A 115343-nucleotide genomic window follows, 5' to 3' on the forward strand; every position below is an offset into this window, starting at 1 on the left:
GGCGAGCGCTTCGTGAGCGGCCGGCATGTTTTGCAGTCGACACACAAGGGTGACGCCATTGCTACGGCGGCGGTGACGCAGTTCTGCAAGTTACTGGCGCTGACGGTGCACAACGTTTACTGGGCACTGGACCCTGATCGCGTGATTATCGGTGGCGGCCTGGTGGAGTCCAATAGCGACTGGTGGTCACAATTTATTGGCTATCTTGCACAGCACAAATTGCCGGTAAAGGTAGAGCAGGCACACCTTGGCAATGATGCAGGTATTTACGGCGCGGCCAGGATTGCACGCATGCATGTTGCTGCCGGGGCGGAATTGCCGGCATGAAAAACTCGACACTTGCCCAGTTGACTCCGTACCTGTTTCTTGTGCCGGCGTGTGCCATTATCGGTGCCTTTGTGCTCTACCCGTTATTGCATGCCATCGGCGCAAGCCTTACCGAATACAACATGATCACCGAGTCTCGTTTTGTCGGGATCGATAATTATGAAAAACTCGCGCAGGACCCTTTTTTCTGGAATAGCCTGCGCAATACCCTGCTGTACCTCGTAATGGTTGTGCCGGTGCTGGTCATCGCGCCAATTTTTCTCGCGCTGCTGGTCAACAAGGCCATCGCCGGGGTGAAAATCTTCCGCGCGATTTTCTATCTGCCGGTTATTACCTCGCTGGTGGTCACCGGTCTGATCTGGAAATGGGTCTACGAAGAGCAGGGCATCCTCAATTACTTCCTGATCAATACCGGTATTACCGATGATCCGGTTGCGTTCCTGACCGACCCGGCCAATGCCCTGTTTGCGGTGATGGCCGTGACGATATGGACCGGCCTCGGTTACTACATGGTGATCTACCTGGCGGGACTGCAGTCCATTCCCCGTCATCTTTACGAAGCTGCGGAAGTCGAGGGAATTTCCAAATGGCAGCAGACCCTGCATATCACTATTCCGCTGCTGAAACCTTCGATCGCCATTGTCGCAGTGATGTCCTCTATTGCGGCCATGAAAGTGTTCGAGGAAGTGTATGTGATGACCAATGGTGGTCCGCTGGACTCCACCAAGACGCTGGTGTATTTCATCTACCAGAGCGCGTTCGAGGAGTTTGAAATGGGCTACGCCTCCGCCGCCGGCGTGGTGCTGTTCGTCCTGACGCTGGGGCTCTCCATCCTGAACCTGTTTGTGCTGAGGAAAGGCAAGTGAAGGTGCGCTTACTACCGCTGCTGCTGCGCTATCTGGGGCTGCTACTGGTGGCATTCGTGACAGTCGGGCCGTTTCTGTGGCTGTTGTCGACCGCACTCAAGTCCGGTGCGGAGAATATCTTTGCCTATCCGCCACAATTCCTCCCGCAGCAACCCACCCTCGATAATTTCGCCAGGGTGCTGGAGAGCCAGCCTTTCCTGCTGTATCTGAAAAACAGTGTGCTGGTGGCCGCATTGTCGGTTACCGCGAACCTGCTGTTTGCTTCCCTCGCTGCCTACCCATTGGCGCGTATGGATTTCCACGGCAAGCAGTTGATCTTCCTGGTACTGCTCAGCTCCATGATGATTCCGTTCCAGCTGCTGATGATTCCGGTGTATAACCTGGCCATCGGGCTCGGCCTGCAGAATTCCTATCTGGGCCTCGTGTTGCCCCATGCCTGTACCGCTTTCGGCGTATTCCTGATGCGACAGGCATTTCTGGGTATCCCGCGTGCGCTTGAGGAAAATGCCATGATCGAGGGGCTCAACCGCCTGCAGATCTGGTGGTATGTGCTGCTGCCGCTGGTAAAGCCGTCACTCGCGACTCTGGCGGTGTTCAGCTTTATCGCGGTTTGGGGCGACTTCCTGTGGCCGCTGATCATCCTCGACGACCCGGCGTTCTATACCCTGCCGCTGGGTGTCAACCGGCTGGCCAATACATTCTCCATGGATTGGCGTCTGGTAGCGGCGGGCGCAATCTTTTCGATACTGCCAATCCTGGCGGTATTCCTGTTCAGTCAGAAATATTTTATTGAAGGTGCCATGCGCGGGGCGGTGAAGGGATGAGTGGCGAAGGACCGGGCATTGCAGGCATGAGCCGAAAGGTTTCTGTCATCGTGCAGACACACTGGGACCGGGAGTGGTATTACCCGCACCAGCAGTTTATCGGGCGCCTGCTCCGTGTTATGGCCCAGGTGGTGGAGCAGCTCGATAGCGGGCAGCTGCAGTATTTCCTGTTCGATGGCCAGGTATCGGCGATCGAGGACTTCTACGCGCATGCCGAGGAAGGGCTTGCGGCGCGGGTGGCGGAATATGTGCGTACGGGACGGATTGCCATTGGCCCATGGTTTGTCGCCGCCGACGAGTTCCTGTGTGCCGGTGAGTCGCTGGTACGCAACCTGGAACTTGGCCAGCGCCGGGCCAGGTTGCTGGATGGTGGCCAGCAGGTAGGATACCTGCCGGATACTTTCGGGCATATCTCGCAGATGCCGCAGTTACTATCCGGTTTCGGAATCAGCAATGCCGTTGCCTGGCGCGGAGTCGCAGGGGAAAGTTCGGAGGTTATCTGGCGCGCGCCAGATGGTAGCGAGGTAATGCTGGTGGTTCTTACTGAAGGCTACTACCAGCACCCGTTCAACACGGAAGACTGGCGTGTGAACCTGGAAAGTTACCTTGCCCGCATAGAGCCGCGCAGTAACGGTGGCCCGCTGTTATTGACCCAGGGAGGCGACCACCTGATGGCGCCGGAACACCTGCAGGATCGTATCGACCAGTACAACGCGGGCCAGAACCGCTACCGGCTGACGCAGGATACCCTTACCGGTTATATCGATGCACTGGTTACTGACCATAATGCCCTGCCGCGTATTGATGGTGAGCTGCGTGCCAATGCGCGCGCATTTGTATTGCCCGATGTGCTGTCCACGCGCCAGTACCTGAAGGAGGCCAACCAGAGGCTGGAAGATCACCTGGCCGGGCTGGTGGAGCCGTTGCTGGCGGTGGCCCTACCCCTGCCCCGGGACCAGCACTATCCGGCGCGCTATCTGGAAAAAACCTGGCAATTGCTGCTTGAGCAGCATGCGCATGATTCGATCTGTGGTTGCAGCGTGGATGAAGTACACCGCGAGATGGTCGTGCGTTTCAGTCAGCTGCAGCAGCGCCTGCAGGTGCTGGAACAAAATGCACAGCTGGCGCTCGGCATGCTGGGAAATCGCACGGACCTCGGTCGTCAGGGGGATGCACCGGACCCGTTTGCCGATGACAGTCGCTGCACCCTGTTCAACTCCTCGCCGAAACCTTTCTCCGGTTGGATGCAGCAGAGCGTGTTTATCAGCGGTGCGCGTGCAGAAGATCTAGAGGTGTTTGACAGCCAGGGCAGAAAGCTCGAGAACCATACCCTGAATGCAACTGAAGCGCAGGAGTTCCATTCACCGATCGATGACTTCCCCGATATGGTCTCGGGCTGCCAGTACGAACTGGCTATTCACGCCGAGCTGGGGGGCCTGGAACTACAGCCCCTGGTTGTGCGTAAGGCGGCAAAAGCCAGTGCCCCGGCAGTGCCAGTGCGGGACACCATCGAGAACCGCTATTACCAGCTGCGGGTGGATGAAAATGCCGGCCTGCAACTGCGCGACAAGGCTTCCGGTGAGGTCTATGCCGGCCTGTTCGGCATCGTGAGCGAGCTGGATGGTGGCGATACCTATAATTTTTCACCGGCAGGCGCTGATCGCTTTGCGGCAAGGATTGCCGGCTGGCATGTGAGCGGCGGCGAAAGCGGACCGCAACATGTGCGCCTGGAGCTTGTACTGGAGCAGCCCGCCGGGCTGGATGTCGACCGTCGGGGCCCGGCGCAGGAACGGGTACGCAGCCATGGCGAGATGCTGGTGACACTGCTGCCGGATGATGCGCTGATCCGTTGCCGGTTAAATTGGCACAACGAGGCACGGGACCAGCGCTTGCGTCTGCATATTCCTCTGCAGAAAAACGTCAGGGCAAGCGCCTCGGATACGGCATTCGACTGGGTGCAGCGGCAGAAGGTGTATGCCAGCGATGCGGAAGTAAACGGCCAGCAAGAGTCTCCCGTGGCCGTGAACCCGTCTTATTCGGCAATCAAGGCCGCTGACGCAGGGTTTGTACACCGCGGCCTGCAGGAATACGAGATCCTTTGTGGCGAGTCCGGTTGCGGTGACACCCTCGGTGTGACGCTGTTGCGCAGTGTCGGCTGGCTTTCGCGTCGCGACCTGAAAACCCGCGGCCTCGGGGCCGGGCCGGACCTGGCCACGCCGGAAGCACAGTGCCTCGGCGAGCACGATTATCTTTTCGGCCTGGATCTGACTGACCCGCAGCCCCCGCAGCTTTTGAACCAGGCCAACAGCCTGCGACGTTCACCTCGCGTTTTGCGCGGTCATCCGCGCACTGAGCTTCACAGCCCCGGTATGCCTCGCCTCAACCTGCTAACCGAAGCACTACAGGTCAGCAGCCTGCGGCGTGTGAAGAGCGGTATCGAAGTTCGGGTCTGGAACCCGACCACACAGGACCTGAAAGCGGATTTCGGGGGTGCCTGGCCGCAGCGCACCGACCTCGCAGGGAACCGTACGGTGGGTGGCCTGCTCGTTGGCCCGCGCCAGATAGCGACCTTCCTGTTCTGCGATGAAGAGGCCGGCCACGGTGTGCAGGTAAATACAGGTGAAGAGGTACAGGATGGCCGCTAAGACAATCGTCGCGCTGCCGGTAGATGGCAGGCCGGTTACGCGTGAGCAGGTACAGATGCTGGCGCGTATCGCGGATTGCGAACTGGTGTGCCCGGCCGTCGAAGATCTGGGTTACTTTCGTGAACCCGCCAATCGCGAATTTCTCCGAAGCTGGGTCCTGGAGCATGCACCGGGTGCGGACGGCTTTATTTTTTCTATCGACATGCTGGTTTATGGGGGGCTGGTGCCGTCGCGTTTTGTCGAGGACGACTACGAAACCCTGCTCGGCTTTCTGGAGTTACTGCAAGAACTCCGTGCAGCATGGCCGGATAAACCGGTCTATGCCTTCTGCGCCACCATGCGCCTGTCGAACAACAATGAGAATGAAGAAGAAAAGCTCTACTGGTCTGAATATGGAGAGCTGATCTGGCAGTGGTCATTCTTCAGTGATCGCTACCAGTGCCTGCAGCAGGACGGTGACATGGGGGTTGCCGAGCGCGCTCGCGCGGCCATCCCTGCATCAGTGCGGGATGATTACCTGCGTACGCGCAAGAGAAATTTTTCTGTCACCTGCCGGGTGTTGGAGCTCGTCCGCGAAGGTGTTATCGACAGGCTGGTGCTTCCGCAGGACGATACCGCCGAGTACGGATTCAATATAGCCGAGCGGCGCACGCTGCAGTCCGTTATCGCAGGCATGGGGCTTGAGGATCGCGTACTGGTCTACCCGGGGGCGGACGAGGTGATCTATACCCTGCTGGCTTTCCAGCTGCAGGTCCTGGGCGTCGTCCACGCACCGCGTATCGTCCTGAGTCCGCATCATCCTGACGCTTTGGAACAAATGGTTGCGCGCTACGAGGACCGACCCGTGCTGGAATCCGTGCACTGCCAGCTGGCGGCAGCGGGCGCACTGGTGGCGGAGGGTATCGGGCAGGCCGATGTCGTGCTCGCGATCCATTGCCAGGGCAGTGGCCAGGGGGACTGGGCCATGGGCGGCGAGGTGGCGCCGGCGCTGGGCAACGACCCGGCATGGCTCCGGCAGCTTGCCGTGAGTGACAAACCGGTTGCGCTGCTGGACCTGGCTTATGCCAATGGCGGTGATCCGGCGCTGCTGGCAGAGCTCGCACTGGCCCCTGACGACCTGCTGGCTTACGCCGGCTGGAATACCGCCAGCAACAGTATCGGTAGCCTGGTGGCGCAGATATGTGTGGCACAGGGGCGCTGCGGGCCGGGGCAGGCGGGCCGCGTCCACAACCGGCACCTGCTTGCCACCCGACTGCTGGACGACTACCTGTATCAGTCCGGCCTGCGCGGAAAATTGCGTGCAGGCATTGATGAGCGGTGTTGCAGCCCAGAGCAGTTGCTGCAAAGACTGCGGGCGCTTTATCCGGGCACGGCGCGCCAGTGGCTGCAGGAGCAGGGTTTTTGCGATATCGAATTGCGGGATGTGTACCTGCCCTGGCGGCGCAGCTTTGAAATTGGCCTGCGTACGGAGATCGTTGAGCGTCAATCACAGCAGGCGGGGGTGCCGGCGTGAAACCGTTGACCACACAGGCGGCCGTGATTGGTGCAAGCCTCGGTGGCTGCCTTGCCGCCTACCAGCTGGCGCGCCAGGGGGTGGATACCATCCTCACCAGCGAGTTCCCCTGGATAGGCGGGCAGCTGACCAGCCAGGGCGTGCCGCCGGACGAGCACCGCTATATCGAGTCTTTCGGGGCCAGTGCCAGTTACCTGGCTTTTCGCAACGCAATCCGGTCGGTATACCGGAATGATCCGGACTTTATCGATAACAGCGTGATGACCGAGGGACTGAATCCCGGTGATGGCTGGGTGAGCCGGCTCTGTTTCGAGCCGCGCCACGCTGAAGAATACCTCCGTACTCTGCTGGCTCCCTATATCGAAAGTGGCCGCTTGCAACTGCTGGAGCGTGCGGTGCCGGTGGGCGCACATCGGAGCGGTGACTGTATCGAGTCGGTTACTGTGTTGCACGGTACGGCCGGGAACACAAATATCGAGATCCGAGCGGACTATTTCCTGGACGGCACAGACACCGGGGAACTGCTCGCGTTACTGGAGTTGCCCTACCGGCTTGGCAAGGAGAGCAGGGCAGAGTTTGGTGAGTTACAGGCACCAGATCAGGCAAACCCGGCAGACCAGCAGCCCATCACCCATGTGGTCGCGCTGCAGAAAGTACCGGCTGGCGCGGAGCGCCCGGTGGCCACACCTGCCGCCTATGATTTCTGGCGGGCACATGTCCTGCCGCATTACGGACACCCGATTTTTAGCGAGGAAATTCCGGGTGGAGAAGGCTTTACCCGGGTACGCCTGCCGCTGTTTGGCGAGGGCGAGACACTGGACCTGTGGCGCTACCGGCGGGTGGTTGCCGGGCACAACTGGCGTGATGCGTGTGCGGATATAAGTCTCGTCAACTGGGCGCAAAATGATTTTGCCCTACAGCCGCTGCTCGACGGCAAGCATAAAACCGAAGCCGAGGTGCTTTCTGCAGCGCGCGAGCTTTCCCTGTGCCTGGTGTACTGGCTGCAGAATCACGCACCGCGCAGCAGTGTGGGCGAGCCGGGCGAAGGCTTTCCGGAGCTCGCACTGGCGCCCGCCGTGCTGGGTACCGAAGACGGCTTCGCGCAACAGGTCTATGTGCGTGAGTCGCGCCGCATCATCGGCCTGGAAACCCTGCACCAGGAACATATTCGTGCGCGCTATGACGGGGACACGCAGCCGGCAACGTTTGAGAATAGCGTTGGCATAGGGCTGTACAACATGGATATCCATCCCACCTGCGATTCCTATATGGGCTCCAACGCCCGCGTGCGGCCGTTTGAATTGCCGTTGGGCATCTTTATCCCGCGTGATGCACGCAACCTGCTGCCGGCGTGCAAGAACATCAGCGTGACACACCTGGTCAATGCGGCGACCCGGGTGCACCCGATTGAGTGGCTGGTGGGGGAGGTTGCCGGCCTGCTGGCGGCGTTCTGCCTGCACCGGGGCAGGCGCCCGCATGAGGTGCATGTCCGGCCGGAATTCCGTGAGAGGCTGCAGGAACTGCTGCATGACAGCGGTATTCCAATCCACTGGCCGCAGCATTTACACCGCAACAATGAACAGGAGGCAACCGAATGTCAGGATTAACGCTGGCTTCTGTGACGAAAAAATTTGGGGATGTCCCCACCATCAAGGGTGTCGACCTGGAGGTGGCCCCGGGGGAATTCGTTGTCTTCGTGGGCCCTTCCGGCTGCGGCAAGTCCACATTGCTGCGGATGATTTCGGGGCTTGAAAGCGTAACTACCGGGCAGGTGCATATCGGCGGGCGCGATGTTACCGGGTTACCGCCAAGCGAGCGCAGGATCGCCATGGTGTTCCAGTCCTATGCCCTGTATCCGCACATGACAGCGGAGCAGAACCTGCGCTTTGGCATGCGTATGCGCGGGGTCGCCGCCGATGTGATTGACAGCAAGGTAGCGCATGCGGTGGACGTGTTGCAGTTGCAACCCTACCTGCAACGGAAGCCGGGGGAACTGTCCGGCGGACAGTGCCAGCGCGTGGCGATTGGCCGGGCGATGGTACAGGACCCGGATATCTTCCTGTTCGACGAGCCGCTGTCGAACCTGGACGCGGAACTGCGGGTGAAGATGCGTGCGGAAATCGCCGACCTGCACCGCCGCCTCGGCGCAACCATGATCTATGTGACCCACGACCAGACCGAGGCGCTGACCCTGGCAGACCGGATCGTGGTGTTGAATGATGGTGTGGTGGAGCAGGTGGGTGCGCCTATGGCGCTTTACCAGAACCCGGCCAATCGGTTTGTGGCAGGGTTTATCGGTTCACCGCGGATGAATTTTCTCGCAGGCGATGTTGCCGGCGTGCCAGGCGCGCACGAAATCGGCATACGCCCGGAACATGTAAAGCTGGTCGCGGATGGGCCACTGCAAGCTGAGGTCCACGGGGTGGAGCAACTCGGCGCTATGGCGTACCTGCACTGCCGCCTGGGCGATCAGGAGGTCTGCGTGCAGACAGCGGGACTTGCCCTGCCGCGACGGGGCGAGCGGGTGCAACTGGCGTTGCCGCCGGAGCACCTCTATGCATTCGACAGGGACGGCCGCACGATTTCCGAGCCGAAGGCATTTCCGGATTGCCCGGTGGGCCAGGTACAGACAGCAACGGTGAGTTGAAATGAGAGCAATAGGCTATTTTTTCCTGCTGCTGTTGTTCGCAGCGCAGGGCGCAGCGGCTGACAAGGCGCTTCCGGAAGCGGTGCGCGGCGTATGGCTGACCAATGTCGCCAGCGACGTACTGTACAGCCGCGAGGGTATCGAGGAGGCGGTGGCCCTGTGTGATGAGCTCGGTATCAACACCATCTTTGTGGTCACCTGGAACAAGGGCATGACCCTGTACCCGTCGGACGTGATGGCATCCTTTACCGGCGTTGCGATGGACCCAGCGCTCGACCCCGAGGGTCGCGGGCGTGACCCTTTGCAGGAGGTGATCGATGCCGCTCATGCTCGGGGTATCAAGGTGTTTGCATGGTTCGAGTTTGGATTTTCCTCATCCCACCAGCAGGGCGGTGGTGAGATCGCCCGAATCAAACCGCACTGGCGCGCGCTGAATGCCAATGGTGAGCTCGTCACCAAGAATGGCTTCGACTGGCTGAATGCGCTGGATCCGGAAGTGCAGCAATTCATGTCGTCCCTGGTGCTGGAAGTGGTGCGCAACTATGACATCGATGGGGTTCAGGGGGATGACCGCCTCCCGGCGATGCCGTCGGAAGGTGGCTACAATCCGGCGGTAGTTGCACGCTATAGTGCGCAGCACGGCGGTGCACTGCCACCCGGTGACAGCAAGGAACCGGGCTGGCTGGCCTGGCGCGCAGGTATCCTCAACGATTATGCGGCCAGCCTCTACCGCGAAGTAAAAGCGATTGATCCACAGGTGACCGTTTCATTCGCGCCCTCGGTGTTCCCCTGGTCGCTGGAGCAGTATCTGCAGGACTGGCCACAGTGGCTGCAGGCGGGCTCCGTGGACCTTTTGATTCCCCAGGTATACCGGCATGACCTTGGCGCCTACAGAGGCACACTGGAAGCGACCCTGGCTTATGTGCCCGGCGCCGCACGTGAGAAATTTTCACCGGGCCTGCTGATCCGTGTTGGGGACCAGATGCCATCGCAGGAGTTTTTTGCCGGCATGCTGCAGGCAAACCGCGAGGCCGGTTTCCTGGGTGAAGTGTTCTTTTTCTATGAGGGGCTGCACCGCTTCAGGCGGCAGATCAAGGCTTCTTACGATGCGCAACCCGTGCGCTTTCCAGACGGGTTTTGATATTTGCAGCGAGTCCAGCAGCGGGAGTATTCGATGTTGAAAGTCATCTGTTTTGGTGAGGCGCTGGTAGACATGCTTTCGACCGGCAGCGATGGCGGCGCGCCGGAGCAGTTCCGTAAATTCCCGGGTGGTGCACCTGCCAATGCTGCAGTGGCCGTCGCCCGTCTTGGCGGCGCCGCCTGGTTTGCCGGCATGCTCGGTGAGGATATGTTCGGGCGCTTCCTGCATGATGCACTGCGGGATTACGGCGTGCGCACGGACTACGTGCGCTTTACCGGTGAAGCCAGGACCGGGCTCGCGTTTGTTTCACTGGACGCAGTGGGTGAGCGCAGCTTCGAATTTTACCGGCCGCCGGCAGCGGACCTGCTGTTCCGGAGTGAGCACCTGCCGGATACAGCCTTCACACGCGAAGGCATCCTGCATATCTGCTCCAACAGCCTCACCGAGCAGGGTATCGCGCAAGTCACAGAACAGCTGGTGCAGCGCGCCCGGGATAATGGCTGGCTTGTCAGTTTCGATGTGAACCTGCGCCACAATCTCTGGCCTGCGGGTACCGCGGACCGGGCGATAGTGCTGCGCCTGCTGAGGCAGGCGGATCTGGTCAAGATGAGCAGGGAAGAGCTGGATTATCTTGCCGAGGGCGATCCGGAATTTGTGAGCACGTTGTTGCGGCAAGGCGCGGCGCTGGTGCTGGTCACCGATGGTGCGCGGCCGCTGCACTGGTACAGTCACTGCGACCGGGGTGAGTTGCTGCCGCCGCAGGTGGATACGGTGGATACCACTGCAGCAGGCGATGCATTTGTGGGAGGCCTGATATACCAGCTTGCGCAACAGCGCGTTGGCGCACCGGCAATCCGAGCCTGGCTGGAATCCGATGCGCTCATGAGGGTGCTGCGCTTTGCCTGCGCCTGCGGAGCGCATGCGGCTTCCATGGAGGGTGCCTTTTCCTCCCTGCCCAACCAGCGATCGATCCGTGCGTTTGGATCCGCACTTTCCTGTGAGTTCGACTTTCCCAACGAAGAGAGACTGCCATGACACTGCCAGATTTTCGCAGCCCGGAATTCCTGCGTGACCACTGTGACCGCATCCTGGCGTTTTACCAGCCGAATGTGGTCGATACTGTCAACGGCGGGTTTCACCAGAATTTCCTCGACGATGGTTCGGTATTCGCTCCGGGCAGCAAGCACCTCGTCAGCTCGACCCGGATGATTTTCAATTACTGCAATGCCTATCGCCAGAGCGGTGAAGGCCGGTATCTGGAGCTGGCGCGGCACGGCCTGGATTTCCTGCGTACGGCGCACTGGGATGCTACGCGCCAGGGCTATCACTGGACGCTCAGGGGGCAGGCGCCCGATGACCAGACCAACCACTGCTACGGGCTGGCGTTTGTTGTGCTTGCGCTGTCGGCCTGTATTGAGTGCGGTATCGAATCTGCGCGCGACGACCTGTACCGCGCATGGACAATGCTCAATGAAAAGTTCTGGCAACCACAGTGCGGCCTCTATGCCGATGAGGCGACGCCGGATTGGCAGCAGCTGAGCAGCTATCGCGGGCAGAATGCCAATATGCACAGTTGCGAGGCGCTGCTGGCGGCCTATCGTGCCACCGGTGACGAAGCGTTCCTGCAGCGTGCCTACACGCTCGCGCATACAGTTGCGGTCACACTCGCAGACAAGGCCGACGGGCTGGTGTGGGAGCACTATACCGAGTCGCTCGACATCGACTGGGACTACAACCGGGACGACCCGAAAAATCTCTATCGGCCCTGGGGATTCCAGCCCGGGCACCAGACGGAGTGGGCCAAGCTGTTGCTGTTACTGCATCGCGAGCGCCCGGAGGGCTGGATGATCGAACGCGCACGCCAGCTTTTCGAGCGGGCACTGGAAACCTGCTGGGATTCGGCGCGGGGCGGCATCCTCTACGGCCACGCCCCGGACGGCAGTATCTGCGACGACGACAAGTACTTCTGGGTGCAGGCAGAGAGTTTTGCCGCTGCAGCCCTGCTGGCCGATGCCACCGGCGAGGAAATCTACTGGCAGTGGTACGACCGCATCTGGGCCTATAGTTGGGAACATTTTGTCGACCACGCACACGGTGCCTGGTACCGGGTGCTGGATCGCAACAACCGCAAGTATTCGCAGGAAAAAAGCACCGCGGGTGGCAAGTGTGACTACCACACGCTAGGGGCTTGCTGGGAAGTGCTGGCGCTTGTCAGCGATCAGTGAGCGGGGCTGGCCTGCCCGTTGACCAGTTCGCGGATCACCGCCGCGTAGCCGTCGGGTACGCGCACGTTTTCAAGGTAGCCACTATCGGCAAGTTTGCGGTGCAGGGCAGCCAGTCGGTAGCAGGGCACGCTCGGTAGCAGGTGGTGCTCCAGATGGAAATTGACAAAGTTTGGTGCAACCGTAAGTCGCTCCCACCATCGCGGCAAAACCGTACGCGTATGCTTGCGCGGGTCCGCATCCAGCAGGTCCGGCACGGCGCCGTGCTCCGCGGCGTTGCGCAGGCGTGAGAACACACTGAACAGGGTCAGGAATGCCAGCCACCAGACCCCGTAAAGCCACAGCAGGTCACTCAGCGCGAGCAGCGCCATGGCGATGCCGTGCAGCACCAGCGGCCGGTACAGGTTGCCCAGAAGGTTGCGGACGAACTGTGCCGCGGAAACCCGGTGGCGGTCTTTCGGCTTGTAGGACAGGTCGTAGTCCAGTACCCCGCCGTACATCAGTATGACGCCATACAGATTCTTGATGCCGGTGATGCCCAGCAGGTCCCGGGTTATCTTGCGCCGCAGGCTGGCGCGACTCACCGGGAAGTAACGGTAGTTGGGGTAGTCCGGGTCCCCGTCGGTGCCGGCCTTGCGATGGTGCTCCAGATGATAAGCGCGGTAAGCGTCGAGGTCGGTGAGGATAGGCGCTGCGCACAGCCAGCGGCCCAGGTTGCGGTTCTGGGCCCGGCTCTCAAAGAACACGCCGTGCGCACACTCGTGCATCAGTATCGCGAGGCCGAGCTGGCGCCCGGCAACAAGCACCAGCGCCAGTACAAAGGTCAGCGGGCTCGGTTGCCATGCGAGCAGGGCCATGGGGCCGACTACCAGAGCCCAGTTGCCCAGCAGGATCGATACTGCGCGTGTGTTGCTGCGTTGCAGTAGCGGCTGCAGGGCTTGTCGCGAGATTGGTCGCTGGCTGTCGCCGTCGTGCGTGCCCGGGGAAACCATGGTCTCAGGCTAGTGGCGCCGAGGAGGGCCGCGGCGCTTCGCAGTGCGTCGCGGGCACGTTGGCATTGAAGCGGTTGAGCTTCTCCGGGTAGTCGGTGAAGACGCCGTCCACCTGCATCTGGCTCATCAACATGAAGTCGTCCCAGTGATTGACGGTATAGACAAAGTTCTTCATACCACGCCGGCGCGCATCCTGCACGAACTCGTCGGTAACGAAGCTCAGCTCGGAGTGCATGGAAAAGGCGCCCAGCCCTTCACCGCACTGGGCCAGGTCCAGCGGAATTCCCGCCACCAGTACACCGCGACGCACTGCTGGCAGGCGCTGCATGCAGTCGAACAGTTGGCGCTGGTCAAAGGAGGAGATCAGGTACTGGTCCGGGGTGCTGTTGGTTGCGCGGCAGAAATCATCGAGCAGTTCGCACAGGAGTGCGGAAGAGCGCTGGCCCTTGATCTCGATGTTGAGCTCGCACTGGTCGCCCACCAGCTCCAGCACTTCGCGCAGGTTCGGGGTAAAGCTGCCGCAGGAGAGCTGCTGCTGGCGCAACTCGGCCGGACTCTGGTCGGTGATCAGGCCCTCGCCGGGTAGCAGGCGGCCGAGGCGCCGGTCGTGTGTGACCAGAAGCTCGCCGCCGACATTCCAGATGTCGATTTCGATGCCATCCACACCGACCTTGAGCGCCTGCTCAATGGCGGACAGCGAGTTTTCGCTATACCCCTGTCGACCGCCCCTGTGGGCATAACACAGCAGTTTCTGCGACATGCATCGTGGCTCCAAAACGCGGGAGTGCTTTACCAGATAAGTCTGGTCCCGTTTTGTTGCAAATTTAAGAAATTTCGTTGCGCGCCCGGCCTAATGGTGACCGGAAGTCAGCTTTCGGTCTCCATCTGCGCCAGGCGCTGCGTCTCGCCGCTCTTGCGATTGTCCTCAAACGCCTTGCCCATGCCGAGCAGGCGCAGGACTCCCTCGTAAGAGGCCGGAAACAGGCGGCCGATCCGGCTGATCAGGTGCGCATCCGCGCCGACCAGGATCTGTACCCGGTTCCTGCGCACTCCGTCGAGAATGATCCTGGCGGCGCGATCGGGGGTGGTGCGGGCCAGCTTTTTGAAGCGGCGCACGCTCTGCTCGCGATCCTCGTCCGGGTGCATGCGCGCGTTGCGCACGATGTTGGTATCGATGCCGCCCGGGTGTACGCAGGAGACCCCCACGCCGCTGCCGGCCAGTTCGATGCGCAGGCACTCGGTAAAGCCGCGCACGGCAAATTTTGCCGAGTTATAGGCCGCCTGGGTGGGTACGCCGATCATGCCGAACAGGCTGGAAACATTGATGATGTGGCCAAAGCCCTGCGCCTGCAGGTGCGGCAGGAACGCCTGGGTGCCGTAGACAACGCCCCAGTAGTTGATCCCCATCAGCCAGCGCATGTCATCGGTATTCATTTCACTCGCCGGCTGATTCAGGGCCACGCCGGCGTTGTTGAAAATCATCTGCACCGAACCATGGGCTTCGATGGCGTCGCGGGCATATTGGTGTACAGCCTGCTCGTCGCTGACATCCAGCTGGTGCAGGGAAATTTTTACGCCACTGCCTGCGAGGTCGGCGCATACCTGCTCCAGCCCGGCCATGTCGGTATCGGCCAGTGCCAGGTGGCAGCCGGCCTCGGCGAGGTTTTCAGCCAGTGCCCGGCCAATGCCGGAGGCCGCGCCGGTAATCGCAGCGACCTGATTGCGGAAGGATTTCATGGACGCGCCCTCTCTAGAGTAGTTCTGGAGGGATTGTGCCTGAGATGGCGCGGGTTTGTCTTGGCCGGATTGTGGCAGATCAGCGGGCCACAGCGCCGTAGTTGCCGCCGTGGAATACCAGCGGTTCGCCACCGCTGTTGCTGAGCGCCAGTACGCGGCCCACGAGGATGGTGTGGTCGCCACCGGGGTAGCGGTGCTCGGCGCGGCACTGGAACAGCGCAGCGCTGTCGTCCAGCAGTGGCAGGCCGGCGAGGCCCGGGCGCCAGTCGCACTGGCCGAACTTGTCCGCGCCGCGGCTGGCAAACAGATCGGACAGGTGTTGCTGCTCACGCTTCAGCACGTGGATCGCAAAATGCTCGCAGCGGCTGAATACCGGGTAACTCAGGGCATCGTGGGAGATACTCCAGAGCACCAGGGCAGGGTCGAGGGAAACCGCATTGAAGCTGCTGGCCGTCATACCCACCGGTTGTCCCTGCGGGTCAAGCGCGGTGACCACGGTCACGCCAGTGGGAAACTGGCCCAGCGCGCTGCGCAGCGCGCGCGGGTCTATCGCCGGGGCGGTTTCGGTGGCATTGGGGGAATTGGGAGAAACAGGCCCCTCAACGGGCTTGATTACGGTCTCAACGGTCATGGGCATCGGTCTCGGTACTGCGCTTCCTGCCAATCGTGTAAAGCCGCGCCGCCAACTGGCGGAATGCGGGATAAAGGCGGCGTAGCCTACACGAATTGGCGGAAAAATGCCCGGACTGTCAGTCGAACAGGGCCGGGGCTTCCCGGGTCAATGCCTCCCGGGCGGCGACAGCGGCACCCGTGAGGGCGAAGCCCAGCAGTTTGCCGGAGGTGTCACGAAACTCTGCGTGCACGCCATCATCGCCTGCCTGTACCTGCCACTGGCCGCTGGCGCCACGCGGTGGTGGCAACACCACGGTCGGGCGCAGGGTGGTCTTGATGGCCACCGGCATGGCGTCGTAATGCACCTCTACCGGATGGCCGCACAGGGTACGAGCCAGCGCGCGTGCACAGGCCACCAGAGGCGCGACGTAATAGAGTACGTGCCCGTCGACCTCGGCGCAGTCGCCGAGGGCGAAGATGTCGGGGTCGCTGGTGCGCAGGTGGCGGTCCACGCTGATGCCGCGATTGACGCGAAGGCCGGCGCTCGCGGCCAGCTCTGTGCGCGGGCGCACACCCACGGCGGACAGGACGATGTCCGCCTCGATCACCGCGCCGGTATCCAGGTGGGCACGCACACCACTGTCGGCATGCTCGATGCGCTCGACCACGGTGCCGAGGTGGAACTCCACCCCGGCGGCGCCCAGGGTTTGCTGCAGGTCCTGGCCAGCCTCGGGGGGCAGCAGGCTGGCAACGGGTGTTGATTGCGGGTCCACGACCTGAACGGCGTGTCCGCTCTGGATCAGGTCGTTGGCAAATTCACTGCCGATCAGGCCGGCGCCGATCACCAGCACCCGTGCGGCAGGCTTGAGTGCCGCGCGGAACAGGCTGTAGTCGGTGAGGTCGTTGACATGGAATACCCGCGCCGGCGCCTGCACGTCCATGGGCGGCTTGATGCAGTCCGCGCCCCAGGCCAGTACCAGCTTGCCGTACTGGAGTTGTTCGGTGCCGCTTGCAGTCTCCAGGCTGAGCTTGCGCCCGCTGCGGTCGATGGCGGTTACCCGGGTGAAGGTGCGAATTTCCATGTGCAGGTCGCTGGCCATGCGGTCCGCGTTGGCGTTGGCGAGCTGCTCCGGTGTGCGGCCCTGTGCGAGCGCAGTGGACAGCATGGGCTTGGAGTAGAAGCTGCCGTCATCGCCGGTGATCATGGTAATGGGCGTTGCGCTGTCGAGTTTGCGGATATCCCGGGCGAGGTTGTAACCGGCGAGGCCGCTGCCGACGATCACGATGGGTGCGCCGGCGGCGGGTTTGCTGGCGATGACTGCACCGCTGTCCAGCGGTACCATCTGGAAGTCCTGCTTGGCGACACCGCATTCCGGGCAGGTCCAGTCGTCGGGAATGTCTTCCCAGCGCGTGCCGGGTGCTATGCCATCGTCCGGCCAGCCTTCGGCCTCATCGTAGACCCAGCCGCAAACAGTGCATTCCCAGGTGCGGAAAGGTGTCGTTTCTGCCGCTGTGGAGGCTGTCTTTGCTGCAGCGGGCGCTGCGGGTTTGGTGTCCGTGGCGGCAGAGCGGACCTCGATCATCTCGAAGTCTTCCTTGCCGACGCCACACTCGGGGCAGCTCCAGTCGTCGGGGATGTCTTCCCAGCGAGTGCCGGGAGGAATGCCGTCGTCCGGCCAGCCCTTGCTCTCGTCGTAGATCCAGCCGCAGACCAGGCACTCCCAAATGCGATATTCCGACATAACCACTCCGGCAGCGTTTCACGCTGCAATTATCCGTCTAGTTTCGTTAATCGTTTTGATTGCGCGGGGGCATGGGATTGCCCCCGAACCTGACGGCATATTACGTGGCTGGTCACGCCGCGGCCAGTCCCGGCCACGGCTTTCCGGGTATTTTCTACTGGTATTTTTCTGCCACGCCCTTGAGCGCAGTCTCGTAGCAGGGGGCGACCTTGTCCGGGCCGGTGATGGATGGCGCCAGCTGGCGCAGGCGGCCGTCTTCGAGGCCGTAGATCCAGCTGTTGACGCTGAGCGGCTGGCCGCGCTCCCACGCCTCCTCGACAATATTGGTCTGGCACACATTCACGACCTGTTCGAGCACGTTGAGTTCGCACATCAGGTCGACATGTTTTTCCTGCGCGAAATTCGCCAGCAGCGGCTGGTGCTTGTCGCGAATATCACGGATGTGGCGCAGCCAGTTGTCGATCAGGCCGAAGCGCGCGTTTTCATAGGCGGCCTTCACGCCGCCGCAGCCGTAGTGGCCGCAGACAATGATGTGCTTGACCTTGAGGACCTCGACTGCATACTGCAGTACCGACAGGCAGTTCAGGTCCGTGTGTACCACCAGGTTGGCAACGTTGCGGTGCACGAACAGCTCACCGGGCAACAGTCCGACAATATCATTGGCCGGTACGCGGCTGTCGGCGCAGCCGATCCAGAGGTACTCCGGAGATTGCTGCTTGGACAGTTTGCGGAAGAAATCCGGTTTTTCGCGGATAGTGGATTCAGACCATTCGCGATTGTTGTCAAACAGATCATTGAGAAGGGGCACGAGTCTCTCCCTTGATTCCTGGGCGCTGGTTTCTGGCCGCTGATTTCTGAGTTGGCGCAGGATAGCCGGTTTCCGGAAAGCGGTAAATTACCGCAAAGAGGTAATACCGCGGTCTGCAGGCCCGGCACCGGCTTGCGAATTTGCCGGCATTGGGCAATACAAAGTTCCGCAAAAAGCGTAGCGGGGAATTGGGGAGCATGAGGGAATATGAGTAGGTTTCGTTCGACGCGATCGCGCGCGAAGGCCGTGCAGCGCACCAAGTCAGCCAGCCGCCTGCGGCGTGAAAAACTGCAGTGGGCCAGGCGCCAGCGCTTGCGCGTGCTGAAATACCGGCGCCAGTTTTCCGCCTGATTCCGGGCGGGTGTAGTACACAGGGGTGGAAAGATGACAGAACAAAAATCAGCACTGCTGCAGGTAAACCTTGCCGATTACGCGGATCCAGCTGATGCCCGGCTGGTGGTGGAGCTGTTGGATGCCTACGCGCGCGACCCGATGGGTGGTGGTGAGCCATTGCCCGAGAGCACCCGCGAGGAGCTGGTGCCGGGGCTGCAGTCCATGCCCGGTGCTTTCAGCCTGATTGGCTATGTCGATGGCGAGCCGGCCGGGCTGGTCAACTGTTTTATGGGCTTTTCGACATTTGTTGCGCGGCCACTGGTGAACATCCACGATGTGGTTGTATTGCCACAGTTTCGCGGGCGTGGACTGTCGGCGGCGATGCTGCACAAAGTTGACGAAGTGGCGCGCTCAAGAAATTGCTGCAAGGTGACGCTGGAGGTGGTGCAGGGCAACCTACCGGCGAAGGCTGCCTACCGCAGTGTGGGGTTCAAGCCCTACAATCTGGATGAGGAGTACGGACAGGCTGAGTTCTGGCACAAGTACCTGTCCTGAAAAATATTTCGCCAGAAAAATTATTCTGGCTTGTGCTCGCGGATCATCCTGACCACATCCTTGGCAATGGCGTTCGGGACCGGGAAGTGCAGGTTGTACTGGGTGATTTTCCACTCCCCGCCTTCCTTCACCAGTACACCACTGCCGCGACAAAGCCCGTATTTTTCGTTGTTCAGCAGCTCGTCGAACCACGCAACTTTTCCATCCGGAGAGAAGCTGATGTGGCGCTCCTGCGGGACATACTCCCAGCCGCGGCCTTTTGAAAAGTACGGCTCCGCGAAGGCCTGGAATGCCGGCTTGCTCCAGCGCTCGGTGGCGTCGGTACCAATGAATACACTCTCCTCCGCCATCAGGCTGAAATAGGTTTTTCCATCCGCCTGTGCCGCTGCGCGGTGATAGCTGTCCAGCACTGTGCTGACTGCCTTATCTTCCGTGGCCAGGGTGCCTGTCGATCCGCACATGAGCAGGCAGAAAAAGGCATAGATAAAATATTTGTTGAGCATTTCAGTGATCCGTCCTGATTGGTGTCGCCGGCGCGAAATTGCGTGTGGGGCCGGTCAGTTCTGCAATACTTAAGCGGTAAACGATAAAGGAACGGCAACCGGCAGGGAAGAATGGCTTTTCAGGTAGCACAGAGACTCGCGCAGGGGCAGTACCATTACTGGTGTGATGGGCGCACCATGGCGGTGCAGGAATTCTGGCAGCTCGGAAATGACGATGATGGACAGCGCGTGATTTCCGGTCAGCGTATGCTGGCAGGCGAGCCCCAGGGGCTGCGTGTGGATGCGCGTTGTGGCCCTGAAGGCGTGCGTGAGTGCGAGTTTGCCTGGCGCGATGCCCTCGGCGAAGTGGGCGCACACTATTACCAGCAGGACGATGGCATCGTCGCGAAATGGCACGGTCCCAACGGGGCGCAGGAGCGCTTCCTGTCCGGCGGCAACCTGTTCCTGTTTCCGCTGCTGCGCATCTTTATGGGGCCGCTGGTGCGCCTGCTGGCGGGCCGCGATACCGGCGCAGACCTGGTGATTCCCTGCATTGTCGATCCGTCGGCGCGGGGCAAGTTGCTGGAGCCGGAAATCAGTCATCGCCGTCCCGGTCGGCCGATGCCGGATAATCACCGGATTCCGGACTTCGATGTGGCCTGGCCGGTATCCGCCTATCTCTATTGCGGCGATTCTGCCGATGCCGAAACCTGCTGCTATATCGCCGGCGACGACCTGTTGCTTGGCTATGACTTTACCAGTACGACGGGTCGCCGTTGGAATGTGCGACTCGAAAACCTGGAGTGGTCCACCGCGCAGCCATCGTTGTTCGCCTGACCCGCGCTGCGTCATAATGCGCCTTTGAGCCGTCCCTTTACCGGTCGGCTCCACCCTGTCACTTCACTCAACGGGCGCTTGCATGGTTTCACGGGAAAGGGATGTTCGACCGAGGTGCGCGCGCGAGTGCCACTGGCAGCTGGTGACTTTTCCCGAGCTGTCCAACCAGCAGCTGTATCGTATCCTTGCCGCGCGCTCGGCGGTGTTTGTGGTGGAGCAGCTGTGCGCCTACCAGGATATCGATGGCAAGGACGAAAATGCCATGCACCTGATTGGCTGGGGGCCGGACGGTGAGGTTCTGGCCTACGCGCGCCTCCTGGCGCCAGGCGCCAGCTATGAGGGAGCCAGTTTTGGCCGTGTCCTGACCAGTGACGTGGCGCGCGGCTGCGGCCTCGGGCGGGCGTTGATCGAGCGCGCTATCGCGGCCTGCCGGGAATACTATCCCACCAGCGCCATTGAGATCGGCGCGCAATGTTATCTCGAGCGCTTTTACCGGGAATTCGGCTTTGTTGCCTGCTCCGAGCCCTACGATGAGGATGGTATCCCGCACCTGGACATGCGCCTGCCCGCCAAGGCCTGACGCTGTTTCTGTGCATTAACTCCTGTGCTTTTCTGCTGGCGGCGGCCTGCGACGAATTGTTACTATTGGCGTTTTAATAGCAGATCCTCACCCGTAAACCGCAGGTCCCTCAGAAGGCCCCGGGGGTGAGCCGCCGGGACCAGAATCAGCATGCCTGTCGATGTAGACCAGAACGAAATCAACCCCCTTCCGCCCGTTTCCTGCGTAGTGGCTTTGGCCAGTGATGACAGTGTACTGGCCAATAACTGGGTGCACTCCCTCAATGTCACTGCCGCGCGTCACGAAAACCCGCTGGATATCCGCTTTGTCGCGGTGGACAGCAGTAATGCCGAAGCGCTGTTGCGCGACGAGGAACAGCTGCAGGCAATCCTTGTGGATGCCGGCAGCGGTGAAGCCGGGCGCAAGAATGCCGGTGTACTGGTGGAGCTGGCCCACAGTATCCGCACCCAGATCAATGTTTTCCTGATCGCCAGTGAGCGCCGCAGCCTGGCGGGGCTGGAGAAGCATTTCGACGAGCTGTTTGACCGCGGTGAGTGCAACTTCAACCGGATCTTCCGGCTGGTGCAGGCGTTTATCCTGAAGCGCGCCTCCACCCCGTTCGCCGATACGCTGCGCGATTACGTGTTCAAGGCGAAGGACGCGTGGCACACACCCGGCCACAGTGGTGGCGACAGCCTGCGCAAGAGCCCGTGGGTCGGTGATTTCTACCGCTTTATGGGCGAGCATGTGTTCAATACGGACCTTTCCGTGTCGGTACAGGTGCTGGACAGCCTGCTGGAACCGCACAGCATTATCCAGGAAGCGCAGGACCTGGCGGCACAGGCATTTGGTGCCAGGCAGACCTTCTTCCTCACCAATGGCACCTCTACCGCCAACAAGGTGGTGATCCAGCAGGTGCTGGGTGGCGGTGGCAAGATCATCGTCGACCAGGCCTGTCACAAGTCGGTCCACCATGCGGTCATCATGAATCGCGCGGAGCCGGTGTACCTGAAGTCCACGCTGCACCCGACGTTTGGCATCTACGGCCCGGTTGCCCAGAAGGATATCTTCGCGGCGCTGGATGAACACGCCGATGCGCGCCTGATGGTGCTGACATCCTGTACCTATGACGGCCTGCGCTACGACTTGAAGCCGATCATCGAATACGCCCACGAGCGTGGGGTGAAAGTACTGGTGGATGAGGCCTGGTTCGCGCACGGTTACTTCCACCCGGCGCTGCGCCCGACGGCGCTGGAATGCGGTGCGGACTATGTGACCCAGAGCACCCACAAGATGCTGTCAGCATTTTCTCAGGCAAGCATGCTGCATGTTGGTGATCCGGATTTCGATGAGCACCGCTTCCGTGAAAACCTCAATATGCATATGTCCACCAGCCCGCAGTACTCCATGATTGCGAGCCTGGATGTGGCCCGCAAGCAGATGGCCATGGAAGGTTACGGCTGTCTCAGCCGCAGCCTGGAGATGGTGGAAACCCTGTGCCGGGAGGTGGATGAGACCGGTATCTTCCGTGTATTGCGCCGCGAAGACCTGGTGCCGGAGGCATTGGCGAACGACAATATTGGCCTGGACCCGACCAAGGTGACGATCGATATCTCGCGCTCGGGTTACTCCGGCAACGAGCTGCAGATCAAGCTGTTCGACCAGTTTGGTATCCAGGTGGAGAAGGCCACCGCCAATACGGTTTCCGTGCTGGTAACCCTTGGCAGTACCGAAAGCAAGCTGCTGCGCCTGATTCACGCCCTGCAGCAACTGGCGGACGGCGCGCGCCACAATACGCACCTGACCAGCCCGCGGCCGCTGCCGGAATTCTCGCGTTTCACCTGCCTGCCGGCGGATGCCTATTTCGCCGAGAGCGAGGAGATTTCCCTGGCGAACAATGAGAATGCCCTCGAGCACCTGAAGGGCCGCACCAGTGCGGACGAGATCGTGCCTTACCCGCCGGGTATCCCGGTACTGGTTCCGGGCCAGGAGATCACGGAGGAGATAGTGAAATTCCTGCAGAAACTGCTGCAGGGGCAGACCTCCACGGAGATTCACGGCCTGATCTTCCGTTCGGACGAGCCCTACCTGAGGGTGGTCAAGGAATAAAACGGAATAAACGAGAAAGCCGGCTAACGCCGGCTTTTTTGTTTATATAATTCGCGTCATGTTTATGGCAGACAAGAAATTACCCATTGCCGCGGTGCTGCCCGCTATTTGCGAAGCGCTCGAGCAGGGCGATGAGCTGGTGCTGGAAGCGCCGCCCGGTGCCGGCAAGACCACAACGGTTCCGCTGGCGCTGCTCGATGCGCCGTGGCGCGATGGGCGCAAGATCCTGGTGCTGGAGCCGCGCCGTGTGGCCGCGCGGGCGGCGGCGGAGCGCATGGCACAGTTGCTGGGCGAAAGTGTCGGTGAGACGGTGGGCTACAGCATTCGACTCGAGCGCAAGACCAGCCGCGCCACCGTCATCGAGGTGGTGACCGAGGGTATCCTCACCCGCCGCCTGCAGCAGGATCCGGAACTCTCAGATACTGCCTGCGTGATCTTCGACGAATTCCACGAGCGCAATATCCATTCCGACCTCGGCCTTGGCCTGTGCCTGCAGTCGCGCGAGCTGTTTCGCGAAACCCCGCTCAAGCTGCTGGTGATGTCGGCAACCCTGGACGGCGCCTCGGTGGCAAGCCTGCTCGGCGATGCGTCGCTGCTGCGAAGTGAGGGCCGCAGTTTCCCGGTGGAGATGGTTTACGATCGTGCCCTCAAGCCCGATGAGCGGCTCGAGGAACGTTTACCCTGTCTGGTATTGCGGGCACTGGAAGAAAATACCGGCGATGTGCTGGTGTTCCTGCCGGGGCAGCGTGAAATCCGCGCGGTGCAATCGGCTCTGCGCGACAGGGTGGACGCGGGCACCGCGCTACTGCCGCTGCACGGCGGGGTGCCGCCAAAAGAGCAGCAGCAGGCCATTGCGCCGCTGCCTGCCGGCGGGCCTTTTCAGCGCAAGGTGGTACTGGCAACGGACATTGCCGAAACCAGCCTGACCATCGAGGGCGTCAACACGGTGGTGGATTGCGGCCTTGCGCGCAAACCCAAATTCGACCCGCGCACCGGTATGACCCGCCTGGCCACGGAACGCATATCACGGGCCTCGGCAACCCAGCGCGCGGGTCGTGCCGGTCGCCTCGCACCCGGGCGCTGCTATCGTCTCTGGGGCGAAACGCTGCAGGCCCAGCTGGTGCCACACGCGGAACCGGAAATCCTGCAGGCGGACCTGGCGCCGCTGGTCTTGCAGTTGTTGCAGTGGGGTGTTGCTGATCCCGCCGAACTCGAGTGGCTGGATACGCCACCCGCGAGTGCCAGCGCGCAGGCGCTGGCACTGTTGCAGGAGCTGGGGGTGGCCAGTGGGGAGCAGTTGACGCCCCATGGCGAGCAGGTGGCAGCGTTACCCGCGCACCCGCGCCTCGCACATATGCTGGTGATCGGTGCGCAAGCCGGTTTTGCCGGGGAAGCCGCGCAGCTGGCGGCGTTCCTCGGCGAGCGTAATCCCCTCGGCGGTGGTGCCGATATCCACTTTGCGCTCGAAGTCATCGACAACACGCGTCACTGCGAGCGTCAGCACCAGGGCTGGCTGCGGCGGGTCCAGGCCCAGGCAAAGCAGTATGCCGGGATGCTGAAAGACATTCGTAAACTCGAAGCGGCCACGGTAACGCAGGTACAGTCTGTTGGCTTTCTGCTGGCCAGTGCCTACCCGGATCGGATCGCGCGGTTGCGCGAGGGCAGTCGCCATCAGTACCTGCTCGCCAATGGCCGCGCCGCGAAACTGGCGGACCGGGACGCTCTGGCCGGGACCGAATGGCTGGCGGTGGGCGAGATTGGCGGCATCGCCGGGCAGCGTGAGGACCGCATTTTCGCGGCCTCGGCGCTGGACCCGGAGCTGTTTGAAACCGCGCTGGCGGAACTGCTGCACGAGGACGAGATAGTGGCCTGGCAGCAGGGCCGCATGGTGGCCGAAGCAAGGCGCCATATCGGCAGGATCATCCTGTCGAGCAGGCCGCTGCGTAACCTGGACCAGGCCCACAAGACCCGGGCGCTGGTGAATTATATTCGTGAGCAGGGCCTGCAGCTGCTGCCGTGGACAGACAGCCTGCGCCAGTGGCGCGCGCGGGTGGCGCTGGTGCGCGCGACCACAGGCGACACATGCTGGCCGGACCTGAGCGACGCGGCGTTATTGCGTGAGCTGGAATCCTGGCTGGGCCCTTTCCTCGGCGATGTGAAATCACTGGCAGACCTCAAGCGGGTCGATTTGCAGGGGGCACTGCAGGCACTGCTGCCGTGGCCGCTGCCGCAGCAGCTGGGCGAGCTTGCGCCACAGCGCTTGCAGGTGCCATCCGGTTCCAGCATTGCGATCGACTACTGCCAGAGCCCGCCGGTGCTGGAAGTGAAGCTGCAGGAGATGTTTGGATGCCGCCAAACCCCGACGGTAGTGAACGGCAAGGTAAAACTGCTGGTGCACCTGCTGTCACCGGCGCGCCGGCCGCTCCAGATCACCCAGGACCTGGAGGGCTTCTGGAACGGCAGTTATCAGGATGTGAAAAAGGACATGAAGGGGCGCTATCCGAAGCATCCGTGGCCGGACAATCCCTGGGAAGCGCAGGCGACGCGCTTCACCAAGTAGTTTTATGTCCCGGGTCTGCCTTACATCGTGAAGTAAGTTGCCGCCCCCGGTCCTACCGGCATCCCGGCGACAAACACCCACAGGAAGAACAGGGCCGTCCAGCCGATAAAGAAGAAGATGGAGTAGGGGATCATTGTCGCGATCAGCGTACCCATGCCCAGATCCTTTTTGTAGCGGGTGGCGAAGGATACGATCAGGCCGAAGTAGCTCATCATCGGCGTGATGATGTTGGTGACGGAGTCGCCGATGCGGTAGGCCGCCTGAATCACTTCCGGTGCGTAGCCCAGCAGCATCAGCATAGGCACGAAGATCGGCGCAGTAACCGCCCACTGCGCGGAGGCGCTGCCAAGGCTCAGGTTTACCACGCCACACATCATGATAAAGAACAGGAACAGGATCGGGCCGGTCAGGCCGATACTCTGCAGGGCCTCGGCGCCAAGTACGGCAAAGATGGTTCCCAGGTTGGTCATCTTGAAGAAGGCCACAAACTGCGCGGCGAAGAACACCAGCACAATGTACATGCCCATGGTGCCCATGCTTTTGGACATGGCGTTGATCACGTCGCGATCGTTCTTCATGGTGCCGACGGTCTTGCCGTACACGAAGCCCGGCACCGCAAAGAACACCACGATCAGCGCCACAATGCCCTTCAGGAACGGGGAGCCTGCAACAGCGCCGGTTTCCGGGTGGCGCAGCACGCCCCACTCGGGAACGATGGTAAGTGCCAGCAAACCGCACACACCCAGGACCGCGAGCCCGGCGTATTTGAGGCCGCGCTTTTCATCAGCGGTAAGCTCGCCCATCTTGTCCTGGGACAGGTCCACCGAGGCTTCGCTGTTGTCATATTTGCCCAGCTTGGGCTCCACGATGGCAAGGGTCACCCAGCTGCCCAGCGTGGTAATCAGGAAGGTACTGATGATCATGAAATACCAGTTCACTTCCGGGCCAACCACATAGGTGGGGTCGATCATGTGCGCGGCGGATTCGGTGATACCAGACAGCAGAGGGTCGATGGTGCCCAGCAGCAGGTTGGCGCTGTAGCCGCCCGATACCCCGGCAAACGCGGCCGCGAGGCCCGCCAGCGGGTGGCGGCCGAGGGAGTGGAAGATCATTGCCGCCAGCGGAATCAGTACCACGTAGCCGAGCTCCGAGGCGGTGTTGGAGATAATACCGGCGAAAACCACGATCACGGTCACGGTGCGCTTGGAGGCCTTCAGTACCATGCCGCGCACGGCCGCCGACAGCAGGCCGGAGTGCTCCGCAATGCCGACACCGAGCAGGGCAACCAGCACGGTACCCAGCGGTGCGAAGCTGGTAAAGTTGGTGACCAGTGTGGTGACAATTGTCCTCAGACCCTCACCGGACAGCAGGTTGACCACGTTGATAACACCGTCGGCGGCGCGGCCGGCGGCGCCTTCCGGGCGCGGGTCGACGACTGATAGACCGAAGAAGGATGCAATACCACTCAGTACAACCACACCGAGGGCGAACAGGGCAAACAGGGTGATCGGGTGGGGGAGCAGGTTGCCCAGCCATTCGACGGTATCGAGGAACCGGGTGAAAGCGGTTTTTTTGCCGGAGGCGCCTGGCTGGAGTTCTTTCTGGGAGGTGGATGTGGTCATGCGTTCTCCTGTGGCTGACCTGCCGGCTAAAAATTAGTCAGTTGGCGGGTAATAATACATGAAAATGAGAGCGAAAATGAAGCTGGTATATACCCACGAAAACATCCTCATGGCTGGCAATATCAAGGCACTGCTGGAGCGCGAGGGTATCGAGGTGCGCATGAAAAACGAATATGCCGGCGGTGGTCGCGGGGATCTGCCGGTATTCGATACCTGGCCGGAGGTGTGGGTAGTGGACGAGCGGGACTACACCCGAGCAGAAAAGATCATCGCACAGGTTTCGCAGGCGGCATCGGGGGTGGACTGGCATTGCCCGCGCTGCGGCGAGGCCAATGCGCAGGCGTTTGAAGTCTGCTGGCATTGCCAGGCGGAGCGGCCGTGAAGCGATGCTGAAGCGGGGGAAGCTCCGGTTACAGCGCCAGCCTGACCCCGGCCATGACCAGCACAGCCTGGCGCAACTCCGCCCACACATCCACACTCGCGTCGCCCTTGATGCCGGCATCGATACGGCGCGAGGCGACAAGGATTTCCTCGAGGTCGCTGTCACTGAGTCGTTGCAGTGCGTTGCGCAGCAGTGGCACCCGTTTTTTAAGTTTTACCTGGCGGTCGATGGCCTGGCCGCGATCCACAATGTCCTTGAGTTCCAGCAAGGTGCGCGCCTCGCGCGCCAGCGCCCACAGGATGATCGGCGCTTCGGTGCCTTCGCCGCGCAGCCCCTGCAGCGTTTTGATGGCACCCGCGGAGTCGCCGGCGAGTGCCTTGTCGATCAGGCCGAAGACATCGTAGCGGGCTGAATCGGCCACAGCGCTGCGTACCGCATCGGCGCTCAGCTGGTTGTCGGTACACAGCAGTTTCAGCTTTTCGATTTCCTGCGCGGCGGCCAGCAGGTTGCCCTCGGACCGCTCTGCCAGCAACTGGATGGCTTCCGGCTCGGCATTGAGGCCTGCCGATTGCAGGCGCTGGTGGATCCAGCGCGGCATCTCTGCCGGTTCTACCGGCCACACCTGAATGAGCGCGCCGCGCTGCTCCAGGGCCTTGACCCACTTGCTGTTCAGCGAGCTGCGTTCCAGTCTTGGCAACACCACCAGCAGCAGGCTATCGTCGCCCGCCAGCTGCAGGTATTCCTGCAGGGCCTTGCTGCCCTTGTCGCCGGGCTTGCCGTTGGGTATGCGCAGTTCGACCAGTTTCTTTTCCGCAAACAGGGACATGGCACCGGCGCTTTCCAGCAGTTCGCCCCAGTCGAAGCCGGCTTCTGCGTGCATCAGCTGACGCTCGCTGAAGCCCGCCGCCTTGACGGCCGCGCGGATCTGGTCGCAGCACTCCTGCACAATCAGCGGCTCGTCGCCGCTGATCACATACACGGGTGCGAGGCCGCGCCTGAGCGCCTGTTTGAGCTGGTTTGGATAGAGTCGGGCCATTAGAGTGTTTCGTCAGTGCGATCTTCAAGCGGTGCGTTCGGATCCACGCGGCGTACGCGGTCGATGATGCGCCTCACCAGTTCCCGTCGCATTTCCGTGCGGACCAGGATCATCTCCTCGCCCTTGCTCACCACCTCGTCTTCATTCCAGTCGATGGTGCGGAACACTTCTGCGCGCGCGTGATCCAGCAGCAGGAAGCCGCTGCTGTCGCGAATGCTGTAGGTCGCTTCGGAGAGCAGTTCATATTCGGAGGCGCGGCCGCGCGAGTTGACGGAAACCGTACGCTGGCTCTCGCGCTCTCCGTGTACAGTGAGCAGATAGTCGGCAGTCTCTGCGGTATCCACCAGCGAAATGCCGGCGCTGCCCAGCAGGCGGCGCAGGCCGATGTCCAGGTCCGAGCTGCCTTGTTCCATGTACACGTACATGCTGCTGTCTGGTGGCAGGTTCTTGGGCGCGCCGCGCAGCTGCCAGCCACAGGCTGTCAGTGTCATGGAAATTAATACGGCGAGTAATACTTTATTCATATTTTTTATGGGTCCTTGGGGTCCGCCGGCACAGGCAAGCCCTTTCGAAACCGCCTTCGCGGGTTCTCTTTTTGTAATAGTGAACGCCGCCCGGAAAGGTTTCGAAAGGGCTTGCCTTGTCCCGGTAACCACACTAACTCAAACAGGTGCCCGCTGGTGCACACAGGCCCTGCCGGCACAGGCAAGACCCTTTCAAAACCGCCTTCGCGGGTTCTCTTTTCGGAATTAGTGAACGCCGCCCGGAAAGGTTTTGAAAGGGTTTGCTCTATGCCGACCTTTTAACTCTTAGTTGGCAACAATGTTCACCAGTTTGCCGGGCACTACGATTACCTTGCGCACGGTCTTGTCATCGATAAATTTTTGCACGTTGGCATCCGCCAGCGCCAGCTTCTCCAGCCTGGCCTTGTCGGCATCGGCCGGCGCTTCCAGTTTTGCGCGTACCTTGCCATTGACCTGCACCACCAGAGTGATGGAAGAGCGCACCAGTGCAGACTCGTCCACGGTCGGCCAGGCGGCATCGATCAGCGCATCGGCGTGGCCCAGCAGGGCCCACAGTTTGTGGCAGATATGCGGCGTGACCGGTGCCAGCAGTTGTACCGCAGCCACCAGCGCTTCGCGCTCCACGGCGAGGCCCTGGGCGGAATTGCGGTCGGCCAGCTTGCCGGTCTCGTTCAGCAGTTCCATCACCGCGGCAACGGCGGTGTTGAACGTCTGGCGACGGCCGTAATCGTCGGACACCTTCTGGATGGTCTCGTGGGTCTTGCGGCGCAGATCCTTGTGCTTGTCGTTCAGTGCGTTCGGATCCAGGGTGGCAATTTCACCGGCGCCCAGGTGTGCGTGCACGGTCTTCCACAGCTTGCGCAGGAAGCGGCTCGCGCCCTCCACGCCGGACTCGTGCCACTCCAGGGTCTGCTCCGGCGGTGCCGCGAACATGGTGAACAGGCGCACGGTATCGGCGCCGTACTGCTCGACCGTTGCGTGCGGGTCGATGCCGTTGTTCTTGGACTTGGACATCTTCACCACGCCACCGGCCACCAGTTCCTCACCGGTTTCCTTGTGAGTGGCGCGCACCGCGCGGCCCTTGTCGTCACGCTCGACATTCACGTCGCTCGGCGCAACCCAGATCTTTGCACCCTTTTCGCCTTCCTTGTAGAAGGACTCGGCCAGCACCATGCCCTGGCACAGCAGGCGTTTGAACGGCTCGTCGCTGTTGACCAGCCCCTCGTCGCGCATCAGCTTGTGGAAGAAGCGCGCGTACAGCAGGTGCAGGATGGCGTGTTCGATGCCGCCTACATACTGGTCCACCGGCAGCCAGTAGTTGGCGGCGGTCGGGTCCAGCATGCCCTCGTCAAAGTTCGGGCTGGTATAGCGGGCGTAGTACCAGCTGGATTCCATAAAGGTGTCGAAGGTATCGGTCTCGCGCTCAACGGCAACGCCGTCCAGCTCGTCCTTGCGCCATTCCTTGTCGGCCTTGATCGGCGACTGCACGCCGTCCATGACCACATCTTCCGGCAGCAGCACCGGCAGCTTGTGCGCCGGCACCGGAATCTCGCCGCCGTCTTCGAGGTTGAACATCGGGATGGGTGCACCCCAGTAGCGCTGGCGGGACACGCCCCAGTCGCGCAGGCGGTAATTGGTGCTCACCTTGCCTTTACCGGCGGCACCCAGCTTGGCGGCGATGGCGTCGAACGCGGCCTTGAAGGCGAGCCCGTCGAATTCACCGGAATTGACCAGCTTGCCCTTTTCGACAAACGCTTCCTTCGTCAGGTCGACAGACTCGCCATCGGCGGCCTCGATCACCTGCACGATCGGCAGGCCGTACTGGGTGGCAAATTCCCAGTCGCGCTGGTCGTGGCCCGGTACCGCCATGACGGCGCCGGAGCCGTAATCCATCAGCACATAGTTGGCGACCCACACCGGCACTTCCTCACCGGTGAGCGGGTGCACGGCCTTGATGCCGGTGTCCATGCCTTTCTTTTCCATGGTGGCCATATCGGCCTCGGCTACTGACTGGGACTTGCACTCGGCAATGAACGCGGCCAGCTCGGCGTTGTCCTCGGCCAGCGCCTGCGCAATCGGGTGCTCGGCGGCCAGGGAAACATAGGTCACGCCCATCAGGGTGTCGGGGCGGGTGGTGTAGATATCGAAGGCGGTGATGCCGGCCACTTCGCTGGCCAGGTCGAACGTCATGTCTACGCCGCGGCTCTTGCCGATCCAGTTGCGCTGCATGGTGCGCACCTGCTCCGGCCACTCCGGCAACTTGTCGAGGTCTGCCAACAGTTCCTCGGCGTAGTCAGTAATTTTGATAAACCACTGCGGGATTTCCTTGCGCTCCACCAGTGCGCCGGAACGCCAGCCGCGGCCGTCGATGACCTGCTCGTTGGCCAGTACGGTCTGGTCCACCGGGTCCCAGTTCACCGTGGCCATCTTCTTGTAGACCAGGCCCTTCTCGTACAGGCGGGTGAAGAACCACTGCTCCCAGCGGTAGTAGCTCGGCTGGCAGGTGGCCAGCTCGCGCGACCAGTCGAAGCCGAAACCGAGACTTTTCAGCTGGCCTTTCATATAGTCGACGTTCTGGTAGGTCCACTTCGCCGGTGCCGTCTTGTTTTGGATTGCGGCGTTCTCCGCGGGCAGGCCGAACGCGTCCCAGCCCATCGGGTGCAGGACGTTCTTGCCCTGCATGCGCTGGAAACGGCTGATCACGTCGGTGATGGTGTAGTTGCGAACGTGGCCCATGTGCAGCTTGCCGCTGGGGTAGGGGAACATGGACAGGCAGTAGAATTTCTCCTTGCCGGGATCCTCCGTTACCTCAAAGCTGGCGTTCTGGTCCCAGTACTGCTGGGCTTCGGCTTCAATCTCTGCCGGGCGATAAAGCTCTTCCATCGGGGGCTGCACCTATACTGACTGTCAGTCGGGAAAACGCCGGATTATAGCAGCCCGCGCGCCATGCAGGGAGCGGGCAGGACATCAGCAGGGAGGATATCGGGTGAGCAAAAAACGACCAGAGCAGGGCGATGAAGGGCTGGCCGACGAGGTACAGCGGGATCTCGAGAAACTGGTGAAAGAAGAACTGGGGGTCGAGAACCTTACCGCCAACAAGCTGGCATTCCTGAAGGCCTGGCTCAAGGACGATGCGCACCGCGCCGGCACCTACATGCGTGAGCTGGCCGGTGAGCTGCTGACACTGGAAGAACGTACCGGGGACTGGCTGCAGGGCGCCGCCGACCCGACGGAGTCCGCCTGGCCCTCCCTGATGTACTGCATCAAGAATGGCCTGCCATGGGCGCTGGCCGGGGAAAAGGTCGGGGTGGGCGAGGAGCTCGAGTGCATGGGCTGCGGCTATCGCGCTACCCCGCCTGTGGGTGAGCCGATCACGCCCTGTCATCGCTGTGGCTATGGCTGTTTCCGCCAGATCACCGGTGGCCTGACGGAGTGAGGAAATTGTTGTGCCCGCCACCAAACTGCTGTCGGACTACCTGTTGCTGGCGCCGGCCGCACCGCTGCTGCTGGCGCTGCTGGCGTTTATCCTGCGCTACCGGCGCCCCCACACTGCCATGACCCTCGCCACACTTGCTTTCCTTGCACTCTGGGTGGTCTCCACGCCCGCTTTCAGTGCGCGTCTTGGCCTGATTCTGGCTGGGCTTCAGGCGGAGGCCGAAGCCGGGATCGCGCCGCGGGCGATCGTCGTACTCGGTGGAGGGCGTGCGCGCAACCCGCTAACTGGCGCAGAGCGCCTGTCTGCCACCAGCCTCGAGCGGGCCCATGCCGGGGCATTGCTGGCCCGGCGTGAGGCAAAGCCGGTCCTGACCAGTGGTGGCACGGTGTTTGCTGGAGAAGAGGCTGCGGAATCCGTGATGATGGCGGACGCCCTGCGCCTCATGGGCGTCGAGCCCCGCTGGCAGGAGGGCTGCAGTCGCACCACGGCGGAGAATGCGGTGAACAGCGCTGAACTTCTGAAGCACGCCGATATCCAAGAGATCTACCTGGTTACCCACTGGTGGCATATGCCGCGGGCACAGTCAGTGTTCCGGCGCGCGGGACTCAAGGTGGTGCCGGCACCGGTGGGCGGCGCGGACGAGGTGCATCGCCAGCTGGCGCAGCCGGTAATGTGGTTGCCGAGCCCCTCGGCCCTGTATCGCAGCCAGACGTATTGGCGCGAGCTGCTCGGTATGGCCTGGTATCGCCTGCGCCCGCTGGCGGCAAGGACGACACCCTGCTGAAGGGTCACGAATAAGGCGACAAAGCTGTTGCACCACCGCTGGTGGAGGAGTAGGGTTGCGCCCACTGGCAGTTCGCCAGAGCAGGCTCGCCACAAGAGCGGCCGCATAATAACGATAAAAAAGAGAAGTACGAGACATGTTGGATACCACAGCAGTATTTGCCCAAATGCAATTGCGCAACCGCTTGAATCGCCCGGTATCCGTGGGCTACCGCCTGGTAGTGCGCGATGGTCACAACACCCTGTTTATCCATTCCGAAGAAACCGCCGCCCGTATCAGCAAGAACTTTGAAGCCTTTGCCGGGCAGCTGGTGCGCGCACTGGAGCTGGACCCGCTTTGCACTGATATCGTCGAGCTGCGCCAGTCCGGTGAGGAGCCGCGCTGGTACCGCTGGCAGGTGCGCTGGGTTGCCACTGCGCCGGTGGAGTGCATTGCCGAGGAAGTGAGCGCTGCCTCCGCCCGTCGGCACCTCACCGCCCTGTTGCAGGTCCAGGAAGAGGCCGCGGCCTGACCCGCTGTTGATTATTTGTCAGGCGCTGTAAAGCGCCGCCATCGCAGCGGCCAGGTCCGGAAAGCGGAACCGGTAGCCGCTGTTGAGGGCCACCTGCGGTGTCATACGCTGGCTGCCCAGCAACAACTCCTCGCCCATCTGCCCGAACATCATTTTCACGATGGCCGAAGGCGTGCGCATCAGGCACGGCCGGTGCAGCGCTGAGGCCAGCGCCCGGCTGAACTCCGCATTGGTGGAGGGGTTCGGGCTGCCGCCGTTGATGGGGCCGTCGATACGGTTTTTGAGTGCGTGCAGGATCAGGCCGACGATATCTTCCTCGTGAATCCAGCTCATCCACTGGCGACCGCTGCCCATGGCGCCCCCGAGGCCCAGCCGGAACGGCGTTTCCATGCGCGCCAGAGCGCCGCCGCGGCGGGACAATACGATGCCCGTGCGCAGTCGCCCCACAGTCACCCCGAAAGATTCCGCACCGCAGGCCAGTGCTTCCCAGTCACGGCACAGGGTGGCGGAAAAGTCATTACCCGGCGAGTGGCGCTCGGTCAGGATCTCGTCCCCGCAACTGCCGTAATAGCCCACCGCTGATCCGCTCAACAGATAGGCAGGCCTGTCCTGTGAATCGGCAATCCAGTCCACCAGGGTTTCGGTGGTCTCCAGCCGGCTGGCACGGATCTGCTCCTTGCGCGCGGCATTCCAGCGCGCATCGGCGATCGGTTCGCCCGCCAGGTTGACCACCAGATCCACGGAACCGGCCTTGCGGATGTTGTCCACGATTCGGCAGCCATCCGGCAGGCGCGCCGCGGCCTTGGCCGGTGTGCGGCTGACTACTGTCAGGGCGTGGCCGGCATCGAGCCAGTGACGGGCGAACAGCCGCCCGATCAGGCCGGACCCGCCCGTTATCAGGCAGTGCATAAGTATCTCCCCAGGTTCATCCGGCAAGTATGCGGGCACCACTCGGTCATCGCCCAGTCACCGGCAGGCGCGGCGGCAAATTCTGGCACTGGCTTCGTCATGGAATGTGTCCGAGGCGCTATTTTTATCCGGCAGGCAAAAGCAGTGCCAGCGGGACAAGGGTACAGAGGCGCGGGAAGCGGAAGGCCGGCAAAAACAATAAAGGAAACCGGAATCAGTCATGGATGGCGACATTTGGGTGGTACGGCGCAGTGGCGCCAGGGTAGAGCCGGTCGGGGATGTTGAGCGGCAATACCGAACGGACCACGGCAGGATCATCAACTCCCGTGCGTTTCGCAGCATGCAGTCAAAGACCCAGGTCATGGGGGTGGGGGAGACAGGCTGCTGCCGCACGCGCCTGACTCACTCACTGGAGGTTGCCCATGTGGGCGCCTGCATCGCCCGGCGGTTGCAGTTACTCAGCTGGCGCGCGCTCTACGCGCCGCTCAAGCAGTGGGTGCCGCCGGTGGAGCTGGTGCAGGCCATTTGCCTGGCCCACGATATTGGCCATCCTCCGTACGGGCACGGCGGTGAGGCGGCCCTCAATTTCCATATGCTCGACAGTGGCGGCTTTGAGGGCAACGGCCAGACACTGCGGGTACTGGCGCGCCTGGGGGAGTTCTCCGAGGGCTTTGGTTATGACCTGACCCGACGCACCCTGCTGGGGGTGCTGAAATACCCCGCCACGTTCAAGCGCATTTCCCAGTCCTATCCGGAGAAGCCGCTACAGGCTCCCCTCAGCCTCAAGCCCTGGCACCCGCCCAAGTGCATTCACGACGATGACCTGGAGATTCTCGACTGGGTGCTGGCACCGTTTGACCGAGAGGAGCGCAAGGCGCTGTGTGCGCTGTCTCTGGAGGGGGACCAACTCAAGACCACGGAAATGCCGTTTGATGCGTCCATCATGGACCTGGCAGATGATATCGCCTACGGCGTGCATGACCTGGAAGACGGCCTCAGTATGGGACTGGTGCGTGCGGAACAGGTACTCGACTGCCTCGGCGACGGCCTTGCCAGCCTGTCGCGCTTTGCCGGGCAGAAGTCCGACCACTTTGAAAAGATGCTGCTCGATGGCAGCCCGGCGCGTCTCAAGGCGCTGGTGGGCACGATGGAGAGTGTGTTTGTAGAGGGCATACTGCCGGAGGTGAACGGTGGCTTCGAACACCCGCTGCTCAACTACCGCGCCTGCATGGAGCCGGAGCGCAAGGCCGTGCTGGAGACCCTGATTCGTTTCGTGTTCGAGGAGGTCATCTGCCAGAAGCCGCTGCAGGAAATGGAGTTCCGCGGCCAGAAGATACTGTCCGAGCTTTTCCCGGTGCTGCTCGATAACTGGCGCGGACTGGTGCCACGGCGCTACCACGCCAATGTGGATACGCCGGGGTACAGTCGCGCGCGCATTGTGTGTGACTACCTGGCCTCCCTGACAGATACCGAGGCCAACAGCCTGTTCCAGCGGTTGTTCCTGCCGGCTACGCGGGTGGTGGTGGATTAATGGGGTCAGAGATATCTGGGGTCAGAGCGAAAGCTCTGACCCCAGATATCGAGCCAAAGCTCTGACCCCTCGGACAGGACTATTGGGGTCAGAGCGAACGCTCTGACCCCTAAGTTCCCTTCCATCCAAAATTGTATATTTGTACAAAATGAGCGTTTATAATCCCACCTGATCAAAATTACACCCGCGTGGATGCAAGCGCGGTCCGGGAATATGGCGCACCCACACCTGATAATTCTGGCTCTTGTCTACCTGGCGCTACCGGCGCTGGTGCTGGTCTTGTGCAGCCGCAACCGGCTGGCCGACAAGATCGGGGCCGTGGTGCTCTGCTATATCGCCGGCATGGCCCTCGCGCAGTTGCTGCCCGCGGGCTTTGCAGGCGGTAATGCGGCAGCGCTGAAGGTGCTGCAGGAAAGCATGATGGGTGCCTGTATCGCTCTGTCCCTGCCCCTGCTCTTGTTCTCGGTTAATGTACGCAACTGGATTCATCTGGGACCGACCACACTGCTTGCCATGGCATCGAGTATCGGCGCGGTGGTGGCCATGGCATTTTTGGCCGGCTGGCTGCTGCGCGACGAACTGGCGGAAACCTGGAAACTGGTCGGCCTCGGTATTGCGCTCTACACAGGCGGTACGCCGAACCTTGCCGCAGTCAAGGAAGCACTGGCGGTGGACAACAACCTGTTCCTGCAACTGCATACTTACGATACTTTCCTAACTATTGCCTATCTTTTGTTTGTCGCCTCGATCGCACAGCAGGTATTCCTGCATTTCCTGCCATCCTTCCAGCAGCGGGAAAAAGCGTTGGGGCATGCCGACAACCTCGAGCCCGCTGCCTGGGAGCAACACTACGCCGCGCTACTCCGGTGGCCGGTTGCCAGACGCCTGTCGATTGCCGTGGTACTTGCCGCAGCAATTGTAGCGCTGGTTGTGGTCGCTGCCCGGTCCTTCGCCGGCGCGCATGAATTGCCGTTTATTATGGTGGGGTTGACGCTGCTCGCGCTGGCAGCCTCCCTCAACCCAAAGGTCAGGGAAATCCCGCATACCTTTGACCTGGGCATGTATATCGTGCTGTGTTTTTGCGTGATTGTGGGCTCCATGATCACTACGGATCTGTTCGGCCAGCTCGACCCGGATCTCGCTCTCTTTGTGCTGATCATCGTGTATGGTTCTGTCATCCTGCACGCATGCATCTGCCGGCTGCTCAGGATTGATGTGGATACGTTCCTGATCACCTCAGTCGCCGCCATCGCTTCGCCGCCTTTTGTGCCTATGGTGGCGGGCACCCTGAAAAACCGGGAAATCCTCTTGTCGGGGATTACCGCGGGCATCATCGGCTATGCGCTCAGCAACCTGCTGGGTGTTGGCCTTGCCTACCTGTTTGATTACTTATTCTAAAAATTCTGATACCGGAGATAGCATGAGCGTCGTTGCGCAAAATCGGCAAAAAGAAAAGCAAGAGCAACAAAAGCAAGAAGAGCAGCAACCCGCGAAAAACCTGTTTACCGGCAATCTGCCGGAGCAGGGCATCGCGAAAACACCGCTGCTGGATGCGATGCAGGCAGCCGCCGCAGAAGATACTGATTTCAAAGCGGGCAAGGTGTGGAGCCTGGTATACCACAAGGACGATGAGCATTACGGCACCATCAAGGAAGCCCACAATATGTTCTTCTCCACCAACTACCTGAACCCGATGGCCTTCAAGAGCCTGAAGCAGTTCGAAACCGATGTGGTGCGCATGTCAGCGAACATGCTGCACGGTGATGAGAATGTGGTGGGCACCATGACCTCCGGTGGTACCGAAAGCATTCTCATGGCGATCAAGACTTATCGGGACTACGCCCGCAAGAAGCGCCCGTGGGTTCGGCGGCCAAATATGATCGTCCCGGAAACCGTGCACGTGGCATTCGAGAAAGCGGCGAAATACTTTGATGTAAAGATTATCCGCGCCCCCATCGGCAAGGACTTCCGCGCAGACCTGGCCGCGACTCGCAAACTGATCAACCGCAATACCATTCTGTTGGTGGGCTCCGCGCCGTCCTACCCTCAGGGCGTGATCGATCCCATCGCGGAGCTGGGTAAGCTCGCGCAGGAAAAGAAACTGCCGCTGCACGTGGATGCCTGTCTGGGCGGTTTTATGCTGCCGTTTGTAAAAGAGCTGGGCTACCCGGTGCCGGACTTTGACTTTGCGGTGCCCGGCGTGACTTCGATTTCTGCCGATGTGCACAAATACGGCTATGCGGCCAAGGGCGCATCCGTGATCCTGTATCGCAGCATGGATTACCTGCGCCACCAGTTCCTGATCGTGAGCAACTGGTCAGGTGGTGTCTATGCGTCGCCGGCGCTACTGGGCACCCGTGCCGGCAGTGCGATTGCCGCAGCCTGGGCTTCCATGCAGACCATCGGCAAACAGGGCTTCCTTGAGATGGCGGACAAGAGTATGCAGCTCGCGCGCGACATGATGGACGGGGTTAATGCGATCGACGGGCTGCAGGTGCTGGGTGAGCCCGACATGTGCGTATTCTCCTATCACAGCACGGATCCGGAAGTGAATATCTTTGCCGTGGGCGACCAGATGGAAGCGCGCGGCTGGTCCATCAATCGCCAGCAGCATCCCGATGCCCTGCACGCGATGGTCACGGTTAACCACGAGCAGGCAATCCCCCGGTACCTTGCCGACCTCAAGGCTTCGGTGGCGGAGGTGAAGAGAAACCCGGACCTGGCCTACGAAGGCTCCGCAGCCATGTACGGCATGGTATCCAAAGTGCCTTTGAAAGGCATGATCGAAAAGAACGTGCTGGCCATGATGGAGCAATCCTATGCGCCGGGGGCCGCCAGCCTGTCGGTTGCCGTCGATGAAGGCGAACAGGACCTGGCCATGAAGCTGGGCACACGCTTTGTAAAGCTGGTTGATTGGTTCCGCAATCGGGGTCGATAAGACCCACGGGATGGCGCTGACTGGTGTCATCCATCGCAAACACACTGCCGGCGGGCGAATATTCCCGCCGGTAGCCTTCCCAATTCACGAATAATGCTTATCATTCGCGCGCTTCGAAATTGAAAATCGATAACCACAATAAATCGAGACGGCGAAAATACGCATGCACCTGAAGACTATTTCCCTGATGGCCCTGCTGGTCCTCAGTGCCGCCAGCAGCACCTGGGCCACACAGCCCATCCGCATGACCGGGCTGTTTGCGGCCTTGCCCCATGAGCAGCAGGTCGAGATCACCCTCGACGGCAAACTGGACGAGCCGCACTGGCAGCGCGCCGAGCTGATGGACCTGCCGTTCGAAATTTTTCCCGGCGAAAACACACCGGCCGATCGCGCAACGGAGGCCTACCTGTTCTACAGCCACGATGCGCTGTATGTGGGCATCCGGGCCAGTGACCCCGAGCCGCAGCGTCTGCGGGCCAGCTATCGCCAGCGCGACGAAATCGATAACCAGGATCAGATCCGCATTCACCTGGATTCCTTCAATGAGCAGCGCTCGGCGTACCAGCTGCGGGTCAATGCGATTGGCATCCAGGCCGACGAGATCATCAGCTCCTCGGGGCTCGAGGACCCGGACTGGAATGGCATCTGGTACTCCGAAGGCCGGATCACCGAGCAAGGCTATGAGGTGGAGGTCAAGATTCCATTCACCACGCTTGGCTTCGACAACAGCAAACAGGCGCAGCAGTGGGGCGTGTTTATCACGCGCTTTACCGGCTACGGTGATTTCGCCGTGTATGGCAGCAGTCCCTGGGAGCAGACCGGCCAGTGTGAGGAGTGCGATTACCCCAAGCTGGAGCTGCATGAGCCGATCAATGCCTCGTCCGGCTACCGGGTGACGCCCTATGTAGTTGCGGGGCGCAGCCGTACGCGCGACCTGGCACAGGGCGGCGACTGGTCCGACAAAACCGATACCGATGCCGGCGTCGACCTGGTGTGGAAGCTCGGCAGCGACTCTGCCGTGACGGTTACCGCGAACCCGGATTTCTCCCAGGTAGATGCCGACACCATCCAGTTCGATCTGAATGAGCGCTTTGCCTTGCAATATCCGGAGAAGCGTGCGTTTTTCCTCGAGGACCAGCGTTACTTCAACAGCTTTTTCCCGGTACTTTATACGCGCAATATCAACGCGCCGGACTGGGGCTTGAAATATACCGGGCGCTTTGGTGACCATACGCTCGGTAGCTTCGTGGTGGATGACTACACCACTTCATTTATCCTGCCTGGTCGCGACAGTTCCGAGTTGGTGGAATATGCTGCGGCCAGTACCAACGGTGTACTCAGCTACCGCAACAATGTCAGTGACAAGCTGCGTTTCGGCAGCCTCAGTACGCTGCGCAAGGCGGACGATTACCACAGCGCGGCGACCGGCTTTAATGTCCTGTACCGGCCGTGGGAGGGGCACACTTTTGCGGCTGAGGTCTACCACTCGGATACACAGAATCCGGAGCTGCTGCAGCAGGAATATGGTTTGCAGGGCACCCAGAAAGGGCACGCCGCGCATCTCTACCATAGCTATCAGACCCGTGAACTCAGCTTCACCAACCGGGTGCGCAATATTGCCGATGGTTTCCGGGCGGACCTGGGAGTACTCAACCAGGTCGGTGTTTGGGACAGCGTCTCTGAGACGGAATACCGTATTTACGCAGACAGGGATACCTGGTGGAACCGGGTGGAGTTCGAGCTGGAATACGAGCGTGTTGACGACCTCGACTTCAATCGCCTGAGTGATGAGGCGCAATTGAAAGTCGCTGTCGACGCCGTGAAGCAGCGGGAGCTCGGAATGTTCGCTGAAACTGGCCATGAGCTCTATGAAGGCGTCGAGTATGCACTCAACGGTAGTGGCGTCTGGGGTGGAGGCAAGGTTCTGGACAGCCTGCATATCAACAGCTTCATGGGGCGTTTTGAGCGCATCAACTACGATAACCCGCTGAGCGGGACCGGAACCTATTCCACTGGCGATGTGGAGATAGACTGGAGTCCCGGCGCACACTGGGAAGTGGCGGCCATGATCGACCTGGGCCGATTCGAAGTTGACGGTGGCGAGTTGTACCGCACGCGACTGGTGCAGGCCCGGGTGCGCTACAACTTCAGCGCGCACCAGCAGTTGCAGCTGTGGGCGCAGCGCGCGGAGACCGAACAGAACCCGGCGCTTTACGTCGATGCAGTCGAGGCACATTCGCGCCAGTTGCTGACACAGTTGCGCTACCGCTATCAGTTCAATGCCTATTCCTCTCTGGTGGCTGGCATCACTTCCGTTGCCGGCACCCGTCCTGCATCCCGTGCGCTGGTGAGCGAACAGGAAGGTGTGTTCGTTAAACTCAGCTACGCCTTCGAGTAATACCTGTCCATTGAGGCCGTGCCGGATTTGCCCGCGCGGCCGATATCGCCCATAGTTGATTCCGCAATTACCTAACAGTGATAAAAACAAGGGATGCACTATGTTTCGCAAATCCATGCTGGTGCTGGCGCTGGCGGGCGCTGCCAATGCGGTGTCGGCCTACGATGAAAAGTCTCTGGCCACTGATGCCGCCTGGGTGGAACAACAGTCCCGGGTCATCGCGCCGGACGCAGTCGGCCTCGCCGACAAACTCTGGCAATGGGCGGAGATGGGTTATCAGGAAACCCGCAGTAGCGCAGCCATGCAGGACCAGCTGCGCGCAGCCGGATTCAGCATAGAAACGGGCATCGCCGGCATCCCCACTGCCTTTGTCGCCACCTTCAAACAGGGTCGCGGTGGCCCGGTGCTCGGCCTGTTGGCAGAAATGGATGCGTTGCCGGGGGTCGCCCAGCACGCAGTTCCGCAGCATAGCTCGATCGAGGGACAGGCCGCTGGCCACGCCTGTGGTCACCATCTGTTTGGCGCCGGCTCTACGGCGGCGGCGGTCATGCTGAGTCGCTGGATACAGGAGACTGGTACCGCGGGCGAAGTGCGCCTTTATGGCACGCCAGCGGAAGAGGGCGGCTCGGGCAAGGTCTATATGGTGCGCGCGGGGGTCTTTAAAGGGGTGGATGCGATCCTGCAGTGGCACCCGGGTGATAGCAATGCAGCACTGCCGCGCTCCAGCCTCGCCAATAAATCCGCTAAATTCCGCTTCTCCGGTGTCTCCAGCCATGCGGCGGCGGCGCCTGAGCGGGGCCGCTCTGCCCTCGACGGCGTCGAGGCGATGAATTTCATGGTGAACATGTTGCGCGAACATGTGCCGGACAGCACCCGTATCCATTATGTGATTACTGATGGCGGCCTGGCGCCCAATGTGGTGCCGGCCAAAGCAGAAGTTTTCTATTACGTGCGCGATAGCAGTGCTGCGGAGCTGCAGCCGATATGGGAAAGGGTCGAGGATATTGCCAGGGCCGCAGCGCAGGGCACCGGCACCAGCGTAGAGTGGGAGGTTATCCACGGTAACCACAGCCTGCTGCCAAACCAGGCACTGAATCGCCTGCTGGATGCGAGCCTGCGCCAGTTCGGTGGTATTGAATACTCGGCGGAGGAAGAGGCTTTTGCGAAAAGCCTCGAGGGGCTGGCCACGGGCCCGGATAAGACGCTTGAAAGCGCGGCACAAATTGCCGATTACGACCCGTCCGAAAAAGCCACCCCGGGGTCGACTGACGTTGGCGACGTGAGCTGGAATGTACCAACCGGTGGTTTCCGAACTGCAACCTGGGTGCCGGGCACTTCTGCCCATACCTGGCAGGCCGTTGCGGCTGGCGGTATGAGTATCGGCCACAAGGGTATGCAGCTTGCGGCGGAAACCCTGACACTGTCCGGCATCCAGTTACTGCGCGAACCAACGCTGCTCAAAAAGGCGCGGGCAGAGTTTGATGAGAAGCGCGGCGACGACTTCAGGTATGAGCCGTTGCTGGGCGACCGCAAGCCACCACTCGACTATCGCAAGTGATGAAAAAGTCTGGCCTTGCGGCGATCGCACTCAGTTTCAGTGCGTCGCTGCATGCAATGGACCCGCAGCCCCGGCAATGGAATCACCTGCCGCTAGACAGGAATTTCGGTATTGCTTCCCTGGTCCGTACCTCGGCAAAGATATTTTTTGATCCAACGCTACGGATCGAGGGCGCGGAGCTGGAGCTAGATACCTTTGCGTTCAATTATGTCCGCACCTTCGAATTTCTGGAGCGTTCTTCCCGCATTCAGTTCACCCAGGCACATCAGTCCGGAGTCTGGGAAGGGCTGCTCAATGGTCAACCCGGATTGACGCGCAGAGAAGGTTTTTCAGACCTGTTTATCCGCGGCTCCATCAACCTGTATGGTGCACCGCCGCTGCGCGGTAAAGACTTCACTGCTTACCGGAGTTCCGTCCAGAGCGAGACGCTTGTAGGCGCTGCCATAGCTGCGCGCCTGCCGACCGGGCATTATCGTCAGGGCCGCCTTCTGAATCTAGGGGAAAATCGCTACGTGGTGAGGCCGCAACTGGGCGTGACGCACACCCGCGGACCCTGGACACTGGAGCTTACCGGGGAGCTATGGCTGCATGGGGACAACGATGAATTTTTTGGGAAAAACAGGCTCGAGCAGGCGCCATTGTATTTTGCCCATGGTCATATCGTGCGGTCGCTTCCACAAGGGCGCTGGGCCTCGTTCAGCCTGGGCTACAACCATGGTGGTGAAACAAGGATTAATGGCAGATCGCAGGGAGATCTGAAGAAAAATTATGGCTGGAAACTGACTTACGCACAGCCGATTTCAGAGCGCGCTGGCGTACGCCTGTCTTATTTGGGGGCACGAACCCGGCAGGATACCGGTAGTGACCTCACTACCTTTGCCGCAGGGCTGACCTTTAGCTGGTGAGGTGTGACGGCCATCGTAAAGCATGAGTGCCGTCAAGGGGCGTTCCTTCGACAGTGGAAAAACAGGCTGGTATGGCCCGCGATGCAGCCCAGCAACAAGTAGTGGGCTTTTCGCCCTGTACATGCCCCGGTAGTTTGCAATCAGCCGAACAAAATGCTTTGGATCACGCTAAGTAAAGGTGACAGAATGATGGCGACCATCAGTGCGGTCATGGAAACCGAAAATGTCACGCCAGCGATAGTCGCCTTGTGTAAAGAGCCAAGCGTTTTCAGATCGTAGCTGACCGGAATCAGCACCTTGGCTGCAATGATAGCTAGCAGTGAAGAAATTTCCGGGATCTCGAGGACCTGCCAGACTCTTCCTACTGCCGGCCCGATGACCGCCAGTGAAGCCATCAGCATCAGACGCTTGTGTGCCTCGAAGTTGCGTCTGCTCGCTGCGATTACCGCGCTGACGAATAGCGCGGTGAAGGTAAGCAGCATGACGCAGTTCGCGACAAAAAGCATCGCGCGGCCCAGCTGATAAGAGAGCGGGATGCCGGTCGCGACCATCAGGATGAGTAGCATGATCCCGGCAAACCCCGCGCGACGATGCGCGCGAATGGATCCTGCTTGTACGAGGCGGGCCTGTAACACAAACAGGCCGAACCAGGCGACCATGATCAGGCCATGTAGGACTACCAGTGGGATTTCGTATCGCGCCAGCCTTTCCGGGTGCACTATAACCTTGAGCCCGAAAGCGGCGACGACGAATACCAGAAGTGAAAGGCTTGCGAAAAAGAAAAACCCCAGGCTTCGCTGTCTTGAAATGATGCTGTCAGATGGATTGTTTGCAGTGGATACTGTCAAGGTTTCACCTCTTCAGAGTGTAGGGTGCCGGGGCAGTATCAACCGCGTACCATTGTTTGTCGATATTAAGCAGCCGCAGATTGTGCGGAAGCGCACAAAAGCCTCCTTTTTGTGCTGCCCCGCGCTCACCACTTCATCATCGGCGCAGGGTTGAGCGGGTGTTTCAGCAACCACTTTCCAGCCTTTTTCATCAGTCCCTTGTGGAATCCGGCATTGGGATAGGCGCCCTTGACCGCCCGGATGGCGTTTTTCGGGAGACCGAAGCGCACCGCGCCGCAGGAAAAATCCACCAGGTCCCCCTGGCGGAATAGTTCCACCAGAGGCTGGTATTCACTTTGATACGCGCGCATCTTGTGATGCTCGCTGATCATCAGGGTGATTTCATCAGACCACGCCTGCGGATCGTGTTCTTCCAGGTAAGCCACGGCCGGCGGAATCGAGGGGGGTACGTAGTCCACCGTGTTGTTGACCCAGATACCGATATCGTGGAAGGCCCCGGCAATGATGTGCTTGTGCCTTTCCTCCTCGCTACAGTCGCGCAGGAGGAAGCAGAAGTTCAGCATGCGACTGACATGGTTGCGGTACCCCTGAAAGTCCGCGCCTATGGTGTCTCGCCATGGCGCCAGAATATCGTCCAGCATGGGAATGCTTTCTGCGATCTGCATATTTGATCCATGCCTATCTGTAGCTTTCAGTACTTAGATCTGTACTTAGATCAGTATTTAGGGCGTATCGGCCAGCCCCAGCGCCTCATAAACCTTTTCGATGATAGGGTCATAATCCCCGATCGCCATCTTGTCACCGTCGAAGCGCTCGCACAGTGGCTTGCCGCAATCCATGCGGATATGGGTATTCTTTTTGTTACCGAGCAGCACAACCATCAGATCGTGCTCAGGGTCGATGACCGACACAGTGCCCACCCAGCCGGAGTGACCGAAGGCGCTGTCACTCGCATGCTTGCCAAAAAGATAGGAGAACTTGCCGCCCACATTCACATTCCAGCCCAGTGCGAAGCCATCGCTCCTGAAATTGGGGTTGGGCTGCAGGAATTCCCGGATCGCCTGTTTGTCAAAATACTGTACACCGTCTTGCTGGCCCTCATGTAGCATCAGCGACATCAGGGTAAGCATTTCTTCTGCGGTGGAAAACAGGCCCGCGTGGCCGGCAACTCCGCCAAGTGAATAGAAGGCTTTCTCATCGTGCACCTGGCCCTGGATGGTGCCGGTACGGACTCCCGGGTAATCCAGTTGCTGCTCGCGCGTATTGCCGTAGATTTCCGTGGCGGCAAAGTCCGACAATTGATAGACGCGACCATTCACCGGCGTATCCAGCAGGTTAAAGCCGGTGCGCTCCAGTCCCATGGGGCCGAAGAAGGTCTCCTGCAGGAAGCGGTCCTGGGTCTTGCCGGTGATCGCCTCGATGATCTGGCCGAGTAGCATGTAATCAATATCGGAATACTTTACCCGGGTGCGCGGCGGTACCTGCAGGGGGGCGCGCTGCATGGCAAGCAGGCCTGCGGCGCGGTCGATTGCGAAGAGCTCAGGGTCGTTGGACTTGTAAAACTCGATGCTTGGCGGGTGGCCGGCGGTGTGACGCAGCAGGTCGCGAACGGTAACTGTCGCCTTGCCCTTTACCGGGTCCTGTGGCCGGTCCCGGTAGTCCGGCAGGTAGCGCTGTACCGGTGCGTCCAGGTCAAGCTTTTCCTCGCTGACGAGATGCTGCAACGCATAATTGGTTGCGTACATCTTGGTGTTGGAGGCCAGGTCGTAGATGGTATCGAGGCGCGCCGGGATCCGCTCATTTTCCGGGATGGGTGCGAGCAGCAGCGGCGCTTGCGGGGTTCTGGCGGGCTCGCGGGCATCGTGGCGCTTCGCGTAGCCGTATGCCTGTAGCTTGATGATTTCTCCGGCATGCCACACACCGAGTACGGCACCGGGAAAGCCAGCCTCGATGTTGCTTTGCATCAGCGCATCCAGCTCGCTGAAGTCAGGCTGCTGCTTGCAGCCTGCTGCGCCCAGCGCAATGACTGCGCCCAGGAGAGCGATAATTCCCCGCATGGTCAGTAATTCCTGTTTATTTTTTTTAGTAAAACGAGTTGTCTTTGGTAATGTTTATTGATTGCGGATAACCGCTGTAAAGGCGAGTTTGTCCTGCATCGCCTGCCGGTTCGGGTCCCAGAAAATCTGCAGAAATCCCAGCAGGCCGGTGGCAATACCGGTGGCGTAGCCGCCGTAGCGCCCGAACGCATCCCAGATACCGAAGCTGGAACCGTCCAGCTTGACCGCACGCGTACCCAGCAGGCGCTTGCCCGGTGTCTGCCCCTGCCAGGCCCAGGTGAACAGCGTAAAGTAGAGCGCCCCGATACCGAACTCAATACCCAGATCGCTGAGGAACCGCAGCGCCAGGTCCACGATGCTCAGGTCCTTCAGGGAAAAACCGGAATCCGGTTCGGCCGGAAGCGGTTCGGCGGCAGCCAATGCGCTACCGCCCGCTGATTCTTCTTCCAGTACCACGATATCGCCCTCGGTGGTGGTCACGGGAACACCACTGGCAGTCAACATGGCCTGGATTTCCTGGTCCGACATATTCCCGAGCTTCTGATCGATCTGCTCCAGGTCGTTGTTGATCATCAGGTCGAGCAGCGGGTTTTCGTCGACGCCATCGCTGACGATCTGGATGCGGTCGCCCATTACAAACACAGTGATAACCAGCGCCAGTATGAATGCCAGTGTGTAGCCGGTGAATTTGGCGATCGCGATGCCAATACGGGCGGGCCTCCCGCCGTAGTGCACCATCAGGCCCCAGCAGACAATTGGCAACCAGATAAACCACTTGCCGGTGGCGAGCAGGCCGATCAGGGTGACATCCAGCAGCATTGCGAGCCCGCGACGCCAGGGCGGCGCAATGGCCACGCCCAGAAGCTGCGGGGCGATGGAAAAGGCATGGTTGGTAATTTCTGTTCGCGGGTCCTCAGGTGGTGCTGGGGTTAGCGCGGCGCGCACGCGCGCGCCGGCCACGGTCAGCCGTGAGCCAATGATGCCCATGTTTCCCCCTGTTTTTTATTTATGGTCAAGTAGCTGCTGCGGTTCCAACGCCGTCGGTGGTGCCGGATTTTTCCCATACGATGGTATCTTCCAGCTCGTCTGTCAGGTAGTGGCCGTAGCGTTCCTCAAGCTTGTTACGCTTGATTTTCATCGTTGGCGTCAGCAATTCATTCTCGATGGTCCAGGGTGTATCGCTGACAACGATATGGTCCAGGCGTGCATGCGATTCCAGCTCGCTGTTCACCTCGTCCAGGGTGTTCTGCAGGCGTTGCTCTGTAACCGGGTTGTAACCACGACACTGCTCTGCCAGAACCACAATCGCGATGGGATGCTTGCGGCCGGAGCCCAGCACGCACACCTGCTCGATATCGGAATTGCGGGATAACTGCGATTCGATCGGAACCGGTGCCACATACTTGCCTTTCCCGGTCTTGAACTGTTCCTTGACCCGCCCGATGATCTTCCAGCTGCCATCCGGGTTCTTGTCGGCCCGGTCGCCGGTGCGGAACCAGCCATCGACAAATGCTTCGTCGGTGGCTTCCGGATTCTTGTAATACTCGGAGAAGACCGCTTCACCCCGGATCAGGATCTCTCCCTCCTCGGACAATTTCATCTCCACACAGTCCACCGGGACCCCGATGCTGCCTAGGCGCACGCTTTCATAAGGCAGGTTACTGCAGGACAGGCCGGAGGTTTCCGTCATACCCCAGCCCTCGGCGATGTCGATGCCGATGCTCGCATACCAGCGCAAGACAGCCGGCGATATCGGCGCTGATCCGGAGCCACAGATCAGTGACTTGTCGAGACCGAGGCCCTGCTTGATCTTGCGCCGAATGAGTTTGTTGATAAAAGGAATCCTGAGCAGGACGTTGAGCTTGTTCTGCGGCAGTTTGGCGAGGATTTCGGTCTGGAACTTGGTCCACAGGCGCGGCACTGAAAGAAACATGCTGGGCTGCGCGTGGCGCACATCTTCGATAAACGTATCGAGTGACTCGACAAAGAATACCTCGATGGTGGCCGCGTAAAGGCTCATCAACTCGATGACGCAGCGCTCGGTGATATGCGCCAGTGGCAGGTAGGACATGGTGCGCTCGTAGGCGCCGTCCACTTCCAGTTGTGCGGAGCAGTAGGCGCTGCTGGCAAGGTTTCGAAAGGACAGCACCACGCCCTTGGGGCGGCCAGTGCTGCCGGAGGTGTAGACCAGGGTTGCCATGTCGTCCGCCTGCGGCTCGTGCACGCGCTGCAACGGCTGGTTGCGCACCAGCCAGTCCTGCCAGCGCTGCTGCTGGCCGGTGCCCGGGCCGATGGAAGGGTAGGGAAACACCACTGTCAGCATGTCATCGGGAATGGCCGCTTCGGCCGCTTCCGTACTGTCGAGCTTGCCGACAAAGACGGCCCTGGCTTCGCTGTGCTGCAGTATGTAACTGATGGTACTCGTGCCTGCTGTGGCGTAGATGGGCACGCTCACCATGCCGGCCATCATGATGGCCATATCCAGCATGAACCACTCGGCGCTGTTTTTCGCCAGGATGGCCACCTTGTCACCGGGCTCCAGTGCCTCGGTCAGTCCTTTGGCGATACGCCGCGCATTTTCGTCGAACTGGGACCATGTATAGGTCGTCCATTCGCGATTGTGCGGCTGGTGCAGATAGGGCCTGTTTGGGTGGCATGCAACATTTTGTGCCAGTTGGGCGAGGGGTAAACGGTATTCCATTTGACGGCCTCAATTGCGGTTGTGCGAATGCTTATTATGGTTTTCTTTCGTACTGCTGGCCTCATTGCAACAAACAAGCGAGCGCCAGACAAGCGATTCCGCCAGCAGGGTGATATACGCGGTAGGAGGCCTGAGGCGCGTGACGTCAGGCAGGGTTGCGCAGCGGCGCCTGCATCGTCGCCCTGCGCACAGAAGCGCCGCGCGCGAGGGCGAGGAATGCCAGCGCCAGTCCCAGCAACAGGGTGCTGCCGGTCGCCATGAACGGCGTGATACCGCGTCGGCCCTCGATGCTTGCCACCAGTGTGTGTTGCTCAAACTGCGGTAGCTCTGCGACGACATTGCCGCGATAGTCCACGAAAGCCGTCAAGCCGGTGTTGGTGGCGCGCACCAGGTTGCGGCCGGTTTCGAGTGCACGCATGCGCGCCATCTGCATATGCTGCAGCGGTCCGATGGAGCTGCCGAACCACGCATCGTTGCTGATGGTCAGCAGGGCATCGGTGTTGGCGGCACTCGCTGCGACCAGATCCGGGTAGACAATCTCGTAACAGATGTAAGTGCCCCAGTCGATACCGGCCGCGCGCAGCGGCGCCTGGCCTTCGGGGCCCGGGCGGATAAAGGAGGTGGGCAGGTTAAAGAATTCGATCAGGCCACGCAGGATGTCTTCCAGCGGTACATACTCGCCAAACGGCACCAGCTGGCGCTTGTGGTAGACGTGCGGTGTACGGCCAAACACGGCAGCGGAGTTGTGGATGATCCGGCGGCCATCCTCGATACGGTCGAAAAGGATACCGCTGATGATATCGGCGTTCTTTTCCTCGGCCATCTTCTGCAGCTGCTGTGTCAGCGTCTTGCTTTGGCTGAACAGCATCGGCAGGGCCACTTCCGGCCAGACCACCAGGTCTACGTCCTGCGCCAGCAAGGTTTCCGTCGCAGTACCGTAGCGACGGATGGTCTCACCACGAAACTCCGGCAGCCATTTTTTTTCCTGTGGGATATTGGCCTGCACCAGGCCGATGCTGACGGGCTCACCGGTGGCCTCGGTCCAGTCAACCTGCTTGAGCGCGGCGCCGCCGATCCATAGCACCGCCGCCGCCGCGAGGGCGATGGCTGGCTGGCGGTAGTCACGCTGGCGCAGCCAGTGGACCGCCAGTGCGAGCGCGGCGGCGCTGAACGCGAGGATAAAGCCGATGCCAAACACGCTCGCCAGGGGTGCCCAGCCCGCCAGCGGGGTATCGAGGTGGGCGTAGCCGCTGAACAGCCATGGGAAGCCGCTGAACAGCCAGCTGCGCAGCCATTCACCGAGGAACCAGCATGCCGGGAACGCGAGCAGGAAGGCGAGCGGCGTGGCGCTGAACCAGCGCCCCAACAGGTAGTAAGGCGTCGCCAGCATGGCGGCGAGAATCAGTACGAACAATCCGCTCAGGAGTACACCGAGCGCCGGCGAGGCGCCGCCGAAGCCGGTGATGGAGACGTATACCCAGGTGGCACCGGTGCCGAACAGCCCAATCCCTGCGGCGAATGCGAGCCAGAAGGCGCGGCGGCCGCTAAGCGGCTTGTGGCGTCCACCCCAGTCCGTTTCGCTGGCGAGTAACCCGGCAAACAGGGCCAGGGCGATGAGCCCCAGCGGCCAGTAATCGAAGGGGGCGAGGGTGAGGGTCAGCAGGGCGCCGGCGATTGCCGCCAGCACCGGTTTGATCAGCAGTTTCATGGGTGCCGCGCTTCGCCTCCGAAGTCCCTGCGTTTATTTATTCCTGGTCGCTGCTCTTGCCGCTGTCACGCTGCACGCGCAGCAGGTGAATCTGGCGATTGTCGGCGTAGAGTACACGGAAATTGAACACGCCGAGCTCGGTTGACTCGTCCCGTTCCGGGAGGTGACCGAAGGATTGCATCACCAGACCGCCAACGGTGTCGAACTCTTCATCACTGAATTCACAGGAGAAGAACTCGTTGAACTCTTCGATCGGCGTCAGCGCCTTGACGATGAAGTCGTTGTCGCCCACCTTGCGGATAAATACATCATCATCGTCTTCATCGGTTTCGTCTTCGATTTCGCCGACGATTTCCTCGAGGATGTCTTCAATCGTGATGACGCCGGCAACGCCGCCGTACTCGTCGATTACCACCGCCATGTGATAGCGGTTCTCCCGGAATTCACGCAGCAGCACATTGAGGCGCTTACTCTCGGGAATGATATTGGCCGGGCGGATGATGTTCTCGAGGCGGAAATCCTCGAGCCCCTTCAGCACCAGTGGCAACAGGTCCTTGGCCAGCAGGATGCCGCGAATGTCGTCGATGCTGTCGCCGATAACGGGGAAGCGGGAGTGCCCGGATTCAATGATCTTGGCCAGGAACTGCGCGGGTGTCTCGTCCAGTGCAACCGCGACGATCTGCGAGCGCGGGATCATGATCTCCCGCACCTGCTGGTCCTGCACGTCGAGGGCACCCTCGATGATGGAAAGCGCCTCCTGATCGACCAGCCGGTTGTCGGCTGCGTCCTTGATGATCTCCAGCAATTCGTCGCGGGACTTGGGTTCCGCGGAAAAGGCGCCCATCAGCCGGTCGAGCCAGTTCTTTTCACTCTGGCGTGGCTGTGGCTTGCTGGAGGAGGAGCTACTTGGGGGTTCTTCTGTCATGGAGGTGGCCATACTCCCGGCTCTTTTATTCCTTGGTAGTGTAAGGGGCAGGGTATCCCAGCCCGGTCAGGATTTCGGTTTCCAGGTTTTCCATGATCTCGGCCTCTGTGTCCTCGATATGGTCAAAACCCAGCAGGTGCAGTGTGCCATGGACAACCATGTGTGCCCAGTGGGATTCAGGGGTTTTGTGTTGTTCTGCGGCCTCGCGCAGGACCACTGGCGCGCAGATGACCAGGTCCCCCAGCAGGGGCAGGGGCAGGTCCGGCGGCAGGTCGGCGGGAAAAGAGAGGACGTTGGTGGGCTTGTCCTTGCCCCGGTACTGATGGTTCAGGCTGTGGCTTTCGGCCTCATCGACGATACGCACACTCAGTTCTGCCTCGTCGCGGCGGCCGGCAAGCGCGGCCTCCGCCCAGGTTTCAATCTGCTCGGCAGACGGCAGCGCCTCAGCGGCGCTGGCGATCTGCAGGTCGACGGTAATGTCCATGCAGTGCAATCCCGGGCGCGTCAGGCGGCGTCCTCGCCACTGCCTTCATCCTTGCCGCGCAGCTGGCGGAACTCTGCCCTGCGGGCTTCCTGTTCCTTTTTCTGGGCCTCTTCCTGGGCCTCCTCGTAGGTGCCGTAGGCCTCCACGATACGCTGCACCAGCGGGTGGCGCACCACGTCCTTGGCCCCGAAGTGCACAAAGCTGATGCCGTTCACGCCTTCCAGGACCTCGACTGAGTGGCGCAGGCCGGATTGCTGGCCGCGCGGCAGGTCGATCTGGCTGGGGTCGCCGGTAATGACTGCCGTGGAGCCGAAGCCGATCCGGGTCAGGAACATCTTCATCTGCTCGCGGGTGGTGTTCTGGCTCTCATCGAGGATCACAAAAGCGTTGTTCAGGGTGCGGCCTCGCATGTACGCGAGCGGTGCCACCTCGATCACGTTGCGCTCAATCAGCTTGCCCACGGTCTCGAAACCGAGCATCTCGTAAAGTGCGTCGTACAATGGGCGCAGGTACGGGTCCACTTTCTGGCTCAGGTCACCGGGCAGGAAACCCAGTTTTTCACCGGCTTCCACAGCCGGGCGCACCAGCAGGATACGCTCCACCTCGTCCTTCAGCAGGGCCTCAACCGCACAGGCCACCGCCAGGTAGGTCTTGCCGGTACCCGCCGGGCCGATACCGAAATTGATATCGTGGCCCTGTACCGCCTTGACGTAACGTTGCTGGTTGCGGCCGCGGGGCTTGATGGAGCACTTTTTGGTACGAATCAGCACTGTCTGGGGCTCGTCCGTGCCTTCTACCAACTCCTCCACACCCGACTGCTGCAGCGCAAGATGGACTTCATCCGGGGTCAGGTCCGGGTTCTTGCCGGTTTCCTTGTACAGGAAGCTCAGTACCTCACCCGCGGCGCGGGCGTTGCTGCTACTGCCATAGAACGAGAACTGATTGCCGCGGTTGCGGATCTCTACTCCGAGTCGTTCTTCTATCTGGCGCAGGTGTTGATCGAATTGGCCACAGAGGTTGGCCAGGCGGCGGGCGTCGTTGGGCTCCAGGGTGATGCTGTGAGCGAGTGTTGTGGTTTCCAAAATGTGTCTCAATCTTCCTTTTTACCGGTGGCTATGCCTGTAGCTTATATCCATTTAGACGGCGCTGGAAAGCGCTGGTTGTGACTGAATGATTATAAGAAGAGGGCTTTTTTATACCCGTATTACAGGAGGGGCGGGAAGCGAGCGCGGTGCAGGAAAACAGCGCGCTCTCAGGCGGGGATCAATCGTCGAGTTCGGAACCCACCAGGGTACCGCGCAGGGAGTTCGGCAGGGCTTCCTCGATCAAAATGTCGGCAAACTTGCCGATCAGGCCCAGCTCGCCGCTACGGAAATTGACCACACGGTTATTTTCAGTGCGGCCCTGCAGCTGGCCCGGGTCTTTCTTGGAGATACCGGTCACCAGCACGCGCTCGGTATTGCCTACCATGCGGCGGCTTATTTCCATTGCGTGCTGGTTGATGCGGTCCTGCAGGATCTTCAGGCGCTGCTTCTTCAGTCCTTCGGGAGTGTCGTCCTGCAGGTCTGCGGCAGGTGTGCCGGGTCGCGCGGAGTACACGAAGCTGAATGAGGTATCGAAGCCGATATCCTGGATCAGTTTCATGGTTTGCTCAAAGTCGCGCTCGGTCTCACCGGGGAAGCCGATGATAAAGTCCGAGGAAATGGAGATGTCCGGGCGGATCTCGCGCAGGCGGCGGATCTTGGATTTGTACTCCAGTGCAGTGTGGCCGCGCTTCATCGCCATCAATACCCGGTCGGAGCCGCTTTGCACCGGCAGGTGCAGGTGGCTGACCAGTTCCGGTACCTCGGCATAGACCTGGATCAGTGAATCACTGAACTCTACCGGGTGCGAGGTGGTGAAACGGATACGGTCGATGCCGTCGATGGCCGCCACATAGGTGATCAGTTCGGCCAGGTCCACCAGGTGGCCCACGCCGTTTTCCCCCACCAGCTCCGCGCGATAGGCGTTGACGTTCTGGCCCAGCAGGTTGATTTCGCGTACGCCCTGGTCTGCCAGGTGTGCCACTTCTTCCAGTACGTCCGCGACCGGGCGGCTGACTTCTTCACCGCGGGTATAGGGCACCACGCAGAAAGTGCAGTACTTGGAGCAGCCTTCCATGATGGACACGAACGCAGTTGCGCCGTCGGCTTCCGGTTGCGGCAGCCGATCAAATTTCTCGATTTCCGGGAAGCTCACGTCTACCACCAGGGCGCCGTCCTGCTCGTCGCGCTGCTCCATCATTTCCGGCAGGCGGTGCAGGGTCTGCGGGCCAAAGATCAGGTCGACGTAGGGCGCGCGCTTGGCGATGGCCTCGCCTTCCTGGCTGGCAACGCAGCCGCCGACGCCAATCACCAGGTCCGGGTTCTTCTGTTTCAGGTGCTTCCAGCGACCGAGCTGGTGGAACAGTTTTTCCTGTGCCTTCTCGCGGATGGAGCAGGTGTTGACCAGCAGGACATCCGCCTCTTCCGGGTCGTCGGTGGGCACCATGTCGTGGCTGTCGCCGAGCAGGTCGCGCATACGCGCGGAGTCATACTCGTTCATCTGGCAGCCGTGGGTCTGGATATAGAGCTTTTTGGTCTTGCGCTCGCCGGTTTCGGCGGGGGCGTTTTGCTCGGATACGGTCATGGTTTGAGTCATGGGTACCTGGTCAAAAACTGTTCAGTGAATTATGGACGGCGCATTATAGCGGGATAGGGGAGAAGTACCAGCAGGACTCGCTGGGACCGTCTGTGGGACCGGATCGAAAACAGGTTCCCGTCGCTAGTGGACGGTCGTATCCGCGAGCATCAACTGGGCGTGCAGTTCAGGGTCGAGACGGGCGAGACCGTCCAGTACCTCGGTTCGCAATGCTGCAGCACGTTGTTCCAGGGTACTGAGCAGGCCGGCAAGTTTTGGGTGGTCCGCAACATAGGGAATGGCGAGGCGGTAGCTGGAATGTAAAAGCGGTGCACCTTTTTTTACAGCGTTCTCAAGCAGGGCAATGGCGGCCTCTGTCTCGCCGCGAACGGCAAAGTAGGCAAAGCCGGTCTGGCTTTTTTCCCAGCTCATTTCTTCAGGCGGACGGCTGAACATCTTGGCGCAAAGCTCACCTGTTGTTTTCAATGCTTCTTCAAATTGCATTCCGACGAAAAGAACTTGGCTATGTAACAGGCACGGCGGTAGTGATTGCTCATTGCCCCGCGCCAGCATGGATTCCACCAGCGCTCTCGCTTGTTGCTGTTCTCCGTGCATGAACAGCAATCCGGCATACTGGACAGTTGAAAACGGATCTTCTTTTTTGGATGACTTGAAGTGTTTACGCGTGAGGGACAATGCCAGATCCAGGTCACCGTTGTTCCAGGCTTCATCGGCCTTCCAGAATGCCTTTCCGTTTACTTCATAAGCATCGTATAGCGGTGCAGTGGAGATATTGATTGCCGGTAAATATCCATTCAGCCAGTAGAGCGTATATATGGTGTATGTTCTGGTTTTCACCATATTGAGGGCGCGCGCGACAGCTTCCGCATAGTTGCCTTCCACAATCGATAAGCGGTGCAGGATCCCTTTTGTCTGCCGCGATTCCGGTGCGATGGCCCGCAGGGTTTCAATAGGCGTCCGCGCCTCATCGAGCAGTCGCAACTCCAGGTATAAATTCGCAAGGTTTATGTTGATCAGGAGAGACAGCGGGTCTGTTTTCCTGGCGCGCTCGAGGTCTGCTCGCGCATCGCCAGGGCGGCCGTGTTGCATGTTGAGCAGGGCGCGCCATGCCAGCGCTTCGGAATAGTTAGGGTTGAGCTCGAGCGCCCTGGTCAGGCCGGCCCGTTTTTCTTTCTCGGTATCCGCCATGAAATACACCAGCGCATGAGCTTCCGGCAGATCCGGTGCCAGTGACTGTGCCAGTTTCACGTGAGGCCCGGCCAGCGTTCTTGCCTGCTCATCAGTCATCTCTCCGTAAGTGGTTATCCCATTGCGCATGAGCATGTAATTCTGCGCCAGTGCCGCATGCGCTTCCGGGAACTGCGGTGAGAGGGCAATTGCTTTCTCGAAGTGGTTAGCTGCCTCTTCAATGGCCTCTGGTACGCGTTTTGCCTGAAGATGCTTGCCGCGCAGGTAATAGTCATAGGCCTCGAGGTTCTCGTTTACGGCGTGTGAGCGCGGCTGCTCATTGAGCAGGTGCACTTTCATGGCGCCGAGGATCTGTGCAGAAATCTCATCCTGCAGCGCGAAAATATCCTTGAGGTCGCGGTCGTAGGTTTCGGACCAGAGGTGGTAACCATTGTCCGCACGGATCAGCTGTGCGGTGATACGCACACGATTGCCGAACTTGCGTACCGAACCCTCCAGCACATGGGCAACATCCAGCAGTTCACCGATTTTGCGAATGTCGTCGTCCTGACCCTTGAAGGAGAAAGATGAGGTGCGCGCGGCCACCTGAAGACCACTGGTCTTGGCAAGGACGTTGAGAATCTCTTCGGAAATACCGTCGGAAAAATATTCCTGGTCCTTGTCCGGTGACATATCCGCAAATGGCAGCACCGCAATGGAGGGGGGTAACGTGGCCAGGTCAGTTGTTGCGCTACCTGTTGGTGCAAAGTAGGGGCGTGCAGACACACCAATCAGTACGATGATCAACAAGGCCAGTGCCCAGTCTGTTACTCGCAGGCCTGGCTTGGGGGCGTCAGTTTTCTCAGCGCGGGTCCGTCGGATGCCGTCCGGTGTGATCTCGAATGCCCAGGTAAAAACCATGCTGACCGGCAACCCCAGCGCCAGCAGGATGATGACCATGGTATCGGTCCAGCCCGGCAGGCTGAGCGGTGCCTCCACTGCCACGGCGATCTGGATAATGATCCAGCTGACAACAACATACACGCCGGCTACGCGGAAAATGTTGCGACGCTTTAGTTCAGAAATGATCTGGCGCATAGGGGCGGAGGTATGTGCGTTTTTTGTAATATCGTGTAATGCCCGGCCGACCTCATCTGCACCACTTGCCAGGCAGGCTTCCCATCATAGCAGTTGCGGCGTCCGCTTCCAGCCCTGGACCGAAAAGGTCAGGTTGATGCCCTCAGTGGAACCTATGCTATGCTTGCGCGCTTTTTCAAAACCAGCGGTCCGGAAACCGGTAATTCACAGATGGCAAACCCGATTTACAAAGTCATTTTCTATAACCAGAACCAGGTGTTCGAGGTATACGCCCGTGCGATCTACCAGAGCGAGATGTACGGCTTTATCGAGGTTGAGGAATTTGTCTTCGGCGAGCGCGCGCAGCTGGTTGTGGACCCGGCCGAAGAGAAGCTCAAGAACGAGTTTGCCGCCGTGAAGCGTTCCTACATCCCCATGCACAGTATTGTTCGCATCGATGAAGTCGAGAAGGAAGGCGTCGGCAAGGTTGTCGATGTGAAGGGCGACAAGGTCGCCCATTTCCCGTTTGGTGGCCAGGGCCGCCGCCCCGGCGAATCCGACAGCTGAGTCCGGCCTTCAGATCATGCCCAGTTGCTGGCGCACCGCCGCCAGTTCCACACAAAGTACAAATGTGGCCATCGCCGTATCCAGCTGGTCCAGCGGAGGGTAGGTGGGCGCAATGCGGATATTGCTGTCCTGCGGGTCCTCGCCGTAAGGGAAGGTCGCTCCGGCAGGGGTCAGTTTGATCCCGGCGCGTGCAGCCAGTTCCACTACGTACTTTGCGCATCCCGGGCGCGTATTGAACGATACGAAGTAGCCGCCATTCGTCTCGTGCCATTGCTCAGGCCCGTCCCCGTCAAAATGCTCGCGCAGGTGCCGGTAAACGCACTCGAATTTGGGGCGCAGGATCTCGGCGTGGCCGGCCATATGCTCGCGCAACCCGGTAAATTCCGCGAACAGCCGTGAGTGGCGCAGCTGGTTGACCTTGTCCGGGCCGATCGACATGGCGTTCATTACCCTGGCCAGTGCTTCGAGGTTTTGCTCGGTACTGCTGACAAAGGCCACGCCGCCCCCGGCAAACGTGATCTTGGAGGTAGAGCCGAACTGGATCAGCTTGTCGTCGACGCCGTACTCCAGGCAGGTGCTGCGCATGTCCCCCAAGTAGGTGTGCTCAAACCAGTCGTGGATAGCGTAAGCGTTGTCCCAGAAAATCCGGAAGCCGGGACTGGCGTGGGTCGAGGCCTGCGCCAGGCGCTCCAGTGTATCCTGGTGGTAGGTGACGCCGGTTGGATTGGAATATTTCGGTACGCACCAGATACCGACAATTTCCGGGTCCTCACGCAGCAGTGTTTCCACGGCGTCCATATCCGGCCCGATGTCGGTCATGGGTACGCTTACCATGTCGATGCCGAGCTGTTCGCAAATGGTGAAGTGACGATCATAACCCGGCGATGGGCAAATAAATTTCGGGTGCTCGAGCGACCGCCAGGGCTGTGCATCGCCACCGAAGCCGTAGAGGTATCCGGTAAGCACCGCCTGGTACATAAGGGTGAGGGAGCTGTTGCCCGCGGCGATGACTTCCTCGTGCGGGACCTGAAGCAGATCTGCGCCGAGTTTGCGCGTGCAGGTGAGCCCCTGCGAGGTGCCGTAGTTGCGGCAATCGGTGCCGTCGGGCGCGCGGCAGTCGCTTGCTAGAATGCCATCCAGCCCGGCTGCGAGCTGTAGTTGTGCCTCCGAGGGCTTGCCGCGGGTAAGGTCCAGCTTCAGCCCCTGCTTGCACAGGCGCTCGTAATGCCTCGCCAGTTCCTGTTCCTTTGCCTGCAGCTGTCCCTGCGTGCCTTTCTCTGCCTCGATAACCGTTGTGTTGTTCATAGCACCCCTGCTGGACCGATTTGAAACGCCATCATGCGCAATCGCGAAGCGTTCTGGCAGTATACTCCGCACAGAAAACTGATTGTGAGGAATGACATTGGACTGGAAGATTTTCGCGACAGTCTTTGCCGCGGTTTTCATTGCCGAGCTGGGGGACAAGACCCAGCTGGCGACAATGCTGTTCGCGGCAGATAAGGAAGTCAATAAATGGCTGGTGTTCGCCGCAGCGTCCGCGGCGCTGATCGTTGCATCGGGAATCGGCGTACTCGCCGGCACGCTTTTGTCCCATTACATCGATGAAAAAGTAATGGGCTATGTTGCCGGGCTGGGCTTCATGCTGATCGGCGCCTGGGTGCTCTGGCGGACGGTATCGGGCTGATCGCCCTGTGCCGCAAGGTAGCGAAAATCATCCGCGTAGCGCTGTAGCTCTCCGATCAGGTGCGCCTTTTGTTTTTCGCTTGCTGTGGCCAGTATCTGCGCGATCATCTCAATGACCTGCTGCTGGCGCGCCTCGATATGGGCGCGATAGTCCGGGGACCAGAGGTGTTCCGGGTCCACCACCAGGCGCGTAAAGTCCTGCTCGAAGGTGGCGGGCGGGGCGTACAGTAGCGCGAGCAGTTGTCCCTGCCAGAGTTCGCGCTGGGCAATGTGCTGCTGCAGGAAGCTGGACAGGTTGGCGGCCCAATTGTCAACGATACGGTTCTGTTCCGGTGTGAGCCTGCCGAGCCAGCGCTTCAAATTTTTCTTCATCCGCTTTGCGCGTTTTTTTACCCGCTTGCTGGATTCACCATTCCAGTCCTTCAGGTCCTTGCGGTTGCGCTCGCGCAGGTTTTCCCCGAGCTCTGTCAGTTGCGCGCGGGACAGGGAGCCGGCAACCGGCGCCACGCCGGTAATCAGCTGCTGGCCGCTGGCCTCCCACAGTCGCTCGAAGCGGTCGCTGGCTCGCATGAGCCAGGTGCTGTCGACCTCTCCCTGCGCTACATCCGCGGCCATCTGCTCCAGCATGTCGGCGTACTCGGGCAGCTGGGTGGTGCGGTGCCACTGGTGGAAGGCATCTACCTGTGCGGCGAACTGGTCGGACTGCGTTTCATTCAGCTCGATGTAATCGCCCAGTTTCCAGCTGAGCCACCAGTCCAGATAGCCGTAGCTCAGGCGCAGCGTCGAGCAGCCGGACAGGCCCAATACCAGAATCACCAGCAGCACCTTGCTGGCAAAGGATCGCGTTTTTCTGTGCTGGTCTTTTTTCCTTTGCATTGCGGCGGATAAAACTTCCATGTGAATTGTCTGCGGTGTTTATCTGGACTCTTTCTTTCCTGACAATAATAAGCCGCGTTAGTGCCGTCTGCTTTGCCCTGAAGGCGGCTATTGAGCGACTGGCGCCTCGCACTTCTTAAAGGCAAGGCGCATTGCTTGACGATTGGCCAATCCGCGACTGTGCTAAACCCATGTTGTGCAATTTGTGCGCAATTTTCAGCTGCAGGTGCAGATATGCCGCAATCTTTCGAAAAACAGTATGACAACGCTGTCATTTATAGTTAGTATTTCCACAATTCAGAGTTGCCCGGCCCGCAGCGAACGGGTCGGTGGCGGACATCACCATAGAATAAGACCGATGGTGTCCAGGTATCGGGTTTTACAGGGTTGAATCAGATGGTTTCTCCTGCAGAGAGCATGGATCCGCTTTTTATCGGGATTGATGGTGGCGGCAGTAAATGTCGCGCGACCATCGTGAATGCAAATGACGAAGTATTGGGGACCGGGGTAGCGGGGCCTGCCAACCCCCTATTCGGCTATGCGCAGGCGATTGATTCCATCGTGCGCTCCGCCGGTCTCGCGATGGCCGACGCCGGCCTCGAGCCCTCCCGACTTTCCTCCATGGTTGCCGGTATCGGTCTTGCCGGAGTCAACCTTTCCAGGTTGTACAACAAGGTCAATGCCTGGGCGCACCCGTTCGCGGAAATGTACCTCACCACAGACCTGCACACAGCCTGCCTCGGGGCGCACAAGGGCAGTGATGGTGCAGTGATTATTACCGGTACCGGCTCCTGCGGTTTCTCCGTGGTGGATGGTGAAGTCCTGAACCTCGGCGGACACGGTTTTGCGATTGGCGATAAAGGCTCCGGTGCCTGGTTCGGCCTTGAAGCCGTAAAGCACACCCTGCTGGCCCTGGACGGGCTGGCTCCCCCCTCAAAAATGCACGATGAACTGCTGCAGCTGCTTGACTGCAAGACCGCCGACTGTGTGATCGAGCAGTTAGCCGGCAAGGGCTCCGGCCATTTTGCCCGCTTGGCTGCGGCAGTATTCAAAGCGGCGAATGCCGGCGATCCCATTGCGGTGGCAATTGTGGAAGACGGTGCGGGTTATATCAGTGCGCTGGCGCGCAAGCTGCTGGAAACCAATCCGCCGCGCCTGTCCATTATCGGTGGGCTGGGAGAAGTGCTGATGCCATGGCTCGATGAAGACGTTGCCAGGCAGATCTTCAAGCCGCTGTGTGAGCCGGAAATCGGCTGCATTCTCTATGCAAAGCAAAAGCGCGGTGGAACGGTATCACCGCAACAACAGGCGATTGGTATACAGGCGGAAAGTTAATGAGCGCGCAAGCCAGGAAGAACCTCACCGAGACAGTTATGGAACGCGAGGCGCTGGAAGCGCCGCAGCGTATCGCCGAGCAATTGGCCAACAACAGCGCTGCGGTGGAGCAGCTGGGCAAGCGCCTGCGCGACAAGCCGCCACCGTTTGTCATGATCGTCGGGCGCGGCTCGTCCGATCATGCCGGTGTATTTGCCAAGTACCTCATCGAGATCGAGACCGGCACGCCGACCATGGCGGCGGCACCCTCTGTATCCAGTGTCTATGGTCGCAGCATGAAGCTGAAGGATGCACTGGTGATCGTGATCACCCAGTCCGGGCGCAGCCCCGATATCCTCGCGCAGGCGAAGATGGCACGCGAGGCAGGTGCCTATACCGTTGCCCTGGTGAACGACGAAACCGCACCGATCGGTGACATCGTCGATCTGGTGCTACCGCTCAAGGCCGGCCCGGAAAATGCGGTCGCTGCCACCAAAAGTTATCTCGCTACCTTGTCCGCAATCGCGCAGCTGGTTGCCTACTGGAGCGACAACTCAGAAATGAAGGCCGCCCTGGAGCAGTTGCCGGCCCAGCTCAGCGAAGCGGCTGATGCGGATCGCCAGCTGTTCAGTGAGCCGCTGAAAGACGTTTCCAGCCTGGTAGTACTCGGGCGCGGCCCCGGCTATGCCGTTACCAAAGAGATCGCCCTGAAACTGAAGGAGGTCTGCAACATCCATGCGGAATCCTTCTCCAGTGCCGAATTCCTGCACGGACCTGTGACGCTGGTGGAGCGCAAGCTTACCGTGATCGATGTGCCGGTTGAGGACGAATCCTACAAGGCACACTGTGAGCAGATTGCGGACATCAAGAGTCGCGGTGCGACCATGATCAATATGCATGTGCCGGTTGAGGGCATGCACCCGCGCCTGGCGCCGCTGGCGCTGCTGCAGCGCTTCTACCTCGATGTCGCAGAAGTCGCGGTCAGCCTGGGGATCAACCCGGATGCGCCGGCGGGCCTGAAAAAGGTCACCCAGACCCTATGAGCCGTTATTTCGCCACGCGCTTGTTTGACGGCGACGCCATCCGCGAGGACGTCACGTTCAGTGTCGAGCAGGGTCGAATCGTTGCGCTGCAAGAGGGCGCTGAGGCTGGCGATGCAGAGCAGCTGTCCGGGCTGGTGGTGCCCGGGTTTGTCGACACCCAGGTTAATGGGGGTGGCGGCGCGCTGTTTAATACCGATCCAACGGTAGCAACCTTGCGCACCATGATGGCGGCGCACAGCCGTTACGGTACCACTGCCATGTTGCCGACCCTGATCAGCGACAGCGTCAATGTGATGCACGAGGCGGCGGAAGCGATAGCAGTGGCGATCCGGGAAAAGGTGCCGGGGATTGTTGGCGTGCACTTCGAGGGGCCGCACCTGAGTGGGCCAAAAAAGGGCACCCACTGCGAAACCCGTTTGCGCCCGATCGGCGCCGAGGAAATGGCGATCTACACGCGCAAGGACCTCGGGACTGTGTCCGTTACCCTGGCACCGGAGCTGGTCGCTGTCGAGGATATCCGCAAGCTGGCGGATGACGGCGTGAAGGTCTGTGTCGGTCACTCCAACGCCGACGCGGTGACTACCCAGGCGGCGCTGCAAGCGGGTGCCTGTGGTTTCACCCACCTGTACAACGCCATGTCGCAGCTGAATTCACGCGCGCCGGGTGTGGTCGGTGCGGCGCTGGCAGACAGGCACAGCTGGTGCGGAGTGATTGCCGACGGCCATCACGTAGACCCGCTCGCGATGCAGGTCGCTATCTGTGCGAAACCGCAGGGCAAGGTCATGCTTGTAACGGACTCCATGTCCACAATCGGCACCGACCAGCAGAGCTTTCCGTTCTTCGGGCGCACGGTTTACCGAGAGGGCGATCGCCTGACGTCGACCACCGGAGAACTGGCCGGTTCTGCGCTGGAAATGATTACGGCAGTGCGTAACATCCACGAGTGGTGTGATGTTTCCCTGGAGGAAGCGCTGCGCATGGCCGGGCGTTACCCGGCGGAATTTGCCGGCATCGATGCCGGCGTGCTGGCGCCGGGCAAGGCTGCGGATTTTGTCCTGCTGGACGATGCACTGGAAGTGCAGGGGACCTGGATTGCAGGCAGCCAGGTTTTTGCTGCAGCCGGCAATTGATAGACAAGAAATCCTACTGCAGCAACACAACAATTTAGATAGCGATCAAGATAACGATCCAAAATAACGACTCAAAGTAACGATCCAAAATAATGATAAAAGGTGCACTATGAATACTGCTGTTATTGGTAAAGAAACCGGGGCCAGGAGCAGTCTGCTGCCGATGGCGATCATCGGTACGCTGTTCTTTATTTTCGGCTTCGTGACCTGGCTCAATGGCTCCCTCATTCCGTTCCTGAAGGTGCTGTGTGACCTGACTGCCTTCCAGGCGATGTTTGTAACCTTCGCGTTTTATATCGCCTACACGGTTATGGCCCTGCCCATGTCCTTTATCCTGAGCCGCACCGGCTACCGCGATGGCATGGCGATCGGCCTCGGCATCATGGCGGTTGCGGCATTGATGTTCATCCCCGCCGCGCAGACCGGCCACTATGCGCTGTTCCTGCTGGCGCTGTTTGCACTGGGTGCTGGCCTGACCATCCTGCAGACTGCTTCCAACCCCTACGTTGTGCGCGTGGGTCCGCAGGAGAGTGCGGCAACCCGTATTGCCATCATGGGTATCATCAACAAGGGCGCCGGTGTGCTGGCACCGATGGTATTCACCGCGCTGGTGCTTTCCGGTATCGGTGACTTCACTACGGAATCCCTTGAGCAGCTGGGTGCTGCCGAGCGCGAAGCGCGCCTCGACGAAGTCGCCAACCGCCTGGTAATGCCATACATCGTCATGGCTGGCGTACTGCTGGCACTGGTAGGCCTGGTGAAATTCTCTAACCTGCCGGAGATCGATGAGAAGGTGGAGGTGCCGGAAGGCTCCACTGCGCTGGGCCAGTTCATCAGTGACGTAAAAGCTATCTGGCAGTACCCGCAGGTAGTGCTGGGTTCCCTGGCGCTGTTCGCTTACGTGGGTGTTGAGGTGATCGCCGGTGACACCATCGGCCTCTACGGCGAAGAGCTTGGTCTCACCAACTTCGCCTCACTCACCTCTTACACCATGTGGTTCATGGTGATCGGTTACCTGATCGGCGTGGTTGCGATTCCGCGCTGGATCAGCCAGCAGCAGGCGCTGCTCGGTTCTGCGATTGCCGGCTCCCTGTGTATTGCCGGTATCCTGTTGGGTTCCAATGAAAGTACAGCGATCGCCGACACGCTGTGGGGCTGGATGGGCCTGACCGTAGTGCCTGACACCATTGCCCTGGTTGCGATAATGGGTATGGCGCACGCGCTGGTGTGGCCGGCCATCTGGCCACTGGCGCTGGAAGGCCTCGGCCGTTTCACCGCGCAGGGTTCTGCACTGCTGATCATGGGTATTGCCGGTGGCGCCATCATCCCGCTGGCATTCGGCAAGGTTGCCGAGGTTGCTGCGGATACCCAGGTAGGCTATTGGGTAGCGCTGCCCTGTTACCTGTTCATTCTTTTCTACGCGCTGAAAGGACACAAAATGCGGAGCTGGTAAGCTCCCCGCGCTTGTTTGGTGTTTGTTCTCGTCATGTTTGGCCCCCTTTTCAGGGGGCCTTTTTTGTTTTCGGGCGGGGAATTTGGGGCGTGCAACAGGGGGCGGGTTTCAAAACCTTGCGTGCCATGGACGGCACGCAGGAGCTACAGGGATGTATTCATGCGTTTTTGAAACCCGTACCGTGTTGCAGGGCGGAGAGCTGGCAGGAGTCAGGCGGGCGCCTGCGCGCTCGACTCGCGCGTGACCAGCTCCGGGGTAAAGCGGTTGCTGTCCGGTTTGCCCGGCTCCTTGTCGCCACGCGAGCGCGCCAGCAGGTGCATGGCTGCGCGGCGTGCGATTTCCAGGTTGGGCTGGTGTGCGGTGGTCAGCTTGGGCCAGGTCTGACGCGAGAACGGGCTGTCCTCGAAGCCGGCGATGGAAAGCTGCTCCGGAATGGAGATGCCCATCAGGCGCGCCGCGAACAGTGCGCCCGCGGCCATTTCATCGTTACTGGCAAAGATCGCGGTGGGGCGGGGTTCCAGTGCCAGCAGCTGCTTGGCGCCGTTCACGCCGGACTCAAACGAATATTCACCGCTCGCCACCAGCGCCGGGTCGTATTCAATCCCGAATCCTGCCAGCGCATCGCGATAGCCCTGCAGGCGCTCGTGGGTCGATACGTGCTCCTCGCCACCGCTGATAAAGCCGATGCGGCGGTGCCCCAGCTGGAGAAGATGTTTGGTAATGGCGTGGGCAGCGGTGCCGTCCTCCACCAGGATGCAGTTTTCCTCATCGTCCTGTGCGGCGCTGCTGGACACAATGCGCACGTAGTTCACCTTGAGCTTGCGCAGCGTCTCCAGCACTTCCGGGGATTCTGAAAAAGGCGGCGTCAGCACCAGTCCGGCGACCTTGGACTGGTTCACCAGCGTCTCCAGTTCAGTATGAATGGCATCAGTGGCGGAATTGGAGGGGTGGATCAGCAGTTCGTAACCCCGGGCCTTGCAGGCTTCCAGGATGCCGTTCTGCATGTCGATCACATAGTAGGCGTTCGGGTTGTCATAGATAAACGCGATTGTGTAGGAGCGGGTACCGGCCAGGTTGCGGGCCGCAAGGCTGGGCTGGTAGTTGAGCGCGGTAACGGCTTCCATCACCTTGGTGCGTGTTGCCGGGCGGACGGAGGGTTCGTTGTTGATGACCCGGGAGACCGTCTTGATCGAGACGCCAGCGCGCTCGGCTACGTCATTGATGGTGGCCTTGCTCATTCGTGGTGTGTTCCTTCCCCTGTGCGGACTGCATGAGCGCGGCTATCTTGCGGCGGGCAGTCCTGTGCCTCATATGGCCGACAGTGTACCAGCAAAGCGGGGTGGGGGAAGTGTGAGTTGACAGCGTTGTCATAGTGTGGACAATAAATGACAGCGTTGTCATGCGCGATTCGCGCAAAAAATAATCGAGAAACAATAATCACTGCGGAAAATACCTGCCTTTACGGGGTAGCTGCAGCCAAAACTTGTAAAAAAATAACAAGGTGACTACATGGATGTAACCAGTCTGCCGGAGTGGCAGATCCTTGAGGCGCGCGCCGCTGTCGTCCGCGGCAGGCGCGTCGCCGACCTCTTCCAAATCGACCCCCAGCGAGCGCAGAAATACTCGCTGTCCCTGCCGGGTATGCTCCTGGACTTCTCCAAAAACCTGATTGATGAGCCTGATCTGGCTGCGCTGCTGGCGCTGGCGGATGCCTGTGATCTGGCGGACTGGCGCGACAAGCTGTTCTCCGGCGCGCCGATCAATGCCACCGAGGGGCGGCCGGTACTGCATACCGCACTGCGTGAGCAGGCGCCCGGATCCGCCGGTGACGCAGTATCCACGCGGGTTTCCGCCGAACTGGCACAGGTTCGCAGCTTCGTCTCGCGCTTGCGTTCAGGTGGGGTGAGCGGGTATTCTTGTAAAAAATTTACAAGACTGGTCTGTCTTGGTATTGGCGGCTCCAATTTAGGGCCGCAAATGGTCGTGGAAGCGCTCGCGCAGCCGGGCCCGGTGACGGTGGATTTTGTCTCCAACCTGGACGGGGTCGAACTGGCTTCGGCCCTCGCGCAGGCGGACCCGGAAACCACGCTGTTTGTAGTTTCCTCCAAGACATTCACCACGGCGGAAACTCTGACCAATGCCGAAAGCGTCCTGCGCTGGTATGCCGGCAGGGCGTCGCGGGAACAGGTGCTTTCGAAGCACTTTGTGGGGATTACGGCAAATACCGAAAAGGCAAAGGCCTTTGGTATAGCGCCGGAGCACATCTTCTCGTTTGGTGACTGGGTTGGCGGACGCTTCTCGCTCTGGTCCAGCATCGGCCTGCCGATTGCGGCGGCGCTCGGGTTTGAGGCCTTTGAGCGGTTGCTTGCCGGCGCGGCGGTCATGGACCGGCATTTTCGCGAGGCGCCGCTGGCTCGCAATGCACCGGTACTGATGGGTCTGATCAGTCTCTGGAACTGTAGTTTTTTGGGGTATCCGGCCCACGCGATATTACCGTACAACCAGAAGTTGCACCTGCTGCCGGCGTACCTGCAGCAGGCGGATATGGAGAGCAATGGCAAGTCCGTGACCAGGGATGGGTCCGCGGCACATTACCGGACCGGGCCACTGATCTGGGGGCAGCTGGGTATTAATGGTCAGCATGCCTTTTACCAGTATCTGCATCAGGGGACGGAAGTGGTGCCGGCCGATTTTATCGGCACTGTGGAGGCGGACCATGAGCTGCCCGGGCATCACCAGCGGCTGCTATGCAACATGCTGGCTCAGGCCCGAGCGCTGATGACCGGCGTCAGTGTGGAAGAAGTACGCAGGGACCTGCATGCCCGGGGGTTGGGGCGCGAGCAGGTTGATGCGCTGGCGCCATTCAAGGTGCACACGGGTAACCGGCCTTCCACCACGATCCTGCTGGATCGCCTGGAACCGGAAAGCCTCGGCGCGTTGATCGCGCTGTACGAACACAAGATTTTTGTCCAGGGCGTGATCCTGCAGATTTACTCCTTTGACCAGTGGGGTGTGGAGCTGGGCAAGGGGCTGGCAGCGGAACTCGAGCAGAGGTTTGCCGGCGCCGACTTTGACGGCCTCGACGCCTCCACAAAACAGCTGGCCGAATACCTGCGGGCAAACGGCGGCAATGAATTTTCAGACAAGACACCCGAGGGTGTGATGGGAGCATAGTAGAACGATGTTGAATGCTTTGGTGGCGGCAGTAACCGACCGGATTCGCGAACGCAGTGCAGACACTCGGGGCGATTACCTGCAGCGGCTGCGCGCTGCCTCTGCCACCGGGCGCACCCGCACCCGGTTGTCCTGCGGTAACCTGGCCCACGGATTCGCAGCCTGTTCCCAGTCTGATAAAGATCTCATCGCCGCCGGCCAGGCGCCGAACCTCGGCGTGATCACTGCCTACAACGATATGTTGTCGGCGCACCAGCCCTACGAAAATTATCCGGAAAAAATTCGCGAAGCCGCGCGTGCCTGCGGTGCAACCGCGCAGGTAGCCGGCGGCGTGCCGGCGATGTGTGACGGCGTTACCCAGGGTCGCGAAGGCATGGAGTTGTCCCTGCTGAGCCGCGATGTGATTGCCATGTCCACGGCGGTTGCACTGTCGCACGATATGTTCGACGCGGCGCTGTACCTCGGCGTGTGCGACAAGATCGTGCCAGGCCTGATTATCGGGGCCCTTTCCTTCGGCCATCTGCCGGGCATTTTTGTGCCGGCGGGCCCCATGACCAGCGGCCTGCCAAACAGTGAGAAAGCGCGTGTGCGCCAGCTCTATGCAGAGGGTAAAGCGGGGCGTGCGGAGTTGTTGCAGGCAGAGAGCGCCTCCTACCACAGCCCGGGTACCTGTACTTTCTATGGCACCGCCAACAGCAATCAGATGCTGATGGAAATCATGGGTGTGCACCTGCCGGGCAGTGCCTTTATCAACCCCAACACGCCGCTGCGTGAAGCGCTTACCAAGCGAGCCGTGACACAGCTGGTGAATACCATCGACCGCGGTACCGCCAAGCCGCTGGGTGAGATACTGGACGAGCGCGCGTTCGTCAACGGTATTGTCGGGCTGCTGGCAACCGGTGGTTCCACCAACCATACCTTGCACCTGATTGCGATGGCCCGCGCTGCAGGCATCCTGATTGACTGGAGCGATATGGCCGAGCTTTCTTCTGCCGTACCGCTACTGTGCCGGGTCTACCCGAATGGCATGGCAGACATCAACCACTTCCACGCGGCGGGCGGTATGCCGTTCCTGACCCGCGAGCTCGCCAGTGCCGGCCTGCTGCACACTGACGTCAATACCGTGATGGGCGAAGGCGGCCTGGAAGCCTACTTCGAGGAACCGAAGTTGCAGGGTGAAGACGAAGTTTTCTGGAGCGCGGCGCCGCAGGAGTCTGCAGACACTGAAGTATTGCGCCCGGCGGTGGACCCGTTCGCGGCCGAAGGTGGCCTCAAGCTGCTGCAGGGCAACCTGGGCCGTTCCGTTATCAAGGTGTCTGCAGTGAAAGAAGATCACCGCGTGATCCGTGCACCGGCAATCGTGCTGGATAGCCAGGACGCACTGCTCGACAAATTCAAGGCCGGCGAGCTGGAAAAAGACTTTATTGCGGTGATCCGCTTCCAGGGGCCGCGCGCAAACGGAATGCCGGAACTACACAAGCTCACGCCGCCACTGGGCGTGTTGCAGGACCGCGGCTTCAAGGTGGCGCTGGTCACCGATGGGCGTATGTCCGGTGCCTCGGGCAAGGTGCCCGCCGCCATCCATATGAGTCCCGAGGCCGTAGCCGGTGGTGCCATCGCCAGGCTACGCGACGGCGATATGCTCACGCTGGATGCAGTGGCAGGCACCCTGGCTGTTGAATTGTCTGAAGTCGAGCTGGCAGATCGCCAGCCCGCGACGGCAGACCTGACCCCCAACAATTTCGGTATGGGCCGCGAACTGTTTGCGCGGTTGCGCACTGGCGCCAGCGAGGCGGAGTCCGGTGCAAGCATTCTCTTTTCTTCAGAATCCGATGACGCGGCCAGCCCGCGTAACAAAGGCTAAGGGCCAACAATGAACGCTTTTGACATAGTGTTGTTTGGGGGCGCAGGCGACCTTGCACTGCGCAAACTGTTGCCGGCACTCTACCGCGCCTGTCGCGAGGGTAACCTGCCCGGCGATACCCGCGTAATTGCCACATCCCACCGCGAAGGTGCCGATGCAGAATACCCGCAGAAAGCCCGCGACGCGCTGAAAGAGTATCTTGGTGCGGAAGAGTACAACCAGGAGGCCGTCGAGGCCTTTATGCAGCGTGTGCACCCTGTGACGCTGGATATCCGTGAGTTCAATGCCAACTGGCAGGCACTGGCAGAATTGATGCCGGGTGAAGACCGCGTTCGTGTTTTCTATCTCGCAATTCCGCCGGCTATCTACGGCCACTGCTGCGAGAACCTGTCGCGCGCCGGGCTGGTCAATGACCTGTCACGTGTGGTGGTGGAGAAGCCCATTGGCTACGACGGTGAGTCCGCCGGCGTGATCAATGACCGCATTGCGGAGTTCTTCCCGGAAAAGAATATTTTCCGCATCGATCACTATCTTGGTAAGGAAACCGTCCAGAACCTGATGGCGCTGCGTTTTAGCAACGTGCTGTTCGAGCACCTCTGGGATGCGCAGACCATCGACCATATCCAGATTACCATTGCGGAGACCGTCGGTCTCGAGGGCCGCGCAGGCTTCTATAACGAAGCAGGGGCACTGCGCGACATGGTGCAAAACCACCTGCTGCAGCTGCTTTGCCTGATCGCCATGGAAAGTCCGAGCAAGATGAGTGCGAAGAATATCCGCGCGGAAAAGATCAAGGTGCTCGAGGCGCTGCGTCCGCTGGTGGACGCGGGTGTGGATGAAAATACCGTGCGCGGCCAGTATGTGGCCGGTGAGCTCGACAAGCGCCTGGTGCCTGGTTACCTGGAGGAACTGGGGCAGTCCAGCAGCCGCACCGAGACTTTTGTGGCCCTGCGCGCGCATATCGATAACTGGCGCTGGTCACAGGTGCCGTTCTACCTGCGCACCGGCAAGCGTATGCACAAGCGCATGGCGGAAATCGTCATCCAGTACAAGCCGGTATCGCACCGTGTGTACGACCAGTCTGCCGGTCCGGTACAGCCAAACCGCCTGATCATCCGCCTGCAGCCCGAGGAAAGCATTCAGCTGGTACTGACCGCCAAGAAGCTGGACAAGCTGGAAATGGAGCTGCAACCGGTATCCCTGAACCTGAATTTCGCCGATGCCTATGGCAGCTTCAAGAGTGATGCCTACAAGCGCCTGATCCTGGATGTCGCCGCGGACAACCCGGCGCTGTTCCTGCACCGCGAAGAGGTTGAGGCGGCCTGGGCATGGGTCGACCCGATTATCCGCCACTGGCACGAAGTTGCCGACCAGCCCAACCTCTACCGCGCCGGTAGCTGGGGGCCCAAGGCGGCCGAGGACATGATGCGCCTTGATGGACGCGCCTGGAAAAACCTTTAAAGACTGTTGCGAGAGGCTGAGAAAGCGACATGCAAGAAGCTCTGGAACCCGTGGTAGACGAAAAATTCTTTTCCTCGCGCGAGGAAATGTTCAGCCGCCTGACGGATCACTGCGCCGAGGCCCTGCAGGGCGGTGTCAACCAGCGTGGCGTGGCAACCTTGCTCGCGTCCGGCGGTAGCAGCCCGAGGCCGCTTTACCAGGCGCTGTCCAAGCGCCCGCTGGCATGGGATCGCATCAATGTGGCGCTTGTGGATGAGCGCTGGGTGGAAGCCGACAGTGAACTCAGCAATGAGCGCTTTATCAGTGAAAACCTGATCCAGCACGAAGCCGCCAGCGCGCACCTGATGGGCATGAAGAATTCCGCTGTCAGCGTGTTCAGTGGCGAGCCGGCCTGTAATGAGCGTTACCAGCAGTTGCCTGCGCCGTTCGATTACTGCGTGCTCGGTATGGGCGAAGACGGTCACACCGCATCGCTGTTCCCGCACGCTGCCGGCCTGTCCGAGGCGCTCGACAGCAGCCTGCGCTGCAAGGCCATCCGCGCGCACCAGAGCAAGGTGACAGGCGAGTGTGTCGAGCGCATGACCATGACCCTGCCGGCAATTCTGTCCAGCCGCAAAATCGCACTGGTACTGACCGGCGATAAAAAGCTGGCGGTATACCGTGAAGCGCTGCTGGGCAACGACGTGAGCGAAATGCCGATCCGCAGTGTGCTGCAGCAGGGGAACGTGCGCGTCTGCGTTTACTGGGCACCGTAATTACCGAATTCAAGAATAAGTGAGATTTTTAATGTCGAATAAAATCCAGCTAATGGAAAGCACCCTGAAAAAATGCCCGGTGGTACCGGTACTCGTGATCGAGGACCTGGAAGATGCGGTGCCGCTGGCATCGGCACTGGTCCGCGGTGGCCTGACCGTTCTCGAGGTAACGCTGCGCACCCGCGCTGCGGCACAGGCAATCAGTGCCATTGCCGAAGCGCTGCCGGAGGCCACCGTTGGCGCCGGCACCGTGCTGAGTGAAGAAGACCTGCGCCTCGCAGTGGATGCCGGTGCCCAGTTCCTGGTCAGCCCGGGCGCGACACCGGCGTTGCTGAATGCGGCGGACAACACCGATGTGCCGCTGTTGCCGGGTGCCAACTCACCCTCCGAAGTAATGTACCTGCTGGAGCGCGGCTACACCCTGCAGAAGTTTTTCCCGGCGGAAGCTGCGGGCGGCACCCCGATGCTCAAGTCTATCGGTGGCCCACTGCCGCAGGTGCGCTTTTGCCCGACCGGTGGCATCTCCACCAAGAATGCGGGTGAGTACCTGGCACTGCCGAATGTGATCTGTATTGGCGGTTCCTGGATGGCCTCGGCGAAACTCGTTGCAGAAAAGCGCTGGGGCGAGATCGAGGCGCTGGCCCTTGAGGCAAGCCAGCTGAAATAAGCGGCTGCCGTAATCGCTAGAAAATAGTACTAACAAATAGTCAGCGCACGTCATTGCGCCCGTAAAAATAATATTCAAGGGATGAACGATGAAACTCAAGATTGCCATTAACGGCTACGGCCGTATAGGTCGCAATGTCACCCGCGCAATTTATGAATCCGGCTACCGCGACCAGATCGAACTGGTCGCCATCAACGATCTGGCCCCGGTGGATGCCAACGCGCACCTGACCGCATTCGATACCGTGCATGGTCGCTTTTCCCTGCCGGTAGACCATACCGCGGAAGAGCTATTGATCGGCGACGACCGCATCAAGGTCTGCAGTGAAACCAACCCGGCCAACCTGCCGTGGGCCGCGCTGGGTATCGATATCGTATTCGAATGTACCGGCCGTTTCACCGCGCGTGAGGATGCAGCCAAGCACCTCGAGGCCGGTGCCAAGGCGGTCCTCGTTTCCGCCCCGGCAACAGACGCGGACCTGACCGTCGTCTACGGTGTGAACCATGACAAACTGGAGGCCTCCCACAAGGTGGTTTCCAATGCCTCCTGTACCACCAACTGCCTTGCCCCGGTTGCGCAGGTACTGCAGCGCGAGTTTGGTATCGCGCAGGGTTTCATGACCACCGTGCACGCCTACACCAATGACCAGAATACCCAGGATGCCGTGCACAAGGACCTGTACCGCGCGCGTGCCGCTGCCGACAACATGATTCCCACCAAGACTGGCGCTGCCGCAGCCGTGGGCCTGGTGCTGCCGGAGCTGCAGGGCAAGCTGGATGGCATGGCCGTGCGCGTACCGGTGGCCAACGTTTCCCTCGTGGATTGCCAGCTGGTGCTGGAAAAAGAAGCCAGTGTCGAAGCGGTTAACGCTGCAATGCAGAAAGCCGCCGCAGCGAGCAGTGGAGTGCTGGCCTACAACGACAAACCGCTCGTTTCCAGCGATTTCAACCACACCTCCGCTTCCAGCCACTTCGATGCCTGCCAGACCCGTGTAAACGGCAAGCTGGTGAAGGTCATGGCCTGGTACGACAACGAGTGGGGTTTCTCCAATCGCATGCTCGACACCAGCCTCGCCATGGCGAAAGTGCAAAATCTGGGCGGTTAAGCGCTCGCCTGGCAGTGCCGCGCTGGTCGCGGCCTGTCGCAACCTGGCCCGGCATTTGAACCGGGCCCGTTTTTATAAGAATTACAAAAACACATTCCTACCCAACTTTTAAAACAGAACAGACTGAATGAAGCGCCATACAAAAATCGTAGCGACCCTCGGCCCCAGTACGGACAAACCCAGCGTACTGCAACGCATGATCGAGGCCGGCGTCAATGTCGTACGCCTGAATTTTTCCCACGGTGCGCCGGAAGACCACGCCGCACGGGTTGACGCAGTGCGCGAAGCCGCGCGCGCAACCGGCGCCAATGTTGCTGTGCTCGGCGACCTGCAGGGCCCGAAAATCCGCATTGCCAGGTTTCAGGATGGACCTGTTGAATTGCGCAAGGATGCGCCTTTTTCCCTGGACCTGGATTGCCCGGCGGAAGGTGGTGACGCGTCCCGGGTGAATGTGGATTACCCGTCCCTGATCCAGGACTGCAAGGTTGGGGACCTGTTGCTGCTGGATGATGGCAAGTTGCGCCTGCAGGTGACCGAGGCTTCGGAGCGCTGTTTGCAAACCCGAGTGGTGCAGGGTGGCATGCTGTCCAATAACAAGGGCATCAACCTGCTCGGCGGTGGTCTCTCTGCACCGGCGCTGACAGAAAAGGATTACCGCGATATTGAGCTGGCGGCAAAACTGGAAGTGGACTTCCTCGCCGTGAGCTTCCCGCGTACCGCGGAAGACCTCAACACCGCGCGCAAGGCGATGCAGGCGGCCGGTGGCCATGCCGGTATTGTTGCCAAGGTCGAGCGCGCGGAAGCTGTGGCCGATATCGAGCACCTCGACGACCTGATTCGCGCTTCTGATGCCATCATGGTGGCCCGTGGTGACCTGGGTGTGGAGATTGGTGATTCCGCACTGGTGGGTGTGCAGAAGCAGCTGATTCACCGCGCGCGTGCGTTACACAGGCCGGTAATCACCGCGACTCAGATGATGGAGTCCATGATCACCAGCCCGACACCGACCCGTGCCGAAGTGATGGACGTTGCCAACGCGGTGCTGGATGGCACTGATGCGGTGATGCTGTCTGCGGAGAGTGCGGCGGGTCAGTATCCGGTGGAAGCGGTGGCCTCCATGGCAGAAGTGATCGAGGGTGCCGAGCGCTACCAGTGCAAGATCCCGCGCAGCGATCGCGAAGTCTGTACAAGTGGTGGTATCGACACGGTGATTGCCCAGACCGCACTGGATGTGGCCGAGCGCGTGGACAACCTCGCCGCGATTGCCGCACTGACGGAGTCCGGTCGCACCGCCACGGTGATGTCCCGGCGCAGCAGCAGCATGCCGATCTATGCGCTGACCCGCCACCCGCACGTCGCTCGCCAGCTGTCGCTGTTGCGCGGGGTCAAGGCGGTAGAGTTCGATCCGGCGGAAGTGCCGCTCGGGCACCTTACCGATGCAATCCTGGAAGTCATGCATGCCCACCGCGAGCTGAAAGCGGGCGAGCGCATCCTGCTGACCCAGGGCGATCGCCTCAATATTGGCGGCGAAACCAACACCATGCGCATTGTCGAAGTGAAGGCGTAAAGCTCGCCATCGTACGGCTGATCCAGCGTCCGCTTATTAATTGCACACTTGTTGCTCAATTAATGAGCGGGCTCGATTCCCCTCCCAAAAATCTACCAAAATCAGGTGATCACCTAACACATTGTTTTTTCTGGAAAATATTGCGTGGACCGGATTGCCTGGAAATCGGCCTGCAGAGAATTTGCACGCACAAGAAAAAATACCTGCAATTTTGTAGCTTTTTTTGATTAGAGGTTGTATCTTTTTTCGCGATTGGATGACAGCGGTGTCATTAGAAATGACAGCGATGTCATTCACGCTGTTAGGGTGTAGCCAAAAAATAATCAATTCGAAGAACGAAAAGGAAGGGGAAGCCAATGCTCAAGCGCAACAAACTCGCATTGTCTGTTCAGGCCGCAGTACTGGTCGCCGGGGGGCTGCTCGCCACCCAGGCAATCGCACAAGAGGCCATTGAAGAAGTTTCTGTTACCGGTATCCGCGGCTCGCTGCTGGATGCACTGAATACCAAGCGCGATGCCAACGCAGTCGTCGATGCAATTTCTGCGGAAGACGTGGGCAAGTTCCCGGACAAGAACGTCGCCGAGTCACTGTCCCGCATTACCGGTGTTGCGGTCAGCCGTGAGTTCGGTGAGGGCGAGAAGATCACCATCCGCGGCCAGGGCCCTGACCTGAACCGTACCCTGCTGAATGGCCAGACCGTTGCCACCGCAGACTGGTTTATCCTCGACAACCCGGCGCGCAGCTTCAACTACACGCTGTTGCCATCCACCCTGATTTCCGGCCTGGAAGTGTACAAGTCGCCGATGGCCTCCATCGACGAGGGCTCCATAGGCGGTACCGTGGTAGTGAAGACACACCGCCCGCTGGACCTGGACGCACACGCAGTAAACGTCGCAGTGGAAAGCCAGTACTCCGAGAAGTCTGGCGAGAATGATCCGCTGCTGTCCGGGCAGTACTCCTGGAAGAACGACGACAGCACCTTCGGTGTACTGGTTTCCGTAGCGGACCAGAAGCGCAGCGTTCAGCGTGAAGGCCTGGAAGTACTGGGCTGGCGTGGTGCCGACGACGGTTACCTGGTGCCGAGCCACATCGGCGTGGCCAAGTTTGAACAGGACCGCGAGCGCCAGACCGTGTTTGCCTCCATGCAGGCAGCGCCGACTGACGAGCTGACCATGACCCTGAATGTCCTCAGCTCAGAGATGGACTCCAACAATCAGAACCAGAATTACCTGCTGCTGCCGAATAACGACCGCGATGCCATCATTGCAAACAGCGGCGTTTCCGGTGGCAATGTGCTGCAGTCCAGCGTAAGCGGCACCGGTGACATCTTCATCGATTTCATTAACCGCGTTTCCTCCACAGAAACCGAGTCCGTGGACTTCACCGTTGAGTATGAAACCGACTCCTACAGCATTCACGCAGTAGCCGGTAAAACCGATGCGAAGGGCGGTACCTACCGCGAGACTTCCTGGGAATACGTAAACACTTCCGCAGATTACGCCTTCAACCTGTCCTCACCGAATGTGGTGACCGATCCCTTGACCACTGACGCCAGCGCGTTTGGTGCAGGCTGGATCTGGGGTGGCGAGAAGCCGACCACCGACGAAGAAGCTTTCTACCAGTTTGACCTGGATGTTCCGGTAAGCCTCGGTGCTGTGACCAACATCAAGTCCGGTGTGAAAGTGCGTCAGGCAGAGCGTACCCAGAGCCGCACCGTCTACAGCTGGCACGGCCCCAACACCCTTGCCGGTAACGAAGACCTGGCACCTGGCTGGCCGGTTTACCTGCAGTACATCTTCGACACCTGTCCGACCCTGGCAGACTGTGGCCTGAACGGTGCGGGTAATGTTTCCGTAGATGCGCCGGCGAGCGGCTCCCTCACCAACCAGATCGAGCAGACACGCAATGTAATGGAAACCATTGCATTTGAAGGCCTGAACGGCGTCCCGGCTGACTTCGCCCGCTCTCTGGAGCTGGCCAACAACTGGGCTGTGGAAGAGGACATCACCGCGTTCTACGTACAGGCGGACTTCGAAGGCGATAGCTATCGCGGTAACTTCGGTGTGCGCTACGTGGATACTGCCCAGACTTCCAGCGGTTACGCGTACAGCACCGATTCCTGGGGTTTCAAGACCATCGATCGCGACTGGCTGAACCCGTCCGAGCTGGCATGGGTGAGCGAGGACAACGACTACAGCGAAGTGCTGCCGAGCTTCAACCTGGCCTATGACCTGGATGAAGACCGCATCCTGCGTGTTGGCGCGGCTCGCGTGATGGCGCGTCAGAACTGGAACCAGCTGTCTCCGTTCATGTCCTTCGGCTCCCTGAACCAGGAAGACCCGAAAGGCGAAATGGGTAACCCGCAGCTGAAGCCGATGCTGGCCAACCAGTTCGATGCTTCCTATGAGTGGTACTACACCGACGGCGCACTGTTTGCGGCGACTTTCTTCCACAAGGATGTCGACAGCTACCTGAGCAGCCGTGTGGTAACCGAGTCTCGTTACGACGAGCAGACCATGACCGATGTGGATGTGGACTTCACCCAGCGCTTTAACGGCAAGGGCGGCTCCACCAACGGTATCGAGCTGAGCTGGCAGCACAGCTTCGACAACTTTGGTGTGCAGGCCAACTACACCTATACCGATGCCGAGTCTGACCAGATGCGCGACGCTGCGGTACCGGGTTCAGGTCTGGTGGAAGGTGCCTCCGAGCACATGTACAACCTCACCGGTTACTACGAGGACGATCGCCTGAGCGCGCGCCTGATGTATAACTACCGCACCGAGTGGTACAAGGGCCTGCACTTCAATGGTGACGAGCTGTGGAACGACACCTTTGGCCAGTGGGACATGAGCGTAAGCTACGCCGTGACTGACAACATCAGTGTGGTATTCGAAGGTGTGAACCTCACCGCGGAAGAAGTGGTTGAGTACAATACCGACAAGGACCGCGTGATGTCGCTGTATGACAACGGTCGCCGCTATGTACTCGGCGCGCGTATGTCATTCTAAGTAGCGACATACTTGTAGATGATGTATCGGAAAAGGGAAGCAACTGCTTCCCTTTTTCTGTTTGAACCGGCTGTTCGCGTTACAGGAATCGTTGAGGTTGGAGCAAAACATGGCGCCCGATAAACCACTCAATCACGTACTGGTCGTCGGCGGTGGTACCGCCGGATGGCTGGCGGCCTGCCATCTCGCGCGTGTGGGTAATGCGGCAGATGGAGGCCTGCAGGTAACCCTGGTGGAATCACCGGATATTCCCACCATTGGCGTCGGTGAGGGCACCGTGCCCCTTATCCGCGAATCCCTGCGAAATCTGGGCATCAGTGAGACCGATTTTATCCGCGAGTGCGATGTGACCTTCAAGCAGGGCATTCGCTTTGTTGACTGGATGAAACCGCGCGGCAGTGGCGAGAATTATTACCACCATATCTTCGACCTGATTCCGCGTTCTGCGCCGGACCCGGTGCCCTACTGGTTACTCGACTCGCAGGGGCGCTCGTTTGTCGACAGTGTCTCTATCCAGGGACGGGTCTGTGATGCGGGCCTGGGACCCAAGCTGATGACCCAGCCGGAATACGCCGGCGTCAGTAATTACGCCTACCACCTGGATGCGGGCAAGTTCGCCGATTTCCTGATGCGCCACGCCACCGAAAAACTGGGCGTAAAGCTGTTGCGCGCGAATGTCACCGGTGTGGAAAAGGACCCGGCGGGTTTTATCGATGGTGTACAGACAGATCGTGCCGGTTACCTGCAGGCGGATCTGTTTGTGGACTGCACCGGCTTCCGCGCGTTGCTGCTCGGTGATGCCATGAAAGTCGGCTTTGTGGACAAGGGGCACCAGCTGTTTGCGGACACGGCGCTGGCGGTGCAGGTGCCGTACCCATCGGCGGACACACCGATTCCCTGCAGCACCCGTTCTACCGCAGTGGATCATGGCTGGATCTGGGATATTGGCCTGACCGGGCGGCGCGGGGTAGGGCATGTCTATTCTTCCGCGCACAGCGCGCACGACGAGGCTGAAACACTGTTGCGCCGCTATGTCGGAGATGAGCGGGGTGAGCTTGCGGTGCGCCGGATTCCCATGCGTATCGGTCACCGGGAGCGTTTCTGGGACAAGAATTGTGTGGCTATCGGCCTGTCCCAGGGGTTCGTCGAGCCACTGGAGGCCACCGGCATCCTGGTCTACGACGTGACTTCCCAGTTGCTGGCCGAGTTGCTGCCTGTGGTGCGCGACGGCCTCGGCCCGGCGTCAGGCCGGTTTAATGCGGTTGTGCAGAATGCGTGGGAGCGGGTCGTCGACTTTATCAAGCTGCATTATTTCATCTCGGACCGCGAAGATACCGCATTCTGGAAAGATAACCGCGATCCGGCCAGCGCGCCGCCATCGCTGGTAGAGCAGCTGGAAGCCTGGCAGCAGCGGGTACCCAATCAGTACGACTTCCCCGGGAAGTTCGACATCTTCAACCTGGATAACTACCAGTACGTGCTTTATGGCATGCACTTTCCAACAGAGATTGGAGGCGCAGGGCATCGTTTCCCGCACGCCGCAGCTGCCCGGGCTGCGGGCGAGGCGCTGAATAAACGCGCAGAAATGGCGCTCGAGCGGCTGTTGCCGCACCGGGCGCTGATCGAGCGAATCCGGACGCACGGCCTGCAGAAGATATAGAAAACGGCGGCAGCCTGACGACCGGACGGTTTTTTGGGCAGATAACGCCAAAAAACCTTGTGCTGCGCCTTCCCTTTTTGCTGCATAACAGGATAATCGGACGCCTTGTTACAAGAATAACTATCGAGACTATCGAGGTAAAAATGACTGAGACAATCGCTCCCCTGAACAAGGAAAAGCACGGCAAGCTGCGCGTGGTGCAGAAGCCCTACCTGGGCCACATCGACAAGCAGCACCTGTTGCCGGTCGTTGTAGCGGAGTTCTCCCGTGTAGCAACTGAAATGCCGATCGTGTTCGTAAAGCACTCCGAGACTGGTGAGTTCCGCGTTGTCGCAGTGACCGGCCTGAAGACCGGTGAAAACCTGTTCATCTCCGACGACGGCTGGACCGGCGGCTACGTTCCGCGCTGTGCTGGAAACTACCCGTTCGTCCTGATCCCGCGTCAGGCGGAGGGCGAGGAAGAGCAGTTCATGGTCGCGATCAATGAAGGCTCCGAAATCTTCTCAGAGAACGAAGGTGAGGCCCTGTTCTCCGAAGACGGCGAAGAGACCGAGTATCTGAAGGCGCGCAAGGAGTACCTGCTGGCACACCTGGAAAATGAGCGCATGACCCAGGCATTCACCAAGTTTGTGGTGGACAAGGGCCTGCTGGAAGAGCGCAACCTGAGCTTTGAGGTGAAGGGCGAGAAGATCGGCATCAACGGTATCTACGTCATTGACGAGAAGAAGCTGAACGAGCTCGACGACGAGACCTTCGGTGATATGCGCAAGCGTGGCCTGCTGGGCCCGATCTACACGCACCTGGTTTCCCTGAACCAGCTGCCGATGCTGGGTCGCAAAATGGCCACTGCCTGATTACGGCGCCTGCCGGCAACCTGCTGAGGTTGCCGGCACTTCATCCGGCTGTGCTTCCCCCGCAGCCGGTTGCCTCCCTTCCTGCTTGAACTTCCCTCTATTTCGCAACTAGTTGCTGACGGACGCCGCCAGTAGCAGGTAGCTGCTGCTCGCCAGGATCCACACCCCGGCCACAACCTTCAACCGAAACGCGCCCAGCCATAGCGCGATCGGCCTTGCCAGGCTCGCCCCTAATACCGCACCCGGAATCGCAAAGCACAGCAGCGTCCAGGGGATGTCGGTATGCAACAGGTGATAGACGCTGCCACACAGGACGGCCAGTGCGGATACCGACACTGCGACTGCTGCGCAGGTCGCCAGGGAAAAATTGCGTACAAACAGGTACAGCGCCACCAGCTCACCCACGCCAACCGAAAAATAAGCCGTAGCTATGCCGCCGCCTATCGATAGCAGGCTGAGTGCCAGCCAGTCGCCGGGTGTGATTTGTGTACGCGGCGATTGCGGCGCGCGGCGGCTGAGCAGGGTGGTTGCCAGCAGCAGCGCCCCGAGGGCAATGGAGAAGCATTTGAACAGCCACAACACCCAGGGGCTGTCCGCAGCGCCTGAGAACTGGGTCAGCAACATGGCCGGTACGGACAGGGCTCCCACCAGGCTGGTCATCTTGAAGAAATCTGGCAGGCTGATGCCGGTGGCCGCGGTGCCTTCGCGATGCACCTTGGACAGCCAGCGGGTGGTGCCGGTGGTCATACCGAAGCACTGGATCAGGAAGCTCGCGGCGATGATCTGCGCAGCGGAGAGTGCGAGCACGCCGTTTTCCTGGAAGTAGTTAAAAGCCGGCACAAACACCACACCGCCACCAACGCCACTGGAGTTCGCGATCACTGCACCGAAGGTGCCGAGGCCGAACATCGGCCACAGGCGCTCAATGTCTGCCCAGTCCGGCAGCGCACTGGCCACGATGGTGGAGAAGGCCAGCAACAGGCAAAGTGCCACCAGCCAGGACGCGATACGCATAAGAAAATACTGCAGCGGGTTTCTTATTGGGCCGGAAATATTGCCTGTAAATTGTGCAGGGGTAAAGCGCGGCAGGTGATCGGATAAGTGGCGTGCCGGTCACTCTGGGCGTGGGCCAGTGCGTATAGGAAAAATATGCTGGCGCCACAATCGTCTAGACTTTCTGCAGGTTTACTCGTTTCGGAAATTGAAATGCGGATTGCAACAGGGGCGGCCCTCGCCTTGGCAGTAGCGTTGCCGCTCGTGCTGTCAGGCTGCGCGGGTGTTTCCCAGCAGAAGTTCATGTCTACCCAGCAGCGCCTGTCCGCGGCGGGCTTTCACATGATGATCGCGGATTCTTCCAGCCGCCAGAGCTATGCCAGGGGCCTGCCGCAACAGCAGGTGGTACCGCAGCAGAGTCGCGGCAAGCTGAAGTTTGTGTTTGCCGATGTGGAGCACTGCAACTGCTATTTCATTGGCAACGAAGCGGACTACCAGCGCTACCAGGCGCTGACCCAGCAGGAAAAAGTCGCGCGCATGCAGCGTGATGCGGCCCGGGCTAATCGCGATGCCGCCTACCGGTGGCGTTATGGCTGGTGGGGCAGGCCCTATTGGCGCTGGTAGGAATTACGCTTGGGGTCAGAGCGTTAGCTCTGACCCCTTTAATCCGACTCTTGGGGTCAGAGCGCATGCTCTGACCCCTTAAATATATCGGGTCAGAGCCTTGGCTCTGACCCCAGAAGTAAGACCAGAGGTAAAGCCGATGCTAAGAATTTTTTCACTGAGCCTGATAGGTGCGCTTCTAGCCATGCTGGCCGGCTGCAGCAGCACTGGCAGCAGTGCCACGCAGAACAAACTCTCCGCAGCGGGCTTCAACATCAAGTACGCCAACTCGTCGGAAAAGCAGGCGCATTTGAATGCGTTACCGCAACGGCAGCTGGTGCCGCACAGTCGGGACGGCAAGATGGTTTACGTGTTCGCGGATGCAGCCGGTTGTAATTGTGCCTATGTCGGAACCCCGTCGGAGTACCAGCAGTATCGTGCGATCGCACAGCAGGAAAAGGTCGCCCGCATGGAGCGAGATACCGCGCGCATGCAGCGCGATGCGGCGCTGAACTGGCATCGCTGGGGGCGGATTGGCCGTCCGTACTGGCACTGGTGAGATGCGTGGGGTCAGAGCTTTGGCTCTGACCCCCTAAGTTCACATAAGTTGATGGTTGGGGTCAGAGCGAAAGCTCTGACCCCTAAAGTGTCTACGCTCTGCCCCGATAGTACGATGGTTTCCTTTTTTTATTTTTAATAATTCCGCTAGACTGCTGTTTGGTTGGCCGTACTCACTTCCCGGTCAAGCCTGGCGAAAAAATAAATCTAAAGAAAATAGCGGAGCGCGTTATGAAGAAAGTAATCTTTCTGCTCGTTGTGCCCGTAGTACTCCTCGGCGGTTGTGGCCGCGACACCTCGGAAAGTAAGCCTGCAACCGTACCAGACAGCGAAGTCTCAGCTGCCGAATCATCCACGGCTGCATCGGAGAAAATGAAAGTCGATGCTGACCTTCTGGCACGCGCCAAGGCGCCGCTGTTGGACGGCCTTGGAAACTTTACCCATCCCATTACGACATCTGATCCGGCGGCCCAGCGTTACTTCGACCAGGGCATGATTATGGCGGCCGGTTTCAACCACGCAGAATCCGTGCGCGCATTCCAGGCCGCACAGCGCCTCGATCCCAACTGTGCCATGTGTTTCTGGGGTGAGGCCATGGCGACCGGCCCCAATATCAATGTGACCTCCAAAGGGAAGGCCGTGATGCAGCCGGATGACCGCGTGCGCGCGCACAAGGCCATCACCAGGGCGCAGGAACTGGCAAGTAGCGCAACGGCAAAGGAGCGCGATTACATCGCGGCGCAGACAGTACGGTACAACGGTGATATCGAGACGGACCGCGACCCGCTGGATCGCGCCTATGCGGCGGCAATGCGGGAGCTCGCGGCTAAATACCCGGATGACGACAACGCACAGGCCATGTTTGCCGAGGCGTTAATGAACACCATGCCGTGGGACTACTGGCTCGATGGGGAAAACCCGAAACCCGAAACCGCGGAAGTGATTCTTACACTGGAAAACGTCATCGCACGCAATCCACGTCACCCGCTTTCCCTGCATCTGTACATCCACGCCGTGGAGGCGTCTTCAAGGCCAGAGCGTGCTGAAGCTGCGGCCGACACGCTGGCAGACCTTGTGCCTGGTTCCGGGCATCTGGTGCATATGCCCGCGCATATCTACTGGCGGGTAGGGCGTTACCACGATGCTTCGGAAGCAAATGTGCGTGCGGCCAGGGTCGACGAAGATTACATCGCCCAGTGCAACGCCCAGGGTTTCTACCCGGCGCTCTACTACCCGCACAATATCCATTTCCTGTGGGCTTCGGCCTCCATGGAAGGGCGCAGTGAGGTTGCGATAGAAGCCGGGGAAAAGGTGGCGGCCAATGTTCGTATGGAGCAGATCGAGCAATATCCGGCGGTCGAGTTCTTCCAGACTATTCCGTTGCTGTCGCTGGTTCGCTTCGCGCGCTGGGACGATATCCTGTCGCGACCGCAGCCACCGGAAGCGCTGGAGTATTCTAATGCAATATGGCGATATGCGCGCGCGGTAGCGCTGTCCCGTCAGGGGAAACTGGACGCGGCCCGGGCCGAGATCGAAGCGATGCAACCGCTGATGGAAAATGACGCGATCTATTTCCTCGACGGCAATGACTATCCTGCTAGCCAGATTCTTTCGATCGCCCAGTTGTTGGCGCAGGGGGAGTTGGCGCAGGCTGAAGAAAACTGGGACGAAGCGATCGCTGCACTTGAAAAGGCTGTGGCGCTACAGGATGCGCTTCCTTACATGGAGCCGCCATTCTGGTATTACCCCAGCCGCCAGTCGCTGGGGCACGCGCTGTTGCAGAAAGGGGCTTTTGAAAAAGCGGAGGCGGTATACCGCAAGGACCTGGAGCAATACCCGCGCAACGGCTGGTCGCTGAAAGGGTTGGCACTGGCGCTGAGAGGCCAGGATAAAAATGCGGAAGCCGCAGACGTGGAAAACCGCTTCGATAAACTCTGGTCGCGTGCGGATGTGAAGCTGTCCAGTTCGGTGCTGTGATAAAAGGGGTCAGAGCTTCCGCTCTGACCCCGAGGGTCGATAAGTGGGGTCAGAGCGAATGCTCTGACCCCGGAAATAGAAAGGGCCAAAACGAATGCTCTGATCCCGGAAATAGAAAGGGTCAGAACGAAAGTTCTGACCCTAGAAATCTGCCAGAAAATAAAAGGGTCAGAGCCAAGGCTCTGCCCCCTTCCATCTTCTAGTTATTGTGCCAGTACGCATCCAGCTGCACACCGCTGGCGCCGTTGCGGGTTGCCTTGACGCCGATATGCCAGGTACCTGCTGTAGGCGAGTTGATGGTGCAGGACTCATTGTTGCCACCACCGCCATCTTTACAGTCAAAGTCCTTATTGGTCGGGTTGGCTCCGAACTTCACATACAGGTTCACGTTGCCGCTACCGCCGGAAGTGGAAACTTCCAGGCGTGAGGCGCTGGCCGGTACATCGATGGTGTAATACTTCCATTCGTTGCGGCCGAAGCTCAGGTCGGTCTGGGTGAAACCATCGGAAGTCGGGGAGCCGTCGCTCACGCTTACGGACTGCGCATCGCTGTTGGTCGCACCTTCGTTATCGGTAACCGTCAGGCTTACGTTGTAAGTGCCGGCGGCCGCGTAGGTGTGGCTCGGGTTCTGTGCAGTGGAGGTATTGCCGTCGCCGAAATTCCAGCTCCAGCTGACAATGCTGCCATCCGGGTCGGAGCTGCTATCGGTGAAGTCCACCTGCAGCAGGTTGGCGGCATGGCTGAAGCCTGCGTTCGGCGGCAGGTTGCCACCACCGGAGCCGCCGATAGCATCGATGGCCGCGCTGGCATCGATAATGCCCGCGCCACAGCCACCGGCACACTCACCGGGCATGGGGCGCGCGGTGCTTTTCAGGGCAGCTTCAATTTCGGCCGGCGTGGCTGAAGGGTTGGCGGCATACATCAGGGCGGCAGCGGCGGCAACGTGCGGTGCAGCCATCGAGGTGCCCTGATAGTACACATAGTTTTCAGCGCCTGGACCCTGGGAGCCGTCGTTCAGGGTTGAGGCCACGCCATCCGGACCGTTTACATTGACCTCGCCGCCCGGGGCTGTCACATCCACCGCACCGTAGTTGGAGTAATAGGCCAGGTTACCTTCGCGGTCGTTGGCCGCCACATTCACCACATTGTTACAGCTGGCGGGGCGATAGTTGGCGGACTCATCGCTGCTGTTACCCGCGGACACAACCACGGTTGCACCGTTGGCGACGGCGATGTCGATGGCGCTCTGGTAGGTTGCGTCACAGGCGCCGTTGCCACCAAGGCTCATGTTGATCACCTGCGCCGGGTTGGCGTTGGCCGGTGCGCCGGCAACACTGCCACCGGAAGCCCAGATAATGCCGTCGGCGATATCAGACAGGTAGCCACCACACTTGCCCAGTACGCGCACGGGCACAACCATGGCACCGAACGCGGCACCGGCGACACCCTTACTGTTGTTGGTGACGGCGGACACGGTGCCGGCGACATGGGTGCCGTGCCAGCTACTGCCCTGCGGGCTCGGTGGGTTGAACAGGCCGCACTCGTGCGCGCTCAGCCAGTCACCCGGGTCGCTCGGGTCTGCGTCACGGCCGTCGCCATCGTTGGCCACTGCAGTGTCATTGATAAAGTCGTAACCCGGCAGCAGGTTGCCCACCAGGTCGCTGTGGTTGGTGTAACCGGTATCCAGAACCGCCACGACCGCACCTGTACCAGTCTGCTTGTCCCAGGCTGCTGGCAGGTTGATGCCGCCGATGGCCTCATAGTAGTGCCACTGGTTGGCATAGAAGGTGTCGTTGGGTTCGTAAGTGGGTTGCATCAGCGCATCTTCCTGCACGCTGAGTACGTTGGGGTCGGATTCCAGTCTGCGCATCAGGGAGTCCAGCGCAGGGCCGGAAAGTCTGCTCTGCAGTCGGAACACCTGCCGGTCCTTCATGCCCATTGCGCGGACATGGTTCATGGCGGCACCGCCGCGCGAGGACAATGCGCCGGCCTGGCTGCGCCAGTTACGGGCCTGAGTATCTTTATATTGCACGATGAGTCGCTGCGGCACGTTGGAAAAGTCTGTGCCCATATCGCGTTCGATCGCGTAGGTGTTCCCGATGCTGAGTAAACCGCCTGCGAGTATCCCGGCTATCAGCCGGCGCAAGGCGCGGAGTTGGTAATGCATGAAAAAGTTCTCCAGGTTTTGCTTATTCTTGTTGGCCGTTGATGGGGCCATTGGAGCACTTCGCTCTGGTAAGACGACTGCCGAAGGCGCACTTGTGATGCTGCTTCAACATAGGAAAAAAGGTGCTACTGAAAATGTGAAGCAGGTCGCGGGCTACGAAGAAAAAAATGCCTGTCCCAAAAGTCATGCGGTAAAGCGCGCCAGAAAAGTGAAACGCCCGCCAAATGATAGGTGGGGTCAGAGCGAATGCTCTGACCCCAAAAATAGAACCGCACGGCTGGGGTCAGAGCCTTGGCTCTGACCCCATAAATGAAAAAGGTCAGAACGAATGGTAGGGGTCAGAGCGCAAGCTCTGGCCCCAAGAATAAAAACGCACTGCTGGGGTCAGAGCCTTGGCTCTGACCCCAGAAATCGGCAATAAAAAAGGGTCAGAGCTTGCGCTCTGACCCTTTCAAATATGGCTGGGGTGGTAGGATTCGAACCTACGCATGACGGGATCAAAACCCGCTGCCTTACCGCTTGGCTACACCCCAGTAGAGGAAAATGGTAGCAAGGGGGAGACTTGAACTCCCGACCTCAGCATTATGAGTGCTGCGCTCTAACCAGCTGAGCTACCTTGCCACACTACCCCCGGAATCGCCTGTTGGCTCAACCGAGGGCGCGCATTATCGGCAGAGCAGGACGGCGTGTCAACCCTCTTTTTAACGCCAAATCAAAGACTTGAGGAATTTTTAGCGTCGGCTCAGGGCGGTCACCAATGACCCGCCAACCACCAGCATTGCACCCACCCAGCTCCACAGGTTCAGTGGTTCCACCTCGATATAGTCGGGGCTGTAATGCGCCACCACCGACGCCGTCACCAGGGTAATCACCGGCACCAGCGCCAGCGATGCAGACACCCGCGAGGCATCCCAGACCTGCATCGCCGCGGCAAAGGCACCATAGGCAACGATCGTATTCAGGGTCAGGAATGCCAGCAGGGCCCAGGCCAGCGGTGACAGGCCTACTACACTGGCCGGCTCCGCCATGGGCAGGAAGGCGAAGGTGCCGAGGATATAAATCAGTGCCAGCAGGTCCTGGGTGCCCACATGTTTCAGCAGTTTCTTCTGGAAAAAGCCGTAGGTGGCCCAGGTAATCGCGGCCACCACGATCAGGCCAACGCCCATCAGGTAACGCGGGTTGCTGCCAGAGAGCATTTCACCGAAGCGCTGGTTGAAAAACAGCACTAGCCCGGCCACCACCAGCACCAGACCCATGGCCTGTTGCCGGGAGAAATCCTCGCCCAGCCAGATCACGCTCGCTAGTAACAGTAGTAGCGGTGCCAGCTGGATGGTGACCTGCGCCGCACCCGGTGTGGAGAAGTGCAGCCCCAGCGCGTAGCTGATGTAGTTCAGGATCAGGCCGGCGGAGGCAATGCAGGTGAGGGCAATAAGCGGCCGGCTGAACAGGTGCCGCAGGTTCAGGGTGCCGCGGTAGTGGTACCAGGCGATAGTGAAAATGCCGGCGCCCACAAACCGATACCAGGTCACCGTGGCAGGGGAGATGTCCTGCAGCAGGCCCTTCATCGCCACGGGCAGCAGGCCCCACATCAGGGCGGTGGTCATGGCGAGGGCGAAGCCAAGGCGCCATGACTGTGTGTTAGACATTGAAGCGGAAGTGAATCACGTCGCCATCGGCAACGATGTAATCCTTGCCCTCGAGGCGCCACTTGCCCGCATCCTTCGCGCCCTGCTCGCCGTTGTGCTCGACATACTGGTCGTAGCCGATCACTTCTGCGCGAATAAAGCCCTTCTCGAAATCCGTGTGGATTTTGCCCGCCGCCTTTGGCGCGGTGGCTCCGACAGGGATGGTCCATGCACGTACTTCCTTCACGCCCGCGGTGAAGTAGGTGTGCAGGCCCAGCAGCTCGTAACCAGCGCGAATTACGCGGTTCAGGCCCGGCTCATCCATGCCCAGGTCTTCGAGGAATTCCTGCTTTTCCTCGTCGTCCAGTTCGGAAATCTCGGACTCGAGTTTGTTGCAGATCGGCACTACCACCGCGTTTTCGTTCTTGGCGATGGTGCGCACGGTGGACAGGTACGGGTTGTCCTCGAAGCCATCCTCATCGACGTTGGCGATGTACATGGTCGGCTTCACCGTCAGCAGGGTCAGCTCTTTCAGGTCCGCCAGTTCGTCGTCGCTCAGGCCGAAGGAACGCAGCGGCTTGGCCTCGTTCAGGTGTGGCAGGATCTTCTCCATCAGCGCCTTCATCTTGATGGCGTGCTTGTCCTGGCCCTTGGCCGCCTTGGCGAAGCGTGCCTGTGCTTTTTCCACGGTGTCCAGGTCTGCCAGCGCCAGCTCGGTGTTGATCACCTCGATGTCTGCGGCCGGGTCCACCTTGTTGGCCACGTGGATCACGTTGTCATTTTCGAAGCAGCGCACCACGTGCGCGATGGCGTCGGTCTCGCGGATGTTGGCCAGGAACTTGTTGCCCAGGCCCTCGCCCTTGGAGGCGCCCGCCACGAGGCCGGCAATGTCGGTGAACTCCATGGTGGTGGGCAGCACTTTCTGCGGGTTGACGATGGCCGCCAGCTTGTCGAGGCGCGGGTCCGGTACCGGTACCACACCGGCGTTCGGCTCAATGGTGCAGAACGGGAAATTTTCCGCGTCGATGCCGGCTTTGGTGAGTGCGTTGAAAAGGGTGGACTTGCCCACGTTCGGCAGGCCCACGATGCCACATGTAAAACCCATGGTTTGTTCCTGTTTATTTGGTGTGCAGCTGCTTCATGGCTGCACTCCAGGCACCGCTTACGGCGAGAGGCATGGTGTCGAGCGACTTTTCTATCGCATCGCCCAGCGCATCCTGCTCCGCAATCGGCGCGCGCTGTAAAACATAGTTGACCACATCGCGGGCATTGCCCGGGTGGCCGATGCCGAGGCGCAGCCGCATGAAATCACGACTGTTCGCCAATGCGCGAATGATGTCCTTCAAGCCGTTGTGCCCGCCGTGGCCGCCGCCGGCTTTCAGCCGTGCAACGCCTGCATCCAGGTCCAGCTCGTCGTGAGCCACCAGGATTGCCTGTGGCGGTATCTTGAAGAAGTTCGCCAGTGCGCCAACAGACTGGCCACTGCGATTCATATAAGTGGTGGGGATCAGCAGGCGTATGTCCTGGCCGTCGATACGGACACGGCAGGTCAGGCCTGAATATTTTGCGTCGGGGGAAAGCTGCCCGCCAGAACGGCGGGCGAGCTCGGTGACAAAGTCTGCACCGGCATTGTGCCGGGTCCGGTCGTACTCGGGGCCGGGGTTACCCAGGCCCACGATCAACTGAATCGGCGTTTCCGGTGCTTTAGACACTGTCTTTATCTACGGTCAAAGAGAATATTACTCTTCGCCGCCTTCTTCGCCTTCAGCAGCTTCTTCGCCTTCAGCTTCAGCTTCTACCGCAGCGCGTGGCTTGTGGATGGAAGCAACAACCAGGTCGTGGTCGTGGGACAGGTCGGTGGACTCAACGCCTTCCGGCAGCTTCAGGTCGGAGATGTGCAGGTTGCCGTCCAGCTCAACGCCAGCCATGTCCACTTCGATGAACTCAGGCAGCTTGGAGGCCGGTGCAACAACGTCCAGCTCGGTCAGGGTGTGCTGGACAACGCCGCCAGCTTTCACGCCTGCACAAACGTCTTCGTTGATGAAGTGCAGCGGTACCTTCACGTGTACCTTGGTGTTGGCGGATACGCGCTGGAAGTCAGCGTGCAGGATCACAGCCTTGGCCGGGTGACGCTGCAGGTCACGCAGGATCACGGTTTCGGTCTTGCCGTCGATATCCAGGTTGATCACGGAAGCGTAGAAAGCATCGTTTTCCAGCTGCTTGACCAGGTCCTTGTGCACGAGGGAGATGGAAACCGGATCCGCCTTGCCGCCGTAAACGACAGCCGGAACCAGACCTTCCAGGCGACGCAGGCGGCGGCTCGCACCTTTCCCTTCATCGCTGCGGAGTTTTGCAATAACAGTAAAATCAGACATGGTAAAAACCTCGGGTTGTCTGACCGGAGCTTCCTGCGACCTGGATGCCCCGGCATTTTTCAAACCCGGGCGCCGCAGCCGTAAAGGCGCGAATTGCCCGGAATAAAAGTAAAAACGCCCGAAGTGGTGCTGCGGCCGGGACCGGTCATCGCTATAGACTGACGGGTCTGGCGGGCACTCCGCTTCGAGCGGCGGCGTATTTTAAGGGAAACGGCGCGCAGATTAAAGAGCCATCAGCTTGTTTAGATAGCCGTCAGGCCCCGAATATGCCCGGGACCCTCGATACCCAGCCCCGGGCTGTGATTCAGCTCGATGGACGGTCCGTCAAAACGGGTGGCCCCCGTGACCGCGTCGTACTGGCACAGGCCCGGCGCATCCAGATCGATTTTCTGGATGCCTGCCCCGAATGCCGAGGTCAGGTGGGCTGCAGCGGCGGCGCTGATGCTGGTCTCCAGCATGCAGCCCATCATGCACTCCGCCCCGTAGAGCCTGGCGATCTGCGCGATCAGCAGCGCGCGGCTGAGGCCGCCGGCCTTCATCAGCTTGATATTGATGATGTCGGCGGCGCCCTGTTCCAGCAGGCGGATGGTCTGCATGGGGCTGAATACGCTCTCGTCCGCCATTACCGGCGCCGCGACCCGCTCGCGGATATAGCGCAGCCCGGCAATATCCTCCGCCGGCACCGGTTGCTCCAGCAGCTCCGGCACTATGTCGCGCTTCTCCAGTATCGCCAGCGCGCGCACCGTTTCCTTGGCGCTCCAGCCCTGGTTGATGTCCAGGCGCAGCTGGATGCCGTCGCCCACCGCCGCGTGCACAGCGGTAATGCGCTCCAGGTCTTCGGCAACATCGTTGCCCACTTTCAGTTTCAGGATTCGGTAGCCATTGGCGACCGCGTGGCTGGCGTCCGTCACCATTTTCTTGGGCGGGTTCACGCTGATGGTGAGGTCTGTCTGCAGGGGGCTGCCGTCGCCTCCGAACAGTTTGTACAGCGGCACCCCGAGGCTGCGTGCGCGCAGGTCGTAGAGGGCAATTTCCAGTGCTGCCTTGGCACTGTAGTTACCTTCGATGCCGCCGTGCAGGGTATCCAGCAAGCCATTGAAGTCTTCCAGCGGGCGACCGATCAGCAGCGCGCTGAGCGGGTCGCGTATCACCCCCGCAATGGTATCCAGCGTTTCGCCGGTGACCTTGGCGGTGGCCGGCGCCGCGCCCCAGCCACAACTGCCGTCATCCGTATGTATCGCGACCACGATGCTCTGCGCGCTGTTAACCTCGCGTACCGCCGTCTTGAACGGTGTGTGCAGTGGCACCTCGAGGCGGTAGAGGTCGATCGCGCGGATATCCACTCTGGTTCTCCGGGGCGGGGTTCAGGGCGCGGCGATGCGCTTGATGGAGGTGAGGCGATCGAGGTAGCTCTCTTCCTCGGTCGCATGCAGGGACAATAGCGGGGTCACCACCACGCCATTGATCTGTGCCTCGCTCAGGCGACCGTCGCGATGTTCGATAAACGCGGTGGACAGGTCGTGGATCACGTAGGGCTCGCCGCGGTGTTCGCCCAGCAGGATCAGTACGTGCCCGGGCAGGTAGAGCAGGTCGCCGGGCAGGGCCTGCCGGATTGCAGCCAGCTTTTCCTCGTTGGAGGTGTCCTTGTCAAAGCGCACATTGATGCCGTATTCGGCATCGCCCTGCTGGCCGGAATTGCGCGGCATGATGGCGCCGCAGCTGCGGAAGATCTCGCTGACAAAACCGGTGCAGTCGCGGCTGTTGCCGCTGTGGCCCCAGCCGTAGCGTTCGCCCAGGAACTTGAATGCCTGGGTCAGGACATTGCGCCGGGTCAGTGGCAGTGGGCCGCGGCGTACATCCTGGTGCAGTGCGATCAGCGCCGGCTCCAGTGCCAGCGTACCCTTCCAGGAAATGGTGGGTAGTAATGCCACGCGGCTGGCGCAGCGATGCTGGCCGTGCAGCGTCGGTGGCAGGGTGTTTTCGTCCGCCTCCGGCAGGTGCGCGCCCATGTCCAGCTGCACTTCGCTGGTCTGCGGGTTTTCCGGGTTGTAGTTGGTAAAGGCCTTGGCACCGGTCACCACCAGCGCCTGGTCCGGGTGGCGGTAGGCGCCGATGTCCTGGCGCGTACAGGCCGCGACCGAGCGCCGGTGCACCCAGCCGCAGTAGTTGTAGCTGCGCACAAACAGCCAGTGCTGGTCGGCGCTGCGGTGCAGTACCGCAAGCCCTTGCCCCGGAAAGAAGGCTGATTCCTGCATGCGGTCCAGGATCTGCACAGTGTCGTCATCGAACACCGGGGTGTCAGCGGGGAAGCGGCGCAGGCTGGTGCGGCGCACCACCAGGCCGTAGGTCACCGGGTTGTCATCGGTGAGGTCATCCAGCGCCAGCTGGTCCTTCAGCGCCTGAATGTCTTCCTCGCTTACGCGGTTGCCATCGGCAAAGAAGCGGAACTTGGGGGTGGGGTGGCTGATGGACTCGATGATGGGCTTGAGTTCCTGCGCGGCGAAGGATTCCGGCAGGGTCAGGATATCCACCACACTGGCGCAAAGGTCTGTGACGGAGCGATTGAACGCCGCGAGCTCACTGCCTTCCAGCAGTGGCGTGTCCGGCTCGGGACACTTGTCCAGCCAGAACTCGGCGAGATTGGTTTCGCTGTCGCAGTCCGGGATTTGTGGGCCCATATAAGTCGCTGTAGGTTTGGGACGAATGGGGTCAGAGCTTTGGCTCTGACCCCATTTCTATTATAGGGGTCAGAGCTAGCGCTCTGACCCCATAAGTCGATATCCCCGCAGGGGTCAGAGCTTGCGCTCTGACTCCTTCAATCCTTGACTATTGGGGTCAGAACCTAAGTTCTGACCCCATTAATCCGTCCTCAAGTCCGGAACATCGCACTCAGCGATTCTTCATTACTGATCCGGCGCACCGCTTCCGCCAGCATGGAAGACAGGGTCAGCTGGCGGATCTTGGCGCACTGCTCCGGCTTGTCGCCCAGCGGGATGGAGTCGGTGACCACCAGCTCGTCCATCACGGAGTTGTTGAGGTTGTCGATCGCCGCACCGGACAGCACCGGGTGGGTACAGTAGGCAACCACCTTGGTGGCGCCGTGATCTTTCAGGGCCTTGGCCGCGTTGCACAGGGTGCCGGCGGTATCCACCATGTCGTCCACCAGCAGACAGGTGCGACCTTCCACATCACCGATGATATTCATGACCTCGGCTACGTTGGCGGCCGGGCGACGTTTGTCGATGATCGCCAGTTCGCATTCCAGGCTCTTGGCCACGGCGCGGGCGCGCACAACACCGCCGATATCGGGGGAAACCACCACCAGGTTCTCGTAGCTCTGGCGCTCGATATCGTCCAGCAGCACGGAAGAGCCGTACACGTTATCCACCGGTACATCGAAGAAGCCCTGGATCTGCTCAGCGTGCAGGTCCACGGTCAGTACGCGGTCGATGCCCACGCTCACCATCATGTCCGCAACTACCTTGGCGGAAATCGGCACGCGCTGGGAACGCACGCGGCGATCCTGGCGCGCATAGCCGAAGTAGGGCACCACCGCGGTGACGCGGCCCGCGGAGGCACGGCGCAGGCCGTCCACCAGCAGGATCAGTTCCATCAGGTTGCGGTTGGTCGGCTGGCAGGTGGACTGCACCACGAATACATCGCGACCGCGCACGTTGTCGGTGATCTCGACGGCAATTTCACCGTCAGAGAAGCGTTTGACTATTGCCTCCCCGATCGGGATGGCGAGACGATCAACAATTTTCTGGGCAAGTTCCGGGTTGGCATTCCCCGTAAAGACCATTAAGTCAGACACTGGTGGATCCTGGCTGGTTTGGTTGATAGGAAAGAGTTTAGCCCGATGTTGGCGAAGAACTGGCCGCCACCCGGACTCGTCGGGCGCGATTATGACGGATTTTCAACAAGAATTCGCGACCAATTGTGCCGCCGGAAAAAATTGCAGATCGGGCAACGCGGGAAGGGTGCGAACCGGGCTGAATACGGCGTGTGCCGCCTCCAATTCCGTTGTGGTTCGATCGTGCCATCTAAGCTTTCCACAGGCGTGGGTCACCGGCCCCCGGATTACCCCCAGAAGTAGTGGATCAAGTTGTGGATAACTGGTTGAAAGCCGAGCCCAAGGCACAGCATTCGGGTGCTGCAGCAAAGTGTCGCAAAATTATACTGACGCTGGCTGGCGCACCTGCCGGGGCCGGCGTCACTGACCGAGCCTGAGTGAGGTAACAGATGGCAACGAAAGAAGAAATGAAAGCGGAAATCGAGGAGCTGCGGGCAGAGTTGGAGGCGCTGCAGGGTAAGTCGCGTTCTTCCAGCGTGGCCGATGCGAAGGCGGCGGTCGAGGGCATGAGTGCCGATGTGAAAGCGCGCCTGCAGGAAAAGGCGAGTGACATGCGATCCGCGGTCGACGAAATTGTAGAGGAGTTGGGTGAGCGCGATGCGCGCCTGAAAAAACAGCTCAGGAATGCCTACGACGAATTTGAGCAGGACATCCAGAACACCAAACCTACCACCCTGCTGGCGGTGTTCGCACTCGGCTTCCTGTTGGGCAGGCTCTAGGCTGGGGATATTGCGATGAGTGATTCCGTAATGAAATTACAGCTGGTGGCGCGTGCAGAAATGGCGCTGCTGAAAGCGCAGACAAGGCAGTCCGCGCGGCGTGCTGTGTGGATGGTGATCGGCGGCATCTTTGCGTTGATCGGACTTGCGATGCTGGCCTTTGCGGCCTACCTCTCCATGAAAGACGCGCTTGGCGAAAACTGGGCGGCCGTGTGCGTTGCCGCAATCGCGTTCGTGCTTGCCCTGGTGCTGGTACTGATAGGGCGCGGCCAGAGTCAGCCTTCGGAAGAGGAGCGGCTGGCGCGGCAAATCCGGGATATGGCCTATGCCGAACTGGATAAGGACATACAGCAGGTGCGTAACCTGTTTGGCTCCGGCAGCACTGACAGCAGCCTTGGTCTTGCGGGCCTCAGCAGCATCGGACCGCTGCTGGATCTTGGGCTGGGGCTTTACCGGCGCAAGAAAAAGCGGGGGTAACGCTTGGGGTCAGAGCGTAAGCTCTGACCCCTGGGATGAAAGGGGTCAGAACCAAAGTTCTGACCCCATTAATTCAAAAAACAGGGAGTTTGTGTGCCATGAAGGCGGGGATAGGTTGTCTACTTGCTTCAGTTTTAATTTTTAACGGCATTAATGCCAGTGCGACCTCTCTCGATGAATACCGGTCCTACGACGGCACGGGAAACAATCTGGTTCAACCACAATTCGGTGCAGTCGGTGGCAAACTGCTGCGGCTGGTTGCGCCCGCCTATTCCGATGGGGTCAGTGCGCCTTCCGGTAGCTTGCGTCCAACCCCCAGAGTAATAAGCAATGCGCTCTGCCAGCAGGTTGCGCCGCGGCCGGACGGCAGTGGATACACAAGCATGTTATTCCAATGGGGTCAGTTTCTGGACCACGACCTTTCGTTGACAACTGCAGGTGAAGAGGCTGTCCCGATTCCCATACCGCTCGCTGATCCGATATTTCCACAGGGGGCATCCATCCAGTTCCGCCGGTCTGTTTTCGATCCGGAAACGGGAAGTGTGGATACGCCCAGGCAGCAACTCAACGAGGTGACTGCGTTTATCGATGCATCCCAGGTCTACGGTTCGGATATGGTACGTGCCACTGCTTTACGTACAAATGACGGTACGGGCATGCTGGATACCAGTCGCTTCGACTTGCTCCCTTTCAACACCTATGGCCTGCCAAACGATGGCGGGCCTGATGCAGATTTTTATGTGGCCGGGGATATCCGGGCCAATGAACAGGTGGGCCTTACCGCGCTGCATGTGCTGTTTGTGCGCGAGCATAACCGCCTGGCAAGGAATATTCGTCGAAGTGACAGTAGCCTCTCTGGAGAGGAGATCTATCAGTATGCACGCGCGTTGGTCGGTGCGCAGATGCAGGTAATTACCTATAAGGAATTCCTGCCCGCGGTGCTGGGGCAGGGCAGTCTCGCACCATATGTTCAATATTCACCGTCGACAGACCCGGGGATTGCGAACGTGTTTTCGACAGCTGCCTTCCGTTTTGGGCACAGTATGCTCGGCAGTGACCTATTGCGGCTGAAAAATAATGGTGGATCCATACCTGAGGGGAACCTGAGCCTGCGCGATGCATTTTTTACCCGCTTTGAGCTGAATCCGGAGTCGGGAAAGGGTATCGAACCGCTATTGCGGGGGCTTGCTTCACAGGTTGCCCAATCAGTCGATACAAGGGTAGTGGACGGCGTCAGGAACTTCCTGTTTGGCTTGCCGGGGCAGGGCGGGTTTGACCTTGCAGCGCTGAACATCCAGCGCGGCAGAGATCATGGACTGGCTGGCTACAATGCGGTGCGGGTTGCACTCGGGTTGGCACCGGCAAGCGATTACGAGGATATCAGCAGTGACCCAGAAGTGAGCGCCCTTTTACGTCAGGTTTATGGCGCCGGCAACGCGAGTCAGGTGGATCTCTGGATCGCTGGGTTGGCAGAAGATCCGTTGCCCGGTGCAATTGTCGGTCCGCTGTTCCATCAGATCATCCGCGACCAGTTCGAAAGGCTGAGGGATGGTGACCGATTCTGGTATCAGCGAGTGTTTAGCGGGGAGACTTTACAGGAACTTGAAAATACAACCCTGGCGAAAATAATTAGTCGCAATACGCGGATTTTGCCTAAAGAACTGAATGAAAATGTTTTTCTTAATGGATGGCGATGAAAGGGGCCAGAGCCAAGATAATTGGGGTCAGAACCAAAGTTCTGACTCCGCAAATCTGCCGGGAAGTAAAAAAGGGTCAGAGCGCGAGCTCTGAGCTCTGGGATGAAAGGGGCCAGAACCAAAGTTCTGACCCCATAAATCTGCCGGGAAACATATAGGGGTCAGAGCTATGGCTCTGAACCCATGGGTAATCCGCATGAAAACCATCAAACGATTCTTTTTCTTCTTACTGCTATTTGGCTGCACAACCACCCACGCAGAAGTGCAACCGGACGGCCCTTTCCTCAAGGCCAAGGAACGCTTCGGCAGCAAGTGGCAGAAACAGGATCAGGTGATCGATGAAAAACTTGCGGAGCTGCGCAAGCGTTTCGGCAAGCGCCCCAATATCGTTTACATCCTGACGGATGATATCGGATGGGGTGAGCTCGGCTGGCAGGGTGGCGGCAAACATCGCGGCGCGCCCACGCCCACCCTGGATAAGCTGGCCTTTGAGGGCATGCGTTTCTGGTCTGCCTATGCAGAGCCTTCCTGCACTCCTACCCGTATCGCTATCATGACCGGGCGTCATCCGGTGCGTACCGGCCTGCTTTCAGTATTGTGGCCGGGGCAGGAAGATGGTTTGTCCCCGGAAGAGGTCACCGTTGCGGAGGTCCTCTCCGACTCCGGCTACAACACCGCCATGTGGGGCAAGTGGCATCTTGGTGACCTGGAAAAACACGCACCGGAAAACCAGGGTTTCGATTACGCCTACTATGGCTTGTTTAACGGCGCGCCGGATTACTGGCAGGCCAGCTTTGAAGACAAGTCTGGCACTTTTCCGTTTGCGGATTTTCCTGGCTATGCCGAGTACAAGGCCAGGACCGGCATCGACCTTTCCGTCGCCGGCTATGTGGGACAGAAGGGCAGGGGACGCAAGCCGATTCCCGGTATTGCCGGCAAGCTGGGGCCGGAGCGACAGGAAGCGTTCGAGAACGAATCGATCAAGCAGATCAGCGGCTGGATAAAAGACAAGGCCGATGATGACAAGCCGTTCTTCATCTACTGGGCCAGTTACGCGCTGCAGATTTCTGCATCCAAGGAGTTCCTGAACGCACCGGGTGTGGACAAGAACAACCGCCAGGCCTCGTTTATGGTGCTGCACAACAAGCACGTGCAGCAGTTAATGGATACTCTGAAAGAAGCGGGTGTGGCTGAGAACACCCTGGTGGTGTGGATCTCTGACAATGGACCCATGTACGCCTTCTATCCGACCTCCGGTTACACCCTGTTGAAGGGGGCCAAAGGCGATGTCACCGAGGGCGGTGTGCGGGTGCCGGCCATGGCCTATTGGCCGGGGGTGATCAAGCCGAACCAGGACCCGAAAGACTTCCTGCACGTCACGGACCTTTTCACTACCGCGGCGCGGCTGGCCGGTGCGCTGGACAAGGTGCCGGGTGATCGGGTGACCGACGGCATTGACCAGACACCGTTATTGCTCCTCGGTGAGGGCAATTCCAGGCGCAACTACATGTTCCATTACGGGGGTGATGTGCTGGGCGCAATCCGTTACGAGAACTTCAAGATTCATATCAAAGCCGCGCACGGTGGGTTACCGGGAATGGATTTTTTCAATATCCGGCGCGACCCCGGGGAAAAATATGGTGCGCTGTATCCGGGCCTGTTTGCCGTCTCGCCGATCCAGATGCTGATGCGCCAGCACCTGGGCATGGTGCGCAAGTTCCCGCACCGGCCGCCGGAGAATCCGGATTCGGGGGAAGTGACGCCGCATGACTGATGCGTGGGATGATTGGGGTCAGAGCCAAGATAACTGGGGTCAGAGCGTGAGCTCTGACCCCATAAATCAGCCGGGAAATAAAAAAGGGTCAGAGCGTGAGCTCTGACCCTTTCATGTATGGCTGGGGTGGTAGGATTCGAACCTACGCATGACGGGATCAAAACCCGCTGCCTTACCGCTTGGCTACACCCCAGTAGAGGTTTGTCACTGAGCCTGCAGTGACAAATGCGCGGGCGAAACATTCACGCCCCTCGCAACAAATCCCCTGAGTCCATCCGGCGCCCTGGCAAGTACCTGGCTGGCATCCTGCTCGCTGTCGAAGCGGGCAAATACACTGGCACCTGTGCCGGTCATTCTTGCGGGGGCATACTGGCTGAGCCAGAGCCTGGTTTCCCGCACCTCAGGGTAGAGGTCTTCCACCAGTGGCTGGCAGTCATTGTGCCCGTGCCCCTCGTGGAAGCGCGCTAATGTAATGGGGGCCGTGTCTCTTGTCAAACGCGGATCGGTGAAAACCGCCTGGGTGCTCACGTGACAACCAGGTGTCAGCACCAGGAAGAAATCCTCAGGCATTTCAACAGCTTGTAGCTGCTCGCCGACACCTTCCGCCCAGGCCGTGCGCCCGCGCACGAACACCGGTACATCCGCCCCCAGCTGGCGCCCCAGCTCTGCGAGGGTGTCCAGGTGCAGGCCAAGATTCCACAGTTTATTGAGCCCCAGCAGGGTGGTTGCCGCATCACTGCTGCCGCCGCCAATGCCGCCGCCGGCTGGCAAGCGCTTCACGAGCTGCAGCTGCGCGCCCGGTTTTTTCTGACCTGTGTGTTCCTGCAGCAGTCGCGCTGCGCGATACACCAGGTTCTGCTCCAGCGGCACATCCGTGAGCGGGCTCTCCAGGCGGATATCACTGCTGTCGCTGCGGGCAAAGCGGATCTCGTCGCCAAAATCCAGCAACTGGAACAGCGTCTGCAGCTCGTGGTAGCCATCGGGGCGACGCCCGAGGATATGCAGGAACAGGTTCAGTTTGGCCGGCGCGGGCAGGCTGAAGTCAAAATGCGGCACAGGGTCGGCTTTCCAGGGGAATCTAAGGAGAATTGCAGGCGCGATAAATTAAAACTACAGGCGCGATTCTAAATGCGCCGCCTCAGATGCGCCAATCCTTGATCACCAGGGTGACCCGCACCAGCTGGTTGGCGACGGTGCGCTCCGCGCGGATCTTGCCGGGCAGCCACAGGCTGCCGCGTGGCTGGTAGTTGGAAAAGTTGAGCTGCCAGCCGGCCTGCTGCATGGCGCTGATCTGCTGACTGTCGTTGCGGGTCATATTGGAGGGGGCGCTGCCGGGTGCGGGCAGGCCGCGGACCCAGTACTTGAGTTCTTCCACCGGCATGGACCAGCCAAGGGCCTCGTACAGCAGGGTCTGGGGGTGGCGCGCACGGCGTGTGGGCTGGCCGCTCTGCTTCAGCGTCACGCCGCTGGCGTCACCATCGATGACCGTGCCGCCCATACCCAGCGGGCCAGTGAGGCGGATGCGGTAACTGTCACGCGCCTGCTCCCAGTTCAGGCTGGCACTGCCGCTGTTCTCCGGTGCGCGCACGCCGAGCTTGCCGCTGATATGCCAGCTGTGCAGTTGCTCGGGACTGCTGGCATCGGCGCCGGCACCGGCACCCGGGAAGACTGAGCGCTGGCTGGCACAGGCACTCAGCAGTGCGGCCAGCAGTATGACAACCCAGGCTTTATTGATCGGGAACTTCCGGTGGCGGCACATCGGCGGTGGTTTCTCCTGTCGGGCCGCCATTCGGCCCCTTCAGTCGTTGGATTACGCCCGGGATGATGTGACTATCCGGTTTGATCTGCAAGCCCTGGTCCCAGATCTCCTGTGCCACCTCTTGCTCGCCGGTGACCCACAGCACCTCGCCAAGGTGCGCCGCCACCTCGTGGTCCTGCAGTTTGTCGAATGCCTGGCGCAGGTAGCGGATCGCCTCCTCGTAATTGCCCTTGCGGAAATGCACCCAGCCCATGCTGTCGATAATCGCCGGGTCATCGGGCTTGAGCTGCAGTGCGCGCTCGATTAACACAAAGGCCTCGTCCAGGCGCTCGCCGCGATCGGCGAGGGTATAGCCGAGCGTGTTCAGGGCCACGGTATTGTCCGGGTCCATCTCCAGCAGCTGGCGCAGGTCCTGCTCGAACAGCGCCATTTTGCCGCGACTCTGGTTGGCTATCGCCCGCGCAAACAGGATGCGGCCATTGCTCGGGAACTGCGCCAGTGCCTTGCTCAGCAGGGCGTGCACATTGTCGTACTGCTGGTGCTGGGCCAGGATCTCCGACTCGATCATGTAGAAGTCGAGGCCGTTGTTCGGGTGTCGCTCGCGCAACTCGTTGAACCAGCCGTGGCTCATGTCGTGGGCACCGGCCGCGGTCAGCAGACGGTTGCCGCGCTGGATGGCCTTCAGGTAATCCGCGTTGCCCGGCTCCACCTTGCGATAGTGCTGGACTGCGGAAGCCACGTTGCGCTGGTTCTCGTAAATCTGGCCCAGGTAATAGTTGGCGGACGAGACATGCTTGTCCATCTCGATCAGGCGCTGGAACAGCTGCTCGGCGCCCTCATCCGGTGCCAGCTCGAACTGGATCACCGCCAGCGAGAAGATCACGCTGTCGTCGTTGGGGTTGCGCTCCACCAGCACCGCAAACTCATCGCGTGCCTTGTCCAGGTCCTCGCTCGCCAGGAAGCGCGCGTACTGCAGGCGCAGGTGATGGTTGTCCGGGTAGGCCTCGAGCATGCGCGACAGCAGGCTCAGTGCCTCCTCCTTGCGCCCCAGGTCGTTCAGCACGCGCGACTCCAGCAGCGGCGCATCCACCAGGTTCGGATCCACCTCCTGCGACAGGCGCGCATGCTTCAGGGCCTCGTCCAGCTGGCGCGAGTTATGCAGCAGGATGCCGGTGCCCAGCAGCAGTTCGGCGTTGCGCGGGAAGGTCTGCAGCAGGCGCTGGTATTCCGGCAGCACCCCGGCCAGGGCGGCCTGGTCACCGGCTGCCCGTGCGGCGATGGCGGTCATGGGCGCGTTAAAGCCGTTTTCCATCAGGCGCTCGCAGTAATACAGCGCCTCGTTCAGGCGCCCGGCCAGTGCCAGCTCGGAAGCGGCGGTGGTCAGGGCGGCGGGGTTCTTCGGTTCCAGGTCCACCCACAGCTGGGACGCGCGCAAGGCCGCGCGGCGGGCATTCAGGTAGCGCGCAATTTCGGTGGCACGTGCCGCCACACCGGGATCGCGGGTGGCCTCGGCCTGCTGGTAGTAGTTGGCCATGGCGATGTCGTACTGCTCGCGATTGCCCGCCACTTCCGCCACCAGCAGGGTATAGAAGGTGTCGATGGGGAATTCCCGCACCGGGGGTTCCGGCGCTTTCTCCGGCGGTGACAGCTTCACCACCGGCAGTTCGGCCGCGATTTCTGGGGCCGCTTCCGGCTGTACCTGCGGCGCGGCGCCTTGCTGCGCGCAGGCAGACAGCGTCATTGCCAGGGCAAGGGCCAGCGCCATCCGGTTGGGGCGGCCCGGGGCCAAACGGCCGGAAAAGAGGTCAGAAAAGGCAGCGGTTCCATCGCGAGCAGGCATTGGCAAGTCCGTTTATTCTGTTGGATGACGCACGAGGCGCATGGCATTTCACAATTTTAGTCCTTTCCTTATATAGGCATGCCGGCCGCGGCGCAGATTGGCGTGTTAGCCCCCCCGCTGGCGGCGCCGCACACCGCTCCTGAAGGGCCCGTGGCCGATGAATCACCGCCGGACTTGCAGTAAACGGGTTTGCCTCGGACAATATGCGGCCGAAAAACCCGCCAGATGCAGTTGAGATCCGGAACCTATGCCATTACTCGCCCTGGGTATTAACCACAATACCGCGCCTGTCCAGGTCCGCGAGCGCGTGGCGTTTGCCCCGGAATCCATGGCGGCCGCGCTGGTGGAGGCCCGCAGCGTGGTGGGTTGCGGCGAAATGGCGATTCTCTCCACCTGTAACCGCAGCGAGATCTACGCCGATTCTGACTCGATAGACGCGGTGCTGGGTTGGCTGTCGCGCCACCACAAGATCCCGGAGCAGGAACTGCGCGCCTGCTGCTATGCGCATATGGGCGCGGACTCAGTCCGGCATATGATGACCGTGGCCTGTGGGCTCGACTCGCTGGTGCTGGGTGAACCCCAGATCCTCGGCCAGATGAAGTCCGCCTATACCGTGGCGCGGGAGGCCGGCACCGTCGGCTCCATCCTGCACAGCGCGTTCCAGCAGGTATTCTCCGTGGCCAAGCGGGTGCGCACCGAAACCGCTATTGGCGAAAACCCGGTTTCCGTCGCCTATGCGGCGGTGTCGCTGGCATCGCGTATCTTCAGCGACCTGCACGACCAGACTGCGCTGCTGATCGGTGCCGGTGAAACCGTGGAGCTGGTGGCGCGTCACCTGGTGGAGCAGGGCGTCAAGCGCATTTATGTGGCCAACCGCACGCTGCGCCGCGCAGAGGAACTGGCGGAAAGCTTCGGTGCCGAGGCCATCCTGCTGGCGGATATCCCGGAGCACCTGGCGGAGGCGGATATCGTCATCAGCTCCACTGCCAGCCAGCTGCCGATCCTCGGCAAGGGCGCGGTGGAATCCGCGCTGCGCACGCGCAAGCACCGGCCTATGTTTATGGTCGATATCGCGGTGCCGCGGGATATCGAAGCCGAAGTGGCGGAGCTGGACGACGTCTACCTCTATACCGTGGACGACCTGCGCAGCGTCATCGACGAGGGCATGCGCTCGCGCGAGGAAGCGGCGGAGAAAGCCCGCGGCCTGATTGTCGAGGCCACCGACGACTTCATGCGCGAGTTCCGCGCGCTGGACGGCGTCGACACCATCCGCTCGTTCCGCGAAATGGCGGCAAAGACCCGCGACGATGAAATGGCGCGTGCCCTGACGCAATTGCAATCCGGCGGCGAGCCGGAAAAAGTGCTGCAGGCGCTGGCCCGCAGCTTGACCAACAAACTGATTCACGCGCCCACGGTCAGCATCAAGCAGGCCAGCGCGGACGGCGATCTGGAGCGCATCCAGTTACTGCGCGAACTGCTCGGCCTGGTGCCGGACGGCAAGCAGTAACAAGCAGTAACAAGCAATAAAGAGACGCATCGTAAGCGCATCGCCCGGAAAATTTTTTGTCTGCAGCGCGCAGGCATCGGCCGGAAAATGAGATTCGGCCTAACAGGAATTGAAAGCTCGCATGAAAGCATCCCTACTGGAAAAACTGGACAACCTGGTCGAACGCCACGAAGAAGTGGGCGCACTGCTGGGGGACCCGGAAATCATCGGCGACCAGAACAAGTTCCGCGACCTGTCGCGCGAGTATGCCGAGCTTGAAGACGTGGTGAAATGCTACGGCGATTACAAGCAGATGCAGGAAGACATCGAAGCTGCGCGTGAGATGATGAAGGAGTCGGACCCGGAGATGCGCGAGATGGCGCAGGAAGAACTCGACGAGGCCGAGTCCCGCCGCGAGCCACTGGAAAAGCAGCTGCAGACTCTGCTGCTGCCGCGCGACCCGAATGACCATAAAAACGTGCATCTGGAAATCCGTGCGGGTACCGGCGGTGACGAAGCCGCAATTTTCTCCGGCGACCTGTTCCGTATGTACTCGCGCTATGCAGAGAAGCAGGGCTGGCGTATCGAGATCCTGAGTGAGAGCCTGGGCGAGCACGGCGGCTACAAGGAAATCATCACCCGCGTGGTGGGCGACAATGTCTATGCCAGACTGAAATTCGAGTCCGGCGCGCACCGTGTGCAGCGCGTGCCGGAGACGGAATCCCAGGGGCGTATCCACACCTCCGCCTGTACCGTGGCGGTAATGCCGGAAGCGGATGAGGTGGAAGAGGTCGATATCAATAAGAGCGACCTGAAGATCGATACCTTCCGCGCGTCCGGCGCCGGTGGTCAGCACGTCAACAAGACCGACTCCGCGATCCGCATTACCCACCTGCCCACCGGCATTGTGGTGGAGTGCCAGGACGAACGCTCGCAGCACAAGAACAAGGCCAAGGCCATGGCCCGCCTCGCCACCAAGCTCAAGTTCGAGCAGGAGTCCGCCGCCGCGCAGGAAATTTCCGATTCGCGCCGCAACCTGGTGGGCAGTGGCGACCGTTCCGAGCGCATTCGCACCTACAACTACCCGCAGGGCCGCGTGACCGACCACCGCATCGGCCTCACCCTGTACAAGCTCGACGAGGTCATGCAGGGCGCACTGAACGAAGTGATCCAGCCACTGCTGACCGAGCACCAGACCGACCAGCTCGCCGCGCTGGGCATGGCCGGCAGTTAAGGCCCTCCAGTGACCACGGTAAAGGCAGCACTCCAGCGCGCATCGGAACTGCAGGACAGTGACAGTGCGCGGCTGGACACCGAGCTGCTGCTCGCCTTTGTGCTGGGCAAGGACCGCACCTGGCTCTACACCTGGCCGGAAAAAATACTTACCGATGAACAGGCCGCGCAGTTTGCGCAGCTGCTGGAACGGCGCAAGGCCGGCGAACCGGTGGCGCACCTCACCGGCAGACGCGAATTCTGGACCCTCAATTTACACGTCGACCCCAACACCCTGATCCCGCGCCCGGATACCGAACTGATGGTGGAAATTGCACTGGAACTGCCGCTGCCCGAACGCGCGCAGGTGCTGGACCTCGGCACCGGTACCGGTGCCATCGCGCTCGCCATCGCCAGTGAAATGCCCGGGTGGCAGGTTACTGCGGTGGACCGGGTGGAAGCGGCAGTGCAGCTGGCAGAGCGCAATCGCGCGGAGCACGGCATCGGCAATGCCCGTGTGCTGGTGAGTGACTGGTACGAGCAACTCGCCGGTCAGAAATATGATTTAATAGTCTCCAATCCACCCTACATCGCCGGTGATGACCCGCACCTGGAACAGGGCGATGTACGCTTTGAACCGTCGTCCGCGCTGGTGGCGGACGACGAGGGCCTGGCGGATATCCGCAAGATTGCCGAGGGAGCGCAGGCGCATCTCGTTCCCGGCGGTTGGCTGATGGTCGAGCATGGCTGGCAGCAGGCCGAAGCCGTGCGGCAGGTGTTTTCCGAATATGGCTTCGGCAGTATCGAGAGCAGGAAGGATCTTGCCGGCTGGGAAAGGGTGACCTTGGGATTGCTGGGGTCAGAGCCAAGACGTATGGGGTCAGAGCGCAAGCTCTGACCCCGAAAGTCGAGTCAAGATTATTGGGGTCAGAGCGTTAGCTCTGACCCCTTCGGGTCAAATTGCTGGGGTCAGAGCGTTAGCTCTGACCCCATATATCATAAAAACAAGGAGTTCCCGTGCAAGACCACGCCGTAACCCCGGATGCCGAAACGCAATCCGATTCAAAACCGCAGCGCAATGCCCACGGTTTCAAATTCACCGGCGATGGTGCCGAATATTTCCGTATCTGGATCGTCAATATCGTACTGACCGTGCTCACGCTCGGCATTTACAGTGCCTGGGCCAAGGTACGCAACAAGCGCTACTTCTACGGCAACACCCACCTGATGGGTGAGACGTTTGAGTACACCGCGCAGCCACTGCAGATACTGAAGGGTCGCCTGATTGCCGCGGCCATCGTGATCCCGCTGCTGATCTGGGGTGCGTTCAACCCGATCGTGCAGATCGTAATGGGTATCGCGTTCTTCTTCCTGTTCCCCTGGATTGCCGTCAAGTCATTGCAGTTCAATGCACACTATTCCAACTATCGCGGTGTGCCTTTTTCTTTCCAGGGCAGCTACGGCAGCGCCATTGGCGCATTCATCGGTTGGCCGATCCTGGGTATTCTGACTTTCGGGCTGTTGTACCCGTTTGCCTTCTACAAGCAGCAGGCATTCAAGTTCGGCGGCCATGGTTATGGCCGCAGCCGCATGAAGTTCGAGGCGACCGCCGGTGACTACTACAAGCTGGCACTGATCCTGATTGGTTTATTTGTTCTGGGCATTCTGGCGTTCCTAGCCATTTCTGCCGTACTCGGCGCCGTTGGTGCGATGATCGTTGGTGCAGCGGATGCCAACCAGGATGCGGCGGCCGGCGGCCTGGCATCACTCGGTATAGGCATCTACCTGCTCTCGCTCGTCGCTTACTTCGCGTACTTCGCCTATGCAGCGGTCTACAACGCCAACCTTGCACAGAACAACGTATTGCTGCGCAAGCACGGCTTTATCTCCCGCTGGGAGTTTTTCTCCTACTTCAAACTGCTGCTGGTCAATACTGTTTTGATCGTGCTGACCCTGGGCCTGTTTTATCCCTGGGCCAAGGTCCGCACGGCGCGCTACAAGGCGGAGCACCTGCTGTTTGTCCAGCACGGTGAGCTGGATACCTTTATCGCAGAAGAGAAAGAGAAAGTGGCGGCGTTCGGTCAGGAGATGGGCGACGTCATGGACCTGGAGATCGCGATCTAATGCAGGCAATAGCGGGTACTTTCAAGGACGGCAAGATTTCCCGCGGGTGCGCAGCGGAGCTGCGCGCCACCCCATCTGCACGGCTGGAAGTCTACGCAGCGGAAGGTGGTGTGCAGGCCGAACGGCTGGCAGCGGCACCACTGGACGAGGTGCAAATTTCTTCGCGCCTCGGCAGTACGCCGCGGCACCTGACCTTCCCCGATGGGGAAATCATGACCGTTACCGACAACGACGCGCTGGATGCCATGCTGCATGCACTGGCGCCGTCGAAGACGCGCGGCCTGGTGCACTTCCTGGAGTCGCATTGGTTGGCAGTGGCTACGAGTGTATTGATTACCATCGTGCTCGCGTTTTTCGGTGTGCGTGACGGGGTGCCGGCCAGTGCCGAGTTCCTCGCCCATAAGTTGCCGCAGTCCGCCATGGATACCACGGCCGAAGCCACCATGAAGCTGCTGGATTCCCGCTTTGTCGGCCCGACCAAGTTGAGCGACGCACGCCAGCAGACATTGCACGCGCGCTTTACGCCGGTGCTGCAACAGTTCCCGGACATGCAGTTGCGTGTACTGTTCCGCGATGGTCAGGCCATGGGCGCCAATGCATTTGCGCTGCCGGACGGCACTCTGGTCTTTACCGACCAGATCGTGGAAGCAGCAGAAACCGATGAGGAGCTGGTGGCGGTACTGGCCCATGAAATCGGCCACGTTGCACACCGGCACAGCATGCGTTCGGTGATCCAGGATTCCATGCTGGTGACGGCCTATACCCTGATGCTGGGCGATGCGTCCGGTACGGCGGAAATCTTCCTCGGCCTGCCGATTGTTCTGACGGAAATGCATTACTCGCGCGGCTTCGAGGAAGAGGCGGACCAGTTCGCACTCGACTGGATGCAGGCCAATGCGATGAATCCACAGCACTTTGTCGAAATGATGAATCGCATTGCCGGTGACAGCTGTGTCAGGGTCGCTGGCAAGTCGAGCCGCAAGCTCGGTAATGCGGAGAACGGCAATGAGGTTGACCCGGAAAGCTGTGACAGTGGCTTGAGTAAATACTTCTCAACCCATCCGCCCACGCATGAGCGCCTGGAAAAGTTTATGGGGTCAGAACCTAAGTTCTGACCCCATGAGTTATCGAGCTCTGACCCCATAAATCACCCCAGCTCATAGAAAAAAACCTCGCCAATCGGCACCTGAAACACCAGCGCAATCCGAAAAGCCAGGTCCAGGCTGGGCGAGTACCGGTTGGCTTCCAGCGCAGAAATCGTCTGCCGCGTAACAGAAACCGCGCTCGCCAGTTCCGCCTGAGTCATCTCTCCTGCCTGTGCGCGAAGCTCCCGCACTCGGTTGTGAATACTGCCCTTTACCACGCGCCAATACCCCGTCGATACAGATACAACTGCACAAGCGCCCGCGCCACACTGGCAATAAGCAGAGCGAGAATCAGGACATTGGCGACTGTGGTGCCCGCGACCATGCCATCGGCCTTGCCAAGCAGGGCGGCCACAGGCGTAGCATTGCTGAACAGCAGGACACAGACACCGATGATGCAGGCGATCAGCAGGTAGTAGGCCACCCGGTTGGCGATGGCGTCGATCCGGTAGTCGCGTTCGTCCCTGAGTTCCGCTTCACTGGTCAGGGCAATCACGGTGGCCAGCACCGATGCCACAATCACGATCATTACCACCAGGCCAATCAAACCGCGAATATACGTGGCCAGGTCCTCCGGCCCGGAAACCGGTGCAGCTGCGAGCAGCTCCACGTAGTAAGCCGCCGCCAGAAGCGTTACCAGCAACTCTGCCCAGATATTCTTTTCCCTTGTCGCGATTTCCCGCCAGAGAGTTGTCAGCAAGATCCACCTCCGATGTACCAATGTAAAAAATACCCGACATATAAAAGCATGCTCCAATTAACATGTAAACTATTTCTTACATGGTCGAATTTGTGGGGTCAGAGCCTTTCTCCGATATTTGGGGTCAGAGCGAAAGCTCTGACCCCTTAAGTCAATTTATGGGGTCAGAGCCTTTCTCCGATATTCGGGGTCAGAGCGAAAGCTCTGACCCCTCAAGTCAATTTATGGGGTCAGAACCTAAGTTCTGACCCCAACAATCTCCAAAGCTCTGACCCCACAAATTTCATTTAAAAAACTAATCTCCCAATTGCCTGTAAATATGCAATCAATCACGCGCCACTTTCTGCAAAAAACACCCAAACGATAGTTTCAATCGTTCCTATCTTATTGTGCTGGCGCCATCGACGTTGCTAGGATGCGCCCGCCTCACAGGGAGAGCTCAACGGCAAACGGATTTGCTGTGAATCGTCAAGAAAAGGATTTCTTGCGCTCCCCGCGAAATCAACGGGATCAAACCCGTTGATTTCGTGAGGCACCTATTCTGCTTTCAAGGAGGAAACGCCCATGGCAAGGACGCCGAGGCTTTACCTACCGGGCTGTGCGCAGCATGTCATCCAGCGTGGCAACAACCGGCAAGCCTGTCTTCACAACGCGACAGACTTCAGGGCCTATCTGTCATTTCTGAAAGATGCGGCCGCGAAGCATCACGTCGCCATTCATGCATTCGTGCTGATGACCAATCACGTCCACCTGCTGGTGACGCCGGAAGGCGAGAAAAGCGTGAGCCGCATGATGCAGGACCTGGGGCGTCGATACGTCCAGCATTTCAATTACAGCCATAACCGCACTGGCACACTTTGGGAAGGTCGGTATAAATCCGCACTGGTGGATTCTGAAAATTACCTGCTGAAGGTCTATCGCTATATCGAAATGAATCCGGTGCGGGCTGGCATTGTCAGCAACGCAGCCAATTATCCGTGGTCAAGTTATCAAGGCAACGCGCTGGGCAAGCCGATCCGGATGCTGACCCCGCATCTTGAGTACCTGCGATTGGGTAAGGCCGGAGAAGACCGGCAAGGTGCCTACCGCGCGTTGTTTATCGGGCGGATGCCGGCGCATGAACTGGCCACGATCCGCGAGGCGTGCAACAAGGGCGGGGCGCTGGGCGATGAGCATTTTCTGGCGCGTGCCGGGGTCAGAGCGGCCGGACTAGTGGGGTCAGAGCGCTAGCTTTGTCCCCATAAATCAGATTCCCGGGGTCAGAGCTTTGGCTCTGACCCCATTAATCTCAAAGCTCTGACCCCATTGATCCCCCCGAAAATCGGGCCTACCATACTAATGCGCATATGAATGCGCATTCCACGGAGCCCATCATGCAACAGCTTTTCGATACAAATGCCCCCAAAAAGGCGACCAATTTGAGCATTAACAGCGACTTACTGGTAAAGGCTCGCTCCCAGCATATAAACCTCTCCGCCACGCTCGAGAAGGCCCTTGTGGATGAATTGGCCAAAATTGAGGCCGAGAAGTGGAAGCAGGAACACAAGGCGGGTATCGAGGCGTATAACGATTTTGTCGAAGAGAATGGCTGTTTTGGTGATGAGTTCCGGAGCTTCTGATGGCGCAGTTTGATGTCTATCGGAACCCGAGCAGCAGGACGCGGCAGATGTATCCGTTGCTCGTCGACATCCAGCACGACTACCTGTCAGATATCGCCACCAGGATTGTGATTCCGCTTGGCCGTGCGGAATATTTTCGCGGAGAAGGGCTGGGCAAGCTGACGCCAGCGATTGAATATGAAAACGAGTCGCTGTTTATTCTGATTCCGCAAATTGCCTCCATGGAGAGCGCCAAGTTGAATGCACCGATTGGCTCTCTTTCTCACCTGCGCAGCGAGATATTGGGCGCACTGGATTTCGCGATTTCCGGAATCTAGATAAATGGACGAATGGGGTCAGAGCTTTGGCTCTGACCCCTTAAATCAAAACTACGGGGGTCAGAGCGCTAGCTCTGACCCCACCAGTCGATTGGCTCTGACCCCTTAAATCAAAACTACGGGGGTCAGAGCACTGGCTCTGACCCCATAAATCCCATCAATCAATAATGGATAATAAAAACCCAATGACCCTGACCCCACTAGTCCGGCGCTTGATGATCTTCCTGGATGGCACCTGGAACGACTCCGCGGACCAGACCAACGTCTACCGCTTTGCGCGCTCGGTGCACGATTGGGACGGTTCTATTGAGCAAAAGACCTATTACGATCCGGGCGTGGGCACCGAGTGGGGCGTGCTGCGCAAGTTTGTCGGCGGCGTCAGCGGCTACGGTACCACCGGCAATATATTGCAGGCCTACGAATGGCTGGCGAACAACTATCGTGCGGGCGATGAAGTTTGGGTGTTTGGCTTCAGCCGCGGTGCCTATGCGGCGCGCAGCCTGGTGGGCATGATCCGCAAGTGCGGCCTGCTGGATATCGTCACTGACAAACTCCTCGAGCGCGTCTCCGAGCAATACACGGACCAGGTCGCGGAGCCTAAGCTAAAGGCGTTTCGTGAAAAGCACAGTAGTGAAATCGATATTCACTTTCTGGGTGTGTGGGACACCGTCGGCGCGCTGGGTATTCCCGGGATGCCGGCGCTGTCTGAGCACGGTTTGTTTTCATGGCACGACACCAGTCTCTGGCATCGGGTAAAGCATGCCTACCATGCAGTGGCGTTGGATGAACACAGAGAGGCGTACAAGGCATGTCTCTGGACAGGTGAAGCCACGACGGGCCAGCAGGTAGAGCAGTGCTGGTTCAGCGGCGCGCACGCCAATGTGGGTGGTGGTTATCCCGATGACCCGCTTGCAGATATCGCACTGCGCTGGATGCAGGATAAGGCGGTGGCCGCAGGGCTGAAGCTGAACCTGTGCGAGCCGGCGGAAGACGCCTACCTCGCACCCGTCACGGATTCGTATGAAGAGTTTCTGGGTGGGGTTTACGCGTTGACGCAGGGCGATGAGGGGCGTTATAAGCGCCCGCGCTATGTCTCAGAGAGTGGGGACAAGTACCTGAATGTACGGGTGCATGACTCGGTACTTAAGCGATCGATGGAAGGGGTCAGAGCGTCAGCTCTGACCCCTTAAGTTAGTATCTCCGGGGTCAGAGTCTCGGCTCTGACCCCTTCAGTTAGGATCTCCGGGGTCAGAGCTATTGGATTAATGGGGTCAGAGCCAAAGCTCTGACCCCAGCATCCTGGTTGACGCCAAAATCTTCTTGTGTATTAATTTGCATGCGAATGCAAAGATAAACGATAAGGAGAGTTTATGACCGCGATCAAAGATATTGCGAAGCGCTTTTTCGAGGCATGTGAAACCGGTAAGGGCTGGGATCAATGCCAGTCAGACTGTCACCCGGATGCAACGTTTTCCGCGCAGTCTGGCGCGCTCGGCGGAATTGAAACGCTGAAGGATTATACCGAGTGGATGAAGGGCTTGTTGACTCTGCTGGTCGATGGAAACTACGAGCTGCACTCATTCGCAGCAGACGACGACAGCAAGTCTGTAACGGCATTCGCAACTTTCCGTGGTACGCACACCGGCGAAGGTGGCCCGGTTGCACCCACCGGCAAGAGTGCTGAAGCGGAATATGTCTACGTGATGAAGTTTGATGGCGACAAGATTCGTCACATGACGAAAGTCTGGAACGACGGCATCACCCTGGAGCAGCTGGGCTGGGCCTGATGGGGTCAGAGCCTTGGCTCTGACCCCTTAGGTCAAATGCCCGGGGTCAGAGCCTCGGCTCTGACCCCATTAATCCTCAAACCTTCCGGATCTTAAGCCGCTCCGCCTCACGCCCCTCAACCAGCACATCATCCCCTTCCTGCCAGCCATCTGCCTGGTTGGCGATGGGCCAGAAGGTATCGCCGATCTGTACTACAAGGCCGGCGTTGGCCAGCACGACCTTGCCGCGCTTGCCCACCTGCTGCGACACGCGATCGTGCAGGCCGTGGTGGTCTTCCTGGCGGAAGGTGAACTCGCGGAAGAAGCGGAAGTAGGCGATGGTAAACACAATGGAGAGCGAGGCAAAAGTACTCACCTGTGCCTGCCAGCTGAGGTCCATCAGTGCACCGGCAAGGCCGGTCACAAACGCCGCCGCCGCCGCGCCAATCAGAAAACCGGAAAAGCCCAGCATCTCCGCAATCAGGAACAGCACCGCCAGGCTCAGCCAGTGCCATGGGGTCAGGTTGGTGACAAAGTCCATGCTCAGCTCCCTTAGCTCTTAACGGCCTTGTGTGCGGCCTGGGTGAGCTCGCGGATGCCCTCGATGGAGCCGATCACATTGCTTGCTTCCAGCGGCATCAGGATCACCTTGCTGTTGTCCGCAGAGGCAATACCTTCCAGT

102 protein-coding genes and 3 tRNA genes (2 of these 105 cut by a window edge) are annotated in these 115343 nt (G+C 60.1%); 60 read left to right on the top strand and 45 right to left on the bottom strand.

What is annotated here, in order from left to right; genetic code table 11:
* The 10 genes in view from QSJ80_RS03955 to QSJ80_RS04000 are tightly spaced (at most 33 nt apart) and all read left to right on the top strand, a layout consistent with a single transcriptional unit that may run on beyond the window.
* On the top strand, positions 1-327 hold the 3' end of the coding sequence (locus QSJ80_RS03955) for an ROK family protein (protein WP_285762991.1). Its footprint begins 612 nt before the window's first position; the window shows 327 of its 939 coding nt (coding positions 613-939); its start codon lies beyond the left edge, outside the window; its stop codon occupies positions 325-327.
* Positions 324-1193 (top strand): carbohydrate ABC transporter permease, encoded by an 870-nt coding sequence (locus QSJ80_RS03960; RefSeq protein ID WP_285762992.1) that lies wholly within the window; start codon positions 324-326, stop codon positions 1191-1193. Before QSJ80_RS03955 ends, QSJ80_RS03960 begins: the two co-directional genes overlap by 4 nt.
* On the top strand, positions 1190-2017 hold the full coding sequence (locus QSJ80_RS03965) for a carbohydrate ABC transporter permease (protein WP_285762993.1): 828 nt from the start codon (positions 1190-1192) through the stop codon (positions 2015-2017). Before QSJ80_RS03960 ends, QSJ80_RS03965 begins: the two co-directional genes overlap by 4 nt.
* Complete coding sequence (locus QSJ80_RS03970; RefSeq protein ID WP_285762994.1) at positions 2014-4662, top strand: glycoside hydrolase family 38 N-terminal domain-containing protein; 2649 nt, start codon at positions 2014-2016, stop codon at positions 4660-4662. The genes QSJ80_RS03965 and QSJ80_RS03970 overlap by 4 nt, the downstream gene beginning before the upstream one ends.
* Entirely contained in the window at positions 4652-6175 is a 1524-nt protein-coding gene (locus tag QSJ80_RS03975; protein ID WP_285762995.1) for a DUF4127 family protein, read from the top strand. Before QSJ80_RS03970 ends, QSJ80_RS03975 begins: the two co-directional genes overlap by 11 nt.
* The gene (locus QSJ80_RS03980; protein ID WP_285762996.1) at positions 6172-7782 is read left to right on the top strand and encodes an FAD-dependent oxidoreductase; all 1611 of its coding nucleotides are present in this window, start codon (positions 6172-6174) and stop codon (positions 7780-7782) included. The genes QSJ80_RS03975 and QSJ80_RS03980 overlap by 4 nt, the downstream gene beginning before the upstream one ends.
* Positions 7770-8822: an ABC transporter ATP-binding protein gene (locus QSJ80_RS03985; protein ID WP_285762997.1), complete on the top strand. Its 1053-nt coding sequence runs from the start codon at positions 7770-7772 to the stop codon at positions 8820-8822. Before QSJ80_RS03980 ends, QSJ80_RS03985 begins: the two co-directional genes overlap by 13 nt.
* Before the next feature lies 1 nt (position 8823).
* On the top strand, positions 8824-9963 hold the full coding sequence (locus QSJ80_RS03990) for a glycoside hydrolase family 10-like protein (RefSeq protein WP_285762998.1): 1140 nt from the start codon (positions 8824-8826) through the stop codon (positions 9961-9963).
* Positions 9964-9996: 33 nt separating this feature from the next.
* Positions 9997-10998, top strand: a complete 1002-nt coding sequence (locus QSJ80_RS03995) for a carbohydrate kinase family protein (RefSeq protein ID WP_285762999.1) — start codon at positions 9997-9999, stop codon at positions 10996-10998.
* Positions 10995-12188: an AGE family epimerase/isomerase gene (locus QSJ80_RS04000; protein WP_285763000.1), complete on the top strand. Its 1194-nt coding sequence runs from the start codon at positions 10995-10997 to the stop codon at positions 12186-12188. Before QSJ80_RS03995 ends, QSJ80_RS04000 begins: the two co-directional genes overlap by 4 nt.
* Here QSJ80_RS04000 and QSJ80_RS04005 read toward each other — a convergent pair.
* The 6 genes from QSJ80_RS04005 to can all read right to left on the bottom strand — a co-directional run bounded on the left by QSJ80_RS04005 (position 12182) and on the right by can (position 18076).
* Entirely contained in the window at positions 12182-13177 is a 996-nt protein-coding gene (locus QSJ80_RS04005) for a fatty acid desaturase family protein (protein ID WP_285763001.1), read from the bottom strand. The genes QSJ80_RS04000 and QSJ80_RS04005 overlap by 7 nt on opposite strands.
* Before the next feature lie 4 nt (positions 13178-13181).
* A complete protein-coding gene (locus QSJ80_RS04010; RefSeq protein WP_285763002.1) occupies positions 13182-13937 on the bottom strand; it encodes a glycerophosphodiester phosphodiesterase in 756 nt (251 codons plus the stop codon).
* Positions 13938-14044: 107 nt separating this feature from the next.
* The gene (locus QSJ80_RS04015) at positions 14045-14914 is read right to left on the bottom strand and encodes an SDR family NAD(P)-dependent oxidoreductase (protein WP_285763003.1); all 870 of its coding nucleotides are present in this window, start codon (positions 14912-14914) and stop codon (positions 14045-14047) included.
* Positions 14915-14993: 79 nt separating this feature from the next.
* Entirely contained in the window at positions 14994-15545 is a 552-nt protein-coding gene (locus QSJ80_RS04020) for a flavin reductase family protein (RefSeq protein WP_285763004.1), read from the bottom strand.
* Positions 15546-15663: 118 nt separating this feature from the next.
* Complete coding sequence (locus QSJ80_RS04025; RefSeq protein ID WP_285763006.1) at positions 15664-17268, bottom strand: FAD-dependent oxidoreductase; 1605 nt, start codon at positions 17266-17268, stop codon at positions 15664-15666.
* Positions 17269-17422: 154 nt separating this feature from the next.
* On the bottom strand, positions 17423-18076 hold the full coding sequence (gene can, locus QSJ80_RS04030) for a carbonate dehydratase (protein WP_285763007.1): 654 nt from the start codon (positions 18074-18076) through the stop codon (positions 17423-17425).
* Positions 18077-18283: 207 nt separating this feature from the next.
* Between can and QSJ80_RS04035 the strand changes: the two genes are divergently transcribed.
* The gene (locus tag QSJ80_RS04035; protein ID WP_285763009.1) at positions 18284-18427 is read left to right on the top strand and encodes a hypothetical protein; all 144 of its coding nucleotides are present in this window, start codon (positions 18284-18286) and stop codon (positions 18425-18427) included.
* Positions 18428-18460: 33 nt separating this feature from the next.
* The gene (locus QSJ80_RS04040; protein ID WP_285763011.1) at positions 18461-18964 is read left to right on the top strand and encodes a GNAT family N-acetyltransferase; all 504 of its coding nucleotides are present in this window, start codon (positions 18461-18463) and stop codon (positions 18962-18964) included.
* A gap of 20 nt (positions 18965-18984) precedes the next feature.
* Here QSJ80_RS04040 and QSJ80_RS04045 read toward each other — a convergent pair whose 3' ends face one another.
* On the bottom strand, positions 18985-19467 hold the full coding sequence (locus QSJ80_RS04045; RefSeq protein WP_285763012.1) for a nuclear transport factor 2 family protein: 483 nt from the start codon (positions 19465-19467) through the stop codon (positions 18985-18987).
* A 111-nt stretch (positions 19468-19578) separates the two neighbouring features.
* Here QSJ80_RS04045 and QSJ80_RS04050 point away from each other — a divergent pair, with 111 nt between their 5' ends.
* The 4 genes from QSJ80_RS04050 (at position 19579) to hrpB (ending at position 25511) form a co-directional block, all read left to right on the top strand.
* Entirely contained in the window at positions 19579-20283 is a 705-nt protein-coding gene (locus tag QSJ80_RS04050; RefSeq protein WP_285763013.1) for a hypothetical protein, read from the top strand.
* A 142-nt stretch (positions 20284-20425) separates the two neighbouring features.
* On the top strand, positions 20426-20863 hold the full coding sequence (locus tag QSJ80_RS04055) for a GNAT family N-acetyltransferase (protein WP_285763015.1): 438 nt from the start codon (positions 20426-20428) through the stop codon (positions 20861-20863).
* A 150-nt stretch (positions 20864-21013) separates the two neighbouring features.
* Positions 21014-22951, top strand: coding sequence for an aminotransferase class I/II-fold pyridoxal phosphate-dependent enzyme (locus QSJ80_RS04060; protein WP_285763016.1), 1938 nt, complete (start codon positions 21014-21016; stop codon positions 22949-22951).
* A gap of 64 nt (positions 22952-23015) precedes the next feature.
* The gene (gene hrpB, locus QSJ80_RS04065) at positions 23016-25511 is read left to right on the top strand and encodes an ATP-dependent helicase HrpB (protein WP_285763017.1); all 2496 of its coding nucleotides are present in this window, start codon (positions 23016-23018) and stop codon (positions 25509-25511) included.
* Between the two features lie 20 nt (positions 25512-25531).
* Here hrpB and QSJ80_RS04070 read toward each other — a convergent pair whose 3' ends face one another.
* On the bottom strand, positions 25532-27133 hold the full coding sequence (locus QSJ80_RS04070) for an AbgT family transporter (protein ID WP_285763019.1): 1602 nt from the start codon (positions 27131-27133) through the stop codon (positions 25532-25534).
* Positions 27134-27209: 76 nt separating this feature from the next.
* Between QSJ80_RS04070 and QSJ80_RS04075 the strand changes: the two genes are divergently transcribed.
* Positions 27210-27515, top strand: coding sequence for a putative signal transducing protein (locus QSJ80_RS04075; RefSeq protein WP_285763020.1), 306 nt, complete (start codon positions 27210-27212; stop codon positions 27513-27515).
* Between the two features lie 28 nt (positions 27516-27543).
* On the opposite strand, the gene holA is transcribed toward QSJ80_RS04075, so the two are convergent.
* From holA to leuS, 3 genes are all read right to left on the bottom strand, one after another.
* Positions 27544-28551: a DNA polymerase III subunit delta gene (holA, locus tag QSJ80_RS04080; RefSeq protein WP_285763021.1), complete on the bottom strand. Its 1008-nt coding sequence runs from the start codon at positions 28549-28551 to the stop codon at positions 27544-27546.
* Positions 28551-29075, bottom strand: coding sequence for an LPS-assembly lipoprotein LptE (locus QSJ80_RS04085; RefSeq protein WP_285763022.1), 525 nt, complete (start codon positions 29073-29075; stop codon positions 28551-28553). The genes holA and QSJ80_RS04085 overlap by 1 nt, the downstream gene beginning before the upstream one ends.
* A 285-nt stretch (positions 29076-29360) precedes the next feature.
* The gene (gene leuS / locus QSJ80_RS04090) at positions 29361-31958 is read right to left on the bottom strand and encodes a leucine--tRNA ligase (RefSeq protein ID WP_285763024.1); all 2598 of its coding nucleotides are present in this window, start codon (positions 31956-31958) and stop codon (positions 29361-29363) included.
* A 103-nt stretch (positions 31959-32061) separates the two neighbouring features.
* Here leuS and QSJ80_RS04095 point away from each other — a divergent pair, with 103 nt between their 5' ends.
* The 3 genes from QSJ80_RS04095 (at position 32062) to QSJ80_RS04105 (ending at position 33806) form a co-directional block, all read left to right on the top strand.
* Positions 32062-32511 carry a zinc ribbon-containing protein gene (locus tag QSJ80_RS04095; protein WP_285763025.1) on the top strand — a complete coding sequence of 150 codons (450 nt, stop codon included), beginning with the start codon at positions 32062-32064 and terminating at the stop codon, positions 32509-32511.
* A gap of 10 nt (positions 32512-32521) precedes the next feature.
* Complete coding sequence (locus QSJ80_RS04100) at positions 32522-33295, top strand: YdcF family protein (protein WP_285763026.1); 774 nt, start codon at positions 32522-32524, stop codon at positions 33293-33295.
* A gap of 136 nt (positions 33296-33431) precedes the next feature.
* Positions 33432-33806, top strand: a complete 375-nt coding sequence (locus QSJ80_RS04105; protein WP_285763028.1) for a hypothetical protein — start codon at positions 33432-33434, stop codon at positions 33804-33806.
* 18 nt (positions 33807-33824) lie between these two features.
* Here the strand turns inward: QSJ80_RS04105 and QSJ80_RS04110 are convergent, their stop codons facing one another.
* Positions 33825-34715: a TIGR01777 family oxidoreductase gene (locus QSJ80_RS04110; RefSeq protein WP_285763029.1), complete on the bottom strand. Its 891-nt coding sequence runs from the start codon at positions 34713-34715 to the stop codon at positions 33825-33827.
* Between the two features lie 220 nt (positions 34716-34935).
* Between QSJ80_RS04110 and QSJ80_RS04115 the strand changes: the two genes are divergently transcribed.
* The 6 genes from QSJ80_RS04115 to QSJ80_RS04140 all read left to right on the top strand — a co-directional run bounded on the left by QSJ80_RS04115 (position 34936) and on the right by QSJ80_RS04140 (position 44045).
* A complete protein-coding gene (locus QSJ80_RS04115) occupies positions 34936-36246 on the top strand; it encodes an anti-phage deoxyguanosine triphosphatase (RefSeq protein ID WP_285763030.1) in 1311 nt (436 codons plus the stop codon).
* Positions 36247-36459: 213 nt separating this feature from the next.
* Positions 36460-37644: a DUF819 family protein gene (locus tag QSJ80_RS04120; protein WP_285763031.1), complete on the top strand. Its 1185-nt coding sequence runs from the start codon at positions 36460-36462 to the stop codon at positions 37642-37644.
* A 22-nt stretch (positions 37645-37666) separates the two neighbouring features.
* Positions 37667-39184: a pyridoxal phosphate-dependent decarboxylase family protein gene (locus tag QSJ80_RS04125; protein ID WP_285763032.1), complete on the top strand. Its 1518-nt coding sequence runs from the start codon at positions 37667-37669 to the stop codon at positions 39182-39184.
* 163 nt (positions 39185-39347) lie between these two features.
* On the top strand, positions 39348-41582 hold the full coding sequence (locus tag QSJ80_RS04130) for a carbohydrate binding family 9 domain-containing protein (RefSeq protein ID WP_285763034.1): 2235 nt from the start codon (positions 39348-39350) through the stop codon (positions 41580-41582).
* 100 nt (positions 41583-41682) lie between these two features.
* A complete protein-coding gene (locus tag QSJ80_RS04135) occupies positions 41683-43140 on the top strand; it encodes an amidohydrolase (RefSeq protein ID WP_285763035.1) in 1458 nt (485 codons plus the stop codon).
* Positions 43140-44045 carry a transporter gene (locus QSJ80_RS04140; protein WP_285763646.1) on the top strand — a complete coding sequence of 302 codons (906 nt, stop codon included), beginning with the start codon at positions 43140-43142 and terminating at the stop codon, positions 44043-44045. Before QSJ80_RS04135 ends, QSJ80_RS04140 begins: the two co-directional genes overlap by 1 nt.
* A gap of 140 nt (positions 44046-44185) precedes the next feature.
* Here the strand turns inward: QSJ80_RS04140 and QSJ80_RS04145 are convergent, their stop codons facing one another.
* The 11 genes from QSJ80_RS04145 to QSJ80_RS04195 all read right to left on the bottom strand — a co-directional run bounded on the left by QSJ80_RS04145 (position 44186) and on the right by QSJ80_RS04195 (position 57712).
* Positions 44186-44893: a hypothetical protein gene (locus tag QSJ80_RS04145; RefSeq protein WP_285763036.1), complete on the bottom strand. Its 708-nt coding sequence runs from the start codon at positions 44891-44893 to the stop codon at positions 44186-44188.
* A gap of 125 nt (positions 44894-45018) precedes the next feature.
* Positions 45019-45558, bottom strand: coding sequence for a hypothetical protein (locus QSJ80_RS04150; RefSeq protein WP_285763037.1), 540 nt, complete (start codon positions 45556-45558; stop codon positions 45019-45021).
* A 57-nt stretch (positions 45559-45615) separates the two neighbouring features.
* Positions 45616-46950 (bottom strand): penicillin binding protein PBP4B, encoded by a 1335-nt coding sequence (gene pbp4b, locus QSJ80_RS04155; protein WP_285763038.1) that lies wholly within the window; start codon positions 46948-46950, stop codon positions 45616-45618.
* A gap of 54 nt (positions 46951-47004) precedes the next feature.
* The gene (locus QSJ80_RS04160) at positions 47005-47937 is read right to left on the bottom strand and encodes an RDD family protein (RefSeq protein WP_285763039.1); all 933 of its coding nucleotides are present in this window, start codon (positions 47935-47937) and stop codon (positions 47005-47007) included.
* A 25-nt stretch (positions 47938-47962) separates the two neighbouring features.
* Entirely contained in the window at positions 47963-49651 is a 1689-nt protein-coding gene (locus QSJ80_RS04165; RefSeq protein WP_285763040.1) for an AMP-binding protein, read from the bottom strand.
* A gap of 145 nt (positions 49652-49796) precedes the next feature.
* Positions 49797-51359, bottom strand: coding sequence for an apolipoprotein N-acyltransferase (gene lnt / locus QSJ80_RS04170; protein WP_285763041.1), 1563 nt, complete (start codon positions 51357-51359; stop codon positions 49797-49799).
* Between the two features lie 37 nt (positions 51360-51396).
* Positions 51397-52284 carry a CorC family transporter gene (locus tag QSJ80_RS04175; protein WP_285763042.1) on the bottom strand — a complete coding sequence of 296 codons (888 nt, stop codon included), beginning with the start codon at positions 52282-52284 and terminating at the stop codon, positions 51397-51399.
* 25 nt (positions 52285-52309) lie between these two features.
* Positions 52310-52768, bottom strand: a complete 459-nt coding sequence (gene ybeY, locus QSJ80_RS04180; protein WP_285763043.1) for an rRNA maturation RNase YbeY — start codon at positions 52766-52768, stop codon at positions 52310-52312.
* A 20-nt stretch (positions 52769-52788) separates the two neighbouring features.
* Complete coding sequence (locus QSJ80_RS04185; protein ID WP_285763045.1) at positions 52789-53850, bottom strand: PhoH family protein; 1062 nt, start codon at positions 53848-53850, stop codon at positions 52789-52791.
* Between the two features lie 181 nt (positions 53851-54031).
* Positions 54032-55447, bottom strand: coding sequence for a tRNA (N6-isopentenyl adenosine(37)-C2)-methylthiotransferase MiaB (gene miaB / locus QSJ80_RS04190; RefSeq protein ID WP_434219164.1), 1416 nt, complete (start codon positions 55445-55447; stop codon positions 54032-54034).
* A gap of 123 nt (positions 55448-55570) precedes the next feature.
* Complete coding sequence (locus tag QSJ80_RS04195) at positions 55571-57712, bottom strand: tetratricopeptide repeat protein (RefSeq protein ID WP_285763046.1); 2142 nt, start codon at positions 57710-57712, stop codon at positions 55571-55573.
* A 210-nt stretch (positions 57713-57922) separates the two neighbouring features.
* Here QSJ80_RS04195 and QSJ80_RS04200 point away from each other — a divergent pair, with 210 nt between their 5' ends.
* Positions 57923-58258, top strand: a complete 336-nt coding sequence (locus QSJ80_RS04200) for a DUF1820 family protein (protein WP_285763048.1) — start codon at positions 57923-57925, stop codon at positions 58256-58258.
* 9 nt (positions 58259-58267) lie between these two features.
* On the opposite strand, the gene QSJ80_RS04205 is transcribed toward QSJ80_RS04200, so the two are convergent.
* A complete protein-coding gene (locus tag QSJ80_RS04205; protein ID WP_434219170.1) occupies positions 58268-59545 on the bottom strand; it encodes an aspartate aminotransferase type Ic in 1278 nt (425 codons plus the stop codon).
* 115 nt (positions 59546-59660) lie between these two features.
* Here QSJ80_RS04205 and QSJ80_RS04210 point away from each other — a divergent pair, with 115 nt between their 5' ends.
* Entirely contained in the window at positions 59661-59942 is a 282-nt protein-coding gene (locus tag QSJ80_RS04210; RefSeq protein WP_285763050.1) for a TMEM165/GDT1 family protein, read from the top strand.
* On the opposite strand, the gene QSJ80_RS04215 is transcribed toward QSJ80_RS04210, so the two are convergent.
* Positions 59876-60817: a DUF6279 family lipoprotein gene (locus QSJ80_RS04215; RefSeq protein WP_285763051.1), complete on the bottom strand. Its 942-nt coding sequence runs from the start codon at positions 60815-60817 to the stop codon at positions 59876-59878. The genes QSJ80_RS04210 and QSJ80_RS04215 overlap by 67 nt on opposite strands.
* 396 nt (positions 60818-61213) lie before the next feature.
* Between QSJ80_RS04215 and nagK the strand changes: the two genes are divergently transcribed.
* The 4 genes from nagK to QSJ80_RS04235 all read left to right on the top strand — a co-directional run bounded on the left by nagK (position 61214) and on the right by QSJ80_RS04235 (position 65757).
* Positions 61214-62152: an N-acetylglucosamine kinase gene (nagK, locus tag QSJ80_RS04220; protein ID WP_285763052.1), complete on the top strand. Its 939-nt coding sequence runs from the start codon at positions 61214-61216 to the stop codon at positions 62150-62152.
* Positions 62152-63174 (top strand): glucosamine-6-phosphate deaminase NagB-II, encoded by a 1023-nt coding sequence (gene nagB-II, locus QSJ80_RS04225; RefSeq protein WP_285763053.1) that lies wholly within the window; start codon positions 62152-62154, stop codon positions 63172-63174. Before nagK ends, nagB-II begins: the two co-directional genes overlap by 1 nt.
* Positions 63171-64304, top strand: coding sequence for an N-acetylglucosamine-6-phosphate deacetylase (gene nagA / locus QSJ80_RS04230; RefSeq protein WP_285763055.1), 1134 nt, complete (start codon positions 63171-63173; stop codon positions 64302-64304). Before nagB-II ends, nagA begins: the two co-directional genes overlap by 4 nt.
* A 109-nt stretch (positions 64305-64413) precedes the next feature.
* Positions 64414-65757, top strand: coding sequence for a sugar MFS transporter (locus tag QSJ80_RS04235; protein WP_285763056.1), 1344 nt, complete (start codon positions 64414-64416; stop codon positions 65755-65757).
* A 209-nt stretch (positions 65758-65966) separates the two neighbouring features.
* Here QSJ80_RS04235 and QSJ80_RS04240 read toward each other — a convergent pair whose 3' ends face one another.
* On the bottom strand, positions 65967-66995 hold the full coding sequence (locus QSJ80_RS04240; RefSeq protein WP_285763057.1) for a LacI family DNA-binding transcriptional regulator: 1029 nt from the start codon (positions 66993-66995) through the stop codon (positions 65967-65969).
* A gap of 271 nt (positions 66996-67266) precedes the next feature.
* On the opposite strand from QSJ80_RS04240, the gene pgi reads away from it, so the two are divergent.
* The 10 genes from pgi (at position 67267) to QSJ80_RS04290 (ending at position 81875) form a co-directional block, all read left to right on the top strand.
* The gene (gene pgi, locus QSJ80_RS04245; RefSeq protein ID WP_285763058.1) at positions 67267-68931 is read left to right on the top strand and encodes a glucose-6-phosphate isomerase; all 1665 of its coding nucleotides are present in this window, start codon (positions 67267-67269) and stop codon (positions 68929-68931) included.
* Between the two features lie 7 nt (positions 68932-68938).
* Entirely contained in the window at positions 68939-70795 is a 1857-nt protein-coding gene (gene edd / locus QSJ80_RS04250; RefSeq protein WP_285763059.1) for a phosphogluconate dehydratase, read from the top strand.
* A gap of 9 nt (positions 70796-70804) precedes the next feature.
* A complete protein-coding gene (gene zwf, locus QSJ80_RS04255; RefSeq protein WP_285763060.1) occupies positions 70805-72256 on the top strand; it encodes a glucose-6-phosphate dehydrogenase in 1452 nt (483 codons plus the stop codon).
* 29 nt (positions 72257-72285) lie between these two features.
* Positions 72286-73011, top strand: coding sequence for a 6-phosphogluconolactonase (pgl, locus tag QSJ80_RS04260; RefSeq protein ID WP_285763061.1), 726 nt, complete (start codon positions 72286-72288; stop codon positions 73009-73011).
* A gap of 31 nt (positions 73012-73042) precedes the next feature.
* Positions 73043-73678: a bifunctional 4-hydroxy-2-oxoglutarate aldolase/2-dehydro-3-deoxy-phosphogluconate aldolase gene (locus QSJ80_RS04265; RefSeq protein WP_285763062.1), complete on the top strand. Its 636-nt coding sequence runs from the start codon at positions 73043-73045 to the stop codon at positions 73676-73678.
* An 88-nt stretch (positions 73679-73766) separates the two neighbouring features.
* Complete coding sequence (gene gap / locus QSJ80_RS04270) at positions 73767-74783, top strand: type I glyceraldehyde-3-phosphate dehydrogenase (protein ID WP_285763064.1); 1017 nt, start codon at positions 73767-73769, stop codon at positions 74781-74783.
* A gap of 127 nt (positions 74784-74910) precedes the next feature.
* Complete coding sequence (gene pyk / locus QSJ80_RS04275) at positions 74911-76350, top strand: pyruvate kinase (protein WP_285763065.1); 1440 nt, start codon at positions 74911-74913, stop codon at positions 76348-76350.
* 356 nt (positions 76351-76706) lie between these two features.
* On the top strand, positions 76707-79361 hold the full coding sequence (locus QSJ80_RS04280) for a TonB-dependent receptor (RefSeq protein ID WP_285763066.1): 2655 nt from the start codon (positions 76707-76709) through the stop codon (positions 79359-79361).
* A 109-nt stretch (positions 79362-79470) separates the two neighbouring features.
* Positions 79471-81021, top strand: a complete 1551-nt coding sequence (locus QSJ80_RS04285) for a tryptophan halogenase family protein (protein WP_285763067.1) — start codon at positions 79471-79473, stop codon at positions 81019-81021.
* A gap of 143 nt (positions 81022-81164) precedes the next feature.
* A complete protein-coding gene (locus QSJ80_RS04290; RefSeq protein WP_285763068.1) occupies positions 81165-81875 on the top strand; it encodes a SapC family protein in 711 nt (236 codons plus the stop codon).
* 108 nt (positions 81876-81983) lie between these two features.
* Here the strand turns inward: QSJ80_RS04290 and QSJ80_RS04295 are convergent, their stop codons facing one another.
* The gene (locus QSJ80_RS04295) at positions 81984-82889 is read right to left on the bottom strand and encodes a sulfite exporter TauE/SafE family protein (protein ID WP_285763069.1); all 906 of its coding nucleotides are present in this window, start codon (positions 82887-82889) and stop codon (positions 81984-81986) included.
* A gap of 192 nt (positions 82890-83081) precedes the next feature.
* Between QSJ80_RS04295 and QSJ80_RS04300 the strand changes: the two genes are divergently transcribed.
* The 3 genes from QSJ80_RS04300 (at position 83082) to QSJ80_RS04310 (ending at position 86006) form a co-directional block, all read left to right on the top strand.
* Positions 83082-83492, top strand: a complete 411-nt coding sequence (locus QSJ80_RS04300; RefSeq protein ID WP_285763070.1) for a hypothetical protein — start codon at positions 83082-83084, stop codon at positions 83490-83492.
* Positions 83493-83631: 139 nt separating this feature from the next.
* A complete protein-coding gene (locus QSJ80_RS04305) occupies positions 83632-84030 on the top strand; it encodes a hypothetical protein (RefSeq protein ID WP_285763071.1) in 399 nt (132 codons plus the stop codon).
* 230 nt (positions 84031-84260) lie between these two features.
* On the top strand, positions 84261-86006 hold the full coding sequence (locus tag QSJ80_RS04310; RefSeq protein WP_285763072.1) for a tetratricopeptide repeat protein: 1746 nt from the start codon (positions 84261-84263) through the stop codon (positions 86004-86006).
* A 199-nt stretch (positions 86007-86205) separates the two neighbouring features.
* Here QSJ80_RS04310 and QSJ80_RS04315 read toward each other — a convergent pair whose 3' ends face one another.
* Complete coding sequence (locus tag QSJ80_RS04315) at positions 86206-88173, bottom strand: S8 family serine peptidase (protein ID WP_285763073.1); 1968 nt, start codon at positions 88171-88173, stop codon at positions 86206-86208.
* On the opposite strand from QSJ80_RS04315, the gene QSJ80_RS04320 reads away from it, so the two are divergent.
* Positions 88172-88474: a hypothetical protein gene (locus QSJ80_RS04320; RefSeq protein ID WP_285763074.1), complete on the top strand. Its 303-nt coding sequence runs from the start codon at positions 88172-88174 to the stop codon at positions 88472-88474. The genes QSJ80_RS04315 and QSJ80_RS04320 overlap by 2 nt on opposite strands.
* A 157-nt stretch (positions 88475-88631) precedes the next feature.
* Here the strand turns inward: QSJ80_RS04320 and QSJ80_RS04325 are convergent.
* From QSJ80_RS04325 to QSJ80_RS04365, 9 genes are all read right to left on the bottom strand, one after another.
* Positions 88632-88706: transfer RNA gene (locus QSJ80_RS04325), tRNA-Gln, on the bottom strand.
* Between the two features lie 11 nt (positions 88707-88717).
* Positions 88718-88794: transfer RNA gene (locus QSJ80_RS04330), tRNA-Met, on the bottom strand.
* A 110-nt stretch (positions 88795-88904) separates the two neighbouring features.
* Positions 88905-89819 (bottom strand): DMT family transporter, encoded by a 915-nt coding sequence (locus QSJ80_RS04335; protein WP_285763075.1) that lies wholly within the window; start codon positions 89817-89819, stop codon positions 88905-88907.
* Positions 89812-90903 carry a redox-regulated ATPase YchF gene (gene ychF, locus QSJ80_RS04340; RefSeq protein ID WP_285763077.1) on the bottom strand — a complete coding sequence of 364 codons (1092 nt, stop codon included), beginning with the start codon at positions 90901-90903 and terminating at the stop codon, positions 89812-89814. Before ychF ends, QSJ80_RS04335 begins: the two co-directional genes overlap by 8 nt.
* Positions 90904-90916: 13 nt before the next feature.
* Entirely contained in the window at positions 90917-91510 is a 594-nt protein-coding gene (gene pth / locus QSJ80_RS04345; RefSeq protein ID WP_285763078.1) for an aminoacyl-tRNA hydrolase, read from the bottom strand.
* 27 nt (positions 91511-91537) lie between these two features.
* Positions 91538-92173, bottom strand: coding sequence for a 50S ribosomal protein L25/general stress protein Ctc (locus tag QSJ80_RS04350; protein WP_285763079.1), 636 nt, complete (start codon positions 92171-92173; stop codon positions 91538-91540).
* 242 nt (positions 92174-92415) lie between these two features.
* Positions 92416-93516 carry a dipeptide epimerase gene (locus QSJ80_RS04355; protein WP_285763080.1) on the bottom strand — a complete coding sequence of 367 codons (1101 nt, stop codon included), beginning with the start codon at positions 93514-93516 and terminating at the stop codon, positions 92416-92418.
* A 21-nt stretch (positions 93517-93537) separates the two neighbouring features.
* Positions 93538-94851, bottom strand: a complete 1314-nt coding sequence (locus QSJ80_RS04360; protein WP_285763081.1) for an SH3 domain-containing protein — start codon at positions 94849-94851, stop codon at positions 93538-93540.
* A 191-nt stretch (positions 94852-95042) separates the two neighbouring features.
* Positions 95043-95975: a ribose-phosphate pyrophosphokinase gene (locus QSJ80_RS04365; protein ID WP_285763648.1), complete on the bottom strand. Its 933-nt coding sequence runs from the start codon at positions 95973-95975 to the stop codon at positions 95043-95045.
* Positions 95976-96415: 440 nt separating this feature from the next.
* On the opposite strand from QSJ80_RS04365, the gene QSJ80_RS04370 reads away from it, so the two are divergent.
* The 4 genes from QSJ80_RS04370 (at position 96416) to QSJ80_RS04385 (ending at position 100693) form a co-directional block, all read left to right on the top strand.
* Complete coding sequence (locus QSJ80_RS04370) at positions 96416-96745, top strand: hypothetical protein (protein WP_285763082.1); 330 nt, start codon at positions 96416-96418, stop codon at positions 96743-96745.
* A 15-nt stretch (positions 96746-96760) separates the two neighbouring features.
* Positions 96761-97222, top strand: coding sequence for a phage holin family protein (locus tag QSJ80_RS04375; RefSeq protein ID WP_285763084.1), 462 nt, complete (start codon positions 96761-96763; stop codon positions 97220-97222).
* 35 nt (positions 97223-97257) lie between these two features.
* Positions 97258-98919 carry a peroxidase family protein gene (locus QSJ80_RS04380; protein WP_285763085.1) on the top strand — a complete coding sequence of 554 codons (1662 nt, stop codon included), beginning with the start codon at positions 97258-97260 and terminating at the stop codon, positions 98917-98919.
* A 196-nt stretch (positions 98920-99115) separates the two neighbouring features.
* Positions 99116-100693: a sulfatase-like hydrolase/transferase gene (locus QSJ80_RS04385; RefSeq protein ID WP_285763086.1), complete on the top strand. Its 1578-nt coding sequence runs from the start codon at positions 99116-99118 to the stop codon at positions 100691-100693.
* Between the two features lie 118 nt (positions 100694-100811).
* On the opposite strand, the gene QSJ80_RS04390 is transcribed toward QSJ80_RS04385, so the two are convergent.
* From QSJ80_RS04390 to QSJ80_RS04405, 4 genes are all read right to left on the bottom strand, one after another.
* Positions 100812-100886, bottom strand: a tRNA-Gln gene (locus tag QSJ80_RS04390).
* Between the two features lie 11 nt (positions 100887-100897).
* The gene (ispE, locus tag QSJ80_RS04395; protein WP_285763087.1) at positions 100898-101749 is read right to left on the bottom strand and encodes a 4-(cytidine 5'-diphospho)-2-C-methyl-D-erythritol kinase; all 852 of its coding nucleotides are present in this window, start codon (positions 101747-101749) and stop codon (positions 100898-100900) included.
* Between the two features lie 82 nt (positions 101750-101831).
* Positions 101832-102452 carry a lipoprotein insertase outer membrane protein LolB gene (gene lolB / locus QSJ80_RS04400; protein ID WP_285763088.1) on the bottom strand — a complete coding sequence of 207 codons (621 nt, stop codon included), beginning with the start codon at positions 102450-102452 and terminating at the stop codon, positions 101832-101834.
* Positions 102421-104292 carry a tetratricopeptide repeat protein gene (locus QSJ80_RS04405; RefSeq protein WP_285763089.1) on the bottom strand — a complete coding sequence of 624 codons (1872 nt, stop codon included), beginning with the start codon at positions 104290-104292 and terminating at the stop codon, positions 102421-102423. Before QSJ80_RS04405 ends, lolB begins: the two co-directional genes overlap by 32 nt.
* 247 nt (positions 104293-104539) lie before the next feature.
* On the opposite strand from QSJ80_RS04405, the gene hemA reads away from it, so the two are divergent.
* From hemA to QSJ80_RS04430, 5 genes are all read left to right on the top strand, one after another.
* The gene (gene hemA, locus QSJ80_RS04410) at positions 104540-105799 is read left to right on the top strand and encodes a glutamyl-tRNA reductase (protein WP_285763090.1); all 1260 of its coding nucleotides are present in this window, start codon (positions 104540-104542) and stop codon (positions 105797-105799) included.
* A 121-nt stretch (positions 105800-105920) separates the two neighbouring features.
* Entirely contained in the window at positions 105921-107012 is a 1092-nt protein-coding gene (prfA, locus tag QSJ80_RS04415; protein ID WP_285763091.1) for a peptide chain release factor 1, read from the top strand.
* Between the two features lie 9 nt (positions 107013-107021).
* On the top strand, positions 107022-107888 hold the full coding sequence (gene prmC / locus QSJ80_RS04420; RefSeq protein ID WP_285763092.1) for a peptide chain release factor N(5)-glutamine methyltransferase: 867 nt from the start codon (positions 107022-107024) through the stop codon (positions 107886-107888).
* Positions 107889-108007: 119 nt separating this feature from the next.
* On the top strand, positions 108008-109114 hold the full coding sequence (locus QSJ80_RS04425; RefSeq protein WP_285763093.1) for a YjgN family protein: 1107 nt from the start codon (positions 108008-108010) through the stop codon (positions 109112-109114).
* Positions 109114-110229: a M48 family metallopeptidase gene (locus QSJ80_RS04430; protein WP_285763094.1), complete on the top strand. Its 1116-nt coding sequence runs from the start codon at positions 109114-109116 to the stop codon at positions 110227-110229. Before QSJ80_RS04425 ends, QSJ80_RS04430 begins: the two co-directional genes overlap by 1 nt.
* A 32-nt stretch (positions 110230-110261) precedes the next feature.
* Here the strand turns inward: QSJ80_RS04430 and QSJ80_RS04435 are convergent, their stop codons facing one another.
* Positions 110262-110477 (bottom strand): helix-turn-helix transcriptional regulator, encoded by a 216-nt coding sequence (locus tag QSJ80_RS04435; protein ID WP_434219165.1) that lies wholly within the window; start codon positions 110475-110477, stop codon positions 110262-110264.
* Positions 110471-110959, bottom strand: a complete 489-nt coding sequence (locus QSJ80_RS04440) for a hypothetical protein (protein WP_285763095.1) — start codon at positions 110957-110959, stop codon at positions 110471-110473. Before QSJ80_RS04440 ends, QSJ80_RS04435 begins: the two co-directional genes overlap by 7 nt.
* Positions 110960-111523: 564 nt before the next feature.
* On the opposite strand from QSJ80_RS04440, the gene QSJ80_RS04445 reads away from it, so the two are divergent.
* The 5 genes from QSJ80_RS04445 (at position 111524) to QSJ80_RS04465 (ending at position 114682) form a co-directional block, all read left to right on the top strand.
* The gene (locus QSJ80_RS04445) at positions 111524-112189 is read left to right on the top strand and encodes an REP-associated tyrosine transposase (protein ID WP_285763097.1); all 666 of its coding nucleotides are present in this window, start codon (positions 111524-111526) and stop codon (positions 112187-112189) included.
* 143 nt (positions 112190-112332) lie between these two features.
* A complete protein-coding gene (locus QSJ80_RS04450; protein WP_285763098.1) occupies positions 112333-112578 on the top strand; it encodes a type II toxin-antitoxin system CcdA family antitoxin in 246 nt (81 codons plus the stop codon).
* Positions 112578-112895, top strand: coding sequence for a CcdB family protein (locus tag QSJ80_RS04455; protein WP_285763099.1), 318 nt, complete (start codon positions 112578-112580; stop codon positions 112893-112895). Before QSJ80_RS04450 ends, QSJ80_RS04455 begins: the two co-directional genes overlap by 1 nt.
* 167 nt (positions 112896-113062) lie before the next feature.
* Entirely contained in the window at positions 113063-114085 is a 1023-nt protein-coding gene (locus QSJ80_RS04460; protein WP_285763100.1) for a T6SS phospholipase effector Tle1-like catalytic domain-containing protein, read from the top strand.
* A gap of 180 nt (positions 114086-114265) precedes the next feature.
* Positions 114266-114682, top strand: coding sequence for an ester cyclase (locus QSJ80_RS04465; protein ID WP_285763102.1), 417 nt, complete (start codon positions 114266-114268; stop codon positions 114680-114682).
* Between the two features lie 76 nt (positions 114683-114758).
* Here QSJ80_RS04465 and QSJ80_RS04470 read toward each other — a convergent pair whose 3' ends face one another.
* Positions 114759-115202: an NfeD family protein gene (locus tag QSJ80_RS04470; protein WP_285763103.1), complete on the bottom strand. Its 444-nt coding sequence runs from the start codon at positions 115200-115202 to the stop codon at positions 114759-114761.
* Positions 115203-115213: 11 nt separating this feature from the next.
* Positions 115214-115343, bottom strand: the 3' portion of a protein-coding gene (locus QSJ80_RS04475; protein WP_285763104.1) for an SPFH domain-containing protein. 788 nt of this gene lie beyond the right edge of the window; only the last 130 of its 918 coding nucleotides appear in the window; its start codon lies beyond the right edge, outside the window; it ends in the stop codon at positions 115214-115216.

This window comes from Biformimicrobium ophioploci (assembly GCF_030270605.1).
Classification (GTDB): Bacteria; Pseudomonadota; Gammaproteobacteria; order Pseudomonadales; family Cellvibrionaceae; genus Biformimicrobium; species Biformimicrobium ophioploci.

Excerpts from the sequence above, each read along its gene's own strand:
- QSJ80_RS04075 (WP_285763020.1), top strand. The coding sequence starts at position 27,210 with ATGAAGCTGGTATATACCCACGAAAACATCCTCATGGCTGGCAATATC.
- QSJ80_RS04015 (WP_285763003.1), bottom strand. The coding sequence starts at position 14,914 with ATGAAATCCTTCCGCAATCAGGTCGCTGCGATTACCGGCGCGGCCTCC.
- QSJ80_RS04470 (WP_285763103.1), bottom strand. The coding sequence starts at position 115,202 with ATGGACTTTGTCACCAACCTGACCCCATGGCACTGGCTGAGCCTGGCG.
- QSJ80_RS04110 (WP_285763029.1), bottom strand. The coding sequence starts at position 34,715 with ATGCACTGCCTGATAACGGGCGGGTCCGGCCTGATCGGGCGGCTGTTC.
- leuS (WP_285763024.1), bottom strand. The coding sequence starts at position 31,958 with ATGGAAGAGCTTTATCGCCCGGCAGAGATTGAAGCCGAAGCCCAGCAG.
- QSJ80_RS04265 (WP_285763062.1), top strand. The coding sequence starts at position 73,043 with ATGTCGAATAAAATCCAGCTAATGGAAAGCACCCTGAAAAAATGCCCG.
- QSJ80_RS04040 (WP_285763011.1), top strand. The coding sequence starts at position 18,461 with ATGACAGAACAAAAATCAGCACTGCTGCAGGTAAACCTTGCCGATTAC.
- QSJ80_RS04370 (WP_285763082.1), top strand. The coding sequence starts at position 96,416 with ATGGCAACGAAAGAAGAAATGAAAGCGGAAATCGAGGAGCTGCGGGCA.
- QSJ80_RS04025 (WP_285763006.1), bottom strand. The coding sequence starts at position 17,268 with ATGTCGGAATATCGCATTTGGGAGTGCCTGGTCTGCGGCTGGATCTAC.
- QSJ80_RS04085 (WP_285763022.1), bottom strand. The coding sequence starts at position 29,075 with ATGAATAAAGTATTACTCGCCGTATTAATTTCCATGACACTGACAGCC.
- QSJ80_RS04125 (WP_285763032.1), top strand. The coding sequence starts at position 37,667 with ATGAGCGTCGTTGCGCAAAATCGGCAAAAAGAAAAGCAAGAGCAACAA.
- QSJ80_RS04385 (WP_285763086.1), top strand. The coding sequence starts at position 99,116 with ATGAAAACCATCAAACGATTCTTTTTCTTCTTACTGCTATTTGGCTGC.
- QSJ80_RS03960 (WP_285762992.1), top strand. The coding sequence starts at position 324 with ATGAAAAACTCGACACTTGCCCAGTTGACTCCGTACCTGTTTCTTGTG.
- QSJ80_RS04050 (WP_285763013.1), top strand. The coding sequence starts at position 19,579 with ATGGCTTTTCAGGTAGCACAGAGACTCGCGCAGGGGCAGTACCATTAC.
- QSJ80_RS04295 (WP_285763069.1), bottom strand. The coding sequence starts at position 82,889 with ATGCGTATCGCGTCCTGGCTGGTGGCACTTTGCCTGTTGCTGGCCTTC.
- QSJ80_RS04450 (WP_285763098.1), top strand. The coding sequence starts at position 112,333 with ATGCAACAGCTTTTCGATACAAATGCCCCCAAAAAGGCGACCAATTTG.
- QSJ80_RS04350 (WP_285763079.1), bottom strand. The coding sequence starts at position 92,173 with ATGTCTGATTTTACTGTTATTGCAAAACTCCGCAGCGATGAAGGGAAA.
- QSJ80_RS04335 (WP_285763075.1), bottom strand. The coding sequence starts at position 89,819 with ATGTCTAACACACAGTCATGGCGCCTTGGCTTCGCCCTCGCCATGACC.
- pgi (WP_285763058.1), top strand. The coding sequence starts at position 67,267 with ATGGATGTAACCAGTCTGCCGGAGTGGCAGATCCTTGAGGCGCGCGCC.
- miaB (WP_434219164.1), bottom strand. The coding sequence starts at position 55,447 with ATGACTCAAACCATGACCGTATCCGAGCAAAACGCCCCCGCCGAAACC.
- lnt (WP_285763041.1), bottom strand. The coding sequence starts at position 51,359 with ATGAAACTGCTGATCAAACCGGTGCTGGCGGCAATCGCCGGCGCCCTG.
- QSJ80_RS04445 (WP_285763097.1), top strand. The coding sequence starts at position 111,524 with ATGGCAAGGACGCCGAGGCTTTACCTACCGGGCTGTGCGCAGCATGTC.
- QSJ80_RS03985 (WP_285762997.1), top strand. The coding sequence starts at position 7,770 with ATGTCAGGATTAACGCTGGCTTCTGTGACGAAAAAATTTGGGGATGTC.
- QSJ80_RS04165 (WP_285763040.1), bottom strand. The coding sequence starts at position 49,651 with ATGGAATACCGTTTACCCCTCGCCCAACTGGCACAAAATGTTGCATGC.
- QSJ80_RS04130 (WP_285763034.1), top strand. The coding sequence starts at position 39,348 with ATGCACCTGAAGACTATTTCCCTGATGGCCCTGCTGGTCCTCAGTGCC.
- QSJ80_RS04460 (WP_285763100.1), top strand. The coding sequence starts at position 113,063 with ATGGATAATAAAAACCCAATGACCCTGACCCCACTAGTCCGGCGCTTG.
- QSJ80_RS04310 (WP_285763072.1), top strand. The coding sequence starts at position 84,261 with ATGAAGAAAGTAATCTTTCTGCTCGTTGTGCCCGTAGTACTCCTCGGC.
- QSJ80_RS04405 (WP_285763089.1), bottom strand. The coding sequence starts at position 104,292 with ATGCCTGCTCGCGATGGAACCGCTGCCTTTTCTGACCTCTTTTCCGGC.
- QSJ80_RS04285 (WP_285763067.1), top strand. The coding sequence starts at position 79,471 with ATGGCGCCCGATAAACCACTCAATCACGTACTGGTCGTCGGCGGTGGT.
- hemA (WP_285763090.1), top strand. The coding sequence starts at position 104,540 with ATGCCATTACTCGCCCTGGGTATTAACCACAATACCGCGCCTGTCCAG.
- QSJ80_RS04300 (WP_285763070.1), top strand. The coding sequence starts at position 83,082 with ATGCGGATTGCAACAGGGGCGGCCCTCGCCTTGGCAGTAGCGTTGCCG.
- QSJ80_RS03995 (WP_285762999.1), top strand. The coding sequence starts at position 9,997 with ATGTTGAAAGTCATCTGTTTTGGTGAGGCGCTGGTAGACATGCTTTCG.
- QSJ80_RS04070 (WP_285763019.1), bottom strand. The coding sequence starts at position 27,133 with ATGACCACATCCACCTCCCAGAAAGAACTCCAGCCAGGCGCCTCCGGC.
- QSJ80_RS04175 (WP_285763042.1), bottom strand. The coding sequence starts at position 52,284 with ATGACAGAAGAACCCCCAAGTAGCTCCTCCTCCAGCAAGCCACAGCCA.
- QSJ80_RS04305 (WP_285763071.1), top strand. The coding sequence starts at position 83,632 with ATGCTAAGAATTTTTTCACTGAGCCTGATAGGTGCGCTTCTAGCCATG.
- QSJ80_RS04430 (WP_285763094.1), top strand. The coding sequence starts at position 109,114 with ATGCAGGCAATAGCGGGTACTTTCAAGGACGGCAAGATTTCCCGCGGG.
- QSJ80_RS04010 (WP_285763002.1), bottom strand. The coding sequence starts at position 13,937 with ATGTCGCAGAAACTGCTGTGTTATGCCCACAGGGGCGGTCGACAGGGG.
- pbp4b (WP_285763038.1), bottom strand. The coding sequence starts at position 46,950 with ATGCGGGGAATTATCGCTCTCCTGGGCGCAGTCATTGCGCTGGGCGCA.
- QSJ80_RS04005 (WP_285763001.1), bottom strand. The coding sequence starts at position 13,177 with ATGGTTTCCCCGGGCACGCACGACGGCGACAGCCAGCGACCAATCTCG.
- pyk (WP_285763065.1), top strand. The coding sequence starts at position 74,911 with ATGAAGCGCCATACAAAAATCGTAGCGACCCTCGGCCCCAGTACGGAC.
- QSJ80_RS04280 (WP_285763066.1), top strand. The coding sequence starts at position 76,707 with ATGCTCAAGCGCAACAAACTCGCATTGTCTGTTCAGGCCGCAGTACTG.
- prfA (WP_285763091.1), top strand. The coding sequence starts at position 105,921 with ATGAAAGCATCCCTACTGGAAAAACTGGACAACCTGGTCGAACGCCAC.
- QSJ80_RS04290 (WP_285763068.1), top strand. The coding sequence starts at position 81,165 with ATGACTGAGACAATCGCTCCCCTGAACAAGGAAAAGCACGGCAAGCTG.
- ychF (WP_285763077.1), bottom strand. The coding sequence starts at position 90,903 with ATGGGTTTTACATGTGGCATCGTGGGCCTGCCGAACGTGGGCAAGTCC.
- QSJ80_RS04115 (WP_285763030.1), top strand. The coding sequence starts at position 34,936 with ATGGATGGCGACATTTGGGTGGTACGGCGCAGTGGCGCCAGGGTAGAG.
- QSJ80_RS04375 (WP_285763084.1), top strand. The coding sequence starts at position 96,761 with ATGAGTGATTCCGTAATGAAATTACAGCTGGTGGCGCGTGCAGAAATG.
- QSJ80_RS04215 (WP_285763051.1), bottom strand. The coding sequence starts at position 60,817 with ATGCAAAGGAAAAAAGACCAGCACAGAAAAACGCGATCCTTTGCCAGC.
- nagB-II (WP_285763053.1), top strand. The coding sequence starts at position 62,152 with ATGAGCGCGCAAGCCAGGAAGAACCTCACCGAGACAGTTATGGAACGC.
- lolB (WP_285763088.1), bottom strand. The coding sequence starts at position 102,452 with ATGTGCCGCCACCGGAAGTTCCCGATCAATAAAGCCTGGGTTGTCATA.
- QSJ80_RS04320 (WP_285763074.1), top strand. The coding sequence starts at position 88,172 with ATGAAAAAGTTCTCCAGGTTTTGCTTATTCTTGTTGGCCGTTGATGGG.
- holA (WP_285763021.1), bottom strand. The coding sequence starts at position 28,551 with ATGGCCCGACTCTATCCAAACCAGCTCAAACAGGCGCTCAGGCGCGGC.
- QSJ80_RS04315 (WP_285763073.1), bottom strand. The coding sequence starts at position 88,173 with ATGCATTACCAACTCCGCGCCTTGCGCCGGCTGATAGCCGGGATACTC.
- QSJ80_RS04140 (WP_285763646.1), top strand. The coding sequence starts at position 43,140 with ATGAAAAAGTCTGGCCTTGCGGCGATCGCACTCAGTTTCAGTGCGTCG.
- zwf (WP_285763060.1), top strand. The coding sequence starts at position 70,805 with ATGAACGCTTTTGACATAGTGTTGTTTGGGGGCGCAGGCGACCTTGCA.
- ybeY (WP_285763043.1), bottom strand. The coding sequence starts at position 52,768 with ATGGACATTACCGTCGACCTGCAGATCGCCAGCGCCGCTGAGGCGCTG.
- QSJ80_RS04365 (WP_285763648.1), bottom strand. The coding sequence starts at position 95,975 with ATGGTCTTTACGGGGAATGCCAACCCGGAACTTGCCCAGAAAATTGTT.
- QSJ80_RS04035 (WP_285763009.1), top strand. The coding sequence starts at position 18,284 with ATGAGTAGGTTTCGTTCGACGCGATCGCGCGCGAAGGCCGTGCAGCGC.
- QSJ80_RS04150 (WP_285763037.1), bottom strand. The coding sequence starts at position 45,558 with ATGCAGATCGCAGAAAGCATTCCCATGCTGGACGATATTCTGGCGCCA.
- QSJ80_RS04240 (WP_285763057.1), bottom strand. The coding sequence starts at position 66,995 with ATGAGCAAGGCCACCATCAATGACGTAGCCGAGCGCGCTGGCGTCTCG.
- QSJ80_RS04060 (WP_285763016.1), top strand. The coding sequence starts at position 21,014 with ATGCCTGTCGATGTAGACCAGAACGAAATCAACCCCCTTCCGCCCGTT.
- hrpB (WP_285763017.1), top strand. The coding sequence starts at position 23,016 with ATGGCAGACAAGAAATTACCCATTGCCGCGGTGCTGCCCGCTATTTGC.
- QSJ80_RS03990 (WP_285762998.1), top strand. The coding sequence starts at position 8,824 with ATGAGAGCAATAGGCTATTTTTTCCTGCTGCTGTTGTTCGCAGCGCAG.
- QSJ80_RS03975 (WP_285762995.1), top strand. The coding sequence starts at position 4,652 with ATGGCCGCTAAGACAATCGTCGCGCTGCCGGTAGATGGCAGGCCGGTT.
- pgl (WP_285763061.1), top strand. The coding sequence starts at position 72,286 with ATGCAAGAAGCTCTGGAACCCGTGGTAGACGAAAAATTCTTTTCCTCG.
- QSJ80_RS04455 (WP_285763099.1), top strand. The coding sequence starts at position 112,578 with ATGGCGCAGTTTGATGTCTATCGGAACCCGAGCAGCAGGACGCGGCAG.
- QSJ80_RS04020 (WP_285763004.1), bottom strand. The coding sequence starts at position 15,545 with ATGACCGTTGAGACCGTAATCAAGCCCGTTGAGGGGCCTGTTTCTCCC.
- QSJ80_RS04200 (WP_285763048.1), top strand. The coding sequence starts at position 57,923 with ATGGCAAACCCGATTTACAAAGTCATTTTCTATAACCAGAACCAGGTG.
- QSJ80_RS04160 (WP_285763039.1), bottom strand. The coding sequence starts at position 47,937 with ATGGGCATCATTGGCTCACGGCTGACCGTGGCCGGCGCGCGCGTGCGC.
- QSJ80_RS04045 (WP_285763012.1), bottom strand. The coding sequence starts at position 19,467 with ATGCTCAACAAATATTTTATCTATGCCTTTTTCTGCCTGCTCATGTGC.
- gap (WP_285763064.1), top strand. The coding sequence starts at position 73,767 with ATGAAACTCAAGATTGCCATTAACGGCTACGGCCGTATAGGTCGCAAT.
- QSJ80_RS03970 (WP_285762994.1), top strand. The coding sequence starts at position 2,014 with ATGAGTGGCGAAGGACCGGGCATTGCAGGCATGAGCCGAAAGGTTTCT.
- edd (WP_285763059.1), top strand. The coding sequence starts at position 68,939 with ATGTTGAATGCTTTGGTGGCGGCAGTAACCGACCGGATTCGCGAACGC.
- QSJ80_RS04380 (WP_285763085.1), top strand. The coding sequence starts at position 97,258 with ATGAAAGGGGTCAGAACCAAAGTTCTGACCCCATTAATTCAAAAAACA.
- QSJ80_RS04105 (WP_285763028.1), top strand. The coding sequence starts at position 33,432 with ATGTTGGATACCACAGCAGTATTTGCCCAAATGCAATTGCGCAACCGC.
- QSJ80_RS04465 (WP_285763102.1), top strand. The coding sequence starts at position 114,266 with ATGACCGCGATCAAAGATATTGCGAAGCGCTTTTTCGAGGCATGTGAA.
- nagK (WP_285763052.1), top strand. The coding sequence starts at position 61,214 with ATGGTTTCTCCTGCAGAGAGCATGGATCCGCTTTTTATCGGGATTGAT.
- nagA (WP_285763055.1), top strand. The coding sequence starts at position 63,171 with ATGAGCCGTTATTTCGCCACGCGCTTGTTTGACGGCGACGCCATCCGC.
- QSJ80_RS04235 (WP_285763056.1), top strand. The coding sequence starts at position 64,414 with ATGAATACTGCTGTTATTGGTAAAGAAACCGGGGCCAGGAGCAGTCTG.
- QSJ80_RS04195 (WP_285763046.1), bottom strand. The coding sequence starts at position 57,712 with ATGCGCCAGATCATTTCTGAACTAAAGCGTCGCAACATTTTCCGCGTA.
- QSJ80_RS04000 (WP_285763000.1), top strand. The coding sequence starts at position 10,995 with ATGACACTGCCAGATTTTCGCAGCCCGGAATTCCTGCGTGACCACTGT.
- QSJ80_RS04120 (WP_285763031.1), top strand. The coding sequence starts at position 36,460 with ATGGCGCACCCACACCTGATAATTCTGGCTCTTGTCTACCTGGCGCTA.
- QSJ80_RS04360 (WP_285763081.1), bottom strand. The coding sequence starts at position 94,851 with ATGGGCCCACAAATCCCGGACTGCGACAGCGAAACCAATCTCGCCGAG.
- QSJ80_RS04135 (WP_285763035.1), top strand. The coding sequence starts at position 41,683 with ATGTTTCGCAAATCCATGCTGGTGCTGGCGCTGGCGGGCGCTGCCAAT.